General features: G+C 72.2%; 93 protein-coding genes, 2 pseudogenes and 1 riboswitch (1 of these 96 running past the window's edge). Of the genes and pseudogenes, 51 read left to right on the forward strand and 44 right to left on the reverse strand.

Annotation, left to right across the window (positions count from 1 at the left end; translation table 11 throughout):
- Positions 1 to 86 precede the first annotated feature (86 nt).
- Together BU204_RS10800 and BU204_RS10805 are read right to left on the reverse strand one after the other, a co-directional pair.
- The gene (locus tag BU204_RS10800) at positions 87 to 1,946 is read right to left on the reverse strand and encodes an ABC transporter ATP-binding protein (protein WP_075125485.1); all 1,860 of its coding nucleotides are present in this window, start codon (positions 1,944 to 1,946) and stop codon (positions 87 to 89) included.
- A 133-nt stretch (positions 1,947 to 2,079) separates the two neighbouring features.
- Positions 2,080 to 3,813 (reverse strand): ABC transporter ATP-binding protein, encoded by a 1,734-nt coding sequence (locus tag BU204_RS10805; RefSeq protein ID WP_075125486.1) that lies wholly within the window; start codon positions 3,811 to 3,813, stop codon positions 2,080 to 2,082.
- Positions 3,814 to 3,905: 92 nt separating this feature from the next.
- Here BU204_RS10805 and BU204_RS10810 point away from each other — a divergent pair, with 92 nt between their 5' ends.
- Entirely contained in the window at positions 3,906 to 4,502 is a 597-nt protein-coding gene (locus BU204_RS10810) for a TetR/AcrR family transcriptional regulator (RefSeq protein WP_075125487.1), read from the forward strand.
- A gap of 25 nt (positions 4,503 to 4,527) precedes the next feature.
- Here the strand turns inward: BU204_RS10810 and BU204_RS10815 are convergent, their stop codons facing one another.
- The 3 genes from BU204_RS10815 to BU204_RS10825 form a co-directional block, all read right to left on the reverse strand.
- Positions 4,528 to 7,125 carry an NB-ARC domain-containing protein gene (locus BU204_RS10815; protein ID WP_158073439.1) on the reverse strand — a complete coding sequence of 866 codons (2,598 nt, stop codon included), beginning with the start codon at positions 7,123 to 7,125 and terminating at the stop codon, positions 4,528 to 4,530.
- Between the two features lie 67 nt (positions 7,126 to 7,192).
- Entirely contained in the window at positions 7,193 to 8,422 is a 1,230-nt protein-coding gene (locus tag BU204_RS10820) for a hypothetical protein (protein ID WP_143229435.1), read from the reverse strand.
- 223 nt (positions 8,423 to 8,645) lie between these two features.
- Positions 8,646 to 9,767: an ROK family protein gene (locus BU204_RS10825; RefSeq protein WP_233160044.1), complete on the reverse strand. Its 1,122-nt coding sequence runs from the start codon at positions 9,765 to 9,767 to the stop codon at positions 8,646 to 8,648.
- A gap of 997 nt (positions 9,768 to 10,764) precedes the next feature.
- On the opposite strand from BU204_RS10825, the gene BU204_RS10830 reads away from it, so the two are divergent.
- Positions 10,765 to 12,234: an asparagine synthase-related protein gene (locus tag BU204_RS10830; RefSeq protein WP_233160008.1), complete on the forward strand. Its 1,470-nt coding sequence runs from the start codon at positions 10,765 to 10,767 to the stop codon at positions 12,232 to 12,234.
- Entirely contained in the window at positions 12,231 to 12,941 is a 711-nt protein-coding gene (locus BU204_RS10835; RefSeq protein WP_083661194.1) for a lasso peptide biosynthesis B2 protein, read from the forward strand. Before BU204_RS10830 ends, BU204_RS10835 begins: the two co-directional genes overlap by 4 nt.
- Before the next feature lie 6 nt (positions 12,942 to 12,947).
- On the opposite strand, the gene BU204_RS10840 is transcribed toward BU204_RS10835, so the two are convergent.
- Positions 12,948 to 13,679, reverse strand: coding sequence for a copper homeostasis protein CutC (locus tag BU204_RS10840; RefSeq protein ID WP_075125492.1), 732 nt, complete (start codon positions 13,677 to 13,679; stop codon positions 12,948 to 12,950).
- Positions 13,680 to 13,935: 256 nt separating this feature from the next.
- Positions 13,936 to 14,018: riboswitch (S-adenosyl-L-homocysteine riboswitch) on the forward strand.
- Between the two features lie 21 nt (positions 14,019 to 14,039).
- Between BU204_RS10840 and metH the strand changes: the two genes are divergently transcribed.
- On the forward strand, positions 14,040 to 17,651 hold the full coding sequence (metH, locus tag BU204_RS10845) for a methionine synthase (RefSeq protein ID WP_075125493.1): 3,612 nt from the start codon (positions 14,040 to 14,042) through the stop codon (positions 17,649 to 17,651).
- Here metH and BU204_RS10850 read toward each other — a convergent pair.
- Genes BU204_RS10850 through BU204_RS10860 form a run of 3 tightly spaced genes read right to left on the reverse strand, consistent with a single transcriptional unit; the run spans position 17,636 to position 22,585 of the window.
- Positions 17,636 to 18,442, reverse strand: coding sequence for a pentapeptide repeat-containing protein (locus BU204_RS10850; RefSeq protein WP_075125494.1), 807 nt, complete (start codon positions 18,440 to 18,442; stop codon positions 17,636 to 17,638). The two genes, metH and BU204_RS10850, sit on opposite strands and share 16 nt — an antisense overlap.
- Positions 18,443 to 18,476: 34 nt before the next feature.
- Positions 18,477 to 20,732, reverse strand: coding sequence for a M64 family metallopeptidase (locus BU204_RS10855; RefSeq protein ID WP_075125495.1), 2,256 nt, complete (start codon positions 20,730 to 20,732; stop codon positions 18,477 to 18,479).
- Positions 20,729 to 22,585, reverse strand: a complete 1,857-nt coding sequence (locus BU204_RS10860) for a metallopeptidase domain-containing protein (RefSeq protein WP_233160046.1) — start codon at positions 22,583 to 22,585, stop codon at positions 20,729 to 20,731. Before BU204_RS10860 ends, BU204_RS10855 begins: the two co-directional genes overlap by 4 nt.
- Before the next feature lie 329 nt (positions 22,586 to 22,914).
- Here BU204_RS10860 and BU204_RS10865 point away from each other — a divergent pair, with 329 nt between their 5' ends.
- A complete protein-coding gene (locus BU204_RS10865) occupies positions 22,915 to 24,249 on the forward strand; it encodes a carboxylesterase/lipase family protein (protein WP_233160010.1) in 1,335 nt (444 codons plus the stop codon).
- A gap of 10 nt (positions 24,250 to 24,259) precedes the next feature.
- On the opposite strand, the gene BU204_RS39035 is transcribed toward BU204_RS10865, so the two are convergent.
- Positions 24,260 to 25,840 (reverse strand): chitinase, encoded by a 1,581-nt coding sequence (locus BU204_RS39035; RefSeq protein ID WP_143229436.1) that lies wholly within the window; start codon positions 25,838 to 25,840, stop codon positions 24,260 to 24,262.
- Between the two features lie 163 nt (positions 25,841 to 26,003).
- On the opposite strand from BU204_RS39035, the gene BU204_RS10885 reads away from it, so the two are divergent.
- Both BU204_RS10885 and BU204_RS10890 read left to right on the forward strand, forming a co-directional pair.
- Complete coding sequence (locus BU204_RS10885; RefSeq protein ID WP_075125497.1) at positions 26,004 to 27,092, forward strand: LLM class flavin-dependent oxidoreductase; 1,089 nt, start codon at positions 26,004 to 26,006, stop codon at positions 27,090 to 27,092.
- Positions 27,089 to 27,694 carry an FMN reductase gene (locus tag BU204_RS10890; protein WP_075125498.1) on the forward strand — a complete coding sequence of 202 codons (606 nt, stop codon included), beginning with the start codon at positions 27,089 to 27,091 and terminating at the stop codon, positions 27,692 to 27,694. The genes BU204_RS10885 and BU204_RS10890 overlap by 4 nt, the downstream gene beginning before the upstream one ends.
- A 13-nt stretch (positions 27,695 to 27,707) precedes the next feature.
- On the opposite strand, the gene BU204_RS10895 is transcribed toward BU204_RS10890, so the two are convergent.
- Positions 27,708 to 28,127: a helix-turn-helix domain-containing protein gene (locus tag BU204_RS10895; RefSeq protein ID WP_075125499.1), complete on the reverse strand. Its 420-nt coding sequence runs from the start codon at positions 28,125 to 28,127 to the stop codon at positions 27,708 to 27,710.
- 107 nt (positions 28,128 to 28,234) lie between these two features.
- Between BU204_RS10895 and BU204_RS10900 the strand changes: the two genes are divergently transcribed.
- The 4 genes and pseudogenes from BU204_RS10900 to BU204_RS40695 all read left to right on the forward strand — a co-directional run bounded on the left by BU204_RS10900 (position 28,235) and on the right by BU204_RS40695 (position 31,835).
- Complete coding sequence (locus tag BU204_RS10900; protein ID WP_075125500.1) at positions 28,235 to 29,554, forward strand: MFS transporter; 1,320 nt, start codon at positions 28,235 to 28,237, stop codon at positions 29,552 to 29,554.
- Positions 29,551 to 30,309, forward strand: a complete 759-nt coding sequence (locus tag BU204_RS10905; RefSeq protein WP_075125501.1) for a LamB/YcsF family protein — start codon at positions 29,551 to 29,553, stop codon at positions 30,307 to 30,309. Before BU204_RS10900 ends, BU204_RS10905 begins: the two co-directional genes overlap by 4 nt.
- Positions 30,306 to 30,902: pseudogene (locus tag BU204_RS40690) on the forward strand (5-oxoprolinase subunit B family protein); the annotation flags it as partial. The gene BU204_RS10905 and the pseudogene BU204_RS40690, both read left to right, overlap by 4 nt.
- 60 nt (positions 30,903 to 30,962) lie before the next feature.
- Positions 30,963 to 31,835 (forward strand): 5-oxoprolinase subunit C family protein, encoded by an 873-nt coding sequence (locus BU204_RS40695; protein ID WP_198942840.1) that lies wholly within the window; start codon positions 30,963 to 30,965, stop codon positions 31,833 to 31,835.
- On the opposite strand, the gene BU204_RS10915 is transcribed toward BU204_RS40695, so the two are convergent.
- Positions 31,811 to 32,482 carry a GntR family transcriptional regulator gene (locus tag BU204_RS10915; RefSeq protein ID WP_233160017.1) on the reverse strand — a complete coding sequence of 224 codons (672 nt, stop codon included), beginning with the start codon at positions 32,480 to 32,482 and terminating at the stop codon, positions 31,811 to 31,813. The two genes, BU204_RS40695 and BU204_RS10915, sit on opposite strands and share 25 nt — an antisense overlap.
- Positions 32,483 to 32,974: 492 nt before the next feature.
- On the opposite strand from BU204_RS10915, the gene BU204_RS10920 reads away from it, so the two are divergent.
- The gene (locus tag BU204_RS10920; protein ID WP_075125503.1) at positions 32,975 to 33,469 is read left to right on the forward strand and encodes a hypothetical protein; all 495 of its coding nucleotides are present in this window, start codon (positions 32,975 to 32,977) and stop codon (positions 33,467 to 33,469) included.
- Between the two features lie 43 nt (positions 33,470 to 33,512).
- On the opposite strand, the gene BU204_RS40000 is transcribed toward BU204_RS10920, so the two are convergent.
- The gene (locus tag BU204_RS40000) at positions 33,513 to 33,677 is read right to left on the reverse strand and encodes a hypothetical protein (protein ID WP_158073440.1); all 165 of its coding nucleotides are present in this window, start codon (positions 33,675 to 33,677) and stop codon (positions 33,513 to 33,515) included.
- Positions 33,678 to 33,963: 286 nt separating this feature from the next.
- Here BU204_RS40000 and BU204_RS10925 point away from each other — a divergent pair, with 286 nt between their 5' ends.
- The 8 genes from BU204_RS10925 to BU204_RS10960 all read left to right on the forward strand — a co-directional run bounded on the left by BU204_RS10925 (position 33,964) and on the right by BU204_RS10960 (position 38,851).
- A complete protein-coding gene (locus tag BU204_RS10925; protein ID WP_083661198.1) occupies positions 33,964 to 34,851 on the forward strand; it encodes a hypothetical protein in 888 nt (295 codons plus the stop codon).
- Positions 34,852 to 34,919: 68 nt separating this feature from the next.
- Positions 34,920 to 35,429, forward strand: coding sequence for an Imm1 family immunity protein (locus BU204_RS10930; protein ID WP_075125504.1), 510 nt, complete (start codon positions 34,920 to 34,922; stop codon positions 35,427 to 35,429).
- 67 nt (positions 35,430 to 35,496) lie between these two features.
- Positions 35,497 to 36,261, forward strand: coding sequence for a GntR family transcriptional regulator (locus tag BU204_RS10935; protein ID WP_083661199.1), 765 nt, complete (start codon positions 35,497 to 35,499; stop codon positions 36,259 to 36,261).
- 58 nt (positions 36,262 to 36,319) lie between these two features.
- A complete protein-coding gene (locus tag BU204_RS10940; RefSeq protein ID WP_075125505.1) occupies positions 36,320 to 36,700 on the forward strand; it encodes a hypothetical protein in 381 nt (126 codons plus the stop codon).
- Positions 36,693 to 37,145, forward strand: coding sequence for a hypothetical protein (locus tag BU204_RS10945; RefSeq protein WP_075125506.1), 453 nt, complete (start codon positions 36,693 to 36,695; stop codon positions 37,143 to 37,145). The genes BU204_RS10940 and BU204_RS10945 overlap by 8 nt, the downstream gene beginning before the upstream one ends.
- A 40-nt stretch (positions 37,146 to 37,185) precedes the next feature.
- Positions 37,186 to 37,572, forward strand: a complete 387-nt coding sequence (locus BU204_RS10950) for a DUF4180 domain-containing protein (protein WP_075125507.1) — start codon at positions 37,186 to 37,188, stop codon at positions 37,570 to 37,572.
- A 20-nt stretch (positions 37,573 to 37,592) separates the two neighbouring features.
- Positions 37,593 to 37,904, forward strand: a complete 312-nt coding sequence (locus tag BU204_RS10955) for a GNAT family N-acetyltransferase (protein ID WP_075125508.1) — start codon at positions 37,593 to 37,595, stop codon at positions 37,902 to 37,904.
- A complete protein-coding gene (locus tag BU204_RS10960) occupies positions 37,901 to 38,851 on the forward strand; it encodes a pirin family protein (RefSeq protein ID WP_075125509.1) in 951 nt (316 codons plus the stop codon). Before BU204_RS10955 ends, BU204_RS10960 begins: the two co-directional genes overlap by 4 nt.
- Before the next feature lie 41 nt (positions 38,852 to 38,892).
- Here the strand turns inward: BU204_RS10960 and BU204_RS10965 are convergent, their stop codons facing one another.
- Positions 38,893 to 39,858 carry a D-2-hydroxyacid dehydrogenase family protein gene (locus BU204_RS10965; RefSeq protein ID WP_198942830.1) on the reverse strand — a complete coding sequence of 322 codons (966 nt, stop codon included), beginning with the start codon at positions 39,856 to 39,858 and terminating at the stop codon, positions 38,893 to 38,895.
- A 43-nt stretch (positions 39,859 to 39,901) separates the two neighbouring features.
- On the opposite strand from BU204_RS10965, the gene BU204_RS10970 reads away from it, so the two are divergent.
- The 4 genes from BU204_RS10970 (at position 39,902) to BU204_RS10985 (ending at position 44,252) form a co-directional block, all read left to right on the forward strand.
- Positions 39,902 to 40,861, forward strand: coding sequence for an NADPH:quinone oxidoreductase family protein (locus tag BU204_RS10970; protein ID WP_075125511.1), 960 nt, complete (start codon positions 39,902 to 39,904; stop codon positions 40,859 to 40,861).
- Between the two features lie 93 nt (positions 40,862 to 40,954).
- Positions 40,955 to 41,458 (forward strand): general stress protein, encoded by a 504-nt coding sequence (locus BU204_RS10975; protein WP_075125512.1) that lies wholly within the window; start codon positions 40,955 to 40,957, stop codon positions 41,456 to 41,458.
- A 225-nt stretch (positions 41,459 to 41,683) separates the two neighbouring features.
- Positions 41,684 to 42,940 carry a glycoside hydrolase family 16 protein gene (locus BU204_RS10980; RefSeq protein WP_075125513.1) on the forward strand — a complete coding sequence of 419 codons (1,257 nt, stop codon included), beginning with the start codon at positions 41,684 to 41,686 and terminating at the stop codon, positions 42,938 to 42,940.
- A 61-nt stretch (positions 42,941 to 43,001) separates the two neighbouring features.
- On the forward strand, positions 43,002 to 44,252 hold the full coding sequence (locus BU204_RS10985; protein ID WP_075125514.1) for an enolase C-terminal domain-like protein: 1,251 nt from the start codon (positions 43,002 to 43,004) through the stop codon (positions 44,250 to 44,252).
- Here the strand turns inward: BU204_RS10985 and BU204_RS10990 are convergent.
- From BU204_RS10990 to BU204_RS38235, 4 genes are all read right to left on the reverse strand, one after another.
- A complete protein-coding gene (locus BU204_RS10990; protein WP_075125515.1) occupies positions 44,249 to 47,014 on the reverse strand; it encodes a glycoside hydrolase family 2 TIM barrel-domain containing protein in 2,766 nt (921 codons plus the stop codon). The genes BU204_RS10985 and BU204_RS10990 overlap by 4 nt on opposite strands.
- Positions 47,011 to 47,877, reverse strand: coding sequence for an NAD-dependent epimerase/dehydratase family protein (locus BU204_RS10995; RefSeq protein ID WP_075125516.1), 867 nt, complete (start codon positions 47,875 to 47,877; stop codon positions 47,011 to 47,013). Before BU204_RS10995 ends, BU204_RS10990 begins: the two co-directional genes overlap by 4 nt.
- 146 nt (positions 47,878 to 48,023) lie before the next feature.
- Complete coding sequence (locus BU204_RS41185; protein WP_269844637.1) at positions 48,024 to 48,188, reverse strand: LuxR C-terminal-related transcriptional regulator; 165 nt, start codon at positions 48,186 to 48,188, stop codon at positions 48,024 to 48,026.
- A gap of 1,324 nt (positions 48,189 to 49,512) precedes the next feature.
- Complete coding sequence (locus BU204_RS38235) at positions 49,513 to 50,784, reverse strand: ATP-binding protein (RefSeq protein ID WP_083661202.1); 1,272 nt, start codon at positions 50,782 to 50,784, stop codon at positions 49,513 to 49,515.
- 72 nt (positions 50,785 to 50,856) lie between these two features.
- Here BU204_RS38235 and BU204_RS11005 point away from each other — a divergent pair, with 72 nt between their 5' ends.
- The 3 genes from BU204_RS11005 (at position 50,857) to BU204_RS11015 (ending at position 54,619) form a co-directional block, all read left to right on the forward strand.
- Positions 50,857 to 52,026, forward strand: a complete 1,170-nt coding sequence (locus tag BU204_RS11005; protein ID WP_198942832.1) for an MFS transporter — start codon at positions 50,857 to 50,859, stop codon at positions 52,024 to 52,026.
- On the forward strand, positions 52,023 to 53,369 hold the full coding sequence (locus tag BU204_RS11010) for a M20/M25/M40 family metallo-hydrolase (protein WP_075125517.1): 1,347 nt from the start codon (positions 52,023 to 52,025) through the stop codon (positions 53,367 to 53,369). The genes BU204_RS11005 and BU204_RS11010 overlap by 4 nt, the downstream gene beginning before the upstream one ends.
- A gap of 203 nt (positions 53,370 to 53,572) precedes the next feature.
- The gene (locus tag BU204_RS11015; protein WP_075125518.1) at positions 53,573 to 54,619 is read left to right on the forward strand and encodes a polyprenyl synthetase family protein; all 1,047 of its coding nucleotides are present in this window, start codon (positions 53,573 to 53,575) and stop codon (positions 54,617 to 54,619) included.
- Between the two features lie 8 nt (positions 54,620 to 54,627).
- On the opposite strand, the gene BU204_RS11020 is transcribed toward BU204_RS11015, so the two are convergent.
- Positions 54,628 to 54,810, reverse strand: coding sequence for a hypothetical protein (locus tag BU204_RS11020; RefSeq protein WP_075125519.1), 183 nt, complete (start codon positions 54,808 to 54,810; stop codon positions 54,628 to 54,630).
- A 73-nt stretch (positions 54,811 to 54,883) separates the two neighbouring features.
- On the reverse strand, positions 54,884 to 56,059 hold the full coding sequence (locus BU204_RS11025; protein WP_233160019.1) for an ROK family transcriptional regulator: 1,176 nt from the start codon (positions 56,057 to 56,059) through the stop codon (positions 54,884 to 54,886).
- A gap of 93 nt (positions 56,060 to 56,152) precedes the next feature.
- Between BU204_RS11025 and ggh the strand changes: the two genes are divergently transcribed.
- Positions 56,153 to 57,493, forward strand: coding sequence for a glucosylglycerate hydrolase (gene ggh, locus BU204_RS11030; protein ID WP_075125520.1), 1,341 nt, complete (start codon positions 56,153 to 56,155; stop codon positions 57,491 to 57,493).
- Positions 57,494 to 57,503: 10 nt separating this feature from the next.
- Here the strand turns inward: ggh and BU204_RS11035 are convergent, their stop codons facing one another.
- The 6 genes from BU204_RS11035 to BU204_RS11060 form a co-directional block, all read right to left on the reverse strand.
- The gene (locus BU204_RS11035; RefSeq protein ID WP_075125521.1) at positions 57,504 to 58,463 is read right to left on the reverse strand and encodes a sigma-70 family RNA polymerase sigma factor; all 960 of its coding nucleotides are present in this window, start codon (positions 58,461 to 58,463) and stop codon (positions 57,504 to 57,506) included.
- A 31-nt stretch (positions 58,464 to 58,494) separates the two neighbouring features.
- The gene (locus BU204_RS11040) at positions 58,495 to 59,259 is read right to left on the reverse strand and encodes an SDR family NAD(P)-dependent oxidoreductase (RefSeq protein WP_075125522.1); all 765 of its coding nucleotides are present in this window, start codon (positions 59,257 to 59,259) and stop codon (positions 58,495 to 58,497) included.
- Positions 59,260 to 60,609, reverse strand: coding sequence for a mannitol dehydrogenase family protein (locus BU204_RS11045; protein WP_075125523.1), 1,350 nt, complete (start codon positions 60,607 to 60,609; stop codon positions 59,260 to 59,262). It lies immediately after the preceding gene.
- Positions 60,606 to 61,970: an MFS transporter gene (locus BU204_RS11050; protein WP_075125524.1), complete on the reverse strand. Its 1,365-nt coding sequence runs from the start codon at positions 61,968 to 61,970 to the stop codon at positions 60,606 to 60,608. The genes BU204_RS11045 and BU204_RS11050 overlap by 4 nt, the downstream gene beginning before the upstream one ends.
- Complete coding sequence (locus BU204_RS11055; RefSeq protein WP_083661205.1) at positions 61,967 to 62,998, reverse strand: Ldh family oxidoreductase; 1,032 nt, start codon at positions 62,996 to 62,998, stop codon at positions 61,967 to 61,969. The genes BU204_RS11050 and BU204_RS11055 overlap by 4 nt, the downstream gene beginning before the upstream one ends.
- A 103-nt stretch (positions 62,999 to 63,101) precedes the next feature.
- Positions 63,102 to 63,842, reverse strand: a complete 741-nt coding sequence (locus BU204_RS11060; protein ID WP_075125526.1) for an IclR family transcriptional regulator — start codon at positions 63,840 to 63,842, stop codon at positions 63,102 to 63,104.
- 46 nt (positions 63,843 to 63,888) lie between these two features.
- Between BU204_RS11060 and BU204_RS11065 the strand changes: the two genes are divergently transcribed.
- On the forward strand, positions 63,889 to 65,094 hold the full coding sequence (locus BU204_RS11065) for a cysteine desulfurase-like protein (RefSeq protein WP_075125607.1): 1,206 nt from the start codon (positions 63,889 to 63,891) through the stop codon (positions 65,092 to 65,094).
- 154 nt (positions 65,095 to 65,248) lie between these two features.
- The gene (locus BU204_RS11070; RefSeq protein ID WP_158073441.1) at positions 65,249 to 68,473 is read left to right on the forward strand and encodes a SpoIIE family protein phosphatase; all 3,225 of its coding nucleotides are present in this window, start codon (positions 65,249 to 65,251) and stop codon (positions 68,471 to 68,473) included.
- 15 nt (positions 68,474 to 68,488) lie between these two features.
- On the opposite strand, the gene BU204_RS11075 is transcribed toward BU204_RS11070, so the two are convergent.
- The 7 genes from BU204_RS11075 to BU204_RS11105 form a co-directional block, all read right to left on the reverse strand.
- The gene (locus BU204_RS11075) at positions 68,489 to 68,854 is read right to left on the reverse strand and encodes an anti-sigma factor antagonist (protein ID WP_083661208.1); all 366 of its coding nucleotides are present in this window, start codon (positions 68,852 to 68,854) and stop codon (positions 68,489 to 68,491) included.
- Positions 68,855 to 68,977: 123 nt separating this feature from the next.
- A complete protein-coding gene (mbp1, locus tag BU204_RS11080) occupies positions 68,978 to 69,217 on the reverse strand; it encodes a microaggregate-binding protein 1 (protein ID WP_075125609.1) in 240 nt (79 codons plus the stop codon).
- 58 nt (positions 69,218 to 69,275) lie between these two features.
- Positions 69,276 to 69,770 carry a DinB family protein gene (locus tag BU204_RS11085; protein ID WP_075125528.1) on the reverse strand — a complete coding sequence of 165 codons (495 nt, stop codon included), beginning with the start codon at positions 69,768 to 69,770 and terminating at the stop codon, positions 69,276 to 69,278.
- 9 nt (positions 69,771 to 69,779) lie between these two features.
- The gene (locus tag BU204_RS11090) at positions 69,780 to 71,000 is read right to left on the reverse strand and encodes a condensation domain-containing protein (protein ID WP_075125529.1); all 1,221 of its coding nucleotides are present in this window, start codon (positions 70,998 to 71,000) and stop codon (positions 69,780 to 69,782) included.
- Positions 71,001 to 71,106: 106 nt separating this feature from the next.
- Positions 71,107 to 73,170: an MMPL family transporter gene (locus tag BU204_RS11095; RefSeq protein WP_198942833.1), complete on the reverse strand. Its 2,064-nt coding sequence runs from the start codon at positions 73,168 to 73,170 to the stop codon at positions 71,107 to 71,109.
- A 137-nt stretch (positions 73,171 to 73,307) separates the two neighbouring features.
- A complete protein-coding gene (locus BU204_RS11100; RefSeq protein WP_075125530.1) occupies positions 73,308 to 74,012 on the reverse strand; it encodes a response regulator in 705 nt (234 codons plus the stop codon).
- On the reverse strand, positions 74,009 to 75,184 hold the full coding sequence (locus BU204_RS11105; protein WP_075125531.1) for a sensor histidine kinase: 1,176 nt from the start codon (positions 75,182 to 75,184) through the stop codon (positions 74,009 to 74,011). The genes BU204_RS11100 and BU204_RS11105 overlap by 4 nt, the downstream gene beginning before the upstream one ends.
- A gap of 136 nt (positions 75,185 to 75,320) precedes the next feature.
- On the opposite strand from BU204_RS11105, the gene BU204_RS11110 reads away from it, so the two are divergent.
- The 3 genes from BU204_RS11110 (at position 75,321) to BU204_RS11120 (ending at position 79,294) form a co-directional block, all read left to right on the forward strand.
- Positions 75,321 to 76,046 (forward strand): transglycosylase SLT domain-containing protein, encoded by a 726-nt coding sequence (locus tag BU204_RS11110; RefSeq protein WP_075125532.1) that lies wholly within the window; start codon positions 75,321 to 75,323, stop codon positions 76,044 to 76,046.
- Between the two features lie 325 nt (positions 76,047 to 76,371).
- Complete coding sequence (locus BU204_RS11115) at positions 76,372 to 77,607, forward strand: MFS transporter (protein WP_083661219.1); 1,236 nt, start codon at positions 76,372 to 76,374, stop codon at positions 77,605 to 77,607.
- Between the two features lie 442 nt (positions 77,608 to 78,049).
- Positions 78,050 to 79,294, forward strand: coding sequence for a GGDEF domain-containing protein (locus BU204_RS11120; protein ID WP_075125534.1), 1,245 nt, complete (start codon positions 78,050 to 78,052; stop codon positions 79,292 to 79,294).
- Between the two features lie 24 nt (positions 79,295 to 79,318).
- Here BU204_RS11120 and BU204_RS11125 read toward each other — a convergent pair whose 3' ends face one another.
- A complete protein-coding gene (locus BU204_RS11125) occupies positions 79,319 to 82,741 on the reverse strand; it encodes a tetratricopeptide repeat protein (RefSeq protein WP_075125535.1) in 3,423 nt (1,140 codons plus the stop codon).
- Between the two features lie 290 nt (positions 82,742 to 83,031).
- On the opposite strand from BU204_RS11125, the gene BU204_RS11130 reads away from it, so the two are divergent.
- The 3 genes from BU204_RS11130 (at position 83,032) to BU204_RS11140 (ending at position 87,762) form a co-directional block, all read left to right on the forward strand.
- Positions 83,032 to 85,245 (forward strand): hypothetical protein, encoded by a 2,214-nt coding sequence (locus BU204_RS11130; protein WP_143229439.1) that lies wholly within the window; start codon positions 83,032 to 83,034, stop codon positions 85,243 to 85,245.
- 139 nt (positions 85,246 to 85,384) lie between these two features.
- Positions 85,385 to 87,097, forward strand: coding sequence for an LCP family protein (locus tag BU204_RS11135; RefSeq protein ID WP_143229440.1), 1,713 nt, complete (start codon positions 85,385 to 85,387; stop codon positions 87,095 to 87,097).
- A 170-nt stretch (positions 87,098 to 87,267) separates the two neighbouring features.
- Entirely contained in the window at positions 87,268 to 87,762 is a 495-nt protein-coding gene (locus tag BU204_RS11140; RefSeq protein WP_075125612.1) for a helix-turn-helix domain-containing protein, read from the forward strand.
- 4 nt (positions 87,763 to 87,766) lie between these two features.
- Here BU204_RS11140 and BU204_RS11145 read toward each other — a convergent pair whose 3' ends face one another.
- Positions 87,767 to 89,239 (reverse strand): flavin-containing monooxygenase, encoded by a 1,473-nt coding sequence (locus tag BU204_RS11145; protein ID WP_075125537.1) that lies wholly within the window; start codon positions 89,237 to 89,239, stop codon positions 87,767 to 87,769.
- Between the two features lie 67 nt (positions 89,240 to 89,306).
- Here BU204_RS11145 and BU204_RS11150 point away from each other — a divergent pair, with 67 nt between their 5' ends.
- A complete protein-coding gene (locus BU204_RS11150; RefSeq protein ID WP_408608002.1) occupies positions 89,307 to 89,927 on the forward strand; it encodes a TetR/AcrR family transcriptional regulator in 621 nt (206 codons plus the stop codon).
- 79 nt (positions 89,928 to 90,006) lie between these two features.
- Positions 90,007 to 90,894 carry a hypothetical protein gene (locus BU204_RS40700; RefSeq protein WP_075125539.1) on the forward strand — a complete coding sequence of 296 codons (888 nt, stop codon included), beginning with the start codon at positions 90,007 to 90,009 and terminating at the stop codon, positions 90,892 to 90,894.
- A gap of 177 nt (positions 90,895 to 91,071) precedes the next feature.
- Here the strand turns inward: BU204_RS40700 and BU204_RS11160 are convergent, their stop codons facing one another.
- The 4 genes from BU204_RS11160 to BU204_RS41895 form a co-directional block, all read right to left on the reverse strand.
- Positions 91,072 to 91,293, reverse strand: coding sequence for a DUF3618 domain-containing protein (locus tag BU204_RS11160; protein WP_075125540.1), 222 nt, complete (start codon positions 91,291 to 91,293; stop codon positions 91,072 to 91,074).
- A gap of 75 nt (positions 91,294 to 91,368) precedes the next feature.
- Entirely contained in the window at positions 91,369 to 92,808 is a 1,440-nt protein-coding gene (locus BU204_RS11165) for a P-loop NTPase family protein (protein WP_233160021.1), read from the reverse strand.
- Entirely contained in the window at positions 92,805 to 94,622 is a 1,818-nt protein-coding gene (locus tag BU204_RS11170; protein WP_075125542.1) for a dynamin family protein, read from the reverse strand. The genes BU204_RS11165 and BU204_RS11170 overlap by 4 nt, the downstream gene beginning before the upstream one ends.
- Before the next feature lie 110 nt (positions 94,623 to 94,732).
- Entirely contained in the window at positions 94,733 to 95,776 is a 1,044-nt protein-coding gene (locus BU204_RS41895) for an IniB N-terminal domain-containing protein (protein WP_075125543.1), read from the reverse strand.
- A 262-nt stretch (positions 95,777 to 96,038) separates the two neighbouring features.
- Here BU204_RS41895 and BU204_RS11180 point away from each other — a divergent pair, with 262 nt between their 5' ends.
- Genes BU204_RS11180 through BU204_RS11200 form a run of 5 tightly spaced genes read left to right on the forward strand, consistent with a single transcriptional unit; the run spans position 96,039 to position 103,738 of the window.
- Positions 96,039 to 98,591 (forward strand): Hsp70 family protein, encoded by a 2,553-nt coding sequence (locus tag BU204_RS11180; protein WP_075125544.1) that lies wholly within the window; start codon positions 96,039 to 96,041, stop codon positions 98,589 to 98,591.
- Positions 98,588 to 101,029, forward strand: coding sequence for a helix-turn-helix domain-containing protein (locus BU204_RS11185; RefSeq protein WP_083661212.1), 2,442 nt, complete (start codon positions 98,588 to 98,590; stop codon positions 101,027 to 101,029). Before BU204_RS11180 ends, BU204_RS11185 begins: the two co-directional genes overlap by 4 nt.
- A complete protein-coding gene (locus tag BU204_RS11190; RefSeq protein WP_075125545.1) occupies positions 101,016 to 101,657 on the forward strand; it encodes a class II aldolase/adducin family protein in 642 nt (213 codons plus the stop codon). The genes BU204_RS11185 and BU204_RS11190 overlap by 14 nt, the downstream gene beginning before the upstream one ends.
- A gap of 54 nt (positions 101,658 to 101,711) precedes the next feature.
- Complete coding sequence (locus tag BU204_RS11195) at positions 101,712 to 103,124, forward strand: flavin-containing monooxygenase (RefSeq protein WP_075125546.1); 1,413 nt, start codon at positions 101,712 to 101,714, stop codon at positions 103,122 to 103,124.
- Positions 103,121 to 103,738, forward strand: coding sequence for a TetR/AcrR family transcriptional regulator (locus BU204_RS11200; protein WP_075125547.1), 618 nt, complete (start codon positions 103,121 to 103,123; stop codon positions 103,736 to 103,738). The genes BU204_RS11195 and BU204_RS11200 overlap by 4 nt, the downstream gene beginning before the upstream one ends.
- Positions 103,739 to 103,748: 10 nt before the next feature.
- Here BU204_RS11200 and BU204_RS11205 read toward each other — a convergent pair whose 3' ends face one another.
- The gene (locus tag BU204_RS11205) at positions 103,749 to 104,012 is read right to left on the reverse strand and encodes a YciI family protein (protein WP_075125548.1); all 264 of its coding nucleotides are present in this window, start codon (positions 104,010 to 104,012) and stop codon (positions 103,749 to 103,751) included.
- 56 nt (positions 104,013 to 104,068) lie between these two features.
- Here BU204_RS11205 and BU204_RS11210 point away from each other — a divergent pair, with 56 nt between their 5' ends.
- Positions 104,069 to 104,725 carry a Crp/Fnr family transcriptional regulator gene (locus BU204_RS11210; protein ID WP_075125549.1) on the forward strand — a complete coding sequence of 219 codons (657 nt, stop codon included), beginning with the start codon at positions 104,069 to 104,071 and terminating at the stop codon, positions 104,723 to 104,725.
- A gap of 28 nt (positions 104,726 to 104,753) precedes the next feature.
- The gene (locus BU204_RS11215) at positions 104,754 to 105,254 is read left to right on the forward strand and encodes a GNAT family N-acetyltransferase (RefSeq protein WP_075125550.1); all 501 of its coding nucleotides are present in this window, start codon (positions 104,754 to 104,756) and stop codon (positions 105,252 to 105,254) included.
- 428 nt (positions 105,255 to 105,682) lie between these two features.
- Here the strand turns inward: BU204_RS11215 and BU204_RS11220 are convergent, their stop codons facing one another.
- Positions 105,683 to 106,006, reverse strand: coding sequence for a hypothetical protein (locus tag BU204_RS11220; protein WP_075125551.1), 324 nt, complete (start codon positions 106,004 to 106,006; stop codon positions 105,683 to 105,685).
- A gap of 287 nt (positions 106,007 to 106,293) precedes the next feature.
- A complete protein-coding gene (locus BU204_RS11225; protein ID WP_075125614.1) occupies positions 106,294 to 106,938 on the reverse strand; it encodes a class I SAM-dependent methyltransferase in 645 nt (214 codons plus the stop codon).
- A 125-nt stretch (positions 106,939 to 107,063) separates the two neighbouring features.
- Between BU204_RS11225 and BU204_RS40705 the strand changes: the two genes are divergently transcribed.
- The 3 genes and pseudogenes from BU204_RS40705 to helR all read left to right on the forward strand — a co-directional run bounded on the left by BU204_RS40705 (position 107,064) and on the right by helR (position 110,496).
- A complete protein-coding gene (locus tag BU204_RS40705) occupies positions 107,064 to 107,348 on the forward strand; it encodes a hypothetical protein (protein WP_198942834.1) in 285 nt (94 codons plus the stop codon).
- Positions 107,349 to 107,688: 340 nt separating this feature from the next.
- A pseudogene (locus tag BU204_RS11235) lies at positions 107,689 to 108,189 on the forward strand (glycosyltransferase); the annotation flags it as partial.
- 105 nt (positions 108,190 to 108,294) lie between these two features.
- Positions 108,295 to 110,496 (forward strand): RNA polymerase recycling motor ATPase HelR, encoded by a 2,202-nt coding sequence (gene helR, locus BU204_RS11240; protein ID WP_198942836.1) that lies wholly within the window; start codon positions 108,295 to 108,297, stop codon positions 110,494 to 110,496.
- Here helR and BU204_RS11245 read toward each other — a convergent pair.
- Complete coding sequence (locus tag BU204_RS11245; RefSeq protein ID WP_075125552.1) at positions 110,484 to 111,344, reverse strand: exodeoxyribonuclease III; 861 nt, start codon at positions 111,342 to 111,344, stop codon at positions 110,484 to 110,486. The two genes, helR and BU204_RS11245, sit on opposite strands and share 13 nt — an antisense overlap.
- A 77-nt stretch (positions 111,345 to 111,421) precedes the next feature.
- On the opposite strand from BU204_RS11245, the gene BU204_RS11250 reads away from it, so the two are divergent.
- Positions 111,422 to 112,495, forward strand: coding sequence for an NAD(P)H-dependent amine dehydrogenase family protein (locus BU204_RS11250; protein WP_075125553.1), 1,074 nt, complete (start codon positions 111,422 to 111,424; stop codon positions 112,493 to 112,495).
- Positions 112,492 to 112,971: a carboxymuconolactone decarboxylase family protein gene (locus BU204_RS11255; protein WP_075125554.1), complete on the forward strand. Its 480-nt coding sequence runs from the start codon at positions 112,492 to 112,494 to the stop codon at positions 112,969 to 112,971. The genes BU204_RS11250 and BU204_RS11255 overlap by 4 nt, the downstream gene beginning before the upstream one ends.
- Here the strand turns inward: BU204_RS11255 and BU204_RS11260 are convergent, their stop codons facing one another.
- Positions 112,972 to 114,444, reverse strand: coding sequence for a GMC oxidoreductase (locus BU204_RS11260; RefSeq protein WP_456297880.1), 1,473 nt, complete (start codon positions 114,442 to 114,444; stop codon positions 112,972 to 112,974).
- A 553-nt stretch (positions 114,445 to 114,997) separates the two neighbouring features.
- On the opposite strand from BU204_RS11260, the gene BU204_RS11265 reads away from it, so the two are divergent.
- Positions 114,998 to 115,343, forward strand: the 5' portion of a protein-coding gene (locus BU204_RS11265) for a D-cysteine desulfhydrase family protein (protein WP_075125555.1). 707 nt of this gene lie beyond the right edge of the window; 346 of the gene's 1,053 nt are visible here — the first part of the coding sequence; its start codon is at positions 114,998 to 115,000; the stop codon falls past the right edge of the window.

Consider the following 115,343-nt stretch of genomic DNA (forward strand, 5'->3'; position numbering starts at 1 on the left):
ACCAGCCAACGCCTCACCAAATAAGTTCAGGAACAGGCTCTGAGGGAACGGGGTGCCGCCCTCTCCCCGTTCCCTCGGTCGACCACTTAGCTCGTCGCCGCGGCGAACTGGGCGTTGTACAGCCGGCGGTAGGCGCCCTCGCGTTCCAGCAGCTGGTCGTGTGTGCCCTGTTCGACGATCCGGCCCTCCTCCATCACCAGGATCAGGTCCGCGTCCCTGATCGTCGACAGCCGGTGGGCGATGACGAAGCTCGTCCGCGAGGAGCGGAGTGCGGCCATCGCGTGCTGGACCAGCGACTCGGTCCGGGTGTCGACAGAGCTGGTGGCCTCGTCGAGGATCAGCAGGGACGGGCTCGCCAGGAACGCCCTGGCGATCGTCAGCAGCTGCTTCTGGCCGGCGCTGACGTTCGTCCCCTCCTCGTCGATCACCGTGTCGTAGCCGTCGGGCAGGGACCGCACGAACGGGTCGACGAACGTCGCCCTCGCCGCGGCGAGGATCTCCTCCTCGGTGGCCTCGGGGCGGCCGTAGGCGATGTTGTCCCGGATCGTCCCGCCGAACAGCCAGGTGTCCTGGAGCACCATCCCCACCTGGGAACGCAGGTCCTCGCGGCGCATCGAGCGGACGTCGACGCCGTCCAGCGTGATCCGGCCCCCGTCGAGCTCGTAGAACCGCAGGATCAGGTTGACCAGCGTCGTCTTGCCGGCGCCGGTCGGGCCGACGATCGCGACCGTCTGGCCGGGCTCGGCCACCAGCGACAGGTCCTCGATCAGCGGCTGGTCCTCCCGGTAGGAGAAGCTCACGTGCTCGAACTCGACCCGGCCGCGGCGCTGGGCGGCCACCGCCGCCTCCCGCGGGTCGGGCTCCTGCTCCTCGGCGTCCAGCAGCTCGAACACCCGCTCGGCCGACGCCACCCCGGACTGCATCAGGTTCGCCATCGACGCCACCTGGGTCAGCGGCTGGGTGAACTGCCGCGAGTACTGGATGAACGCCTGCACCTCACCCAGCGTCATCGTCCCCGACGTGATCCTCAGGCCGCCGACCACGGCGACCACGACGTAGCTCAGGTTCGACAGGAACATCATCGCCGGCATGATCAGGCCGGAGATGAACTGCGCGCCGTGCGCCGACTCGAACAGCTCGTCGTTGCGGCGCCGGAACTCCGCCTCCGACTCCCGCTGCCGGCCGAACACCGTGACCAGCTGGTGGCCGGTGAACGCCTCCTCGATGTGCGCGTTGAGCGCGCCGGTCTGCCGCCACTGCGCGACGAACTTCTTCTGCGCCCGCTTACCGATGACCCCCGTGACCACCACCGACAGCGGGATCACCGCCAGCGCGATCAGCGCCAGCAGCGGCGAGATCGTCAGCATCATCACGACCACGCCCACCACGGTCAGCAACGAGGTGAGCAGCTGGCTCAACGTCTGCTGCAGGGTGGTCGAGATGTTGTCGATGTCGTTGGTCACCCGGGACAGCAGCTCCCCGCGCGGCTGGCGGTCGAAGTAGCGCAGCGGCAGCCGGTGCAGCTTGGCCTCGACGTCCTCGCGCAGCCGGTACACCACGCGCTGCACCACGTCGTTGAGCAGCCGCCCCTGGACCCAACCGAACAACGACGACGCCAGGTACAGCCCCAGTACCCAGGTCAGCACGCCGGCCAGCGCCGAGAAGTCGATACCCGCGCCGGGGACGTCCCGCATCCGCGCGAGCACGCCGCCGAAGATGATGTCCGTGGCGTGCCCGAGCACCTTGGGACCCGCCACGGCAAACGCCACGCTGGCCACGCAGAGCAGGACGACCACGGCGAGCGCGACCCGCTCCGGGTGCAACCGCGCGGCAAGGCGCTTGGCCGACGGCCCGAAGTTCTTCGGCTTCTCCACCGGCATGCCCATCCCGGGCATTCCCCGCCCGCCGACGGGGGGCCGCGGACGGGCCTGGGTTGTCGTGCTCATGACAGTTCCGCCTCCCCGGATTCTTCCCTGTTGGTGGGCTTGGGTAGGAAGCGCTCGGTTTGGGCACGTACTTGCGGCTGGGTTGCGTCACGGTCCCCTGAGCTCACGGTTCTGGAGGTTGACAGAAGGTGTCTCATGCGACCTGCTCCGGGGTGAGCTGGGACTCGACGATCTCGACGTAGGTCGGACACGTGTCGAGCAGTTGGCGGTGGGTTCCGATGCCGACGACCGAGCCGTTGTCCAGCACGACGATCTGGTCGGCGTCGAGGATGGTCGTGATCCGCTGGGCGACGACGAGCACCGCGGCGTCGCGGGTGTGCGGGCGCAGCGCCGCCCTCAGCTGCGCGTCGGTCTCGACGTCGAGCGCGGAGAAGGCGTCGTCGAACAGGTAGATCTCCGGCCGGCGGACCAGCGCGCGGGCGATCGCGAGCCGCTGCCGCTGGCCGCCGGAGACATTGGTGCCGCCCTGCGCGATCGCGGCGTCCAGCCCGTCGGGCATCCGCTCGACGAAGTCCCTGGCCTGTGCGATCTCCAGCGCCTGCCACAGCTCCTCGTCGGTGGCGTCCGGGTTGCCGTAGCGCAGGTTGCTCGCGACGGTCCCGGTGAACAGGTATGCCCGCTGCGGCACCAGGCCGATCCGGGTGCGCAGCACCTCCTCGTCGAGCTCCCGGACGTCGACGCCGTCGACCAGGACGCTGCCGTCGGTGGCGTCGATGAGCCGCGGGATCAGCGAGAGCAGCGTCGACTTGCCGGCACCGGTGCTGCCGATGATCGCCGTGGTCTGGCCGGCGCCGGCCCGGAAGGAGATGTCGCGCAGGACGGGGCTCGCGGCGCCGGGATACCGGAACTCGACACCGCGCAGCTCGACCTCAGCCCGCCGGGCCAGCTCGCGCACCGGCTCCAGCGGCGGCCGGACCGAGGACTCGGTGTCCAGCACCTCGTTGATCCGCTCGGCGCAGACGGCGGCACGCGGGATCATCATCGAGATGAACGTCGCCATCATCACCGACATGAGGATCTGCAGCAGGTAGTTGAGGAACGCGGTCAGCGCCCCGACCTGCATCTCGCCCGCCTCGACGCGGTAGGCGCCGAACCAGAGAACGGCGATGCCGGAGCCGTTCAGGATGAGCATCACCGTCGGGAAGACCATCGCCTGGAGCCGGCCGACCCGCAGGGCTGTGTCGGTGAGCGCCGCGTTGGCGTCGGCGAACCGGCGGGTCTCGGCCCGCTCCCGGACGAACGCGCGGACCACGCGGATACCGGACAGCTGCTCGCGCAGCACCCGGTTCACCACGTCGATCCGGTCCTGCATGGCGCGGAACTGCGGCACCATCCGCCGGATGATCAGTCCGATGCAGACGATCAGCAGCGGCACGCAGACCAGCAGCAGCCAGGACAGCCCGACGTCCTCCTGCAACGCCATCACCACCCCGGCGACGCACATGATCGGCGCGGTGACGAACATCGTGCAGAGCATGGCCACCAACAGCTGCACCTGCTGGACGTCGTTGGTACTGCGCGTGATCAGCGACGGCGGCCCGAACCCGGCGACCTCCCGCGCCGAGAACCGCCCGACCCGGTGGAAGACCGCGGCCCGCACGTCCCGCCCGAACGCCATCGCGACGCGGGCTCCGAAGTAGACGGCGATGACCGAGCAGACGATCTGCACGAGCGTGACGACGAGCATCCACCCGCCGGTCGAGACGATGTAGTCGGTGTCCCCGGTCGCGATCCCCCGGTCGATGATGTCGGCGTTGAGGCTGGGCAGGTAGAGCGAGGCGATCGTCCCGACCAGCTGCAGCACGAGCACGGCGGCGAGCTCCCGCCGGTAGGGCCGCAGGTGGGTACGGAGCAGACGGCTCAGCAAGGATCCCCCTACAGAAGAAACGATGCGTATCTTGTGAGAGCCACGGTAGGCTAGTCACATAAGAAACGCAACGTACTTTAAAGGGGGCAGGGTTGGGTGAGTCCAAGCCCCGACGTCGCGGTGAGCAGCTGGAGCGGGCGATCCTCGAGGCGGCCTGGGAGGAGCTCAACGAGGTGGGCTACGCGGGGGTGACCATCGAGGCGGTCGCCGCGCGGGCCGGCACGAGCAAGCCGGTGATCTACCGGCGCTGGGCGAACCGGGCGGAGCTGGTGCTGGCCGCGTGGGGGCGGCAGAGCCCCATGCGCCCCGACTTCAAGGACACCGGGACGCTCCGCGGCGACCTGATGGCGTTGTTCGGCGCGATCGCCCACCGAGCGGACCGAATGATGGGCTCGATGATCGCCGGCGTGATGGGCGAGACGTTCCGCCATCCCGAGATGGCCGCCTTGCTGCAGGAACGCCTCAAGTCCCCGCCGATGGTGCAGGTCATCCAGAAGATCATCGACCGCGCGGTGGCCCGCGGCGAGCTGGCACCGGTCACCGTCTCCCCCCGGGCGGGCCGGGTCCCCCTCGACCTCATCCGCAACGAGTCCATGCTCTGCCGCACCCCGGTCCCCGACTCCACCATCGCCGAGCTCGTCGACGAGGTCTACCTCCCCCTGCTTCGCGGCCTCCAGCCGAACAACTAGCGCCTGTCACGTGATGGTGGTGCGATCAGAACCAGGCCGTCTCGTCGGAGTCGGCTTCGAGGTTCGCCAGGCGTTCGCGTACCTCCGCGCTGGCCGGGCTCCCCGACGTGGCGAGCAGCTCCACGGCCCGCCGGTAGGCGTCGCGCGCGGACTCCGCCTCCCCCGCCGTGCGGTGCAGCTCCGCGGTGACCCACCAGATGTCCGCGGCACCCAGTACCGAGCCGACGGCCCGCATCAGGGCTGACGCAGCCTGGAGGAGGGGCAGCGCGCTCCCGGTGCGACCGGTCATGGCCTCGGCCCTGGCGAGCACGGTGTAGCACCGGGCGAGGTTGTAAGGATCGGGAACGTCCAGACCCCCCAGGTAGGCGCTCGCCGTCCGGGCGTGCCGCACGGCGTCCTCGGGGCGGCCGGCCGCGATCGACGCCCGCGCGAGGCTGACCAGCACCAAGCCGACGTTGCGGGACTGGTCGAGCGTTCGGTAAAGCGCCAACGCGCGGCCGAAGCGGTCGATGGCCAGGTCGACCCGACCCTGTTCGAGGTGGACGAAGCCGGTCCGTTCGATCGAGCTCGCGACCCGGACGGGGCGACCGAGCTCCTCCCAGAACCGGGCCGCACCGGCCATGTGCTCCAGCGCCTCGCCGTAACGGCGGACCGCGTTGAGCGCGAGCCCCAGCCGGTCCTCCGACTCGGCCTCCATCTCCCGGTCCCCACACCGGCGTGCGGCATCGAGTGCGAGCTCGTCGACCGCCAGCCAGTCCTGGTGGTGCCCGCAGGTCAGGAAGAGACCCCACATGGCGTCGGCAATCCGCCAGGCCACCGCCGGGGTCCCGACGACCGCCTGTCGAGCGACGGCGTGGAGAACCCGCCGTTCCCGCACCAGCCACCGCAGGGCGGCGAGGTGATCGGCGAACACCGGCGGTTCGAGTGGAACGTGCTCGACCCGCGGCCGGGTGCGGCGCCGGTGGGGGGTGAGCACCGCGTCGGCGGCAGCCGCCGTGTACAGGTACCAGTCCGCCAACCGCCGTGTCGCGAGGTGGCGCTCCACGTGCGACTCCTCCGTCTCGGCCCGCTCTCGAGCATGCAGCAGGACCAGGTCGAGCAACCGGAAGCGCCCGGTCTGCCGCTCCTGCAGGAGGTCCGCGCCCAGCAACTCTTCGAGGCGCTCCTCCGCTTCGGCCGCCCGGGACTGGATGAGCGCGGCCGCCGCCTCGGCGTCGAAGTCCGGGCCCGGGTGGAGACCGAGAAGCCGGTACAGGCGTGCGGCCCCTGGTGAGAGCTCCCTGTAGGCCCGATCGAACACGGCTCGCACCGACGGTTCGGCGCCGAGGGCGAGCCGGTCCAACCTCCGCCTCTCGTCGAGCAGGTCGGCCACTGCCTGCTGAACGGTCCACTGCCGACGGTGGGCGAGCCTCCCGGCGGCGACGACGAGGGCGACGGGGAGGCCGCCGCACAGCTCCACCAGGCGCGCCAAGGCATCAGGCTCGGCGGCGACGCGTGACCGACCGACCAGAACGGACATCAGGTGGACGCCGGTTTCGGCGGACAGGGGTCCGAGCTCGATCAGCTGTGCGCCCTCCACGGTCAACGCGTCCAGTCTCGAGCTGCCGGTGACGACGGTCGTGGTCGTCGATGGCGAGGGCAACAACGCACGTACCTGCCCGAGTGAACCAGCGTGGTCCAGCACGACCAGAATCCTCCGTCCGGAGGTCACCGTGCGGAACAGGTCGGCCTGCTCGGCGGGATCGGCCGGAAGGGTGACGTCCGGCACGCCGAGTGCTCGCAGGAACCGGCGCAGGACCTGTCCGGGAGGAACGGGTGCGAGTGGACCACCCAGGTCCGCGTACAGGCAGCCGTCGACGAACCGGTCCTTCGCCCGGTTCGCCCACCGTACGGCCAGAGCGCTCTTGCCCACTCCTGGCGGCCCGACGACGAGGACGAGGCCAGGTGCTGCCCGGTCGAGAGCGTCCAGCTCGCGCTCGCGGCCGGCGAAGACGCCGAGCGACGGCGGAACCTGATGTGGACAGTCCTGTTCGGACTCACGCGCACCCGCCGTCGGCGCCGGAGGAGGTACCACGCCGGACGGCCGGTACATCCACGCTCGGATCCTGGCTTTCTTGGCCTCCAACGACACGGGGTGGTAGTCGACCGGGTCGAGGTTGCGGTACCGGTGCCTGACGGTCCCCTCGTAGATCGTGTCGGAGACGACGACGGCCAGGTCGACCGGCGACTCGCGGAGGGAGGCACGAAGCTCGTCGGCGTCTGCCATACGGCAGGCCGTGATCAGGTCGGTCCCGGACAGGCCGTACCGGTCGGTGGACACCTCGCCCGCGTGGACAGCCAACCGCAGGCGGAACCGCTCACCGACCCGCGCGCTCCGGTTGTGCTCGGCCAGGGCCGCCGAAAGGCACGAGAGCAGCGGGTCCAGCAGTAAGACCTTGGGTACCAATGGTGATACGAGCACGATCGCGCCGTCGCCGCGGTCCTCGTGGTGACACGACTGCCAGGGGATGCCCGCACCGGCGAGGCTCTCGTGGAGCAGGGCGTAGAAACGCTCGCGAAGGACGGTTCTGGAGCTGTCGTCGCGATGCCGGTCCGAGAAGCCCTCGATGTCGAGGACCAGCATCGACCGGTGTGTGGGGAAGACCTCTGTCCGATGGCTCGGCTCGGCGGACGACGGGCTGGTGCGCATGTCAGTCCCCATCCACGAGCCGAGGAACCGGAACCTGGGGCCAGGCAGTGGCTTCCTCCGGTTCGGGCAGCTCCAGCAACCGGTACAGGCACTGGCGGAGGACCTCGGCGGACTGGCCGCGCATCGCCGCGACTCGCCGGCGCGCGACCCGCCACTGCGCGGGCTGTGCGTGGACGGCCGCCTGGAGCTGCGTGAGGAGCGGCACGTCGGCCACGAGCCGTGGGCTCACCGCCGCCAGCTCGGCCACCACCGAGGAACTGTCCACGTCGGTCCCGCCGAACGGGCTGAACAGCACGGGCACGCGAGTCGCGGCCGCATACGCCGCGAGCGAACCGTGGTCGGCGACCAGCAGATCCGCGGCGGCGACGAGCCCACGCCAGTCCTCACCGACGTCGATGAGGTCCACGCCGACGGCACGGACCTCGCGCATCCAGTTCCGGACCTGACGGGTGCCGTGCTCGGCCCAGACCGCGGGGTGGAGCGTCGCGATCACCCGGTGGTTCGCCGGCAGCTCCGCCGTCAGCCGCAGCAGCACGTCGCGCTGGGTGGCGATCAGCGAGTGCCGTCCCCACGTCGAGGCGACGGCGACCAGTACCTGAGCGGGCCGGACACCCAGGCCGGTGCGGTAGTGCTCGCGCCGGGAGGCGGATGCCAGCAGCCGGTCGAGGCACGGATCGCCGGTGACCAGTGCGTAGGGCACGGACTCCGGGCACTGCCGGGCAAGGGTCGTGATGTGGTCGGGGTGGGGTACCACCAGGGCGTCGAAGATCGGTCCGCCGACGGCGTCGAGGAGCGACTCCCGGTCCAGGCCGTAGACCGGGCGGGCGTCGGCGTCGCCGGGCCAGGCCCAGGCGGGCCAGAGCTTGGTGAAACCAGCGCCGTGCGGGGCGGAGAACCGCTTCTTGGCGGGCACCTCGCCCATCCGGTGGAGGCTCGCGGACACCGTGAGGTCGAACGATCCCTGCACCGCCTCCTGCCAGGGCAGCGTCCGAACCTCGAGCTCGGCCAGGCACTTCCCGACGCCGTCGCCGAGCCGGTCCGGCACCTGGGTGTACAGGATCTGTAGCCGCGGGTCGCCCTCGACGAGCATGACGTGGTCTTCCAGGCGCATCAGGCTGGTGATCGTGTGGACCCCGACGAGCACGGTGCGCTGGTAGGTCCAGGTGGCCCACCGGCGGGCCGTGCTGTCACGTTGTCCGGTGGCATCAGGGCTCGGCTCTCCACTTTGCATGATCGAAGTCCTCTTTCCGGACAGGCAGCAGCAGACGAAATTTCTCAGATTTCTCCGATCCGGGTACGATAGGCCCCAAGATCTGCAATGCATCGTAATTCGCTGTTGTCACCAGGGACAACGATCTATCGCCGACAATATTCTGATGCCGCCGACAGATCGGATCAGATCTGCGCCGCCTTCAACCTGAGAAATTTCTTGGTTGTTTCTCCCGGCGCTTACTTCACTTTTTCCGCGCCGAGGCTTCAACTTCAAGCCCGAACGCGAGTGCACCCCGCGCTCCGGCCCCTGCGCCCAGTTCGGAGGCGACCACCGTGGTCGGCTCGTTCTCCACGCGAAACACTCCGGGAACGGTGTGTCGACGCATGGACTCGCGAAGGACGTCGAGCAGAAGATCAGCTGCCCCACCCAACTCGCCGCCCACCACCACGGTCTCCGGGTCCCACAGGGTGCACACGGTGGCCAGCGCGAGGCCGATCGTTCGTGCGGCGTCCTCCAGTACGCGACGGCACACCGGATCGCCGCTCTTGGCCCGCTCGACCACACGGTCCAGGGTCGTGGGCAGATCAAGTCGGTAGCCGGAGTAGGCCTGCCTGACCTGTTCGAGAATTCGCGCGCCTCCGGCAACTGTTTCCAGGCATCCCCGGTTGCCGCACCGACACACCCGACCCTCGGCCTCCATCGTCAGATGGCCGATCTCGCCCGCGATGCCGTGCCGTCCGCGGAAAATGAGCCCTCTTACGACGAGACCTGCACCGATCCCGGTCGACGCCTTGACGTACAGCATCGTCTCGTGGTTTCGACCCGCGCCGTAGACGTATTCTCCGTATGCCGCCAGGTTGGCCTCGTTGTCCACGATCACGGGCGTGTCCGGAAACTCGTCATACAAGAATAGCCGCAGGTCACCGCCGACATCCCAGCCGAGAGAGGACGAGACCTGGGTCAACCTGGCCGTCCGGGGGTCGACGGCGGCGGGGATCCCGACACCGACGGAGACGATGAGATCGTTGCTCATGCCGATCCGAGCAACCAAATCCTTGGCCAGCCGAGCGGCCTCACGAAAACGCAACGCGACAGGCTGGTCAGGACCGAAATCAGCGGTCTCGTACTCCAGTGCGACGGCGTCCAGGCGACGGACCCCGATCGTCACCCGACTGTGATCGACCTCTATTCCGACGGCCACGCCACGGACGTCGCCGAGGTGGACTCGCTTCCCCCGCTCGCCCTCCCCCGTCTCGACCCGAAACACCCCTTCCTGCTGTAGCTCGGCAACGGCGGTCGAGACGGTGGCAGGCGACAGACGGGTGTCCTTCGCGATGCCGACCTGCGTCCTCGGGCTGATCATCACCGACCGAATGATCTTTCGACGGTTGATGTCCTTGGCAGTGTCCGAAGTACCACGCAGAAGGGCTCTGGCGTCGAGCGGAGCCCCAGTTCGATCAGTCATTACTGCCACGCCCCAGTCTTCAGCATGAACAGCCGCAGTCGCCAGATTTAAGGGTAGCCGCAACGAGCCCTCACGGAGGCGTGTTCGCATGCCGCTCCGGCAACGATCAGACACACACCGCAACGGCCGCGAGCGCGACGGCGAAGAACCCGCCGGGCTCGAGCCGCCCGGCGGCCCTGGAGCGGTCGACGGCCTCGGGCAACACGTACGCTCCCCAACTTGTCGCGAATACGGCAGCACATCGCGCCGAGCATCCCGGCGATGCCATCCAGAACGATAAATCTTACGGCTCCTCCAGCAACCAGCACGAGGAACTCGGCGGCACCGGCCGGCTTCAGAGCAGCAATCGAACCAGATTCCACGACAGTGGTAGCGATGACCGTACGTCGACATGACAGCGCCCAGATTCCGTGACAAGATCCCTTGCAGTAGGTGAAAGCGGCAAGCAGTGCCAAGCGATCATTACCCTCTGTTCCGAGCACGCCCACTCTCGGTGGGTTCGATTCGCACCGATCGAGGCACGAGACACACCCGATAGGCGCTTACCTCCACCGAAAAGTGCCCTACACTGGTCGCCCGTGTCTCTACTCAATCGCCTTTGCGCGCTTGTTTCCGCCTGTGATTCCGCACTCCTCAGGAGACCTGGGAAAACCGCCTTCGGGAGCGAATACTCCCCCCCATCAGTGGAGGACGAAGGCAAGTCGGAAGACGTCGTACGAGGTAGCGCAAGTGGCTCCTCGGACGCGAACGGCCAGAGCTACCACTAGCGACCATGAAATCAGAGAAATCACCCACTGCGCAAGGATTAATCTCGGCCACCGGAAGCTGGGAGCAGTCCCGCCGACCCGGCCCTACCTCGGCGATGACCCCCACGGAAAGGACATCTTTGCTGGTCATGACAGGATCAGGTGCTGACGCGCTGAGCGCCGCAGGTGCGCCGGAGCGGCCGGCCGGGACGCGCGGCGGCGACTGCTGGACCTCGCTCGTCGGGAACGCCGTCTGTCCCGGCGCAGGTGACGCGCTCGGTACCGGAAATCGGTGCGGGGAGATTAGTCGCGCCGCAGGGAATACCGTGCCGACAGAGCGTACACACGATCTTCGGGATAGCCTCGCCTACGGAACACCCATCCCGCGCGGCGACTGGACCATTGCCGCGACACGCCTCCGACGGGCACTGCTCCACTCGACACAGCGACGCCGCTCTGAAACGTCAATCCTGAGCGCCGACTTCAGCGGCGGAATCGATTCGTCCTCACTCGCGTTCCTGGCAGCGAACGGGAGAGAGAACGTTCACTGCCTGACGTCCCGCTCGTTCGGCAATCCCGATCACGACGACGTCCGGTGTGCGTCGCGATTCGTCCGGCTCCGGCGCGAACTGACCCATCTGGTCGTTCCGGAAAGCGAGGAGCAACTCCCGTTCGCGGACCGGCAGGCGAGCGTGGACCAGCCCTGTGCCGCGCCATTCTTCGTCGGGCCGACAAAAGCCCGGCTGGCCATGGCCCGCGAACTCGGCAGCACCGGCCACCTGGTCGGAGAAGGCGGAGACGTGCTGTTCTCACCACCCCCGATCTATCTCGCGGATCTCGCCCGAAACGGACAATTCCCGATGTTGTGGCGGCACTGCCTCGCCTGGGCACGGCTACGCACCCGCTCCCCCCATCAGCTGTTCCGACGGGCGATGACGGTCGGCGTCCGTGGCTGGCGAGGCGAACTCCGCACCCTCGCCTCGCGGATCGAGACGGGCCGGCCCGCGGGCCGGGAGTCCTGGGAGGACGACTGGATCGCGTACTGGCCCCGCCCCCAGGCGGACTGGCTGACCGTGCGCGCCCGCCACGCCCTCGCCGGGCAGCTCCGCGAGGCCGCCCGGCGGGGAGACCCGGCACAGGACTCCGCCTGCGCGGACGTGGTGACCCGTGCCTGGCTCCGGCACCAGTCGCGGACAATGGACGTGGTCCGACACCTGGGCGCGGAGTTGGGTATCGAGGTCCACGCCCCGTTCCTGGACCCGGACGTGGTGCGGGCCGCCTTGTCCGTACCGGCCCACCTGCGGGCCGACCCCACAGCACCCAAACGCCTCCTCCGCTGCGCGCTCACCGGCCTGGTGCCCGACTGCGTCCTGTCCCGCCGAACCAAGGGCGACTACAGCGGTGACGCCTACCGAGGAGTCCGGGCGGCGGCGCCGTGGCTGCGGCGGCTGCTGGCCGACCCGGCCGTCGCCGACCACGGGATGATCGAACCCGCGCCGGTGCGTGCCGTGCTCGAGGCCGCGATCGAGGGCCGGCCCGTCCCCTGGGGTCCCTTCACCCAGCTGCTCGCGTTGGAGGTCTGGCTTCGGGGGACGCGAACAGCGGTGGCCCCGCCGTGACCGGCTTCGCGGTACCCGAGCGCGCCCGGATGGGGCGGGACGAGTCCGGTCGGCTCGTGGTGCTCAACCGGGCAACCGGCCGCTGGCACATCATCAACCGGACCGGGGCCGAGGTCGTCGACCGGCTCGTCGACGGCGTCGACATCGACCGGGTGGCGGCACTGCTGGCGCAACGTCACACCGGCGTCAGCGTCGAGCAGGTCCGGGAGGACGTGGTCCGGCTCGTCGACGGTCTCGTTCGCCGCGGTCTGCTCGAGCTGCGACCCGAACGCGGGACCTCCGCCGTCCTGATGAGCCTGCCCGGTTACGAGGAGGCCGCCCCCACCGCCACCCACCGCATCGCCGCGGTGGTGGCGCTCCCCGTCGCGCTGGTTCTGCTCCGGCTGCCGTTCCGGGCCCAGGTCCGCGCGGTCGCGGTCGGCAAGAGCCTGCTGGGCGCCCGCGACGCGGACGACCTCGACGTGCGGCGGTGCCTGTCGGCCGTGCGCTGGGCCGGCACCCACTACCCAGGCCGGTTCGCCTGCCTCGAACAGTCGCTCACCGCCGTACTCACGGCAGCACTGCTCCGGCGACGAGCCGACTGGTGTTTCGGGTTCTCGAGCGATCCGACCACCATGCACGCCTGGGTGGAGGCGGGAGGACACCCGGTCACCGGAGTCCTCGACGCCCCGCTCGAGAAGACGTATCGCAAGGTGTACGCCGTCTGACGCCGCTCAGGCGCTCAGCGCCACCGCGCGGAGCGCGGCGATGCCGCCGATGTCGGTGTCGAAGCGGTCGAAGCCCTCGGGCACACCCATCGCGGTAAACAGCGGATCGGCCGCACCACGCACCGGGATCCGCACGGCGGCGTGCAGGTCGCGCACCCCGGTCCTGGCCAGTACCTCTCCGGCGTTGCCAGCCCGGACGCCGCCGCAGGCCATCACCTGGACCCGGCCGGCCGCGCGGTCGTTGAGCTCCCTGATCAGGTCCGCGCCGTCGAGCGCGAACCGGGCGCGCCCGGAGGTCAACACGCGGGTGAAGCCCAGCTCGACCACCCGGTCGAGCGCTCGCACCGAGTTCGCGGACACGTCGATGGCCCGGTGGAAGGTGGTCTCGAGGTCACCGGCCGTCTCGAGGAGGTCCGCGCAGGCGTCGTCCACACCGCCGCCGGCGTTGAGCACCCCGAAGACCACCCCGGCGGCGCCGAGCTCCCGCGCCAGCGCGATGTCCCGACGCATCACGGCGACCTCGTTGGCCGTGTAGCGGAAGTCGCCGGGGCGCGGCCGCACCAGTACGTGCACCTCCGTACGGCCGGCGCTGGCCACCGCCTGCTCGATCAGGCCGGCGCTCGGTGTCAGCCCGCCGTCCCCGAGTGCGGCGCACAGCTCGATCCGCTCCACGCCACCCCTGGCCGCCACAGCCACCCCACCGACCGATTCGACACCGATCTCCACCCGCACCGTCACCCGAGCGAGTATTCCGGGCGGCGAGCAACCGCCCCCATCCGGGAGCAGCGGATCTGTACGGGATGTGGACGCGGCGGTGGTACCTCCGGACCGGCGGTTGTGACCTTGGTCACGACGGCCCGCACCGGTCGCGGCATCCAGGCCGTGAACCGCCCCCGCGCGGAACAACAACCGCCGTCACCCGTACGGTTGGTATCCGCGTCTCGAAACCTGAGCACGGTAACGTGCCCTTATCACGTTCGATATCGTTGGGGGACGGGTCGAGAGGCGCTGCAACGGACCACGGGTCCGCCACGCTCGACCCGGTATGTAGTACGGCTGTAAGGGCGCCTCCCATGATGTGACTCTGGGAGGTACCGCATGCACAGCGAGCGTCATCAGGCCCTTCGTGCCCTGCTGGACCAGCGGATCGTCGTGCTCGACGGCGCCTGGGGCACCATGCTCCAGAACGCGGGACTGACGCCGGAGGACTACCGAGGCGACCGGTTCGTCGACCACACGCACGACGTGGCCGGCGACCCCGACCTGCTCAACATCACCCGGCCGGACGTGATCCTCGACGTGCACCGCCAGTACCTGGCGGCCGGCGCGGACATCACCACGACCAACACGTTCACCGCGACCTCCATCGCCCAGGCCGACTACGGCCTGCAGGGGCTGGTGCACGAGATGAACGTGACCGCGGCGCGGCTCGCCCGCCAGGCCGCCGACGAGGCCGGCGGGAAGTTCGTGGCCGGCTCGATCGGCCCGCTCAACGTCTCGCTGTCCTTCTCCCCCCGCGTCGAGGACCCCGCCTACCGCGCGGTCTCGTTCGACCAGGTCAAGGACGCCTACGCCGAGCAGATCGCCGCGCTTGCCGAGGGCGGGGTGGACCTGCTCCTGATCGAGACGATCTTCGACACGCTCAACGCCAAGGCCGCCATCGCGGCGGCCCGCGAGGTCGCCCCCGACCTGCCGCTGTGGATCTCGGTCACGATCGTGGACCTCTCCGGCCGCACGCTCTCCGGGCAGACCGTGGAGGCGTTCTGGCGGTCGGTCGCGCACGCCGAGCCGCTGGTCGTCGGCGTGAACTGCTCGCTGGGCGCCACCGAGATGCGGCCGCACGTCGCCGACCTCGCCCGGCTCGCCAACACCTACGTCGCCAGCCACCCGAACGCCGGCCTGCCCAACGCCTTCGGCGGCTACGACGAGACCCCGGAGGAGACGAGTGCGCTGCTCGCCGACTTCGCCGGGGCGAACATGGTCAACCTCGTCGGCGGCTGCTGTGGCACGACCCCGGCGCACATCGCCAAGATCGCCGAGGCGGTCCGCGGCGTGCCGCCGCGCCAGATCCCCGCGGCGACGCCGGCCACGCGCTTCTCCGGGCTCGAGCCGTTCGAGATCGGCCGGGACACCGGGTTCGTGATGATCGGCGAGCGGACCAACGTGACCGGCTCGGCCAAGTTCCGCCGGCTGATCGAGGCCGGCGACCACCAGGCGGCGCTGGACGTCGCGCTCGAGCAGGTGCGCGGCGGGGCGAACCTGCTCGACGTCAACATGGACGCCGACCTGCTCGACAGCGAGCAGGCGATGACCACGTTCCTGAACCTGGTCGCGACCGAGCCCGAGGTCGCCCGCATCCCCATCATGATCGACAGTTCCAGGTGGACCGTCCTCGAGGCGGGTCTGAAGTGCGTGCAGGGCAAGGGCGTGGTCAACTCGATCAGCCTCAAGGAGGGTGAGGAGCAGTTCCTCGCCCAGGCGCGCAAGATCCGCGACTACGGTGCCGGCGTCGTCGTGATGGCCTTCGACGAGCAGGGCCAGGCCGACTCCGCCGACCGCAAGGTCGAGATCTGCGCGCGGGCCTACGACCTGCTGACCCGTGAGGCCGGCTTCCCGCCCGAGGACATCATCTTCGACCCGAACGTGCTCGCCGTGGCGACCGGGATCAGCGAGCACAACGGCTACGCCAAGGCGTTCATCGACGCGCTGCCGCGGATCAAGGAACGCTGTCCCGGCGTGCACATCTCCGGCGGCATCTCCAACCTGTCGTTCTCCTTCCGGGGCAACAACGTCGTCCGCGAGGCCATGCACTCGGCGTTCCTGCTCCACGCCGTGCGTGCCGGTCTGGACATGGGCATCGTCAACGCCGGCCAGCTCGCCGTGTACGAGGACATCCCCGCCGACCTGCTGGAGCTGGTCGAGGACGTGCTGTTCGACCGGCGCGAGGACGCCACCGACCGCCTCGTCTCCTTCGCCGAGAACGTCAAGGGCAGCGGTACGAAGCGGACGGTCGACCTGAGCTGGCGCGAGGGGACGGTCGAGGAGCGGCTGTCGCACGCCCTGGTGCACGGGATCGTGGACTTCATCGAGGAGGACACCGAGGAGGCGCGGCAGAAGCTGCCGCGGCCGCTCGAGGTCATCGAGGGTCCGCTGATGGACGGCATGAAGATCGTCGGCGACCTGTTCGGCTCCGGCAAGATGTTCCTGCCACAGGTGGTCAAGAGCGCGCGGGTGATGAAGCGCTCGGTGGCCTACCTGGAGCCGTACATGGAGGCGGAGAAGGAGCGGCTCAAGGCCGAGGGCAAGATCGACACCGGGCGCGGCCAGGGCAAGGTCGTGCTCGCCACGGTCAAGGGCGACGTGCACGACATCGGCAAGAACATCGTCGGCGTCGTGCTGGGCTGCAACAACTACGAGGTGATCGACCTCGGGGTGATGGTGCCCGCCGCGAAGATCCTGGACACCGCGGTCGCCGAGGGCGCCGACGCGGTCGGCCTGTCCGGCCTCATCACGCCGTCGCTGGACGAGATGGTGTCGGTGGCGACCGAGATGCAGCGGCGCGGGCTGAAGCTGCCGCTGCTGATCGGCGGTGCCACGACCTCCCGCCAGCACACCGCGGTCCGGATCGCGCCGGCCTACGACAACACGACCGTGCACGTGCTGGACGCCTCCCGGGTGGTCGGCGTGGTGTCGAACCTGCTGGACCCGGGGCGGGCCGAGGAGCTCGCCGTGACCAACCGGGCGGAGCAGGCGCAGCTGCGGGAGGCGCACGAGCACCGGCACCGCAAGGCGCTGCTGACGGTGGAGCAGGCCCGCGCCAACCGCGAGCGGGTGGACTTCGACGACCTGCCGGTCCCGGCGTTCACCGGGCTGCGCAAGATGACGCCGACGCTCGTCGAGCTGCGCGAGATGATCGACTGGCAGTTCCTGTTCCTGGCCTGGGAGCTGAAGGGCAAGTACCCGGCGATCCTCGACCAGCCGGTGGCCCGCGAGCTCTACGACGACGCGAACGCCATGCTGGACCAGATCATCGCCGAGGGCACCCTGCAGGCGCAGGGCGTGTACGGCTTCTGGCCCGCGCACTCCGAGGGCGACGACATCGTCCTCGATGACGGCACCCGGTTCGCCATGCTGCGCCAGCAGACCGAGAAGCCGGAGGGCCGCCCGAACCGGTGCCTCGCCGACTACGTCGCGCCGGCCGGTGACCACCTCGGCGGCTTCGCGGTGGCCATCCACGGCGCCGAGGAGCTGGCCGCCACGCACGAGGCGGCCAACGACGACTACCGGTCGATCATGGTCAAGGCCCTGGCCGACCGGCTCGCCGAGGCGTTCGCCGAGTACATCCACCTCGAGGCCAGGCGCGCCTGGTTCGAGCCGGACGCCCAGCCGGTGCTGGCGGACCTGCACGCGGAGCGGTTCCGCGGCATCCGCCCGGCGCTGGGCTACCCCGCGAGCCCCGACCACAGCGAGAAGGAGATCCTGTTCGACCTCCTGCGCGCCAAGGAGCTGGGCCTGGACCTGACCGAGTCCTTCGCCATGACCCCGGCGGCGAGCGTCAGCGGGCTGATCTTCGCCCACCCGGCCTCGCGGTACTTCACAGTCGGGCGGCTCGGCCGCGACCAGGTCGAGGACTACGCCCGGCGACGAGGACTGGACCTGTCCGAAGTGGAACGCTGGCTGCGGCCGAACCTCGACTACGACCCCGCCTGACCCGCGCCGGGACCCCAGTGCGGTGGCCGCCGAAGCCGCGGCGGCAGGTGGGTAGCCGTGTCACCGGTCGCGCTGTTCACCTGCATCTGGGTGAGGAACAACGCCGTCGAGAGGGTGGTTCCGGCGAGGTTGGCGCCGCGCAGGTCGGCGCCGAGGAGGTCGGCACCGCTCAGGTCGGCGCGGGTCAGGTCGGCGCCGATCAGGTAGGCGCCGCGGAGGTCGGCTCGGCGCAGGTCGGCGCCCCGCAGGTCGCGGCCGACGAGGTCGGCGCCGCGGTGGCGCGGACCTCGGCCGCGTAGGGCGGCGCTGACCCGGGAAAGCAGCTCGGCAACCTGCCCGCGGTGGGGTGCCACGTCGGCGGCGGCGAGCCGCTCGGGGGGTTGGCGTGCGATGCGCTCGGTCTCGGCTCGGGCGGTGGTGAGTTCACTGTGGAACGACTTGGGGGCGCGGCGGGCTGCTTCGGTGAGGTACCAGAGGATCTCGTGCAGGTCGCGGAGGACGTCGAACGCGGCGAACATGGCGCCAGCGACATCCGGTGTAGAGCGCCAGTCGCGGCCGGGGAACACCTCCTGCGTGATGCGCTGGCCCGCACCGAAGCAGTCGTAGGCGGTGCAGCCAGCGAAACCCTTGGCGCGCAAGGAATCGTGAATGCCACAGCGGTTGTCGCTCAGCAGGTTCAGGCACGGCTGCCCGGCCGGCTTGGAGACCGCGAAGTCCGTGGACGCGGCGAACGCCGGCGCCACACAGCACAGGCCGACGCACTTACCGCAGTCGGCTCGCAGCTCGGTCATTCGTCCACAATAGCCGCCAGGGACGACCAGCCGCTCAGAAGTTCGCGCACTGCCCAGCGGTCGGGCCGGTGACCTCGTTCGACACCTCCAGGTCGACTGGCGCCGGCGCGTTGCCGACACACGCGAGCGGGCCGCGTACGGCCAGACCGGCGAGGACCGGAGCACGCTCCCCCGTGCGATTGCCGGACAGCACCACCGGACCGTGCACAGTCCCGCCGACGAACGTCACGTCCCGCCTGGTGGCGGTGACCGTCAGCCGCCCGACAACCGTGCTGTTCAGCAGCTCCACAGCGTCCGCCCCGGTCGCCGTCAGCGGGCCGGACACCGTCGAGCGGGTGGCGACCAGGCCCGCACCACGGCGCACGGTCACCGGGCCGGTCACCGTCGCCCGGTCCAGACAGGTGACCCCGTTCACCAGGACGAGTGGGCCGGCTACCCGGCCGCTCACCGTGCGCGTGCACGTCGGCGGCGGCGGGATCAGCGTCACCGCGAACTCCTCGGCCGGGCCGATGTTGCCGCTCGGGTCGATCGCGCGGTGCTCGATGGTGTGCCGGCCGTAGTCGGGTGTCGGGTCGTCCCACGGGGACAGCCGCGGCCTGCCGAGCTTGCCGTACACGAGGTCGTCGATGTTCGTACCGCTCGGCGTGAACAGGAACGGTGCGTCCGGGTCGGTCGGCCAGCCGAAGTAGTTGTACCAGCCGTCGCCGTCGGTGCGGAACTCCCGCACCAGGTACCCGGGGGTGTCGTCGACGCCGGTGAGCGCCATGGTGAACGGTCCGTTGACGATGTGCTCCCGCCCGCGGCGGAGCAGCGGCTCGGACAGCGAGTAGGACGTGTCCGGGACCGAGGCGTCGATCCGCCAGGAGAGCGTGTGGCCGCCGGTGGCGGCGGTGAGCGTGTGCGAGCCGGTCAGCCGCAGCGGCTCCAGGTCGACCGCGCGGTCGTTGCCGGATGGCCGAAGCGGCCTGCCGTCCAGCACCCAGCGCACCCGGTGTCTGCGGTCGGTCGGGTGGGTGGTCTCCACGTACACCACGTCGGTCGCGCCAACCGGGTCCGTCGTCGGCGTCGACAGCGTGAACGCGGCCGGCGCCTGCTCCAGGGGCGTTGTCACCGCGGTGTCGACCGTCCAGGTCCGGCTCTGGGTCAGCGCCGCCGACGACCGGACGGCCGGGTCGCGCACGAACGGGGTCGGGTCGACGACGGTCGCCCTGAGCCTGTGCACCCCCGGCGGAATGTCCAGTGTGGACAAGTCGAGGGCGCGTGCGCGGGTGCGCAGCCGCCGGCCGTCGAGGGTCCAGGTGAGATCGAGCTGGTGGCTGACCGGGTACATCGTCTCGACCCACACCACCCGGTCCGCGCCGATCGGCTCGGCCGTTGGCGTGCTGTCCTGCAGGATCCGGGTCTTGGCCGAGATCCGCTCGGTCATCCGCTCACGCGAGACCTGGTCGAAGTAGTAGCCCAGCGAGCGCATCATCGAGTGGGCGCTCGGCTTCCAGACCCCGCTGCCGGAGTAGAGCCCGCCCTCGTGCCGGCCGATCACGCCACCGGACTCGGACCTCTCGCCCAGCCACCGCCACCACTTCCGGCGTTGGCTGATCATCTGCGCCCTGGTCAGCAGGGTGTGGTGGACCGAGTCGGGTTCGCCGCCGGTGTAGGGCAGGCCATGCACACCGCGCTGGTAGTAGTCGTACTCGTCGTCCAGACCACCGAGGGAGTGACCGAGCTCGTGCGGCGTGATCAACGCGGACAGGGCGTTGCCGCCCGAGGCGGTGGCGTTGGTGCCGCCGGCGCCGCCGTAGGTGTCGCTGTTGCCCAGCGCCAGCAGCTGACGGTTGGCGGGCGAGGTGCCGGGGACCAGATCGGCGTACCGGTTGGCGGCCGTCCCGTCCACGGTGAGCAGCCGCTGCACGCTCGAGGGGTCGCAGCCGCCCCAGAAACCCATGTCCAGCGGGGTGTTCCGGCTCGGCGCGTCCAGACCGGGATCGCAGTCCACCCCGGACTCGGCGGACTCGATCTCGACCGCGTACACGTTCAGGTAGCTGCGGTAGGACTTGAACGGCTCGAGCGTCCACAGCACGTTGAGGTGTTTGTCGACGTTGGCGCGGAACTCCGGCAGCTCCGCCGCCGTGTACCCGTCGCCCAGGAACACCAGGTTGAACCGCTGGGCCGGGTCGCCGGTCACCTGGACCGGCACGACCCGCGCGTCGCCGGTCGCCGCCCACGCGGTGGCGGGCAGGCCCGCCGTCGTGGCCGCCACGACAGCGGCGGCCACGACGGCAGTGCGTCTCACTGCTCGACCACGGTGCAGGTGGCCGTGGACGACCTCGACGGGTCGCTCTCGGAGGTGGCGGTGAGCGTCACCTTCGCCGACGCCGGACCCGCGCCGGTCCTCAGCGCGTGCACCGGGACCTGCACGTAGCGGCCGAACTCGGCGCTGGTGAGCGAGTTGGGCAGGTTGACCGCCCAGCCTCGACCGTCCACGGTGGCCGACAACCGGTAGACGTCGGAGTTGAGGTACCGCCGCACGTCCTCCGGATGCTCCCCGGCCGCCGGGGTGCCCGCGCCGGCGTTGGCGAGCTGGAACCGGCAGGTCGCGAGCCCGGCACCGTTGGGGACGGCGATCGTCGGCAGCACCCGTGCTCCGCGGCGCTGCGGCCCCGCACCGTCCAGCGATCGGACGGCAACGGTGTAGGTCAGCTCCCCGTCGGCGTCGCGCCGGAGGTTGAGCACGTAGAAGTGCAGCCGGTTGGCCTCGTCGACGTACTCGTACTCGCTGCCGGAGTCGTTGCCGGCGTGGAACAACGCGTCGGACAGCTGCCGGTAGTCGCCGATGGTGATCGGAACCTCGGTGCCGTCCGGCAGCACGTAGTCGGTCATCCCGATGTCCTGCGGGTTGGCGTCGATGACCCACTCGAACGGCGCCCGGTCCTCGTTCTTGGTCTTGGCCAGCAGCACGCCGGCGTCGGGTGTGAACGAGTCCGCACCCATCCGGTCCACGACCTCGAGCGTGTAGTTCTGGTAGCCGCCGCCGTCGCAGAACGGGTCGGTCGTCGGGTCGCAGGCCGGGCTCAGGTCCCCGGCGTCGAGCACGATGTTGATGCCGGAGAGCTCGGCCGGTCCGGGTTGGACGACCCGCGCGGTCACGGTCGCGACGACCAGTCCCGAGTCGGCGAGCGCGTCTCGGGACAGCCGCAGGACGTTGCGCTCGTCGACCATCCCCAGCTTGATCTTGTTGCGCAGCATGTGCTGGGCGCCCATCGAGGAGCCGGCGGTCGCCGGGATCACCCAGCGGCTGTGCGGGCCGCCGGGCCCGTTGAACGTCCCGCGGGAGAGCATCTCCCAGATCCCCGAGTACGCCCGCCGGGGCGGGGTCCCGAACGGGTTGTTGTAGTTGTCGCCGATCCCCAGGATGTGGCTCAGCTCGTGGGCGTAGGTGCTCATGCCCGAGCTCTCCGCCTGGGTCGAGGAGCCGCCGCCGGCGTTGGGCCAGATGGTCGAGCCGGACGCCCAGGACGTCCAGTCGACGTACCGGGTGTCGACCCAGTTGGGCAGGGCCGGGTCCGGCGGGCCGAACTCGTCGGTGACGTCCTCCTTGTTCGGGAACTTCATCATCCCGAACTCCTGCCAGGTGGAGGACTCGTCCTGGCCGGCCGAGAGGAAGAAGACGAAGTCGAACCCGGCCGGCACCTCCGGACCCTCCGCGGCGAGCCACGCGGCGCGGCCGTCGGTGCGGATGTTGCGGTCGCACCGGTCGCCGCTCGGGCAGCCGTTGCCGTCCTGGAACTCCATCGCGTACTCGTGGGACTTGCCCGGCAGCTGGTAGGGGCCGAACGCGGTCAGGTCGACGCCGTACCGGCCGCCGGAGTCCTCCATCCACCACTCGTGGATGGTGTGCCCGCGGTTCAGCGTGCCGGGAACGTTGAGGAAGTCGTGGTAGAAGTCGGCCACCTCGGCGCGCGGGATGTCGTGGGCCTCCGCGCTCGGGTTGCCGAACACCGTGGAGCCCTGCGGTTGGGTCACCGCGAACGGCAGGTTGGGGTAGTCCAGGAGGACGAGCGCACCTCTGAAGTCCCGTACCGACCCGTCGGTCTCCGGGTCGGCCCAGTTGGTGTTGGGCGGCTTGCGGTAGTCCGCCCACGTCATGTGGTCCGGGTTCTGCCAGTCCTGCGGGTCCAGCGGGGCGGGGAACCCGGCCTGGACCGCGCGCCTGGCCTCGGGGGGTGTGCCGCCGGGGCGGGACTCCTGCCACGGCTGGCGCTGCGGCCAGTGGTCGTACTGCCAGGGGTGCTCCGGTGGCGCCGGGGTGTCGGCGGGCGCGGCGGAAGCGGGGCTGACCGCGAGCCCGGCGACCAGCGCCGTGGCCGAGAACAGCGCCGCCACCAGCAGGGAGTGGCGAGTCACGAACATCGACGCTAGCTCCGGTGACCAGCTCGGACAAGCGGCCGATCGGTGTGCGTGTGAGACTCACCGGCGTGACACAGGTGAGGACGGCGGCCGGGGTCGTCCGCGGGAGCGTCGCCGACGGAGTGCACTCGTTCCGGGGAATTCCCTACGCGGCGGAGCCGTCCGGCCCGCTGCGGTTCGCCGCTCCGGCGCCGCCGGTGCCCTGGTCGGGGATCAGGGACGCACTCGAGTTCGGCCCGGCGCCGCCCCAGCCCGCGCCGGCGCCCGGCCTCGCACCGGCCTGGCGGCCCGAGGACGGCCTGGACTGCCTCACCGCGAATGTGTGGACGCCGGCACCGGGCGGGTCCGGTCTGCCGGTCATGGTCTGGCTCCACGGCGGACGCTGGACGATCGGCTCCGCCGCCATGCCGCAGTACGACGGCTCGCTGCTCGCGGCCGCCGGGGTCGTCGTGGTGACGCTGAACTACCGGCTCGGGTTCGAGGGCTTCGGCCACCTGCCGGGCGCACCGGACAACCGAGGGCTGCTCGACCAGCTCGCGGCGCTGTCCTGGGTCCGGGAGAACATGGCCGGGTTCGGCGGGAACCCCGACAACGTCACCGTCCTCGGCCACTCGGCGGGCGCGGCGTCGGCAGTGCTGCTGATGCGCGGCGGGCTGGCGCGGCGGGTCGTCGCGCAGAGCGTTCCGTCGGGCTGCCTGACCGTGCAGGAGGCGGCGCGGGTCACCGACGAACTCGCCGCGGCCGCGGGCGTGCCGCCATCGCTGTCCGGCTTCGCCGGGCTGGAGCCGGTGGTGGACCTTCCCGGCAGGTTCGGCCCGGTACTGGACGGCACCGTGGTCACCGGGGAGCCGTGGACGGCGGTGGCGCCGGAGGTGGACCTGGTGTGCGGGTTCACCCACGAGGAGTTCCGCGGCTTCGACGCGGCACGCACCGGCGACGTCGAGGGTGCGGCAGCGGTGTTCGGCCTCCCGCCGTCGGCGGCGGAGCTGTACCAGGCGACCGAGGACCCGTTCATGACGCTGATGTCCGACGCCCTGGTCCGGATGCCGACCACCCGCGTCGCGGCCGCGCATGCCGCGGCGGGCGGGCGGACCTGGCTCTACGACTTCACCTGGCGCGGACCGCTCGGCGCGGCGCACGGGGTGGACGTGCCGTTCACCTTCGGCGTCCTCACCGGCCGGTACGCGGAGCGGCTGCTCGGCCCGGCCGGTGCGACCGAGTCCGCGGCAGCCCTCTCGGCCGCGCTGCGCACCGCGTGGACGTCGTTCGCCGCGACCGGCGACCCAGGCTGGCCGCGCTACGAGCCCTCGGCGCACTGGACCCGGCTCTGGGACGACCCGGTGCTCGACGTGCCCTACCCGCTGGCGGACTCGGCACAACTCTGGGACGTCGAGCAGCCGTAGCATGCCCAGCTCAGGGCAGCGTGTCCAGGTGCGGGCCGACGGTGTTGGCGAAGGCGCCGCCGTTCGTGACGTCCCAGTTGATCGACCAGGTCATCGCGCCCCGGATGCCGGGGTAGGTCCGGGGTGGACGGAACGAGCCGCACCTCGTTCCCCTGGCCAGACAGTCCAGCGCGTCGTTCACCACCGACGGCGCGACGACGCCGCCGCCGGCCGCGCCGGGCCCGGCCGGGAGACCGAGGGCAACCTGGTCTGGCCGCAACCCGTTCTCCAGCTGGATGCACGCCAGCGCGGTGAGGAAGTTGACCGTGCCCTGGGTGTAGGCCTGCGCCTGGTCGCAGCCGAGCATCGAGCCGGAGTTGTAGAACTGGGTGTGCACGACGGTGAGGATGTCCCGGACAGACAGTGCGAGCGCGAAGTACGAGCCGCTGGTGGACTGCATGTCGATGGTCTGCGGGGCCATCGTGATGATCAGGCTCGGGCCGACCTGGTCGCGCAGCGCACGCAGGGCCTGGGCCATGTAGGTCGGGTTGAGACCGTTCTCCAAGTCGATGTCGACGCCGTCGAACCCGTACTCCGCCATGATCGACCGCACGCTGGCGGCGAAGTTCGCCGCGGCGGTCGCGTCGGCGACGACCACCCGGCCCGCCTCCCCGCCCACGGACAGGATCACCTTCTTGCCGCGCGACTTCAACGCGGCCACGTCGGCCTTGAACTGGGCGTCGGTGTAGCCGCCGAGGGCGGTCGACAACTCGGGGTCGACGCCGAAGTCCACCTGTCCCTGGGTGCTGGTCGCCTCCGCGAAGGCCACGGCCACCAGGTCGTACTCGCTCGGAACGGCGGAGAGCCGAAGCTCGGCGGCCGGGTTGACGAAGTTGTGCCAGTAGCCGGTGAGGAAGTGCCTCGGCAGGTCCGCCTGGGGGCAGCCGGCGGTGGTGGCGGTGACCGCGCCGCTGCGCGGTGACTCGCCGACGCTGTTGTACGCGGCGACGGTGTACGTGCGGCTGGCACACGCGGGCAGCCCGGAGATGGTGACCGAGCTGGCGGTGACCGAAGCGCGCTGGGTGTCGCCCTCGTAGACCCGGTAGCCGGTGACCGTGCCTGGCGCGGCGGTCCAGGCGAGGGTGACCGACGAGGTGGTGGCGGCGGTGACCCGCGGCGCGCCGGGGGCGCCGGGCACGCCCGGCCCCGGGTCGCCGCCGCCGGCGCAGGGCAGACCGTTGACCCGGCACCCGGTCGGCGTGCCCGGCCCGGTGCCGAGCAGCCCGAAGCTCACGCTGGCGCCAGGCGCGAGGACGCCGTTGTACTCCCGGTTGGTGAACGTGTGGTGGTTGCCGGACGAGGTGAGCAGCGCGTCCCAGTAGCTGCCGACGCCCGTCCCGGCCGGCAGGTCGAACTCCACCCGCCAGCCGTTGACCGTGCTGGTACCCCCGTTGGTGACCGTGAACCGGCCTTCCCAACCCGACCCCCAGTCGGAGGTGCGGACGAACACGGCGCTCTCCCCCGCCGCGGCGGCCACCGGGGCGGTGGTGCCGGCACAGGCGAGGACGGCCGCGACGAGGACGGCGACGAGCCGGGCGAGGTGACGCTTCATGACGGCCTCCGATGGCGCGCCGTGAGCAGGGAGGCACGGCACGTCACCTAAATGTCTAGACCAATCGGTCGTGGTTGTCCAGAAGGGGACGGGGGAATAGGCGACCGGCTAGGGTGGTTGGAGGCGGTAGTTGAACTAACAACTATTGAGGGTGATGGCAGTGATGCAGTTCGGGATCTTCACCGTCGGCGACGTGACCACGGACCCGACGACCGGGGAGACCGTGAGCGAGTACGAGCGGATCAAGGCGATGGTGACGATCGCGCTCAAGGCCGAGGAGGTCGGGCTCGACGTGTTCGCCACCGGCGAGCACCACAACCCGCCGTTCGTGCCGTCCTCGCCCACGACGATGCTCGGCTACGTCGCCGCGCGCACCGAGCGGCTGGTGCTGTCCACCGCGACGACCCTGATCACCACGAACGATCCGGTCAAGATCGCCGAGGACTACGCCATGCTCCAGCACCTGGCCGACGGCCGGGTGGACCTGATCATGGGACGGGGCAACACCGGCCCGGTCTACCCGTGGTTCGGCCAGGACATCCGCAACGGCATCCCGCTCGCGATCGAGAACTACGCCCTGCTGCACCAGCTCTGGCGCGAGGACGTCGTGGACTGGGAGGGCCGGTTCCGCACGCCGCTCCAGGGCTTCACCTCGACCCCGCGTCCCCTCGACGGCGTGCCGCCGTTCGTCTGGCACGGCTCGATCCGCAGCCCCGAGATCGCCGAGCAGGCGGCCTACTACGGCGACGGCTTCTTCGCCAACAACATCTTCTGGCCCAAGGAGCACTACATGCGGCTCATCGGGCTGTACCGGCAGCGCTACGCCCACTACGGACACGGAACGCCGGAGCAGGCCATCGTCGGCCTCGGCGGACAGGTGTTCATGCGGAAGAACTCGCAGGACGCGGTGCGGGAGTTCCGGCCCTACTTCGACAACGCCCCGGTGTACGGGCACGGGCCGTCGCTCGAGGACTTCATGGCCCAGACCCCGCTCACCGTGGGCAGCCCGCAGCAGGTGATCGACCGGACGCTCGAGTTCCGTCAGTACTTCGGCGACTACCAGCGCCAGCTGTTCCTGATGGACCACGCCGGCCTACCGCTCAAGACGGTGCTGGAGCAGCTGGACATCCTCGGCGAGGAGGTCGTCCCGGTGCTGCGCAAGGAGTTCGCGGTCGGGCGGCCGGCCGAGGTGCCGGACGCTCCGACCCACGCCTCGCTGGTCGAGGCCGCACGGAAGGTTTCCGTCCAATGAGGACCCTAGTTGTCGTGTCGGCGGGGCTGACCGTTCCGTCCTCTACCAGGCTGCTGGCCGACCGCCTCGCCACGGCGGTCGCCGGCCAGACCGAGGTGCGTGTCGACGTGGTCGAGCTGCGCGACCTGGCGACCGACATCGCCAACAACCTGGTGACCGGCTTCCCGAGCCCGAGGCTGGCCGCGGCCCTGGAGACGGTCACCCGGGCCGACGGCCTGGTCGCGGCGACGCCGATCTTCACGGCCTCCTACTCCGGGCTGTTCAAGTCGTTCTTCGACGTGCTCGACCCGGAGGCGTTGACCGGCAAGCCCGTCCTGGTCGCGGCGACCGGCGGCACCGCCCGCCACTCGCTCGCGCTCGAGCACGCGCTGCGGCCCCTGTTCACCTACCTGCGGGCGGTCGTGGTCCCGACCGCGGTCTACGCCGCGCCCGAGGACTGGGCCTCGGCGGGCACCGACGACCTGGCGCACCGCATCGCCCGTGCGGCGGGGGAGCTGGCCGAGCTCATGGCCGGCCGCCCGCCGGCCGTAGCACCGCAGGCCGAGCAGGTGGTGCCGTTCGCCCAGCAGCTGGCCGCACTGCGCGTGCGGCCCGAGGGCTGAGCGGCCGGGCGGGTCAGGGCCGGATGCGCCGCGACACCGCGTGGGCGAGGTCGGTGACCAGCCGGGTGAGACGCTCCGACGGCGCGCCGGGCGAGACGTGGCCGCGCAGGCGCAGCGTCAGCCCGGCCACCTGCCGCCCGTCGTGGCTGAGCACCGGCGCGGAGAACTCGGAGCGCCGCCGCGGCGACACGACCTCGTGCCAGGAGCCGGTGAGCCGGTAGACGCCGTCGTCCTCGTCCCGCCACACGACGTCCATGTCCTGGAGCGTGCCGAGGATGCGGTGGACCGAGGACTTCGGCAGGCCCGTCCGGTCGACCAGGCGGGCCAGGCGCATGCCGTTCGGGTTCGCGGAGAGCAGCTCCAGCAGGCGGAAGGCGTTGCGGACCGAACGGCAGGAGGATCCTGCCTGGGCTACAAGAGGTTCGGCGGTCATGGATACCTCCATTCGGGCCGTATGTAGAACGTGAGTATTGCAGGATCGTCCTACGAAATCTAGCCTCATAGGGGTGATGCCACCCGGCTGATGGGATGTGATCGCCCATGACCTCCGCTCGACCCGCCGTGGAACCCCGCGAACTGCGCCGCGCCTACACCGCGAGCCTGTCCGGAACCGCACTCGAGTACTACGACTTCGCCGCCTACTCCGTCGCCGCCGCAACGGTCTTCGGCGACATCTTCTTCCCCTCGGGGGACGACCTCGCCGGCACGATGGCCGCCTTCTCCACCTACGCCGTCGGATATCTGGCCCGGCCACTGGGCGGGTTCCTGTTCGGCCGGCTCGGTGACGTCATCGGCCGCAAGAAGATTCTCGTGTACACGCTGATGCTGGCCGGAATCGCGACCTTCCTCATCGGACTGTTGCCCACCCACGCCGCGATCGGTGGCCTGGCGGCGGTGCTGCTGGTGACGCTTCGCTTCGCCCAGGGTGTCGCCGTGGGCGGCGAGTGGGGCGGCGCCGTCCTGCTTTCCAGCGAGTACGGCGATCCGCGCCGGCGCGGGTTCTGGGCGTCGGCGGCGCAGATCGGTCCGCCCGCCGGAACCCTGCTCGCCAACGGGGTGCTGGCGCTGCTGTCCGGCGTGCTCTCGGAGGACGCGTTCACGTCCTGGGGCTGGCGGATCGCGTTCCTGCTGTCGGCCGTGCTCGTCCTGTTCGGACTGTGGATCCGGCTGCGGCTCGAGGAGACGCCGGTGTTCCGGGAGATCGCCGACCGGGGCGAGCGGCCGACCGCCCCGGTGTCCGAGGTCGTCGCCACCGAGCGGCGCGCGCTGCTCGCCGGGATCCTGGTCCGCGTCTGCCCCGACGTCCTCTACTCCCTGTTCACCGTGTTCACGCTGACCTACATCACCCAGGAGCTGGGCATGTCCCGCAGCCAGGGCTCGACCGCGGTGATGATCGGCTCGGCGTGCCAGCTGCTGCTGATGCCAGCCTTCGGCGCGCTCTCGGACCGGATGAACCGCCGGCGGCTGTACCTCTACGGCACGATCGCCGCGGCGGTCTGGCCGTTCGTGTTCTTCCCGATGATCGGCGGCGGTTCCTTCGTCCTGCTGGTGCTCGGGGTCGTCGTCGCGCTGGTGATCCACGCCGTGCTCTACGGACCGCAGGCCGCGCTGCTCACCGAGCAGTTCTCGCCCCGGCTGCGCTACACCGGCTCCTCGCTCGCCTACACGCTGGCCGGCGTCATCGGCGGCGCTCCCGCTCCGCTGATCCTGACCGCGCTGTTGGCCGCTTTCGACAGCTGGTGGATCCTGGCCGCGTACCTGCTGTTCACCGCCGCGCTCACCGGTGTCGGGCTGTGGCTCGCCCGCGACCCGGTGGTGGACCCCGAGGAGGAGACCGTGGCTGAGGCGGTGACCAGGTGACCGTGTTGGACCTCAACTGCGACGTGGCCGAGGGCTTCGGCGCCTGGCGGATCGCCGACGACGACGCCCTGCTGGAGGTGGTCTCCAGCGCCAACATCGCCTGCGGCTTCCACGCCGGTGACCCGGCGACGATGCGCCGGGCGTGTGCCACGGCGGTGGCGCAGGGGGTGGCGATCGGCGCCCACGTGGGCTACCGGGACCTCGCCGGCTTCGGCCGCCGCCACCTCGACCTCACCCCGACCGAGCTGACCGACGACGTGCTCTACCAGCTCGGCGCGCTGAGGGCGTTCGCCGAGGCCGAGGGCGGCCGGGTCGGCTACGTCAAGCCGCACGGGGCGCTGTACGGCGCGATCGGCTCGGACGAGGCGCAGGCCGGCGCCGTTGTCGAGGCGGTGCGCCAGTTCGACGACACGCTGCCGGTGCTCGGCATGCCCGGCTCGCGCTGGCTCGCGCTGGCCGCGGCCGCCGGGCTGCCGGCGGTGCACGAGGCGTTCCTCGACCGCGGGTACACCCCGCAGGGTCGGCTCGTGTCGCGACGCTCCCCGGACGCCCTGCTCAGCGACCCCGAGCTGGTCGCGCGCCGGTGCGTGCGGCTGGCCGAGGCCGGCGAGATCGTGGCGGTGGACGGGACGGTGCTGGCCGTGGACGCGCGCTCGGTGTGCGTGCACAGCGACACACCGGGATCGCTCGAGCTGGCCAGGGCGGCCCGGGCCGCACTCACCGGCGCCGGGGTGACCCTGCGGAGCTTCGTGTGAGGATCCTGCCCTGCGGGGACGCGGCACTGCTCGTCGACACCGACGACCCGCTCGGCCTCTACGCCGCGCTCGCGGACCCGCCGCCGGCCGGGGTCACCGACCTCGTGCCGGCGGCGAGCACGCTGCTGGTCCGCTTCGACCCCGCCGCCGTGTCCCCGGCCGAACTGCGCGACCTGCTGTCCTCGGCGCGTCCGGTCACCCCGACCGCGCGGGAGGACGACCTCGTCACCGTCCCCGTGCACTACGACGGCGAGGACCTCGAGGAGGTCGCGTCGCGGACCGGGCTCGGGGTGCCGGAGGTGGTGCGGGTGCACGCCAGCGCCGACTACGTGGTGGCCTTCTCCGGTTTCGCGCCCGGGTTCGGATACCTGACCGGGCTCGACCCCCGGTTGCGGCTGCCGCGCCGGGACACGCCCAGGGTCCGGGTGCCGGCCGGGGCCGTCGGCATCGCCGGCGAGTTCACCGGCGTGTATCCGCGCGCCTCACCCGGCGGCTGGCACCTGCTGGGCAGTACGAGCGTCCCGCTGTGGGACCCGGACCGGACGCCGCCCGCCCTGTTGCGGCCCGGTACCCGGGTGCGCTTCGAACCGGTCGACGTGCTCGAACCGGCACCGGCGGCCACGCCCCCGCCGGCCGCGCCCGCCGAGGGCGGGCTGGAGGTGCTCCAGTGTGGACCGTTGACCACCGTGCAGGACCTGGGCCGGTTCTCCTACGCCGCGCTGGGTGTCGGCCGGTCGGGGGCGGCGGACGCCCGCGCCGCGGCACTGGCCAACCGCCTGGTCGGCAACGACGAGGGCGCGGCCTGCCTCGAGCTGACCTTCGGCGGGGCGACCCTGCTGTTCCGCCAGCCGATGCGGCTCGCGGTGACCGGAGCGCCCTGCCCGTTGACCAGCGACGGCCGCGGCGAGGCCATGAACTCGCCGTTCACGGTGGCCGCGGGCGCCCGGCTGAGCGTGGGTGCCCCGCAGGCGGGCCTGCGCACCTACGTCGCGGTGCGCGGCGGGGTGGACGTGCCCGCCGTACTCGGGTCGCGTTCCACCGACGTGCTCGCCGGCCTCGGCCCACCCGTCCTGTCCCCGGGAACGGTGCTGCCCATCGGCACCGCGCGGGTGGGGCCACCGCCGGCGGTGGAGGTGGCCCCGGTGTCGGCTCCCGAGAGCGGGGACCTCGTCGTGCGCGTGCTCCCCGGCCCGCGCGACGACTGGTTCACCGAGGATGCCCTGCGCACGCTCACCGGGAGCCGCTACGAGGTGACCGCGGACAGCAACCGCGTCGGGCTGCGGCTGGCTGGGCCGGCCCTGGACCGGGCTCGGGAGGGGGAGCTGCCCAGCGAGGGCATGGTGGCCGGCTCGGTCCAGGTGCCGCCCTCCGGCCAGCCGGTGCTGTTCCTCGCCGACCACCCGATCACCGGGGGCTACCCGGTCATCGCGGTCCTGCGCTCCGCCGACCTGCCGGTGATCGCGCAGGCCAGGCCTGGCCAGGGCATCCGGTTCCGGCTCGATCAGCGGGTGTCGGCCGCCTGGTAGGCCTCGATCAGCTGGTGCTCGGAGTCGTCGAGGTACTTGTGCAGCAGGCGCTCCGCACCCGGACCGTCGCCGGTCTCGATGACCGAGAGGATCTCGCGGTTGCGCTCGAGGAAGGGCTCGTGCAGCCGGCGCCGGTCCGGCATCGAGTGGAAGTGCAGCCGCAGCTCGGCGAGCACACCTCGCATCAGCTCGTTCATTCGCGGGCTCCCGGCCAGGGCCGTGATGGCCTGGTGGAACACCATGTTCGCGGTGCCCAGCCCGCGCCAGTCCTCGGCCAGCACCGCCGCCTCGGCCTGGTGGATGGCCGACGCCAGGTCGCTGACGTCGGGAGGGTCGACGAGGTAGCGGACGGCCCCGCACTCGAGCAGCTTGCGCACGCGGTACAGGTCGACGAGGTCCTCGACGGTCGCCTGGCGGACGAACACCCCACGGTTGAGCTCGTGGACGAGCAGCCGCTCGTGCGTGAGCAGGCGAAACGCCTCACGGACGGTGTTGCGGGAGACCTTCAGCGCGCTGCCGATGGAGTCCTCGGCCAGGCGCTCGCCGGGGGTGAAGAAGCCCTCGGTGATCCGGGCGCGGAGGATGTCCGCCAACCGCTCGACGGTGCTGGTCCGTCCCAGCAGACCCCGGTCTGCCGACAGCCCCACGTCCGGGTCCACAGCGCTCCCAACCCTCTCTGACCTGCGATATCCAGTACTCGATTGTATCGCCTGAGCGCGACCGCCCGGCCCCAACGCACCGCTGCCCGCCGCGGGGGATCCCCCCGCGGCGGGGGCGGCGATCGAACCTCCTGCCCGCGGGACCGGGCACGTTACCACTATTTGTCCAGTATATGACCTCTCGAAACAACTGGTCATTCGCTGGCCGAAATGGACAGTTGCGGGACCGGGACCCACTACTTTCCGGTAAGGACTAGACAAAGTCCGGTCCCCCTTGGCAAGGTGCGCCCACACGAAAACGTCGCTGACTTTCGTCACACGGCTCCACTCGTCAGACGGGGTCCATTCCCGAGCAGCACAGGAGACTTCGGCGCCGGCCGACGGCCGGGCGGGGACGTCCCGCTGGCCGGCGCCGATCCCTGCGGGCGACGGAGTGTCCTAACAGGACTGGGCCGGCCGCCCGCGCAGGGAGGAAGTGAGATGCCGACGATCACCTACGACCCCATCCTCGACACCGCCGCGCCGCCCCGGTCACCCGTACGCCCCTGGCCGGGTACCGCGCTCGTGCTGGTCACGGTGACCGGTTTACCGCTCGTGGTGCTCTACGGCGAACGGGTCCGGGTCGCCGAGTACCGACACGCGCACCTGGTCGACGTGGCCGGTCACGAGCTGCGGATGGCGGCTCGGCTGCCCACCCGCGACCCGGGTCTCGCCTTTGCCGCCACGATCGGGTTCAGCTGCCAGGTGACCAACCCCGTGATGGTCGCCACCAGCGGGATCCGCGACACCGCCGCCGCGCTGCGGCCCCGGCTTGTGAAGATCCTGCGGCAGACGGCGCGGCACTACGAGAAGGCCGACGCCGCCGTCGCCGAACTGGCGCTCAACTGCGCGCTCGACCGCTACTACGGCAACTCCGCGATGCGGCTCGGCGAGTTCACCGTCACCCTCGACGGCGTGGAGCGAGCGCCGCGGTAGCACCCGGACAGGCACCCTCACCGGCCTGACCGGCGTCAGCGCCTCAGTGCTCGGCCGCCTCCGCCCGGACCTCCACCTCCGCGCCTCCCCCGGTCCCGCCGACCCCGTCCTGGGAGCGACCGAGCAGCATACCGCCGGCCAGGGCCGCGATCACGATGATCCAGAAGACGAACCGAAGCGCCGTCGAAAACGAGACCAGAACCTGCATGTTGATTCCCTTTCGGACAATTCATCCAGCATTGCCGATATCCATCGTCAGAGCCCAGGTACGGTGCGACAACGGGTTTCCTGTTTCCGCCCGAATCCGGAAACGGAGACTGACGTCACTCGGGCGGCGGCTGGACACCCGGCGGGTGGTTCACCACGATCGTCCCGGGGGCCGGGGACACTGTGGGGAGATGTTCGAAATGACCGTCGACGTTCCAGATCTGGTTGCCGAGCTGAAAGTGCTCCGGAAGGGACGCGGGATTCAGGCACCGCATATCGTGGACCGCGTGGGGCCGGCGATCAGGGCGATCTGCGGGATTGACGAGAACGACGACGCGGCCTCGGTACGGCAGAAGGTGATCGCGCGGCTGACCGCCCTGTCCGCGCACCTCTCCCCGGACCTGCAGATCTGCGTGCGGGCGGCGTTCGGCCTCGACGACGAGCTGCACACGCAGTTCTACAAGGACCGGCTCCGGTGGGCGGAGGGCGAGCTGGAACGCAACACCCGGACGGTGCGGCGACGGATCGACGACGCGATCGTGCGGCTGGCCGAGCTCGCCGTGCACCGCCTCACCCCCGGCACCCAGGTCCGGCGTCCGCCGCCGGACGGCCGCTGGCACAACGCCGAGATCCGCCAGTCGCTCGCCCTCGACCAGGCCAGCCCGGACGCCCTGGAGCTGCGCAGGATCGTCGCCGACGAGGACGGCGTGGACGAGCTGGACCTCGCCCTGACCCTCACCTCGCTCGGCCGCGAGACCCGGGCCGCGCCGAGCGACGCCGGGATCGACGTGATCTACGGCGGCCGGCTGCGGCAGCTGCGGATGGAGTCGACCGACCGCATCGGGTACCGGCTGGTCCTCCCGCACCCGCTGCGGCTCGGCGAGGAGCACGAGTTCGCCCTGCGCCTGCGGGCGCTCGCCGAGCGGGAGATGGAGCCGCACCTGGTGTGCGTGCCCAAGCACCGCTGCGACTACTGCGAGGTGCGGGTTCGCTTCCCCGAGGACCGGCTGCCGGCCCGGGTGGAGCGGCTCACCGGCGTCTTCCAGCGCGACATCGCCGACCCCCATCACACCGCCGAACAGCTGCAGCTCGACCCGATCGGCGAGGTCCGAACGCGGTTCTCCCACCTCACCCCGGGTCTCGCCTACGGGATCCGGTGGTCACCGCTGCGGTGAGCCGGAAAGCACACCGAGCCCGGCGCCCCCGCCTGCCAGACTGGACAGGGAAACCGGGGAGGCCGCCGATGACCGGACCGCAGGAGGGGCTGCACCGCACCGAGCTCGCCGCGCCGGGCGGACGCAGGCTCGAGGCGACCGGCGTGTTCCACCTGCGTGGCGCCATGTACACGGTGGCGTTCGACACCCGGGAGGCACTGGCCACCTTCCTCGACCACTATCTGGCCAACGCCGACGACGGGAAGGCCGCACGGCTGCACCTGACCCCGGGGGGAACCGGTCTGCCCGCCGCGAACCTGCGGTTCCAGCTGAACCTCGCCCATCAGGTCGCCGCGGCGGTGCTGATCGCGATGGACGCCGACGGCCGGAGCCACTCGTGGATGACCCGGGGCGACCACGCGCGGCCCGGAATCGTACTCGCCCACGACACCTGGCACCCCGAGGAAACCGCGTTCCCGCCGACCTCCTACATCACGGTCGCGCAGCTCCGAACGGTTCTCGAGCAGTGGTCGTTCGGCGAGACACTGCCGCCGCCCGCGGTCGACTGGATCTCGGTCCGAGATGTCGGTTGGTTCTGAACTATCATTTCGAAGAATTCGCAAAAGCCTCTGACGGCCCCCATTTCCGTCACTATTATCTTGGTGCATGAGCGCCCAGCCCGACGAGAGTTCGACGGTCCGGTCGCTCGACGCCGAGCCGTCGGCGGGCCGCCTGGAGATCCTGCGCGTGCTCGGCCGGCCGGCCACCTCGGACAGTGTCGTCGACCAGATCCTGGTCTCCGTGGGCACGGCGATCGTGGAGGGACGACTGCGCCCGGGCGACGACCTGAACTCGGTGGAACTCGCCAGGACGTTCCGCAGCAGCAGAACCCCGGTGCGGGAGGCGCTGCTCACGCTGGAGCGGGAAGGGCTGGTCGAGATCGCCGCGCACCGGCGCCCGCGCGTCCGCGGACTGCTGCTCGGCGAGGTCCGGGAGATCTACGAGCTGCGCGCCACCCTGTACGGGTTGGTCAGCCGGCGAATCGTGGAGAAGGCGGCGGACTCCGACATCGAGGTGCTCCGGACCTGCCAGCGGGAGATGGACCGCGCAGCGGATGCGGGAGATGTCGACAGGTACTTCTGGCTCACCGTCGGCCTGCGCAACAACGAGGCGGTCATCGCGGGGAACGCGACGGTCGGCCGGGTACTCGACGGCGTCGGCGTGCGGACGCTCCAACTGCGCCACCTCGGCCTGTCTCCACCCGGACGGCTGCGCACCTCGGCGGCTGACCACGCGCGACTGTTGCGGGCCTACGAGGAACGCGACGCCGGACTGGCCTCGGCGCTGAGCGAGACGATCGTCCGCCGCGGCCTGCTGGCCGTCGAGTCCGTTGGCTGGACCGGGGACCGCTCGCCGCGCACCTCGCCATAGGATCATCGGCGCGGGTCCCGGTAGCCTCTACTACGGCTCGTCGTAGAGGGGGTAGTGGATGAACGAGGTGGTGGCGACCACGCTCACGGTCGTCGCGCTCGTCGTGGCGGTGTGGGCGGCAGTGCTGATGCTCGCCGGCAAGCCCGTTCTGGTGAACAAGTGGCACGGTCTCGTCGCGCTCGGCGGTGTCGCGCTGCTCGAGCTCGGCCTGCTCGGCCAGGCCGTCGGCGGCATCGTCGCCATGATCGCCACCGACCGCGAGCTCGACGGGTTCTCGTTCGTCGGCTATCTGGTCGGGCCGGTGCTGATCCTCCCGTTGGCCGCGTTCTGGGCGCTGGCCGAGCGAACCCGCTGGGGCCCGGGCGTGCTCGTGGTCGGCTGTCTCGCCGTGCCGGTGATGATCGTCCGACTGCGCCAGGTCTGGGAAGCCCATGGCTGAGTCCCCACCCGAGTCCCGTCCCGACGCCGTGTCCGCACGCGGGGACGACGACCTCGCCGCGCGCACCCGCTCCGGGCCCGGCCGGCTCCTCATCGCCGTCTACGCCGTGTTCGCGCTGGCGGCGACGGCGCGCTCGGCCGTCCAGATCGGCACCCGGTTCGACGAAGCACCGCTCGCCTACCTGCTCTCCGCGTTCGCCGCCGTGGTCTACGTGCTGGCCACGGCCTGCCTCGCCAGGGGCAGCCGGACCTCCAGGACCGTCGCCGCGGTGTCGATCCTGGTCGAGCTGGTCGGGGTGCTGGCCGTCGGCACGCTCAGCCTGCTCGACCCGGCGGCCTTCCCGGACGCGACGGTCTGGTCGGAGTACGGGCGGGGCTACCTGTTCATCCCCGCGGTTCTGCCGCTGCTCGGCCTGTGGTGGCTGCGGCGCAGCGCGACGCGGTAAGTCGCTGGCGTGCCGGGGCGACGTTGGACACACTCCCGGCATGCACACGATCACCGAGTCCCACGGGCACCGGGTGCTCACCGTCGCCGACGACGTCGCGCTGGGCGGTGAGGACGAGGCCGTCGACCTGATCGGCCTCGCCTTCGGCGAGCAGGCCGACGTCGTCGCGGTCCCGGCCGAGCTCGTGGACGAGCGGTTCTACGAGCTGCGAACGCGGGTCGCCGGGGACGTGGTGCGCAAGTTCGCCGCCTACCAGATCCGGCTCGTGGTCCTCGGCGACCTCACCGGGCGGCTCGCCGCCAGTGACTCGCTGCGTGCGTTCGTGTACGAAGCCAACAGGGGTAGGGACATCTGGTTTCTCGCCGATCGCACCGAGCTGGACGAACGGCTGCGCACCGCCCGGGAAACTCTGGGACGATCGCGGTAGAGCCCACGAGAAGAGGTGCCATGCCGCAGGACGCGAGGGTCGAGCACAACCCCGAGAAGTACCGCTACGACCTGTACGTCGGTGACCGGCGCGCCGGTTTCGCCCAGTACCACGACAGCGGGAACCGCATCGTGTTCACCCACAGCGAGGTGGACGACGCGTTCTCGGGCCAGGGCCTCGGCAAGGTCCTCGCCGCAGGCGCCCTCGACGACGCCGTCGCCCGCGACAAGGTGATCGTTCCGCTGTGCCCGTTCATCGCCCGCTACGTCGGGAAGAACCTCGAGAAGTACTCCGCGCACGTGCAGGCACCAGCCGAGTCCGCACAGGAGTGAGCAACCTGGAGACCACTCCGGACCTGACGGTGTGCCGTGCCCCGGCGGACCACCAGGTAGCTGAGTTGTTCGCGCCGCGCGACGTCCCGCTGGGCGGGATCCGGGGCATCCACGTCGAGCGGATGCTGCCCCAGCGCGAGCTGCCCACGGTGGGTGCGTGGTGCTTCCTGGACTCGTTCGGGCCGCACCGGGAACCGATGCGGGTGCTCCCACACCCGCATATCGGCCTGCAGACGGTGACCTGGCCGCTGGCCGGCGAGATCCGTCACCGCGACAGCCTCGGCAGCGACGTCGTCCTGCGGCCGGGGCAGCTGAACCTGATGACCGGCGGACGGGGCGTTGCCCACTCGGAGTTCTCCCCGGACGACGGGACGGTCCTGTCCGGACTGCAGCTGTGGCTGGCGCTGCCCGCCGACCGGGCGGGCACGGCGCCGGCCTTCGAACAACACCTCGAGCTGCCGCGCTTCGGTCGGGACGGCCTCACCGCGACCGTGTTCGTCGGATCGCTCGGCGACGCGGTGTCGCCGGCGACCGTGCACACCCCCCTGGTGGGCGCGGACCTGGAGATCTCCGGCGGCGCCGTCGCGAGGATCCCGCTGCGGCCCGAGTTCGAGCACGCGCTGCTGGCCGTCGAGGGCTCCCCGGTGGTCGCTGGGGTCGAGGTGCCGCGTGGCCGGCTGCTCTACCTCGGCACGGGTCGCACCGAGCTGCCGGTCCTCGCGCGCGAGCCGGTGCGCGCGGTGCTGCTGGGCGGCGAGCCGTTCCCCGACGAGCTGGTGATGTGGTGGAACTTCGTCGGCCGCGACCACGAGGAGATCGCCGCCGCGCGGGCCGACTGGGAGGCCGGCGACTCGCGCTTCGGCCTCGTTCCCGGGCACGGCGGCGAGCGCGTTCCCGCGCCACCGCTGCCCAACGCGCGGCTCACCCCGCGCCGTCGCCAGGGCTGAGCCGGACCGGGGACGCGGGTCCGGTCCGGCCGCTCGATCGCTCAGGGCGTGATGACGCGGATGGGCTCACCGGCGAGGTAGGCCGCGATGTCCTCGACGATCCCGCGGTAGAACACGTCGAAGGTCCGCGCGCTGACATAGCCGAGGTGCGGGGTGAGCACGGTGTTCGGCAGGTCCCGCAACGGGTGGTCGGGCGGCAGCGGCTCGGTGTCGTACACGTCGAGACCCAGCCCGGCCAGCCGGCCGGAGCGGACCGCCTCGATCAGCGCGACCTCGTCGACCAGCGGACCCCGCGAGGTGTTCACCAGGTACGCGCTCGGCCGCATCATCGCGAGCTCGGCCGCCCCGATCAGGCCGTGCGTGCGCTCGCTCAGGCGCAGGTGGAGGGTCACCACGTCCGAGGCGGACAGCAGCTCCTCCTTGCCGACCAGCTCGACCCCGACCTCCGCCGCCCGCTCCGCGGTGAGGTTCTGGCTCCAGGCCACCACCCGCATGCCGAAGGCCGCACCCACCGCGGCCACCTTCGACCCGATCCGGCCGAGGCCGACCACGCCCAGCGTCGCGTCGGCGAGATCGCCACCCAGCGCCGCCGCGCCGCGGCCGGTCTGCCACCCGTCGATCCGGAACGCCTGCTCCTGCACCGGGATCCGTCGCACGACGGCCAGGATCAGCGCCCAGGTCAGCTCGACCGTCGAGGTGCCGACCGTGGGCGTGCCGCAGACGGTGACACCCCGCTCGGCGGCCGCGGCGACGTCGATCGCGGCGTTCCCCATGCCGGTCGTCACCAGTAGCCGCAGCCTCGGCAGCCGCTCGAGCACCGATCGCGGTAGTCGCGTGCGCTCCCGCATGGCCACGACAATCTCGAATGGCTCCAGGCGGGCGACCAGTGCGTCCTCGTCGCCGATGTGCTCGTGGATCGGCACCACGCTCACCTCAGCCGGCAGCTCGGACCAGTACGGGTAGGACAGGGCGACGTGCTGGTAGTCGTCGAGGATGGCTACGTTCACGCCGCGACAGTACGGCGGCGCCGGAGGGGCAGCGGAGGTGGCCATGCGGGCCTGGCGGGTGCACGAGCTCGGCGAGCCGGACGACGTGCTCACGCTCGAGGACGGCGTGCCCGAACCGGAGCCGGCACCGGACGAGGTGGCCGTCGAAGTGGACGCCGCCGCGCTGAACTTCAGCGACGTGCTGCTCTGTCGCGGGCGCTACCGGGAGAAGCCTCCGCTGCCCTTCGTGCCCGGCTTCGAGGTCGCGGGCCGGGTCGCCGGGACCGACCGGCGGGTGGCCGGGCTGTGCCGGTTCCCGGCCGGCGGTCTTGCCGAGCGGACCGTCCTGGCCGCACCACTGCCGGTGCCCGACACGATGAGCGCGACGACCGCGGCCGCGATGCTGGTCACCTACCTGACCTCGCACCTCGCGCTGCACCGTCGGGCCGGTCTGCGGGCGGGCGAGACGGTGCTCGTGCACGCCGGCGCCGGTGGGGTCGGCAGCGCGGCGATCCAGCTGGCGAAGGCCGCCGGTGCCAGGGTCGTCGCGACGGCCGGCGGCCCGGAGAAGGTGGCTCTGTGCCGCCACCTCGGGGCGGACGTGGCCATCGACTACCGCACCGAGGACTTCGTCGCACCGGTCAAGGACCTCACCGGCGGCCGGGGCGCGGACGTGGTCGTCGACCCCGTGGGCGGGGAGACGTTCGACCGCTCGCGGCGCGCGGTGGCGTTCGAGGGCCGCATCGTGGTGGCCGGGTTCGGTGGCGGCAAACCCGCGGAGCTGCCCACCAACCACGCGCTGGTGAAGAACTACACGGTGCTCGGGCTCAACCTCGGGCTCTACCGGACGCGGGCTCCCTGGGTACTCACCGAGGCCCACGCGGCGCTGGCCGAGCTGTACGCGCGGGGGGCGGTGGCACCGCTGGTCTCCGAGGTGCTGGCGATGGACGAGGTTCCCGACGGCCTGCGCCGCCTGCACGCCCGGGGCACGGTGGGCAAGCTGGTGGTGTCGGTCACGAGCTGAGAAGTGGCTGTGAACTGCGGGTCCGCGGGCACAGCGGTGGCTCCCGCCGCGTTGTACCGGGCAGGAGACAACACCTCAGGAGGTGAGTCCGACATGACGACAGCCTTCACGCCGGCGCCGTCGACGATGAACCTGCCGACCTTGCCGGAGGGCTGGCCGATTGGTTCCTACGACACCTACGAGGAGGCCCAGCGCGCCGTCGACCATCTGGCGGACAGCAAGTTCCCGGTGCAGGACGTGACGATCGTCGGTGTCGACCCGATGGTCGTCGAGCGGGTCGCGGCCCGGCTGACCTGGGGCCGCGTGCTCGGCGCCGGGGCGGCGTCGGGAGCCTGGCTCGGTCTGTTCGTCGGCCTGCTGCTGAGCCTGTTCACCCCGGGCGCCGGACTGGCGCCGATCCTCATCGGCCTCGCGTCCGGTGTGGTCTTCGGCGTCGCCTCGTCCGCGATGCGCTACGGGGCGACCCGCGGGCAGCGGGACTTCGTCTCGCACAGCCAGCTCGTCGCCCGTCGCTACGACGTGCTGACCAAGCCGCGGCACGCCGAGCAGGGCCGTGACCTGCTGGCCGCGCTGGCGATGCGCCCCGCGGTGCGCTGACCGCTCCGCTCGGGCGGGTGTGACCACTCGCCCGGAACCGGATCCTCCCCCGGCGACCTCGGCGCCGAGCCCTCTTCCGGGCTCGGCGCCGAGCCGTGTCCGGGGTGCGCCGCAACGCCGGAACCGGTTCCGAAAACTTCCACCCAACTCTTGTGCCTCTGGTCTAGACCATGACATTCTTTGTTGCCTGGGACAACAAATCTCTACCCGTCGGTGGTGACAAAGATGTCCACACGCCCCTGCTCCCGACTCCGCTCCACCGCCCTGCTGACCGCCCTGGCCGCGGCCGTCCTCGCGACACCGGTCGCCAACGGTGCCGCGTCCGCCGCTCCCGCTCCCGCCCCGGACGTCGGGGTCGCCGCGGTGACCTTCGCCGACGAGTTCAACGCGCCGGCCGGCACCCCCGTCGATGGCTCCAAGTGGGTCATGGAGACCGGCGACAACGTCAACAACCACGAGCGGCAGTACTACACGAACTCGACCAGCAACGCCGTGCACGACGGCCAGGGCAACCTGGTGATCACCGCCCGGCGGGAGAACCCGAACAACTACCAGTGCTGGTACGGCCGGTGCGAGTACACCTCCGCGCGGCTCAACACCTCCGGCCGGTTCACCCAGACCTACGGCACCTTCGAGGCCCGCATCAAGATGTCCCGCGGGCAGGGCATGTGGCCGGCGTTCTGGATGCTGGGCAACGACATCGGCAGTGTCGGCTGGCCGCAGAGCGGTGAGATCGACATCATGGAGAACGTCGGCTTCGAGCCGAACACCGTGCACGGCACCCTGCACGGGCCCGGCTACTCGGGCTCCGGCGGCATCGGCGCCGGCTACACGATCGGCAGCCCGTTCGCGAACGCGTTCCACACCTTCCGCGTCGACTGGTCACCCAACCGCATCGTCTGGTCGGTGGACGGCACAGTCTACCAGACCAGGACCCCGGCCGACCTCGGCGGTCGACAGTGGGTGTTCGACAAGCCGTTCTTCATGATCCTCAACCTCGCGGTGGGCGGCTACTGGCCGGGTGACCCCGACGCCAGTACGCCGTTCCCGAACACGTTGACCATCGACTACGTCCGCGTCACCAACGACACGGGCGGTGGTGGCGGCGGCGCCATCCGCGGCCTGGGTGGTAAATGCGTCGACGTGGCCGGTGCCAGCAGCGCCAACGGAACCCCCGTACAGCTCTACGACTGCAACGGCACCGCGGCCCAGCAGTGGAGCGTGAACGGCGACGGCTCGATCCGCGCCCTGGGCAAGTGCCTGGACGTGACCTCGGGCTCGACCGCGAACGGGGCGAAGATCCAGCTCTGGGACTGCAACGGGTCCGGGGCCCAACGCTGGGCGGTGAGCGGGGCGAGGGACATCGTCAACATCGCCGCGAACCGCTGCCTGGACGTGACCGACAACAGCTCCGCCAACGGCGCCCGGCTCCAGATCTGGGACTGCACCGGTGCCGGCAACCAGAAGTGGACGGTGGGCTGAGCGACCGGAACTGCCCGGGTCCCGCCGGCCGCGGGACCCGGGCAGTAGGTTTGTCCGCGTGATGCGGGAGACCCAGGCACCGTGGCCGGCGCGGGACACGTTGTCCATCACCGGGGTGCGGGCGATCGTCACGGCGCCGGAAGGCATCCCGCTGGTGGTGGTCCGGGTGGACACCTCCGAGCCCGGCCTGTACGGCCTGGGGTGCGCCACGTTCACCCAGCGGTTCCACGCCGTCGCGGCGGCGGTCGACAGGCACGTCGCGCCGCTGCTGGTCGGCCGGCACCCCGCGGACATCGAGGACATCAACCGGCTGGTTCACCTGTCCTCGTACTGGCGCAACGGTCCTGTGCTGAACAACGCGCTGTCCGGTGTGGACCAGGCACTGTGGGACATCGCCGGCAAGCGCGCCGGGATGCCGGTCTACGAGCTGCTCGGTGGCCGGGTGCGGGCCGCGGCGGACACCTACCTGCACGCCTCCGGCGCGACGGTCACCGAGACGATCGAGCACGCCGCGGCGCTCGTCGAGCAGGGGTACCGGCACGTGCGCCTGCAGACCGGCGGCCCGGGGCTGGGCACCTACGGCGCGCCAGGCATCGCCGGCGGCTATCCGCGTGCCCCCTACCCCGACGGCTGGGACGTCAACCGCTACCTCGCGACCACCCCGGCACTGTTCGCCGAGGCCCGCCGGGTACTCGGCGACGGTGTCGAGCTGCTCCACGATGTCCACTCGCGACTGACCCCGAAGCAGGCGGTGGTCCTGGCCCGCGCGCTCGAGCCGTATCGGCTGTACTTCCTGGAGGACGTGGTCGCCCCCGAGCACTACGACCGGCTCCCCGAGGTGACCGCCGCCTCCCCGGTGCCCATCGCGGTCGGCGAGCAGCTCTCCTCACTGACCGACGCGGCCCGGCTCGTCCAGTCGCACGCGGTGGACCTGCTCCGGGTACACGTCTCCACGGTCGGCGGCCTGTCCGCCGGCCGGAAGCTGGCCGCGGTGTGCGAGCTCAACGGCGTTCTCACCGCGTGGCACGGCCCCGGCGACGTCTCGCCGGTCGGGATGGCGGCCAACATCGCACTGGACGTGACCAGCGCCGCGTTCGGCATCCAGGAAGGCCACGTCTACAGCGACGAGACCCGCGAGGTCTTCCCCGGCACCCCGGTGGCCCGCGACGGCTACCTCCACCCCTCACCCGACCCCGGCTGGGGCGTCGACCTCGACGAGAGGCTGGCCGCCCGGTACCCACCGGTGACCGGCCTGCACGAACGCTGGGCAGCCACCGTCCGCCGCCCGGACGGCGGCCTGGAGTCGCCCTAGTCTGTCGGCTCGAGGAGCACGGTGAACACGGTCTCGCGGAGGAACAGCTCGTAGCGGGACAGGGTGCCCGGGCCGCAGGAGGCCGTTCCGACGCCCTGCTGTCCGGCGTCCAGCGTGAGCTCCACGGTCCCGCTCGGCGACAGCTCGTTGCGGTGCCGGGCGGCGGCGAGCGCGGCCGAGGACCAGGGCCGGACGGTCAGCCCGAACACGGGCGTCCCGGTCACCCGCAGGCCCGCGCCCGAGGCGTCCGTCACCTCCGCCCAGCGAACCTCGCCGCGGCGGCCGTTCTCCTGGGGGCGGATGTACGGCGTCTGCAAATCCTCTAGTGTGGACTCGAAGGTGCCCACGCGGTTGGCCATGCCGGTGTCTGGATAGGACTCGCCAGGCCCCGGGCCGAACCAGCGGACGCGGTCGAGCCTCTCCGGCAGCGTGAACGAGACACCGAGGCGGGCGATCGGCTCCGGCCACTCGCCCTCCGGCTCGATGTGCACGGCGAGCCGCACGCCCTCACCGACGGCCGTCCACGCGTAGTCGACGCGTACGCCGCGGTCGGTGCCGGCCGCGGCGACGCGGGTCCTGGTCACCAGGCTCTCGCCGGCCTCCACCGCGTCGACGCGGTGGGTGAGGCGGTGCAGGCCGATGGCCGCCCAGGTCTCGTGCAGCCGAGCGCCGCGGTCGTTGTCCGTGGGGGCGCGCCACAGGTCCAGCCGCAGCGTGCCGACGGCGATGCCGGAGAAGGAGGTCAGGCGGCCGGTGGTGTCGAACTCCGCCGGGCCGACGGCGATCCCGCGGTCGGTCCGTCGCGGACGGGCGGTCGCCGGGCGGGGGGTGGGCTCGGGGGCGGGGTGCACCCGGTGTTGGGTCCAGGCCACCTCGTGGCCGGCCGGCGCCCACGCGGTGTCGGCGCGCAGCACGGCCCGGATGGTCAGCCAGGTCTCGTGGGTGGCGGGCGGGATGGGCGGGAGTGCGGCCCTGCCACCGGTAGGGGGCAGCTCCAGCTCGCCGGACGAGCCGTCGGGAAGGGTCCATTCGAACCGGAGAGCAGAGAGGTCACCGCGTAGGGGCTCTACGGTCACCTCGTCGTCGGTGACGGTGAAGCGGACCGGCTCGTAGACCTTCTTGACGTCGAGCAGGCCCGGCGAGGGGGTGCGGTCGGGGAACACCAGGCCGTCGATCACGAAGTTGCCGTCGTGCACCGGCTCCCCGAAGTCACCGCCGTAGGCGAACTCGTACTCCGGGTGACGCAGGCCGTGGTCGATCCACTCCCACACGAACCCGCCGGCACACCGCGGGTACCGGTCGAACAGCGCGACGTACTCGGCGAGACCGCCGGGTCCGTTGCCCATCGCGTGGGCATACTCGCACTGCACGAACGGCAGGGCACCGCCAGCCCGGCCGATCTCGTCGGACTCCTGGTGCGTGGCGTACATCCGGCTGTACACGTCCACATAGGCACAGTCTGCGTCGCCCTCGTAGTGGATCGGACGTGCCGGGTCGCGCTCTCGCACCCAGGACGCCATCGCGGCGAGGTTCTCGCCGGTGTGGCTCTCGTTCCCCAGCGACCACAACACGATGCTGGGGTGGTTCTTGTCCCGCTCGACCGTGCGGCGCATGCGGTCCAGATAGGACTCCCGCCAGGCCGGGTCGGCGGAGGGGTTGGCACGCCAACCGTTCAGCTCGAACCCGTGGGTCTCCAGGTCGCACTCGTCGATCACCCAGAGGCCGTACTCGTCGCACAGGTCGAGGAACGCAGGGTGCGGCGGGTAGTGGCTGGTGCGTACCGCGTTGATGTTGTGCTGCTTCATCAGCAGCACGTCGGCGAGCATCGTCTCGTGCGGGACGGCCCGCCCGTGGTCGGGGTGGAACTCGTGCCGGTTCACTCCGCGCAGGGCCAGCGGGGCGCCGTTCACCAACAGCACACCGTCCACGATCGACACCGTCCGGAACCCGATCCGCAGCCGCACAGTCTCCCCACCCGCGCTCACCGTCGCCTCGTAGAGCGTCGGAGACTCGGCCGACCAGGGCTCGACGGGCACCTCCACCGGCTCCCCGGTGGGCACCGAGTCCAGGCCGAGGGCGGGGACGGACACCAGGGCGGGGACGGAGGCCTCCACCAGCAGCGTGCCCGAGCCCGTGGTGTGGTCGAAGTCGGCGTGCACGAACACGTCCTCGAGCCCTCCGGCCGGGCGGTGCAGCAGCGTGACCGAGCGGAAGATGCCCGGCAGCCACCACATGTCCTGGTCCTCGAGGTAGCTCGCGGCAGACCACTGGTGCACCCGCACGGCGAGCACGTTGCGGCCGGGTCGCAGCACCGGTCCGACGTCGAACTCGGCCGGCAGCCTGCTGCCGGTGAAGAAGCCGAGCTCGGTCCCGTTGAGCCAGACCTTCGCGCACGAGTCCACCCCCTCGAAGCGCAGAACGGTGGCCCCGTCCGGCCACTCCGCCGGCAGCTCGAACTCCCGGCGGTGGTCCCCGGTCGGGTTCTCCTCCGGCGGGTGCGGCGGGTCGACCGGAATCGGGTAGACGACGTTGGTGTACGCGGGCGCGCCGTGGCCGTGCAGCGGCCAGTGCGACGGGACCGGCAGGCTCCCCCAGCCCGAATCGTCGAAGTCGGGCTCGGCGAAGTCCTCCGGCACCTCGGCCCTCGGCGAGAGCCGGAACCGCCAGTCGCCGTCCAAGGCGAGGCTCGGGGCGTCGGACCGGAGCGCGGCGCGAGGCGTGCGCAGCCCGGAGGAGGGTGTGTGACCGGCGTAGTACCTCATGCGACTCCCAACGCGAACAGGTGCTCGGCGGTGAACCCGAGCAGGGTGCGCGCCGCGGTGAGGTCCACCGGGACGGCGCGTCCGGGCAACGGCGCCCGACGAGGCACGCCCGGCAGGAACCGCTCGACCAGCTCCTGCGTCGGGTACGGCGCGAGCGTGTCGGGAGCGGTGACGAACACAGGGTTGCAGCCCGACAGCGGGGCGGTGGCGGCGAGCCAGCAGGCCCGGGCCGCGTCCCGGCTGTCCAGATACGTCCACAGGTGGCTGATGCCGGCCGCCGGATCCCGGGTGTACAGGGCGGCGTGGTCGGCCAGGTTGGTCTCCCCCGGCCAGCCGAGCAGCGGGAAGCGCAGCGGGGTGACGGTCATCCCGTCCCGCCGGGCCACCATCGCCGCCGTGGCCTCGTCGGCCTGCTTGGACAGCGCGTAGGGGTCGGCGGCCTGGAGCGGGGAGGACTCGTCGATCGGCACGTGGGGCGGGCGCAGCGACGGCGGCCCGAACGGCAGCCCGGTGATCGAGAAGCTGCTGGCGATCACGGCCCGCGGCACGCCGGCCCGGGCGGCCTCGTCCAGCACGACGAACGTGGCTGCCGCGTTGCCCACGAAGACCTCCGCCGGGGGGAGGAACTCGGGTGTCGGGATGGCCGCGAGGTGGATCACGGTGTCCACCCCGGACAGGGCGGACCGCACCAGGTCCACGTCCGAGGCGTCGCCGTGGACGAAATCGGCGGTATGACCGGTTCCTGGGTCGGCCCGGTCCAGGCCGATGGCGGAGACGCCGTGGTCGGCCAGCTCGCGCAGCACGGCCCGGCCGAGCCGGCCCGCCGCCCCGGTGACCAGGACACGGCTCGGTTGGTGACTCATCGCTCGCCAGCATAGATCGGGACGGTGGCCAACAGTCGAGCCAGAACCCGATTCTCCGGCGCCCAGGCCAGCGCCGTCTCCCACGCGGGGAGGTCGTCGGACACCGACCGGTGGACCAGGGCTCGCTCCCCCGCGGAGGCGCTCGTCTAGACGAGGTTCAGCCGGTGCGCGGCGGTGGCCGCCTGAACCCGGCCCGGCACGGCGAGCTTGGTGAGGATGTTGGACACGTGCGTGCTCACCGTCTTGGCGGAGATGTAGAGCTCGCCGGCGATCTGGCGGTTGGTTCGGCCGCTCGCCAGCAACCGCAACACTTCCAGCTCCCGCTCGGTCAGGCCGTGGCCGTCACCGGGACCGAGGGAAGCCCGGAGTGCCGTCGCGAGCCGGTCGATCTCGGCTCGCAACGGCGACGCGCCCACCAGGTCGCATCCTGGGCGGCGGCACGCAACCGGCTCGCGTCGCCGGACAGACTCGCCGATGCCAACCACGCGCGAGCTCGGGCATACCGTTCCCCCAACGAGTCCCATGCCGCCGCGGCTCGGTCCCATGCGTCCGGCGCGGGCGAGCACACCGCGGCGAACGTCAGCTGGTGCGCCCGCTGCACCGGCCCCACCACGGGCAACCGCTCGGCCAGCGACCGCAGGCGTGGCACCAGCTCCGGCACCCGCGCCCCGGAGACCAGCACCGGCCACAGGTACCGGGGGCTCGCCTCGACGCCGGGAAGTGCCAGCGCCGCCACCACAGCGGCGGCGGCATCCCCGCCGGACGCCAGCGCGACCTCCACCTCGAGACCGGCCAGCGGCAACAGGTCCTGTGTGTCCGGATAGCCGAGGGCGAAGACCTCGCGCGCGTACGCGGCAGCGGCGACCGCGCCGTCGAGGTCACCTCGTGCCAACCGCAGCGTGCCGAGCAGCACCAGCAGGTAGGCGTCGAGCCCCGAGACGGGCGGGTGGCCGAGCGCGTCCTCCAGGATCCCGCCCGCCTCCTCCCAGCGGCCCACCGCGATCAGCGACTCCGCGAGGTTCGCGGCGTGGACGGGCCCGGAGATCCTGGCCAGGCCCGCGGCCAGGCACACCGCCAGGCCGCGACGGGCGGCCGACTCCGCTTCCGCGTAGCGCCCCGCGCCGTTCAGCACGTCGGCTTCCAGGCGCAGCACGTGCGGCAGTGCGACGTCGTCGCCGAGCCGTTCCGCGGCGGCACGTGCGGAAGCCAGCTTCGGCAGGCCGGCGTCGAGGTCTCCCGCCCTGGCTTGGGCGTGGGCCAGGGCGGCGGTCGCCGTCACCTCGGTACGGGCGTCGCCGTGCCGGCGAGCGGCGGCCATCGCGGCCTCCGCGACCGCTCGGCCCTCGGCCTCGTGGGGCACGGTCAGCAACCGGTGCGCCAGGCGGTCGAGCACCACGGCTGACTCGGGATGCGTCGCGGGAACCAGCGCGGCGGCTGCCCGCAGGTCCGCCAGGCCGCCGGGCCGGCCGAGGGCGTGGCGCAGTTCACCACGCCGCATGAGCAACCGGGCGGCCCCGACGGGGTCCGCCGAACTGTCCAGTTCGGCCAGCAACTGTTCGAGCAGCTCCAGGGCACGGCTCACGGCACCGGCGGCGGTCGCCGCGTCCGCCGCCGCCGCGAGCACGGCCTCCCGGCTCACGCCGACCTCCCCCGCCGCGCCGGGCACGCGGTTCCACAACCGCAGCACCGCGTCGAGCTGGTCCAGTTGCTCGGCGTGGGCCAGGGAGTCACCGGCCTCGCTGGCAGCCCGCCACGCACAGGCCAGGGCGCGTGCGGGATGCCGCTGCGCCACCGCGGCCCAGTGACCGGCGAGCTGGGCAGCGGCTCGTCCGGACCAGCCAGCGAGGGATCCTGCTCGAGCGCCTCGGCGTACCGCACGTGCAGCGCGGCCCGCTCCCCCGGCAGCAGGCCCTCGTGGACCATCTCGCGGATCAGCGCGTGCCGGAACTGGTAGCCGTGCCCGACGACGACCAGCAGGTTCGCCGCGACCGCGAGACGCAACGCCGCGGAGAGCTCCACGTCGCCGAGCCCGGTGACCGCGGCGAGGAGCTCGTGCCCGACCAGCGCCCCGGACGCCGACGCGGCACGCACCACCTCCTGGCTCACCGCGGGCAACGAGGCCATCGGTTCCAGCAGCAGATCCCGGACCGACTGGGGCACCGCGGGGCCGGGAGCGCCGAGACAGGTCAGCAACGCCTCCACGAACAGCGGGTTGCCCTCGCCGCGGCTGTACACGCGGTCGACGAGCCCGCCGTCCGGCTCGTGCCCGAGGTGTCCGCGCACCTGGGCGGCCACCTCGCGCCGGGACAGCGGCCCGAGATCGAGGACCCGTACCCACTCCACCCGCGCGAGGTCGGCGGTCAGCCGACGCCCTGGGTGGCCCTGGTCGAGGTCCGTGCGGCAGGTGAGGACCACGAGCACCTCGGGCAACGCCCGCTGGTTCCCGACGAGGAAGGTGAGCAGGTCACGGGTGGACCGGTCGGCCCACTGGAGGTCCTCGACGACCAGGACCACCGGGCCCAGCGCACCGAGCACGGTGAGCACCTGCTCGAACAACCGCGCCCGGGCCAGCGAGGCGTCCCCCGCCGCGGGCGGACCGAGCGTGGGCAGCAGGCGGCCGAGCTCGCCCGGGACGCCGCCGGGCAGCAGCGCGCACACGCCGTCGGCGCCGAGGTTGCCGACGAGCTCGCGCAGCACGGCCGTGAACGGGGCGAACGCCAGCCGGTTCTCGCCCAGGTCCAGGCAACCGCCGGTGAGCACCCGCGCGCCGGCGAGACCGGCCCCGAACTCACCTACCAGCCGGGACTTCCCCATGCCCGCGTCGCCGACGATCAACACGGTGCCGGGACGGCGGTCGTAGGCGGCACGGAGCTCGTCGAGCTCCCGAGCCCGTCCCACGAACACCACGGCAGCAGTCTAAGGAGCCGACTCGGTCATCCGACCGATACGGCGGGCGAGCCGGTGTTGCAGGCTGGCCCGGTGTCCGTCCCCCGCGCCGAGCCGGCCTCGATCCTGACCCTGCCGATGGTGGCCCTGCAGCTGGCCGCCTTCGGCGCGATGTGCGGGTTCTACCTGCTGCTGTCGGTGGTGCCGCTGTACGCGGCGGAGTCCGGCGGCGGCGGGTTGGGCGCCGGCCTCGTCACCGGCGTGATGATGCTGGCCACCGTCCTGCTGGAACTGGCCGTGCCGTTGCTGCTGGCCCGGCTGGGCTACCGCGTGGTGACGAGCCTTGGCCTGGTCCTGCTGGGGCTGCCAGCGCTCGCGCTGGTACCCCAGGGCTCCGGGGAGGCGGTGCGGGCGCTGGTGCTGGCCGTGAGCCTGGTCCGGGGCGCCGGGCTCGGGATCGTCGTGGTGGTCGGCAGCGCGCTCGCCGCCGAGCTGCTGCCACCACAGCGGCGTGCGGAGGGTCTGGCGCTCTACGGCGTGGTGGTCGGCATACCGGCGGTGGTGGCCATGCCGGCGGGGATCTGGCTGAGCGAGCACGTCGGCTACGCCCCGGTGTTCCTCGCCGCGGCCGCGGCGGCGCTGCTGCCGCTGGCCGTGGTGCCCGTGCTGCCGGCCAGGACGGGCGACATCGGTCGGGGCTCGGTGCTCCGGGCGTTCCGGATCGGTGGGCTCGCTCGGCCGACGATCGTGTTCACCGCGGTCACCTTCGCCGCCGGGGTGTTCGCGACGTTCCTTCCGCTGGCCGCGCCGGCTGGCAGCCGGGAGCTGGCGGCGATCGCGCTGCTGGTCCAGGCGGTGGCCATGTCGTTGGGACGCCTCGCTTCCGGCCGTTTCGGCGACCGGCACGGTTCCGGGCCGCTGCTCGTGCCCGGGGTGGTCGCGGCCACCAGCGGCGCCGCCCTGGTGATCTGGGTGGACGCTCCGGTCGCGACGGTCGCCGGGATGGCGTTGTTCGGCGTCGGTTTCGGGGTAGCGCAGAACGTGACCCTGGCAATCATGTTCGACCGCGTGGAGAGAGCGGACTACGGCGGCACCAGCGCGCTGTGGAACCTGGCCTACGACACGGGTTTTGGCCTCGGCGCGATCGGTTTCGGCCTGGTGGTTGGCCCGTTCGGCTTCGTGACCGGGTTCGCGCTGACCGCCGTCGTGCTGTCCACCGCCCTTGTTCCCGCGATCCTCGACAGGAGAATGGAAGAGAGATGACCACGATCAACCAAACGGCGGCGCGGGCCGCACTCGACGCCCTGCTGCGGCTTCCGTCGGTCAGCGCGGATCCGGCCGCCGACCTGCGCCCGGCGGCCGAGCTGACCGCCGACCTGTTCCGCGGCGCGGGTATGCCCGAGGTCGAGATCATCGACGACCTCCCCGGCGGGCAGCCCGTGGTGTTGGCGAAGAGCCCGGCACCGCCGGGGCAGCCCACCGTGCTGCTGTACGCCCACTACGACGTCCAGCCGGCGGGCGATCCCGGCGAGTGGACCACCCCGCCGTTCGAACCGTCCGAACGCGACGGCCGGCTCTACGGCCGAGGCACGGCGGACGACAAGTGCGGTGTCGCCGCGCACCTGGCCGCCGTGCTCGCGTACGGCGGCAGGCCGCCCGTCGGTGTCACTGTGCTGATCGAGGGCGAGGAGGAGGTGTCCTCTCCCACCCTCGGCACCCTGCTGGCGAGGTACCGTGACCGGCTGGCGGCGGACGTGATCGTGCTGGCCGACTCGGAGAACCTGGAGCTGGGTACACCCGCGTTCACCACCTCGTTGCGCGGCAACGCGTCCTGCGTCGTGTCGGTGCGGACGTTGGCCACCGGGGTCCACTCGGGAACGTTCGGTGGACCGGCACCCGACGCGCTCACTACGCTGTGCCGGCTGCTGGCGACCCTGCACGACGAGCACGGGGACGTCGCGGTGGCCGGCCTCGGCCGGGACACCGCACCGGACTACGACTACCCGGCGTCGAGGTACCGCGCGGAGGCCGGTGTGTTGGACGGAGTTTCACTGCTCGGCAAGGGAACCCTCGCCGAGCGGCTGTGGACCCGGCCCACCGCGAACGTGCTGGCCATCGACGCCCCGACCGTGGCGGAGGCGTCGAACACGCTCGTGCCGGTTGCGCGGGCGAAGGTGGGGCTTCGGGTCGCGCCGGGCGACGACGCGGCCCGCGCCGCGACGGCCCTCGTCGAGCACCTGACCCGGCACGCGCCGTGGGGCGCGGAGGTCACGGTGAGCTCGGTGGAGATGTCGCAACCGCACCGGGTCGAGCCGTCGGGCTGGCAGTACGAGGCGGCCAGGCGGGCGTACCGGAAGGCCTACGGCCGGGACGTCGTGCATGTCGGCGCCGGCGGGAGTATCCCGTTCACGGCCGAGTTCGCGAAGGCGTTCCCGGCGGCGGCGATCCTGATCACCAGCGCCGGCGCGGACAACGAGTCGCGGGCCCACGGCGTGGACGAGAGCCTGCCACTGGCCGAGTTCGAGCGGGCGTGCCTGGCCGAGGCACTGCTGCTGACCGAGCTGGCCCACCCGTCACCCACCGACACAGCGGGACCGTCCAGCTAGGACGAGCACCCCACCGGCCGAACGAGGTTCCCCGATGGGGTCAGGGGAGACCGCCGCGCTCCACGCAGACGATCACCTGCCCGGTGTTCTGCGTGCCTGTGGACCTCGGTCCGCTCACTCCTTCGAGCGACTGGGCGGAACAATATCGGCGGTGCTAGCTTCGCTGCGTCAGCACTTCTCCGCCCGTGAGATCGGACGTGACCATGAGCGCTCCCGAGGTGCCGGCGCTGGCCGCGGCGCGGGAGACGCTGGTGTGGAGCCTGGCGCTCGTCGACCCGGCCCTGCGCGCGGCGGTCGACACCCTCCCGGCCTCCACCCGGCACATCGGTGGCTACCACCTCGGCTGGTGGGACGAGCGCGGCGTCCCGGAGCCGACCCCCGCCGGCACGGCGGTGCGCCCGGCGCTGGTGCTGCTGAGCGCGGTGGTGGCCGGCGGCTCGGCGCGCGAGGCGGTGCCGGCCGCGGTGGCCGTGGAGTTGGTGCACTACTTCTCCCTGCTGCGTGAGGACACCACCGGCACCCGGGCCAGCGGGAACCGCCCGCCGGTCTGGCGCCTGTTCGGCAGCGGCCCGGTGGTCCTGGCCGGTGACGCCCTGGTCGCGTTGGCCTGCGAGGTGGTGGCCGACAGCGGGCACCCGTCGGCGCACGAGGGGGCACGGGTGCTGTCGGAGACCGTGCGGCACCTGGTGGAGGGTCGGGCTCCGGTGGACCTGCCGACGCAGGGACCGGTGGGAGCGATACCCGGGCTGGGCGCGGAGGCGCCCGAGGGGTACGAGACGACGGCGGCTCACCGCACCGCCGCGCTCATCGGCTGTGCCTGCGCCCTCGGCGCGCTCTTCGGCGGCGCTGACCGCCGGGGCGTCGAACGGATGCGCACCTTCGGCGAGTGCCTCGGCCTCGCCTTCCAGCACGTGGAGGACCTGCTCGGGATCTGGGGCGATCCCTCGGTCACCGGTCAGCCGCCCCATACCCACCTGCGTGACCGCCGACGGTCCCTGCCCGTGGTGCACGCGCTCACGTCGGGCACCCCCGCGGCGCGGGACCTGGCGGCGCTCTACGCGACGTCCGAACCGCTCGACGACGCCCAGCTGGGTCACGCGGCGGCCCTGGTCGCCAGGGCCGGGGGCCGGGCGTGGAGCCAGGCGATGGCCGACAAGCTGCTGCACCGCGCGCTGGTCCAGCTCGAGCCCGGCGGTGCCAGCACCGAGTTGGCGGGGCTCGCCAGGCTGGTCACCCGCGGCGCGCGGTAGAGCCGCCCTCAGGAGGCCCGCCGGTGACGGGCCGGGCAGTCCCGCGCCCAGCGGCGGTGGACGCGACAGGTCATCCGGTCGAGCGGCTCCAACCAACCGGTGTCCTCGGCGTGGTCCTCGGCCAGCAGGGCGTCGGCCAGCGTGCGCGGGAACAGCGGCAGCGCCGGGGTGATCTGGGGCGAACGGTTCATCGGAGGGTCCTTTCCGTCGTGCTCTCGCCCCTACGTCGAACAAGCACCGCCCGGATCGACACCTCGGGCGAACTCAGCCCACGACGAGCCGGTCGATCGCACCCGGGGCGAGCACGGCCTCCGCGGCCAGGCCCGCCATGCCGACCAGCTGCGCGCGTTCGGCCAGGACCGCGGGCCCGACGTCGAGTCCGCGCGCGGCGACCTCGTGCGCCTGGTGGCCCAGCGTCTCGGCCAGCCCGGCCAGGAACGGCGGCAGGGCTCCGATCTCGCCGCCGACCCGAACCAGGTTCGGGTTGAGGATCGTCACCACGGTGGCCAGTACGGTGCCGAGCAACCGTCCGGCCTCGGTGGCGAGCGACACCGCGTGGGCCTCGCCAGCGACCACCCGACGGACGACGTCGGGCAGCGCCCGCACGCCGTCGCCGCGCAGCCGGCGGACCAGCGCGGTGCCGCTGGCCAGCGCCGCGATGCAGCCCCGCCGGCCGCAGCCGCAGCGCTCGTCCCGGTCCTCGATCCGGATGTGCCCGATCTCCCCCGCACAGCCGGTCGCGCCCCGGTGCGGGCGGCCGGCGATGACCACGCCGGCGCCGATGCCGGAGCCGACCGCCACGCCGAGCACCGTCGAGCTCGGCCGTCCGGCGGCGAGGTACTCCCCGTAGGCGAGCGCGTTGGCGTCGTTCTCCAGCTCCACACCGACCGACAGGCCGTCGGCGAACATGTCCCGCAGCGGCTGGTCCCGCCAGGCGGCCATGGTCGGCGGCATGATCGAGACACCGGTCTCCTGGTCGATCTGGCCGGGGACGGCGATACCGGCCGCCGCGAGGTCACCCGCGCGGCCCAGGGCGTCGAGCTGGCGGCGGGCCGTGTCGAGCATCCAGGGCAGGACGTGGTCCGGGGAGTGTCCGAGCGGCACCCGGTCGCTCTGCTCGGCGAGCACCGTGCCCCGCAGGTCGGCCACGCCCACGCTGACCAGGCTCGCGCCGATGCTGCCGACCACGGCCACCCGGCTGGACTGGTCGGCGGCGAGCAGCTGGGCCGGCCGTCCGCCGCTGGAGGCGCGGTGCCCGACCGGGGCGACCAACCGGTGGCGGGCGAGCGTGTCGAGGCGTTCCACCAGGGTTGCCCGCGACAGGCCGAGGTGTTCCTGGAGTTGCTGGCGGGTCAACGGGCCACGAGCCCGTAACACCGCGACAACATTGCCCGGTGAGGCCGTACTCCCGAGGCCGATTCGCCGGTTGACGTCGTCCACACCGTCCACCTAGATTGGTAAGCCATCACTTCTGTTCAGATATTAGACATAAGTGGCGCGACCAACAGTGTGACACCCCGGAGAGGCGGACCTGTGAGAACCGCGGCGGCCCCTCGCCCTCGGCTCGGCTCGGTGCAGCTCGCCGCCTGCGCGGCGTGGACGCTGGGCGGCAACGACAACGGCTCGATGATCACCGCGGCCCCGCGGCTCTACCCGCACATGTGGAGCTGGGACACGGCCTTCATCTCGATCGGGCTGGCCCACCTCAACGTCGACCGGGCAGTGCGTGAGCTGGAGACGCTGCTCGCCGCGCAGTGGCGCAACGGGATGCTGCCGCACATCGTGTTCTCCGAGGGTGGCGGGTACTTCCCCGGACCGGAGCGTTGGGGCGCCGCCGAGCTGAACTCCGACGCCCCCGACGCGCCCCGCACCTCGGGGATCTGCCAGCCGCCGGTGCACGCCATCGCCCTGCGGCGGATCGTCGACATCGGCGCCGGGGCGGCGTCCACGGCCCGCCTGCTGGCCGAGGGCTGGCCCAAGCTGTACCGCTGGCACGAGTGGCTGGTGCGCCACCGCGACCCGCACGGGACCGGCATGCTCGGCATCGTGCACGGCTGGGAGTCCGGGATGGACAACTCGCCGCGCTGGGACGACCCGTACTCGGCGGTGGTGCCGGGCCAGGACCTGCCGCCCTACGTCCGCCTGGACCGCCGGGTCGCCTCGGCGGCCGAGCGGCCCAGCGATCTGGAGTACGACCGCTACCTCTGGCTGATCGAGGAGATGCGCAAGGTCCGCTACGACGCCGCGCAGGTCGTGCGCACCTCGAGCTTCCTGGTCGGCGACGTGTTCGTGACGGCCGTCTTCGCGCTGGCGAGCGAGGTCCTGGCCACGCTTGGTAAGGAGAGCGGCCAGCCGGCGTGGCAGGTCAGGCAGCTGCGTGGCTGGGCGCACCGGTCCCGCCGGGCGGTCGTGGCCGCCTACTCGCCGCAGACCGGCCTCGCCCGCGACTACGACCGCCGAGCCAACCGCTGGCTGACGACCAGGACCATCGCCGGTTTCGCCCCGCTGCTGTGCGGCGGCCTGGACGCCGAGGACGAGGCGGCCATGCTCGCGCGCATCCTCGGGCCGGACTGGGCGGGGCATCCCGACCTGTTCGCCGCGATCCCGCCGTCGGTGTCGCCGAACGACCCGGGCTTCCGGCCGCGGGAGTACTGGCGCGGTCCGGTGTGGCCGGTGATCGCCTGGCTGTTCGGCTGGGCGTTCGAGCAGCGCGGCTGGACCGACGAGGCGAGCCGGCTGCGGGCCGAGTGCCTGCGGCTGACCGGGGACGGCGCCTTCGGCGAGTACTACCACCCGCTGACCGGCGAGCCCCTGGGCAGCAGGCACCAGTCCTGGACGGCGACCGTCGTGCTCGACTGGCTGCACTCGAGCTGAGCGGGCAGCCTCAGGCGGTGGCGGGCAGGCCGAACCGCTCGAACAGCCGGTGGTCGAAGAACGAGACCACCCGGTCGAACACCGCGCCGCTCGTCCCGTCCACCACGCTGAACACCTGCAGGCAGAACCGCTGGCCGTGGAGGTAGAGGCCAAGCGCGGGCGCGTGGTTGGCCCGCGCTGCCACCAGGCGGAAGTCCCCCGGGCCGCCCGGGCACTGGCCGGCCAGGTGGCGGTGGACGGCGTCGCGGCCGCGGAACCAGGTCGCGAACGGCGGCATCTCCCAGACCGCGTCCTCGGCCAGCAACGCCACGATCCCGTCCACGTCCTTGCGCTCGAACGCCTCGACGTAGCGTTGCAGCAGGACGCGGGTGTCCGCCGCGCTCGGCTCGGTGACCGAGTCCGGTGTCGGGGAGACCTGCTCGAGCTGGGCGCGGGCGCGCTGCAGGGCGCTGTTCACGGCCGCGGTCGTGGTGTCGAGCAGGTCCGCGACCTCGGCCGCGCGCCAGGCCAGCACATCCCGCAGGATCAGCACGGCCCGCTGGCGAGGCGGCAGGTGCTGGAGTGCCGCGATGAACGCCAGCCGGGTGCTCTCCCGCGCCGTGACGATCGTGGCCGGGTCCTCGTCGGTCGGCAGCGGCTCGAGCCACGCTGTGCCCTGCCGCTCCTCGAGCGGCTGGCCGGCCTGTTCACTCGGCCCGCCGAGACCGCTGGGCAGCGGCCGACGCCCCCGGCTCTCCAGCGCGGTCAGGCAGGCACTTGTGGCGATCCGGTAGAGCCACGTACGCAACGAGGACCGGCCCTCGAACCGGTCGAAGGCGCGCCACGCCCGCAGATAGCTCTCCTGGACGAGGTCCTCCGCGTCATGCAGCGAGCCCAGCATGCGGTAGCAGTGCGCGAGCAGCTCACGACGGTACGGATCGACCCTCGCCACGAAGTCGCTCTCGCTCACGGCCCGGCCGGCAACGGTCACCGCGCCCTCCTCTCGGCGTCCGAAGGAGACACTAATACGTGACGTGCTTGCCGCCGTCGAGGATCACCGCCTCGCCGGTGACCTGGTCCATGGCGAGCAGGCCAAGTACGGCCTGGGCCACGTGTTCTGGTTCGGAGGTTCGTCGCAGCGGTACGGTTTCGCGCTCCGCCCGCGCCCACTCCGCGAAGCCCTCCTCGCCGCGCAGGTCGGTCTGCCAGCGGGTGGCGACGGTGCCCGGCGCCACGGAGTTCACCCGGACCTCGGGGGCGAGCGCGACCGCGAGGTTGCGGGTCAGCTGGAGCAGTGCCGCCTTGCTGACCCCGTAGGCGATCGACGACCCGCCGGCACGGTACGCCGAGATCGACGCGATGTTCACCACCGCCCCGCGCGCGTCCCGCAGGTCGGCTGCGAACGCGCGCACCACCCGGAACGGGCCGAGCACGTTCACGTCGAGCACGTGCGCGAACGCCTCGTCGGTGAGGCCGTCGAGGTCCTCATGGGCAACGCGGAAGGTTGTCGCGGCGTTGTTCACCAGCACGTCCACCCGGCCGAACCGTTCCAGGACACGCCGGGCCATGGCCCGCACCTGCTCGTCGTCCCCGACATCGGCGCGTTCGGCCACCGCCTCGCAGCCCGACGCGGTCAGCTCGCCCGCGGTCGCCTCGGCGTCCTCGGCGGAGCGGGAGTAGTTCACCACCACGCCGCGCGCGCCGGCCCGCGCCAGCGCCAGCGCCGTGGCGCGGCCGATCCCGGTGCCGCCGCCGGTCACGACGGCGACCGTGTCCCGCAGGTCCATCTAGCTCCTCTCCTCGGACACCCGCCGCAGGGTCTGCTCGACGCCGTCCCGGTCCAGGCGCCTGGCCGCGTCGGCCAGCAGCGTGGTGAAGACCGGGCTGCCGGCGAGCTCGGACGGCAGGAACTCCAGTGTGGACAGCTGGTTGTGCCGGAGGTAGCCGGCCAGGGCCAGGCAGATCAGGCGCGGCTCGCGGCCGGCGGCGAGCAGCTCGGCGGCCGGCTCGAGCAGCCGCTGGGGCAGCTTGCGCGGGCCGTCCGCCCCGATCTGCGCCAACCGGTGGCTGATCCTGGGGTTGGCCAGCCGGGTGAGCAGGGTGTCGATCTCGGACTCCCCCACCTCGACGCCGAACCGGAGCAGCGACGGACCGGTCTCCTCGCGCACGAGACGGGTCGCGAAGGCGGCGAACTCCTCGCGGGCGACCGCCTCGGCGGTGCTGGCGAGCCCGGCGAGCATGCCAAGGTAGGCGAGCGCGGAGTGGGTTCCGTTCAGCAGCCTCAGCTTCGCTGCCTGTCGGGGCGCGATGTCGGCCACGAGCTCGGCGCCGGCGCGCTCCCAGGACGGGCGCCCGGCGGCGAAGTCGTCCTCGATCACCCACTGCCGGTAGGGCTCGCCGACGACCGCGGCCAGGTCGACGAGCCCGAGCCGTTCCTCGACCCGGTCGAGATCCTCCGCGGTGGTGGCCGGCACGATCTGGTCGACGACCGTGGACGGGAAGGCCACGCTGGCCTCGACCCAGTCGACGAGCTCGTGCTCGCCGCGCAGCTGGCAGAACTCGCGCACCAGGCCGCGTACGAGCCGGCCGTTGAACGGCAGGTTGTCGCACGAGAGCACGGTCTGCCCGGCACCACCGGCGCGCCTGCGCGCGGCCAGCCCGCGGACCAGCTGGCCGACCACCGTCCGCGGCGGGCGCCCGGCGAGGTCGGCCGCCACGTCCGGGTCGTCCACGCGCAGCCGCCCGGTCGCCGGGTCGTGCCGGTAGCCCGCCTCGGTGACCGTGATCGTCACGACCTCCACCTCGGACAGTCGGCTGGTGAGCAGCTCCGGCTCGGCCGGGGCGAGCAGCACCTCGCGGATGCTGTCCACGACCTCGGTCCGCTCACCGCTCGCGTCCCGCTCAACGACCGTGAACAGCCCGTCCTGTGCGGCGAGCGCGTCGCGGACGGTCGGGTTGCGTTGCCCGACGGCACAGATCGCCCAGTCGCCTGGCACCGCCGCCATGGCACGGCGGGTCAGCACCGCCTGGTGGGCGCGGTGGAAGGCGCCGAGTCCTAGGTGGACGATGCCCACCCCCGGGCGGGCACCGCCGACACCGGCGGTGGCCGCGGAGAGCCGGGGGCGGGACGAGCTCACCGGTCCGCCGTGGAGGCCCGCACCGAGGCCTCGTGGCCCGTGACGTCGACAGCGGCGATGTCCACGTCCTTGCTCTCCTTCGACAACCAGAACGCCACGAACGATATCGCTGCCGTCACGATGATCCAGATCGACACCAGCCATCCCCGGCCGTCGGCCTGCGCGACCAGCGAAGCCGCGATGAGCGGGGAGAACCCACCGAGCGCGGCGCCGATCTCGCGGGAGGCGGCGAACCCGGTGTACCGGACCCGGGCACCGAACAGCTCGGCGTAGAACGCGGGCTGCACGGCGATCATCGGGGCGAAGCCGACCGTGGTGGCGATGATCAGCGCGATCCAGATGAGCACCGGCTCACGGGTGTCGAGCAGCAGGAAGAACGGGAAGGCCCAGGCCGCGGTGAACACCACGCTGAACAGGTTGAGCGGTCGCCGTCCTATCCGGTCCGACAACCGCCCGTAGACCGGCTGCAACGCGATCACCAGCACGCTGAACATGATCACGCCCGCGAGCCCGACCCACCGTTCCAGCTCCAGAGTCTTGGTGATGTAGGTGAGGCTGTAGGTGGCGTAGATGTAGACAACGGCGGTGTCGCAGATGTGCGCGCCGATCCCGATCAGGAAGTTGCGGGGGTAGCGCTTCAGGGCGTCCATCACGGGCAGCGAGACGGTGGTCTGCTTCTGGGACATCCGGCGGAAGACCGGCGACTCGGCCACCCGCAGGCGGACGTAGAGCGCGACCGCGATCAGCAGGAAGCTGAACCAGAACGGGATCCGCCAGGCCCAGGCGAGCACTGTCTCCTCGCCGAGCGACTCGACGAGCAGGAAGACGACGGTGCCGGTGAGGAGTCCGATCTGGACGCCGGTCTGGGCGAAGGAGGTGAAGAACCCGCGCCGCTTGGGCGGCGCGTGCTCGGCAAGCAGGGTGGAGGCACCGCCGAACTCCGCGCCGGCGCCGAGGCCCTGGCACATCCGCAGCAGGGTGAGCATGATCGGCGCGGCGATGCCGATCGACTCGTAGGTCGGCAGGAGTCCGATCAGGCCGGTCGAGATGCCCATGACCAGGGTCGTGAGGACCAGTGTCGAGCGACGGCCGATCTTGTCGCCGAGGTGTCCGAAGAGGAACCCGCCGAGCGGCCGGACGGCGAACCCGACGCCGAAGGTCGCGAACCCCACGATGGTCCCGACCGCCGGGTCGTCGGTGACGAAGAAGAGCTGGTTGAACACGAGCGTCACGGCGAAGCCGTAGATGAAGAAGTCGTACCACTCCAGTGCTGTCCCGACCACGGACGCGCTGACCACCCGTCTCAGCTCGGCTGGGGTGGTGTCCTGGACGGTTCCGGCGTCGTTGACGGCTCCGGTCATGGTCGCTCCTCCTCTGAGTTCGACAATGCCCCCGGCAGGGCGGTGAGCTCCTGCCAGGTGGTCTCGGGGATGGGGATGCCGTCGCGCTCCCGCTCGCGGCGGACGCGCTCCTCGAGCTCGCCGGGGACGAGGACCTCCTCGTGCCCCTCGGCGAGCGGGGTCTCGTTGAGCCGCCGGCAGAACTGCTCGGTCTGCTCGCGGAACCGCGCTGGGGGCAGGAACGCGGCGATGTCGAAGGCCATCAGCACGGTGCCGAAGCCGCCGCGGTACTCGGGCATGCTGCCGATCCCGGTGCCCGAGAGCAGCCCGCCCACGATCTCGATGAGGACGGACAGGCCGTAGCCCTTGTGCCCGCCGAAGGGCAGCAGCACCCCGCCCGCGTAGAAGGCACCCGGGTCCGTGGAGGACCGGCCGGCCGCGTCGAGGACGAGCCCTTCGGCCACCGGCTCCCCCCGGTCCCTGGCCACCGCGAGCTTGCCCTCCGCGACGCCCGAGGTGGCCCAGTCCATCACCACCGGCGCCCCCTGCTCCCTGGGCACCGCCCAGGCCAGCGGGTTCGTGCCGAGCCGGCGCTCGCGGCCGCCGAAGGGAGCGACCGTGGCGTCGGCGTTGCCGAACGCGACGGCGACCAGGTCGTGCTCGGCCAGTGCGCTCACGTACTCGCCGAGCCGCCCGACGTGGTTGCAGTCCCGGATCGCGGCGACCGCCGAGCCCCGGGTTCCGGCGAGCCCGGTCAGCTCGCGCACCGCGTGGCTCGCCGCGATCTGCCCGAAGGCCCGCCGTCCGTGCACGACGACGGCGCCAGGACGGGTCGCCTCGGTCCTCGGCTCGGCGCGGGGGTCGATCCGGCCCCCGCGCACGTCCTCGAGGTAGGGCCCGAGCCTTCGCACCCCGTGCGAGTCGTGGCCGAGGAGGTTGGACTCGACCAGCGACCCGGCGACGATCTCGGCGTCCGCCTCGCTCGCCCCGGCGGCCACGAGGACCCGGACGGCCAGCGACCGCAGCTCCACGGCCGACACTCTTCTCATGCGTTCCACCTGACGGAATAGCGTTCCATCTGATTGCGGGCATCTTGCCACGAAACTCCGACCCTGTGAAGCCGGTCACAGATCGCTTGGGTGCGGCGGACCCTCAGTAGGCGCCGAGGGCGAGCGAGACCTCGCTCGCCGCCGCGCGGACCAGCGCGGGCAGCTCGTCGGCTGCGGTGGTCAGGTCGACCAGGGAGGCCGCGGACACCGCGCCGAGCACCTCGCCGGTGTGGTCGAACACGGCGGCCCCCACGGCGTGCACGCCGGCCTCGTTCTCCTCGTGGTCCTCCGCGTAGCCGCGTTCCCGCACCCTGCGCAGGTCACCGAGCAAAGCCTCCTCGTCGGTGAGCGTGTGCGGGGTGCGCTGGGGCAGGCCCGTGCGGCCCACGACCGCGCGGACCTCGGCGTCCGACATCGCGGCCAGGATGGCCTTGCCGATCGAGGTGCAGTGCAGCCGCAGGCTCATGCCGACGCGCGAGGCCAGGTGGTAGGGCTTGGCGCCTTCGACCTTCGCCACGTAGACCGCCTCGTCGCCGGACAGCAGTGCCAGGTGCACGGTCCACCCCGTCCGCTCCTGGAGATCGCTCAGGATCGGGCGGACCTGGTCGGCGATGTCCAGGCGCTGCAGGAACCGACCGGCCAGACTGAGAATCCGCGGGCCGCCGACGTAGCTGCCCCGGCCGTCGGTGCGCGCGAAGCCGTGCCGCACCAGCGTCTGCAGGATCCGGTGGACAGTGGGCTTGGGGAGCCGGCAGGCGGCGGCGAGGTCGGCGATGCGGTCGTGCTCGGCGAGCGCCTCGAGGACGCTGAGCGTCTTGTCCGCGGCCGACAGCGCCTCACCCATAACCCCTAATGTAGGTGAGGAGCGATCACCGGCGGTGGAGGCGAGCATGAGCTACGACGTGGCCGAGGTCCGGGCCCGGTTCCCGGCACTGGCCGAGGGGGCCGCGCACTTCGACGGCCCGGGTGGCTCCCAGACGCCGGACGCGGTGGCCGAGGCGGTCGCCGGGGTGCTGCGCTCGGCTGTGGCCAACCGCGGCCGGGTGACCCGGGCCGAGCGCCGGGCCGACGACATCGTCCTCGCGGCCCGCCAGGCGGCGGCCGACCTGGTCGGCGGGGTGCCCGACGGGGTGGTGTTCGGGCACAGCATGACCCAGCTGACCTACGACTTCGCCCGGACCCTCGCCAAGAACTGGGGTCCCGGCGACGAGGTCGTGGTGACCCGCCTGGACCACGACGCGAACGTCCGCCCCTGGGTGCAGGCGGCCACCGCGGTCGGTGCCGCCGTGCACTGGGCCGGCTTCGACCGCGAGTCCGGGGTGCTCTCGGTGGCCGACGTGGCAGCGGCGATCTCGCCCCGTACCCGCCTGGTCGCCGTCACCGCCGCGTCGAACCTGCTCGGCAGCCGCCCGGCGGTCGCCGAGATCGCCGCGGCCGCCCGCGCGGTCGGCGGCCTGACCTACGTCGACGGGGTGCACCTGACCGCCCACGATCTGGTCTCGGTCGAGGAGCTCGGCGCCGACTTCTACGCGTGCTCGCCCTACAAGTTCCTCGGCCCGCACCTCGGGTTCCTGCACGCCGCGCCGGAGCTGCTCGAACAGCTTCACCCGGACAAGCTGCTGCCGGCCACCGACGCGGTGCCCGAGCGCTTCGAGTTCGGCACGCTGCCCTACGAGGCCCTCGCCGGCACCACGGCGGCGATCGACTTCCTGGCCGACCTCGTCCCGGCCGACGGTTCCCGCCGCGAGCGGCTGACCGCATCGCTCACCGCGCTCGCCACACACGAGGCCGAGCTGCTGTCCCGGCTGGACAAGGGGTTGGCCGCGATCCCCGGGGTGACCCGGTTCGGGGACCCGAACCGCCCGCGCACCCCGACAGTGCTGTTCACCGTCGACGGCGTGCCTCCGGCGGAGGTCCACCGCCGGCTCGCCGAGCGGAACGTCAACGCCCCCGCCGGCACCTTCTACGCGCTGGAGTGCGCCCGCTGGCTGGGCATCGCCGATACCGGCGCCGTCCGCGCCGGCATCGCCCCGTACACCGACGAATCCGATGTGGACCGGCTGCTGGCCGGCGTCACCGAGATCACCGGGTCCTGAGCGGGCGCGGCGGCGGTACGCTGAGCCGATCGGAGCGGAGACGGACCCGCCCCGGCCACCCGGAAACGGCTCGACGACGCCGAACACCGCACGAGCCGTGCCGGATGGCCAGTGTGCGCGCCGGGACAGCGACAGCCGGGGGTGGGGCGACACCGTGACCAGCGAGACCGACGCCGGCCGGCGGCGCATGCGCACGCTCGGCGACCTCGCCCAGCGGATCGCCGGGTGTACCGAGGTCGACCAGGTCGGAGCGGTCGCGGCCAGCACGCTCGCCGCCGACCCTGCGGACCTCCCGTTCGCCCAGGTCTACCTGTGCCAGGGCGCCGATCTGCGGCTGGTTGCCGTGGTACCGGACAGCGGCATCCCGGCCACCGCACCGCCGGCGCTGACCGAGGTGCTCACCGAGGAGCTGCCGACCACCCTGCCCGCCGGGCTGTTCACCGACGTCGCCGAGCCTGGGGCACGGGCACTCGCCCTGCCGCTGGCCGACGGACCGGACGTGCTGGGCGTGCTCGTGGCCGGGCTCAACCCGCACCTCGAGCTCGCCGGGGCCTACCGCGAGTTCCTCGACCTGCTCGCCGCGGCGCTGGCCGCCGGGATCCAGAACGCCGCGGCACACCAGGCGGGACGCCAGCGCATCGAGGTCCTCGAGGAGCTCGACCGGGCCAAGACCGATCTGTTCGCCAACGCCAGCCACGAGCTGCGCACACCGCTGACCCTGGTTTCCGCGCCGGCCGAGGAGGCGCTCGCGGACACCGACGACCCGCTGCCGCCCGCACAGCGCGAGCGCATCCGGCTGGTCCGCCGCAACGCGGCCCGGTTGCGGCGGCTGCTCAACAACATCCTCGACTTCACCCGCATCTCCGGCGGCGGCCTGCGGGCCGACCTGGTCGCCACCGAGCTCGCCGAGCTGACCAGCGCGGTCGCCGCCGCGTTCGCGCCCGCCGTGGAGCGGGGCGGGCTGCGGTTCAACGTCGACTGCCCGCCGCTGCCGCGGATGGTGTTCGTCGACCGCGAGATGTGGGAGCGGATCGTGCTGAACCTGCTCTCCAACGCGCTCAAGTTCACGCTCGCCGGCTCGATCACGATCCGGCTCGCCGGCGACGACGACGTGGTGCGGCTGACCGTGGAGGACACCGGCATCGGGATCCCGGAGGACCAGATCCCCCTGGTGTTCCAGCGGTTCCACCGGGTCCAGGGCAACGTCGGGCGCACCAGGGAGGGCGCCGGGATCGGCCTGGCGCTGGTGCACGAGCTGGTCGGCCTGCACGGCGGCACGGTGTCGTTGGCCAGCGAGGCCGGCAGCGGCAGCACCTTCGAGGTGCGCATCCCCTACGGCTCCGGCGCGATGACCTCCGCCGCACCGGAGCCGGCGTGGGTGCGGGAGGTGCACCTCGCCGAGGCGCTGGGCTGGATGCCCGACTCGCCCGCACCGCCGGTGGGTCCCGGTGCCGCCGCCCCGGTGCTCGTCGTCGAGGACAACGCCGAGCTGCGCGGGTACCTCGTCCGCCTGTTAAGCCCTCAATGGGCCGTCCGGTCGGCGGCAGACGGCGAGGCGGCCCTCGCCCTGGCCAAGGCGGTGAAGCCGGCGCTGGTGCTCACCGACGTCGGCATGCCGCACATGGACGGGCTGGCGCTGCTCAACGCCCTGCGCGAGGACCCGGCGACCCAGGACGTGCCGATCATCCTGCTCTCCGCCCAGGCGGGCGCGGAAGCCACCGCGAACGCCCTGCACGCCGGGGCCGACGACTACCTGGTCAAGCCGTTCTCCTCGGTGGAGCTGCTGGCCAGGGTGCGCTCCACGATCGAGCTGGCCCGGCTGCGGGCGCACCACAGCGAGCGGGAGGCGGTCCAGGCCCGGTTCGCCACGCGGCTCGCCGGCGCCACCGACGTGGGTGAGGTGCTGGCGATCGCCGGCGAGCACCTGGGCGCGTCCTGGCGCACGAGCTCGGTGGTCGTCGCCAGCTGGTCGGCGACCGGGCACCCCACCGTGGTCCAGGGACCGACCTGGGAGGCGCTGCCCGCCCATATCCGGGAGGTGCTGGGCGAGCTGCGCCGGCACGTCGGGCCGGCCGTGCTCGCCCGGCCGGCGGACCCGCTCACCGGGGAGGGCGCCGGGATCGGGGCGACGGTCGAGGTGGTCGGCGACGACACGGCGGTCTGGCTCGAGCTGCCCGCCACCCACGCGGTGACCAGCGCCGACCGCGACCTGCTCCGCGCGTTGGGGGCACAGCTCGGGCTCGCGCTCAGCCGCGCCCGCTCCTACCAGCAGCAGCGGACCGTCGCGGTCACCCTGCAGCGGTCCATCCTCGGTCCGGCCAGCCCGCCGGGGCGCGGGTTCGCGGTCCGCTACGAGCCGGCACACCGACCGCTGGAGGTGGGGGGCGACTGGTACGACATCGTTGACCTGCCCGACGGGGGCACCGGTCTGGTGGTCGGCGACTGCGTCGGACGAGGCCTGCCAGCGGCGGCCGTGATGGGACAGCTGCGCAGCGCCTGCCGCGCGCTGCTGCTCCAGGACACCAGCCCTGCCCAGGTGCTCAGCGTGCTGGACGGCTTCGCCGGGATGCTCGAGGGCGGTCTCTGTACGACGGTGCTCTGCGCCTACCTGTCCCCGACCGGGACGCTGACCTACAGCTCGGCCGGGCACCCGCCGGGCATTCTCATCGACGTCGACGGCGTCCCCACACTGCTCGACCGGGCGACCTCGGTCCCCCTCGCCGTCCGGGGCAGAAACCCCCGGCGGGAGGCCACGGTGTCGCTCACCCCGGGCTCCACGCTGATGCTCTACACCGACGGCCTGGTGGAACGCTCCGGCGTGGTGATCGACACCGGCATCGAGGCGGTGGTGTCGGTCCTCGCCGCCGGCCGGCGGATGCCCGAGGAGGCGCTGGTGGACCGGGTCCTCGGCGCCGCCAGCTCGCGGATCGGCAGCGACGACGTCGCCGTCCTGCTCTACCGGCACGCAGCGAAGGGCACCGCCCGGTTCGCCCGCTCGTTCCCGGCCGATGCGACGGAGTTGCGTCCGGCCCGGCTCGCGCTCCAGGCCTGGCTCGCCGCCAGGGAGGTCGACCAGGACGTGGTCGAGCGTGCGGTCCTGGCCGCCGCCGAGGCGTGGACCAACGCCGCCGAGCACGGCTACGGCCTGGACCGCGGATGCACCGTCTACACGACGGCCACCGTGCACGAGGGCACGTTGGAGATCGCCGTGTCCGACCTCGGCGGCTGGCGGACGCCCGGGCCACCGTCCAACCGGGGCCGCGGCATCCTGCTCATGAAGGGGCTCTGCGACACGGTCGCGATCGAGGCGACCGAGGAAGGGACGACGGTCCACCTGACGCTCTCGACCACCGCGCCGAATGACGAGGCGAAGACCTGAGCGAGGGCGGGGCGGCTACTCCGCGGCCCTGGTCGCCAGGGCTTCGTCGAGGCTCCCGTGCATCGAGAACACCTCGTCCAGGGCGGTGACCTGGATCGCCCGGGGCACGACGGTCCCGGTCGCGACCAGCGCGAGCTGGCCGCCGCGCTCCAGGCACTGGTTGTTGAGCTCGACCAGCAGGGCGAGTCCGGCCGATCCGATGAAGGTCAGCCCCGAGAGGTCGACGACCAGCGGCGACGGCGGGGGCGACGCCTCGGTCACGCCCTCCAGGCGCTCGCGCAGCACCGGCACCGTGGCCAGGTCCAACTCGCCACCAACCGACACCACGACCGCGCTTCCGCGGGAGTCGATGTCCACGGTGAGCAGATCCGAGGAACCCACTGCGCCTCCAGTCGAGTCACGAGACCGGCGGCTAGCCTACAAACCCTCATCCGGATGTCGGTGCCAGGTCCCGCGAACGGCGGCGCCGGCGGGATCACCCGCCGGCGCCGGTCGCTGTGGAGCTCATCGGTCCTGGTGGGACCGTTCTCTCGCCTCGTGCAGGTCGGCCTCGGCGCGCGCCCGGTCGGCGGCGGCCTCCTTCTCGGCGACCTCGCGCTGCGCGGCGGCCTTGTCCTGCTGGGCCTGTCCCTCGCGGACCTTGGAGTCGTCGCCGACGATCGCGCCGGCCGCTTCCTTGAACCTGCCCTTGATCTCCTCGACGGCGCCCTTGACGCCCTCGGACGGACCGCTCCTGTCAGACACCACGTCCTCCTCCGGGTCGACAGATCCTGCTGGTCGAGAGGTACCCCGGAGAGCGGGGTCACGAAACCAGCGCGTCGATCTGCTCCCGGAGGATGTCCATGTGTCCGGCATGGCGGGCCGTCTCCTCTACGAGGTGGGCGAGCAGCCAGCGCACCGACACCGCCCCCCGTGAGTAGTGCGGCACCTCCTCGTCTAGTTCGTGGCGGGCGACGGTCGCCCGCGAGCCCGCGCACACCGCCCGGTAGTCGTCCAGGAGCGACTCGACGGTGTCCTCAGGGCCCACGGTGAACTCCCAGTCCCGCTCGTGGTCGCGCCGGTTGTCCCCCGTGCGGGCCCCGAGCACCTGGTGGAACCATCCGAACTCGACCCACCGGAGGTGCTTGACGACCCCGCCGAGCGTGGTCAGCGACGGGACCAACCGACGTCGGGCGTCGACCTCGGACACGCCGCTCAGCCGATCGACGACGGCGTCCCGGTGGACGTCGAGGTAGCGCTCGAGCACAACCCGTTCCGAACCGGTGTAGAACGTGTCCTCAGCTGCTGGATGGCTCATGCCGGCACCCTACGCCGTCGGTCCAACCCGTTCGGGCTTCGTCTGGTAGGCGGCGGTGAACAGGAGATTCTCCAGGGCACGCAGGCTCTCCTCGACCGGCACGAGGGTCGTGTCGGAGTGCAGCGTGACCTCCCCCCGGCCGATCGTGAGGTGGCAACCGCCGACCGGACGGGGACCGGCCGGCGGCGGTTCGTGGTGACCCAGCGGCCGGTCGTCGACCCGGGCGAACACCCCGCCGCCGACGGCCTTCGCGAGCCGGTCCGGGTCGTAGCGGCCGAAGCGGTGCGAGCGCACGACAGCCCGCCAGGTCTGCTGGACGAGGTCGCCGAACGCGGGGACGGCGAGGTCCAGCACGACCAGCCCGTCCTGCGCGATCGCGGCCACCACGTCGCGCCGGTCGGGGTAGAACCGGTTGGTCACGACAGTGCGCACGGCGACCGTCCGCTCGCCGGTCACCGTCCCGAACACCGCCGCGGCCGCGGCCAGGAAGACCGTCGACTGGCGCACGCCGTGCCGCTCGGCGATCGCGTGCGCGGCGTTGCCGAGCGCGACCGAGCGCAGGGTGACCGCCGTCGGTTCGCCGGCCGGCGCGGTGACCGGCGCTACCCGGCGCAGTTCGCTGGTCCAGAACCGGATCGCGCGGTCGGTGAGGTCGCCGGCCGTGCGCTGCTGCTCGGCGTCGTCGGCGGGCTGGGCCGCCGACCGGACCGGCAGCGCGCCGCGCAGCAGCAGCCCCAGGTCCTTCACCACGAGCTCGATGCCGTGGTCGTCGACCGCGAGCGGGCTGCACACCAGCACCACGTGGCGCACGATGTTCTCCGCCACCACGACCGCCACCCGCAGCGGCCACTCCCCGACGTGGTTGAAGGGCGCGGCGACCAACCGGGTCCTGGCGTCCACCGCGCTCGCCTCGGCCTCCTCGACCGAGCACTCCAGCACCTCGACCGGCAGGGTCCCGCCCTCGGACACCTGCTGGCGGACCAGCTCGGCGACGCCGTCGGCCAGGTCCGCCGGCAGCTCCTCGGGCCGCTCGGGACCGATCAGCCGGGTGCGCAACGCCTCGTGCCGGCCGACCAACGCGGCGACCGCGTCGGCGGCCAGGGGGAGCAGCACCGGTGGGGTGGCGACCACCCGGGCGAGGTTGAGCGCACTTCGCTGCCGCATGACGTGCCGCTGGCCCCAGGTGAGCGGCGCGACGACGCCCCGCTCACCCGTGAACACGATCTTCATCTGACCTGACCTTCGCGGCGCGTTGCCGAAGAGGAACCCGGACGGCGCCGGAGTCTGGCACGGGCGGATCACGTGAACAAGAGACCGTCCGGGTGGTCACGCGTGATCATCGCCCGGTCACCCGATCCCCTTCCAGCGGCACATGGGGCAGCCGCCGCTCGAGCCCGCGGGGCAGCCACCAGGCCCGCGCGCCGAGGACCCGCATCACCGCCGGCACGACCAGGCACCGGATCACCAGGGCGTCCACCAGCACCGCGACGGCGAGCCCCAGCCCGAACTGGCGCAGCATCCGGTCCGGGCTCAGCAGGAACGCGCCGAACACCACGACCATGATCGCGGCCGCCGCGGTGATCACCCCACCGGTGGCGGCCAGGCCCTCGCGCACCGCACGGGACGCGTCACCGCTCCGGCGCCACTCCTCGTGCATCCGCGACACCAGGAACACCTCGTAGTCCATGGACAGCCCGAACACGATCGCGAAGATCATCACCGGAACGAAGGCCTCCACCGGCCCCGGCTGCGCCCCGAACCAGCCCTCCTGGAACACGAGCGTGACCACGCCGAGCGACGCGCCGATGCTCAGCAGGTTGAGCACGGCGGCCTTGAGCGGGACCAGGACCGACCGGAACACCACGACCAGCAACAACGCGGACAGGCCCACCACGACGAGGACGAACAGCGGCAGGCGCTCACCCACGGCCGCGGCGAAGTCGTCGGCGGCCGCGGTCGAGCCGCCCAGGAGGTAGGTCGCGCCGGTGCGCTCGGCGAGCGGCGGCAGCACCTCGGTGCGCAGCCGCGTGACGAGCTCGTTGGTCGCCGCGTCCTGCGGGGAGCTGCGCGGGTACACCAGCAGCAGCCCAAGCTCCCCGCTCTCCTGGGGCTCGCCGACCCGGGCCACCCCCTCGGTCGCCGCCACGGCCTCGGCCAGCGCGTCCAGGGCGGACCGGTCGCCCTGGGCCACTGCCACCAGCGGCCCGTTCACGCCGGGCCCGAAGCCTTCGGCGAGCAGGTCGTGGGCCTGCCGGCTGGTGCTCGCCGGGGACTCGGTGCCGGCGTCGGCGAACCCGAGGTGCATCCCGAGCGTCGGCAGCGAGAGGCCGACCAGCGCCGCGAAAGACACGACCAGGACCGGCCACGGGCGGCGCTGCACGACGCCGGCCCACCGCCGCCACCGGTCGCCGTCGCCGCGGCGCCCTCGCAGCACTGCCCGCTCGATCCGCGGGCCGAACAGCGTGAGCAGCGCCGGCAGCAGCGTGATCGACGCGACCATCGTGACCAGCACGGTCAGCGAGACGGCCAGCGCGACGCCGCGCAACGAGCCGAGGCCGAGTGCGAGCAACCCAAGCAGCGCGATCATCACCGTGCACCCGGCGAACAGCACCGAGCGCCCGGCGGTGGAAAGCGCCGTCCTCGCCGCCGCCGTCCGGTCGCCCCCGCGCCGCAGCTCGCCGCGGAACCGGCTGAAGATCAGCAACGCGTAGTCGATGCCAACGCCGAGACCGACCAGCATCATCAGCGGCGGCGCGTAGCTCGGCAGGTCCACCAGCCAGCTGGCGAGCATGATCACCCCGAGCGTGCTGCCGACCGCGAACAGCGCGGTGACCAGCGGCAGCGCCGCGGCCAGCAGGGACCCGAACATGAACACGAGGATCACCAGCGCGGCGAGCATCCCTGCGCCCTCGGCCGCGCCGCCCGCACCCTCCTCCGCGCCCCGGACCGCGTCCCCGCCGAGCTCGACCCGCAGCCCGTCGCCCTCGGCCGCCTTGGCCGTGTCGATGATCCGCCGCACGTCCTCGGCCGGTACGTCGCCAGCCTGGCCGTCCAGCGTCATGGTGAGGAAGCCGATGCGGCCGTCCTCAGCCACCGTCGGCCGCTCCTGCACCGCGTCGACGCGGGGCAGCGCGGCGACCTGGGCCACCAGCCCGGCCAGCCGCCGCTCAACCTCGGCGCCGCGCAGATCGCCCTCGAGCACGATCTGCACGCTGTCGCCGGACCGGCGCGGCGCCTGCTCGGCGAGCGCCTCGGCGACCCGCGCCGACTCGGTCCCCGGCAGCGAGTGGTCGTCGCGGTAGTCGCTGCCGACGACCTGCGACACGGCGGTGACGCCGGCCGTGACCAGCAGCCACAGCAGCAACGCCCGCCAGTGGTGTCGCTGCGACCAGCCCGCCACGCGGGCGAGCGCTCCGTCTCCTACGGTCCTGTCTTCCCTGTCTGCCACCCTGGTTCGCACGCCGCACAGGCTGTTGCACGGGCGGGGTTCCGGTCGTCGGGCCGGGGTTGGCACCCGGCGTACGACTCCGGTCGCCCTCAGGGCCTTCCCGTACCCCTGGAGTTGTCCCCCCGCGAGGCGTCCAGCCAGCGCGGGGTGACCACACCGGACTCGTAGGCCAGCACCACGAGCTGCGCCCGGTCGCGGGAGTCCAGCTTGGTCAGGATCCGACTGACGTGGGTCTTCGCCGTCGCCGGGCTGAGCACGAGGCGCTCGGCGATCTCGTCGTTGGACAGGCCGGCCGCGACCAGCGCGAGCACCTCGCGCTCCCGCTCGGTGAGCGAGTTGAGCCGCGGGTGCGGACGCGGGGGCACGGCCCGGCCGGCGAACTCCGCGATCAGCCGGCGGGTGATCGCCGGGGCGAGCAACGCGTCGCCGCGGGCCACCACCCGCACGCCGTGGATCAGCTCGGCCGGTTCGGTGTCCTTGACCAGGAACCCGCTCGCCCCCGCCCGCAGCGCGCCGTAGACGTAGTCGTCGAGGTCGAAGGTCGTCAGGATGATCACCCGCACGTCGGCCAGCCGCCGGTCGGCGAGGACGCGCCTGGTGGCGGCCAGCCCGTCCAGCTGCGGCATCCGGATGTCCATCAGCACGACGTCGGGCCGCAGCTCGCCGGCCAACCGCACGGCCTCGACGCCGTCACCCGCCTCGCCGACGACCTCGATGCCGTCCTCGCCACCGAGGATCGAGCGGAAGCCGGCCCGTACCAGGGTCTGGTCGTCGGCCAGCAGGACCCTGATCATGCCGCCTCGAACGGCAGCAACGCCCGCACCCGGAACCCGCCGCCGGCACGGGAGCCGACGGTCAGCGACCCACCCAGCGCCCGCGCGCGCTCCCGCATGCCCCGGATGCCGCTGCCGTCCCCGGCGTCCGGCTCTCCACCCTCGCCGTCACCCAGGCCGTCCCCCAGGCCGTCACCCGGGCCATCGTCGTCCACCTCCACCCGGACCTCCCGTTCGGTGTACCTGATCCGGACCACGGCACTGGCCGCTCGGGCGTGCCGGCAGACGTTGGTCAGCGCCTCCTGGACGATCCGGTAGGCGGCGAGGTCCACCCTGGGCGGGACGCCGGCGGGGTCCCCGGCCACCTCGCTGCGCACGGCCAGCCCGGTGGAGCGAGCCCCGTCGAGGAGCTCGTCCAGCGCGGCCAGGCCCGGCACCACCAGCGGTGCCCGCTCGTCGGCCTGGCGCAGCACGCCGAGGGTGGCCCGCAGCTCGCGCAGGGCCTGGTGGCTGGAGTCCTTGATCGCCGCGAGCGCGGACCGCTGCTCGTCGGCGCCGTCGCGGTCCAGCCGGTGCAGCGCGGCGCTGGCCTGCACGTTGATCAGCGAGATGTTGTGCCCGAGCACGTCGTGCAGCTCCCGGGCGATCCGCAGCCGTTCCTCGGTGGCCCGCTGGCTGGCCAACGCCTCCCGGCCCCGCTCGGCCGCCACTGCCCGTTGCTCGGCCTCCCGCAGAAACGCCTTGCGGTGGTGCACGACGAACCCCACCGCGAGCACCGCCACCAACCAGCCCGTCAGCATGAACAGCGCGATGTCGTCGAGGTGGCGGCGCGAGCCGGCGAACTCGCCGACCAGCGTGAGCGCCATCGCGACGACGGCCGCGCCGGTCGAGAACGCCATCCGCCCCTGTGCCGCGGCCGAGAACAGGGCGACCACGAAGGTCAGCAGGACAGGGCTTCCCGGTCCGGTCAGCGGGTAGTAGAGCGCACAGGCGAGCAGCGTGGTGCAGAGCACCGCCACCGGGTACCGCCGCCGCCAGGCCAGGACCCCGCAGGCGGTCGTGAGCAACGTCCAGCCCAGCAGGGTCATCGACCCACCACCGCGGGCGGCGGAGGCGAGCGTGGACCCGATGACGAACAGGGCGGTCGCGGCGACCACCAGGCCGTCCACCCACCGCCCGCGCCAGGAACCCATGCGCGCAGCATAAGGAGCGTTCGAGGGGCCGTCGTCGGCTCAGAGATGTACGAGTTCGTGCTCCGCCGTGCAACCCGGGTGCCCCGCCGTGCACCGGTCGTGGTGCCGGCGCCCTCGGCGGGGACATCCTCGGGCCATGAGCACGCTCTCGCCCGAGGAGATCGCCCGGCACGCCTACGACGCCGGGTTCCGCGGCCACGGCCTGACCACTGCCGTCGCCGTCGCCCTGGCCGAGTCCGGCGGCCGCACCCGAGCCCACAACGACACCCCGCCGGACGACTCCTACGGCCTCTGGCAGATCAACATGATCGGCGCGCTCGGTCGCGAGCGACGCGACCAGCTCGACCTCGACGCGGACCGCGACCTGTTCGACCCGGCCGCCAACGCCCGCGCGGCCTTCGCGATCTCCGAGGGGGGCGAGTCCTTCCGCCCCTGGACGACCTTCACCACCGGCCGGCACGAGCGGTACCTCGACCAGGCCCGGCGCGCGGCGCGGGCGGTGCGCCGCGAGAACCGCGGCGGCGGCGGGGAGGGCGACCGGGACGGCTTCCTCGTCGATCCGGACGCCCTCACCGACTACGCTCGGCGCGCCGGGGCCATCGCCGACGAGCTCACCGCGCTGCGCCGGAACCAACTGCGTGGGATGCGCGGGCTCGCCGAGGACAGCTTCGGCCGGATCGGTGCGGAGACCGGCTTCGCGGCAGCACTCGACCGGTTCGGTCACGCTCTGTCCCACCAACTCCGGGGAGTCGCGCGCTCGGCCGACACGGTCGCCGGCTCGGTGACGAGAACGGCGAGGCACTACCGCGAACAGGAGTCGGACATCGCCGACGAGCTGTTGGGGCTGTTGCGAGACAAGTAAGGTCTCGCCTGTCCCACCCCCTCGGGCAAGAGCGGGTGGAGCCGTGTCGACACCAGCGTTGAGCTGCATCTATGCTCGGCGAAATAGACTGAAAGGACTACAACTGGCATCTGGGAAAACCGGGCTGTCATCCACCGACACCCACGGTCCACACCGGTGCCGGTACTCTGTGCTACGTGGTGATGACCGGGCGAGCATCACCCGGCGCACGAGAGGTAGTTGACCGTACGCAACGCGTGGTGAGTGTCGACGGTCGACGGCATGCGGGGTCCCGTCCCCGCTGCCGGGCGGAATCTGCGACGAGAGGTCGACACGGGGGTTGACGTTGAGCCAACGGGCGCCTGGGTTCTCCGCCGTGCTGGCGGTCCCGGAGTTCCGTGCGCTCTGGTTCGCAGAAGCACAATCGATCTTCGGTGACCAGCTGGCGAAGGTCGCCCTCACGATCCTCGTCTACGACCGGACGGGCTCGGCCCTGTGGGCAGCCCTGGTCTACGCCCTGACGTTCCTCTCCGCGCTCGCCGGAGGCCTCGGGCTGTCCCAGCTGGCCGACCGGTTCCGTCGTCGCCAGCTCATGGTGGGCTGCACAGCGGCCCAGGCGGTGCTGGTCGCGCTGATGGCGATCCCGGGGATGCCGATCCCCGTGCTCTGCGGGCTGGTGGTGGCCGTCGGCCTCGTGCAGTCCCCGGCCGCGGCCGCCCAGAACGCGGTGACCAGGGAGATCTTCACCGACGACGCGCTCTACCTGCGCAGCCAGGACCTGCGTGGGATCACCACCAACACGCTGATGCTGCTCGGGCTGGCCGGCGGCGGCCTGCTGGTCGTGGGCATCGGCACGAGCTGGGCACTGGCCATCAACGCGGTGACGTTCCTGGTCAGCACGGTCGTCGTGCACCGCTTCGTGAAGAACCGGAGCGCGGCGGGCAGCAGCGAGGACGGCTGGTTCGGCGCGGCCCGCTACGTGTTCGGCACCAGCCGGCTACGCGTGTTGATCACGCTGTCCTGGCTGGTCGGACTGGTCGTCATCCCCGAGGGCCTGGTCGCCCCGCTGGCCGAGGAGCTCAACGCGTCCTCGGCGATGGTCGGCGTGCTGCTGGCCGCCGACCCCCTGGGCTTCGTCGTCGGCACCTACATCCTGAGCCGGTTCGTGGCCGCGCACCAGCGGGTTCGAATCATGGGCGCGCTCGCGGTGTGCTCGTCGGCGACGCTGATCGCCTTCGCGTTCGACCCGCATGTCGCGCTCGCCGTGTGCCTGCTCGCGCTCGCCGGCGCGTTCGGCGCGTACCAGATCACGGTCAGCGCCACGTTCACCTCACTCGTCCCCAACGAGATTCGAGGCGGCGCGTTCGGGGTAATCCGAACAGGTCTACGTGTGTCACAGGGCGTAGGCGTCGCCGTCGGCGGCGCCGTGGCGGAGGGCCTGGGCTCGACGACCACGACGATCGCGTTCGCCGGGGTGCTCGGGGTGGCCATCGCCATTCCCGCGAGCTTGGCGTGGTCGCGGCTCAACCGCTCCTCGGGGAAGGCACACGCGGTGCCCAACCTGAACACACAGCCCTCATGACACCCGCGCTGTCGGGAGTGGACAGGCAACGGAGCGCACAGAGAAAGTCACAGATCGCGGTCCCGCATCACGGTTCACCTCCCTGGCGGTGTCACCAGAGCCGACCTCGAACGTGTCGGCAAGACATTGTGTCAGATGGTCACAAGTCACGGTCTGCCATCAGAGTTCACCTCCCCGGGTGCGCCGGGATGGTAGCGACACCGGCCGGAGCACGGTTCCCCCCTCCTTCGAGGCACACTTGGCTGTGTCACGAATGGAGGGACACTTGTCCACGAGTTCCACCGCTCACGAGGGGCCCGGGCGAGCATCACGCGATCCGGCGGGCCCGGCGGGGGACCACGTCGGAGGAAGGAACGATCAGCACGCTGAGGGCCACGTACCAGGGTCACCCATTAGTGTGAACGATGCGCGTGAATCGCGACACTACGGAGGCAAGTTTGTAGTGGGGCTGCAGCGGTGGGCGTTCTGGCGGCAGCGACCGAGGCTGATCGCCTACGTTCTGCTGTGCGAGCTCGCGGCGATCACGAGCATCGTCCTGGCCGCGTTCACCGCGGCGATGCCCGTCCAGGACGACTGGTTCCGGTTCCTGACCCTGGCCGCGTGCGCGACGGTCCACCTACAACTGTCCAGCCGGCAGGAGGAGCGCCGCCGGTCGCGGAAGCCGACGGTGCAGATCGACCTGGTCGGCATCTGGTCGTTCGCCGGCGTGGTGGTGCTGCCGATCCATCTGGCACTCCTCGGCATCGTGTTCAGCCGGACCCAGCGCTGGTTCGTCGCCCGCCGCCCCCTGTACCGGTTCATCTTCTCGACCTCGAGCGTGCTGCTAGCCGCCGTCGCCACCCACGAGATGGTGACCGCGTTCGGCGTGCGGGCCTGGTCGCGGACGACCGTGTTGGACTCGTTCACCGAGTTCGGCATCCTGCTGCTCGGCGGGTTCGTCTACTTCTCGGCGCAGGCGGTCATCATCGGCATCGGCGCGATCCTGCTGAGCACGTCGCGTCCCACGATCCGGACCGTCCTCGGCACGAAGGACGACAACGAGCTCGAGGCGCTGACGATCGCACTGGGGACGGTCGCGGCCATCCTGCTCGTCAACATGCCGGCGGCGCTCGCGATCATCGTCGTGGTGAGCATCATCGGCAACCGCATCGCCGAGGTGCGGCAGTTGCAGGTGGACGTCCGCACCGACCCGAAGACCGGCCTGCTGAACATGCGCGGCTGGCGGGAGGGAGCGGAGCGGGCGCTGGCCCGGGTGGAACGGGCGAACAGCTCCGCCGCCGTGCTGATGGTGGACCTCGACCACTTCAAGTCCATCAACGACACGTGGGGCCACCCCGCCGGCGACGACATGCTCGAGTACGTCGCCCACGCCCTGCGCGGCGCGACCCGCCCCAGCGACATCCTCGGCCGCTTCGGCGGCGAGGAGTTCGTGGTCCTGCTCCCCGACGCCGACGCAGACGAGGCGAAGCTGGCCGGCGAACGCATCCGCCGCATGATCTCCGAGCTGCACGTCCCCACCACCGACAAACGCGGGGGACCGGTCGCCATCACCAACCGCACGACCTCCATCGGCGTCGCCATCTACCCCGACCACGCCAAAGGCCTGGGCGAGCTGCTCCAACACGCCGACGCCGCGGTCTACGAAGCCAAGGAGAACGGCCGCGACCAGGTCCGCGTCTCCTCCTGACCGCACCGCTGGCCGTGGAAGCGCCTACCCCCGACCGCCGAGCAACGCGCCCACCACCTCCCGCTCCGGCGTCCCGATCTCCTCGAACAGCCGCAACGCCGCCCGCCAGGCGACCGCGGCGGCCTCCCGGTCCCCCAGCTCGGCCCGCACCAGGCCGACCACGTGCAGCGCCCGCGCCTCGTCGAGCCGCTGCCCCCGGCCGCGCACCAGCGCCAGCGCGTGTTCCACCTGTCCGAGCGCCTCCGCCGCGTGACCGAGCGCCAGGGTCCCGCGGGCCAGCTCGATGTGGGCCCGCCCCTCCAGCAGGCGCATCCCCGACTCCTCCATCACCCGCAACGCCTGCCGGCTCGCCACCACCGCGTCGGCGGGGCTTCCGGTGCGCCTGCGCGCCGCGGCGAGCCCGATCAGCACCGAGGTCTCGCCGTACCCGAAGCTGATCGCCCGGGCCGCCGCCAACGCCTCCGCGTAGTACGCCAGGGCGGCGTCGAGCTCCCCGCACCGCAGGCTCACCGAGGCCATGATCTCCAGCCCGCCGGCCTCGTGCCGGCGCTCGCCGAGCTCGCGGCTCTGCCGGATGGTCAGCTCCGCCTGCTCCCGCGCCTGCTCGTAGGCACCCGCGTCGCAGTTGGTCTCCGCCAGGCTGACCGTGGCCGCGATCTCGCCGTGCCGCCAGCCCAGCTCGCGGCACCGGCGCAGGCAGCGGGTGTGCAACGCCCTCGCCTCCAGCAGGTCGCCGCGGGCCCAGCTCGTCGCCCCGGCCGCGTGCATCGACCTGACCTCGGCGTCCGCGTCCCCAATGCGCAGGCTCAGCGACAGGGCCTGCGCGGTCCGCGTGGCCGCCCTGTCCAGCTGGCCCAGCGACAACGCAGTCACGCCGACATAGTTCAGCGCCATCGCCTCGCCGCGCGGGCTGCCGATCCGACGGCTGATCTCCAACGCGCGCTCGTGGTAGCCCGCCGCGCGAGCCGGCCGGCCGAGCTGGGAGTACACCCGACCGAGGCTGTGCAGCGAGGTCTCCTGCCCGCCGAGGTCCCCGATCTCCTCGTTGAGCAGCAGCGCCTGCTCGTGGTGGTGCACCGCCTCGCCGTACCGGCTGAGGTTGTAGTGCACGACCCCGAGCACGTCGTGCACCGCGGCCTGCGCCTGGCGGTCCCCCGCCCGGGTCGCGGCGGCGAGCGCGGCGAGCCCGATCACCCGCCCCTCCCGACCGTGGCCCCGCCGCACGAAGTACCCCCGCAACACCGCCGCCAGCCGCCAGACGTGGTCGGACTCACCGGACGTCGCGATCTCCACCAGGTTCGCGAGCTCCGCGTCCAGCCAGCCCACGGCCGCGCGGTCGTCGGCCAGGGCCTCGCCGGACGGCGGGACCGAGGGCGTGACCTCCGGGTAGATCAGCCGGCCGGCCGTCGCCGCGGTGCCGAGGTAGTAGTCGTGGTAGCGCGCGAGCGCCGCCCGGCGCTCGGCCGGCGTCTCCTCGCCCGCCGCCCGATCACGGGCGTACTCCCGCAGCAGGTCGTGGAACTGGTAGCGGCCCGTCGTCTGCTCCTGCAGCAGACTGGCCGCGACCAGCGCCGCGAGCGGCCGTCTGGCCGGCGCGCCGAGCAGCGCGGTGGCCGCCGGCTCGGTGAAGTCGGCTCCCGGGACCAGCCCGAGCAGGCGGAACAGCCGTCGGGGCAGCTCGTCCAGCCGCGCGTAGGACAGGTCGAACGCCACCCGCACCGCGGCGCGCTCGTCGCCGTCGATCGCCAGCTCGTCGAGCCGGCCGTGAGCCCGCAGCGCACGGGTGTAGGCCGCGATGTCCAGTGCCGACGCCGTGGAGAGGTTCGCCGCCGCGATCCGCAGCGCCAGCGGGAGGTACGCGCACGCCGCCGCCAGCTCGTCCACCGCCGCCACCTCGGCCGACACCCGCTCGTGGCCGAGCAGCCCGGCGAGCAGGGCCCGGGCCTCACCCGGGGAGAGCACGTCGACGGCAAGGTGCCGCGCCCCCTCGCCGGCCACGAGGCCGGTGAGCCGGTCGCGGCTGGTCACCAGCGCGAGGCAGCCCGGGCTGCCCGGTAGCAGCCGCCGGACCTGCTCGGCCCCGGCCGCGTTGTCCAGCAGCACCAGCACCCGCCGGTCGGCCAGCAGCGTCCGGTACAGGCCCTCGGCCTCCTCGAGGTCGGCCGGCACATGCTCGGCGGCCACGCCCAGCGCGCGCAGCAGCCTGCCCAGCGCCTCCACCGGCGCCACGGGCCCGGTCGCGGCGTAGCCGCGCAGGTTCACGTACAGCTGGCCGTCGGGGAACCGGTCCCGGACGCGGTGCGCCCAGTGGACCGCCAGCGTCGTCTTTCCGACGCCGGCCGTGCCGCTGATCGCCGAGATCACCACCGGCGCCGCAGCCGCGTCGGTGAGCAGCGCGCCGAGGTGGGCGTCGAGGTGCGCCAGATGCTCGGCGCGGCCGGCGAACCCGCTCACGTCGGTCGGCAGCTGCGCGGGAACCGACCGCTCGGCCACGATCGGGCGCTCCCCGCGGACCAGTCGCAGGTGCGCGGCCCGGACCTCCGGACCCGGCTCCACGCCGAGCTCCTTGACCAGTCGGGTGCGCACCTCGGCGAACAGCCGCAGCGCCTCGGCCTGGCGCCCGGCCGCGGCGAGGGCGAGCATGAGCCGGGCATGCAGCCCCTCGTGCAGCTGCTCCTCGGCGGCCACCTCCCGCAGCACCTCGACCACCGCCTCCGGCCTGGCCCGGTGCTCCGCGGCGTCGGCGTAGGCCAGCGCGGCGACCAGGCGGCGCGCGGCCAACCCGGTGACCGCGGGGTGCTGGCGCAGGACCGGCAGGTCGCACACCGGCGCGCCGCGCCACAGCCGCAGCGCCTGCTCCAGTGCCGTCACAGCGGCGGCCGGGTCCCGCGGCATCGCCCGGTCGGCCCGCACGAGCAGGTCCTCGAAGCCCAGCAGGTCCAGCCGGTCGGAAGTGGCGGCGAGGAGGTAGCCGCCGCGTTCGGCGGTGATCGGCACGGCCGGGCCGACCACCTTGCGCAACCGGGAGACGTAGGTGTGCACCAGGCCGTGGCAGCTGTCCGGAGGGCTCGCCCCCCACAGCGCGTCGACGATCTCGCCGCGCGGGACCACCAGGTTCGCCCGCAGCGCCAGCAGCGCGAGCAGGCACCGTTGCTTGTGCGGGCCGAGGTCGACGGCCCGGCTCCCGAGGCGCAGCTCCAGCCGGCCGAGCACCCGGAGCGACAGCTCGCCGTCGCGGTGCACCGCCGCCCACGCATCCTCGACCGCGATGCCCGTGGCCTCGGCCAGCCGGCGCACCGAGGTCCAGCGGGGCCGCGTCACCCCGCGCTCGATCGAGCGGACCGCGCGCACGCTCACTCCGGCCCGGTGCGCCAACTCCTCCTGAGTCAGCCGGGCCACGGTTCGCCGGTGGCGCAACAGCGCCCCGAACGAGGAGTCATCGTCCACGGTTGAACACTCCGCGTCATCGCCCCACTACACCTCCATACTGCCGCACGAGCTGCCGCCCAGGCGCCGGTGAACGGCGTAACCGCTGCTCGGGACCGGTTTGGGAGCGGCAGACGAACTACAGCCGGGGTGCCAGGGCGGCTGTCTACCGTGGGTGGTGGGTCGCGGCGCGGGCCAGGGGGGTGCGCCGCGACCCGCACCATCGTTCGCAAACCACCTGATCCCGATGATCGATCCAGGTAGCCTTCCGCCATGGGGATCCGCGGGGCCGGCCGCCGATGATCGGGCAGATGTCGCGGCGCCCGTGGTCGGAGCGTGACCAGGTCCTCTCCGGCCTGCCGCGCCTGCGCTGGCTGGTCACCATGCTCCTGGCCGCGGCCGCGTTCGCGGTCGTCGCCTCCCGCCCCAACCCCCTCCCGACCACCGAACCGACCGGCGACGTCGCCAGGGTCCAACAGGCCATCGAGGCCCAGCTCGACCCCGCCGGCGGCCAGGACCCGATCGCCCTCCTCCCGGCCGACTTCCTCCGGGTCAGCGGCCGCCACCCGGTCCGCATGGAGGCTCCCGACGGCACCGTCCGCGCCGTCCACCCCGGCGGCGGCTGTTCCTCCCCCTGGGGCGACACCCGCTGGGACTACAGCGTCGGCTGCAAGGCCCACGACCTCGGCTACGACATGCTCCGCTACGCCGAGGCCAAGGGCCAGCCGCTCGCCCCCGAGCTACGCGAGCGCCTCGACGACCGGCTGTCGATGGACATGCACGCCCAGTGCGAGCTCAACCCGCGCGGCTCGCCAGCCTCCTGCGAGGTCGTGGCCACGCTCTACACGGTCGGCCTCGTGGTCAACTCCTGGCACCAGCGCTGGGGCCCGCCCAAGAACGAGCCGGTCGGCCCGTGGTCGGTGGCCATGGTGGTGATCATGCTGCTGGTCGCCGTCCGCGCCCCCGCCGTGGTCCGCCGCGGCCCTCGCCGCCACCGGCCCCGCCACGCCCCCCGGCACCCGGAGCTCACCGGGACCGAGCTCGCCCAGGCCGACTACCTGAGCTTCCTGCGGATCCTCGCCCTGACCGGCATCGTGCTCGCCGAGTCGCTGCTCGCGTTCACCATGCGCGGCAGCGCCGAGCCGGGCTGGGTCTGGCCGCTGACCTGGCTGCTCCAGCTCGTGCCGCTGTTCTTCCTGGCCGGCGGGCACGCGAACCTGCTCGCCTGGCGCGGCACCCGCGCCGCCGGCGCCGGGTACGGCACCTACCTCGTCGGCCGCGTCGGCTGGCTGATCCGGCCGGTGCTGGCCTTCGTCATCGCGTGGCTGGTCGTCCCGCTCTCGCTGGAGCTCCTGCAGGCGCCGGAGGCCTCGATCACCGCGTTCAGCCGGCTGGTCGTGCAGCCGCTGTGGCTGCTCGGGCTCTACGTCGTGGTGGTGGCGGTGACTCCGCTGACGCACCGGCTGCACGCGGCGCTGCCGGTCGTGACCCCCGCGGTGCTGCTGGCCGGTGTCGTTGGGCTGAGCTTCGTCGGCGGGTCGCTCGCCGCGCACGTCGGCGGGGTACTGGTGGCGCTGCTGTTCGCCCAGCTCGCCTTCCACTACGCCGAGGGCGGGTTCTGGCGCGTCCCGCGGATGGTCCTGGTGACCCTGGCGCTCGCCGCGTTCGCCGGGCTGGTCGTGCTGACGGTCTTCGGCGCCCAGCCGAAGCTGCAGCTCGCCGAGCCGACCGGGTACGCGGCCTTCGCGCCCTCGCTGGCCGGCGTGCTGCTGATCGGGATCGTGCAGCTGTGCCTGGTCGTGCTGCCCCGCGAGCCAGGCCTGCGGACCGTGGCCACCAGTGCGCCGGCCCGCGGGGTGGCGGTGGTCCGTGCCGCGCCGATGACCGTCTACCTGGTCTACCTGTGCGCGATGCTGGTGCTCGAGGGGCTGGTCGGCGTGGCTCGTGGGGCCGTCGCCTCCGGCGGCGGGATCGAATGGCTGACCCAGCCGCGGACGATGTTCGCCATCGGGCTGATGGCGATGCCGACCCTGCTCGCGTTCCTGTGGTTCGAGCGGCGGTCCGACCGGCCGGGCCCGCCGGAGGCCGACCCGCCCGAACCGCCCGACGAGGTGGTCGAGGCGCGACCGCGGCGGGTGTGGCCCGAGCCGGTGGCCGCCGGGCTCGGCGTGGTCTACGGGGCGCTCGGGGTGCTGGGGTTCGCGGTGACCGGTCTGTCCGGGTGGACCCAGTCCTCGGAGCTGCTCGGACTGCCGATCGACCCGATGGCCAACCTCATCCACCTGCTGCTCGGCTGGTACCTGGTGCACTGCGTGCACCTGCAGACCGTGGGCGGGCCGGGTCCCTGGCTGGTAACGGCGATCGCCTGCGTCCCTCCGATGATCACCACGGTGAGCGGGGTGGGCACGGCCGTGCACGGCGCGACGATGGTCGCCGCGCTCGCCCTCGCGCTGGTCTGCGTCCAACCCTCCCGCGCCGGCCGGTCCGGGGCGCGTGCGGTACCGGTCGGGGGTACCGGCGGTTGAGTCAGCGCGCCGGTGCGCTCACCGTGCGCGACATGTGCCACGCTACGAACAGAACCTCGGGCCCGTCTCGCACGTCTGTCCGGGTAGGAGCGGCACGGACCCGAACCGGGTCCGCGGAGTTCTGCTGGGAGGAGTGGACGTGAGCTATCGGCCGCCCGGGCCCGAGGGCCGCGGTGCGCGAGGGGGCCGGCCAGTCCCCCCGCGGACCGGGCGACCGGGCCACCCCCCGGCGAACGCCGGGCGCGTCGTGGGCGGCCGCACCGGCGGGCAGCGGCAGGACCTCCCGCACTACCGCCGGCCCTCGCCGCGCACCTCCGACGCCCGCTGGCAACCCCTCCCCGAGGAACCCCGTCCGGCTCCGCGCGCCTACCGGCGCCCCCGCCCGCGCCGGGCGCTCACCGGCGGCAAGGTCGTGCTCGCCCTGGTGTCGACGCTGGTGCTCACGGCAACGGGCTACTACTGGTCGCGCATCGAGTCGTTCAGCGACGGGCTCACCACGGCGGACGTCATCGACCAGCCGCCCCAGGAGCGGCCGGCCGACGGCGCGCTCGACATCCTCATGGTGGGTCTGGACAGCCGCACCGACGCGCAGGGCAACTCGCTGCCCGAGGAACAGCTGCGCTTGCTCAACGCCGGGGTCGACTCCGGCGAGCTCAACACCGACACCCTCATCATGATCCGGATCCCGAACGACGGCGAGCGCGCGGTCGGGATCTCCCTGCCGCGTGACTCCTATGTCGACATCCCGGGCGGCTACGGCCAACACAAGATCAACTCCGCGTACGCGCGGGCGAAGAACGACGCGATGGCGCGGCTGCGCGAGGAGGGGGTGACCGACGAGTCGGACCTGGAGGTCCGGTCCAACCAGGAGGGCGCGAAGACGCTCATCGCGACGGTCCAGGAGCTCACCGGCGCCACCATCGACCACTACGCGCAGGTCAACCTGCTCGGCTTCTACGACATCACCAAGGCCGTCGGCGGCATCGACGTGTGCCTGCGGGCGCCGGTGAACGACCGGGACTCCGGTGCGCGCTTCCCGGCCGGCCCGCAGAAGCTCGAGGGTGTGGCCGCGCTGGCGTTCGTGCGCCAGCGCAAGGGCCTGCCCAAGGGCGACCTGGACCGGATCGTGCGCCAGCAGGTGTTCATGAACGGCATGGCGAAGAAGGTCTTCTCGCAGGACATGCTGGCGCCCGGGTCGGACACGCTGGAGAGGCTGCAGAACGCGATCCAGAAGTCGGTCGTCCTCGACGAGGGCTGGAACGTGCTGCAGTTCGCCCAGCAGATGATGGGCTTCACCGGGGGGCGGATGAGCTTCCAGACGATCCCGGTCGGCTCACCCGACCTGCGGACCTCGGACGGTTCGGCGGTGGAGGTCGACCCGGACGAGGTGCGCTCGTACGTCCAGGGCCTGCTCGGCGGCGGGAACACCTCGTCGACATCGCCCTCGACCGGGGCGCCGGCCGACGGGGGGACCGAGACCTCGCCGGCGGAGGTCACGGTCAACGTCCGGAACGGGACCGGCCGGACGGGTCTGGCCGACGCGGTCGCGACCTCGCTCTCCGAGCAGGGCTTCACCAGGGGCGAGGTCGACAACGCGAGCCCTCGGGCGGCGACCGTGGTCCGGCACGCCCAGGGCGAGGAGGCCAACGGGTCGCGGGTCGCCGGCGCGCTCGGCGGCTCCGCCACCGTGGAGCCCGACGCGAACCTCCCGGCCGGCACGGTCACGGTGCTGCTCGGCGACGACTTCTCGGGTGTCGACACCGACGGTGCGGCGCACGCTCCGCTCCTGCGCCTGGCGCCGGGAACCCAGCGGCAGGCGGGCCAACCAGACGGGTCCGGTTGCGTCAACTGAGTTCACCCGATCGGGCATTGTTTCTCCGGCCGAAAACGGCCCTCACCCTGTTTGCGCAGGAGAATTGCAGCAGCAAACTCCGCGAACCCGCGTAATCACCCGGCGAAGTTCGCTTCCCTCTTATGTCGGCACCCGGCCGGGGACCGGATGCCAGCGTCGGGAGAGGGGCGATCGTGCTGGATACAGCGACCTACCAACGGATACTGGGTGACGAACTGCGCCGGCTGCGCAGGCAGCGCGGCTGGACGAGGCGGGACCTCAACCGCCGGCTACAGAGCGACATCTCCCTGCAGACGCTCGCGACCTACGAGCTGGGCACGCGTCAGTGCACCGTGGTGCGGCTCGTGGAGATCTGCCTGGCGCTCGACGAGGTGCCGCACGAGCTGATGGCGCGGGTGCACGAGCGGGTGTTCAACGACTCACCCGTCGGACGCATCCGCGTCGACCTGCGCAGGGTCGTCCGGGACAGCCAACCCGAGCTGCTCCCCCTGCGCCGCTGGGCGAAGGGGAAGCTGACCGAGATCAACGGGCACCAGACCGAGGTGAGCCTGGACATCGCCGCGCTCGAGCGGATGGCCGAGCTCTGCGGGGTGGAGACCGTCGACCTGATCTCCCGCCTGCGTCAGCTCACCGGCCCGCCGCCCGTGGCGCCGGACGACGACTGAGCGCTCAGGGAGCGCGCAGGCCGAAGGTGGCGGGATCGACCTTCCGGGTACGCAACCAGTACCGCCAGGTGAAACCGGGCCAGATCGTCCGGTTCACCCCCTGGCTGTCCAGGTACCAGCTGCGGCACCCGCCTCTGGTCCAGACACCCGAGACCAGCTTGCGCTGGATCTCGGACTGGAAGCGTGCCTGCGCGCCCTCCCGGGTGTCCAGCGACTCCGCGCCGGTCCGCTCGGCGAGCGCCATCGCGCGGGCGACGTAGCGAACCTGGGACTCGATCATGAACACGACCGAGTTGTGCCCGAGCGCGGTGTTCGGCCCGAGGAGGAGGAACAGGTTCGGGTATCCGGCGACGGTGATGCCGAGGTGGGTCTGGATGCCCTCCTCCCGCCACTGCTTGGCGAGGTCGCGTCCGCCGACCCCGGTGAACGTGACGTAGTCGAAGGCATCGGTGACGTGGAAGCCGGTGCCGAAGATGATCGCGTCGACCTCGTGCTCGACACCCGCGGTGTCCACCACCGACCGCTCGCGGACCTCGGCGATGCCGTCGGTCACCAGCGAGACGTTCGGCCTGGTCAGTGCCGGGTAGAAGTCGTTGGCGACCAGGACGCGCTTACAGCCGAGCAGGTAGTCGGGGGTCAGCTTCCGGCGCAGCTCGGGGTCCTCGACCGAACGGTGCAGGTGGGCCAGGGCGACGCGCTGCGCGAGCCGCATCAGGCCCGGTCTGCCGTTGAACCCGATCGCGCGGGCCTCGAGGAGCCAGTACACCAGCGCCCGGTAGAGCCGCTGCACGCCGGGAACGGTGCGGAACAGCCACCGGGTCCAGCGGGGCATCGCGCGGTCCGACTTCGGCAGGACCCAGGGCGGGGTGCGCTGGAACACGGTCAGCCGCTCCACCTCGGGGGCGATCCGCGGGATGAACTGGACCGCGCTCGCGCCGGTGCCGACGACCGCGACCCGCTTGCCCCGCAGCGGGTACCCGTGGTCCCAGCGGGCCGAGTGGAACGCCGGGCCGGTGAAGTTCTCGATGCCGGGGAGCCGGGGGATGTTCGGCAGGTGCAGCCCACCCATCCCGGAGACCAGGAACCGGGTGACGTACTCGTCCCCTCCGGCCGTGCTCACGTGCCAGCGGCGCTCGTCGGCGTCCCAGCGCGCACCGGTCACCTCCACGCCGAACCGGATGAACCGGCGCAGCCCGTGCCGGTCGGTGACCTCGCGCAGGTAGCGCCAGATCTCCGGCTGGGCGGAGTAGGTCCTGGTCCAGTCGGGGTTCTGGGCGAAGGAGAACGAGTACATGTGCGACCTGATGTCGCAGGCACAGCCGGGGTAGGTGTTCTCCCGCCAGGTCCCGCCGACCTCGTCCGCCTTCTCCAGCACGACGAAGTCCTCCCGCCCCTCGCGCCGGAGCCGGTCGGCCATGCCGAGCCCGGCGAACCCGGCGCCGATCACGACCGTGTGCACCTGCCTGGCCATGCCCATGGAGGACCTCCTGTCGTGGACTGCCGCTAACTTACTCGCAGTAGGTTACTTCCGGTAGAGTATTGCGGTGGCCCCCACACAGGAGCGCCGGCGGCGGATGCCCCGGGCGCAGCGGGAACGGCAGATGATCGCGGTCGCGGAGGAGATCTTCGCCGAGCGCGGGTACCAGGCCGCGTCGATGGACGACATCGCCGAGCGGGTGGGCGTCTCCAAGCCGATGCTCTACGAGTACTTCGGGTCCAAGGAGGGCCTCCTGGTGGCGTGCATCCGGCAGGCGCGGACGGAGCTGCTGGGCCTGACGCTGGCCTCGGTCGAGGGGGTGTCGACGGCGGAGGAGGCCCTGCGACGGGGGCTGGAGGCGTTCTTCGTCTACATCGACTCGCACCGCCGGTCCTGGAACCTGCTGCGCAACGAGGCGGCGGTGGCCGGGCAGGCCGCGATGGACGAGATCGAGGCGGTGCGCCAGCAGCAGACCGCGGTGAACACGACGTTGTTCGCCTCGTACCTGCCCCACCTGCCGGCCCGGGACCTGGAGGCATACGCGGAAATCATCGTCGGCGCGTGTGAGCGGCTGGCGATGTGGTACGTCGGGCGTGAGGATGTCGGGCCCGCCGACGCCGCCGAGCTGATCATGCGGATGGTGTGGTCGGGCCTGAGTGGAGCAATTGCCACGAACGGTGACAAGTGACCGATTACTGTTTGCGGAGCGTATCTTTCCACCGGGAGAGGTGTGCGATGGGGAGTGGGTGCACCGGGAGGGGCGGACAATGCGCGAGCCGATCGAGGTCAACTACGTACCGGACGGCGACGACTGGTCGGTGACCGTCAACGCACAGGGGCAGACGGCGAAGGCCCAGGCACACGGCCTGGTCGCGGCGAGGGACCGCGCCGACCAACTCGTCGCGGAGCTCGTCCCGGAGGAGGAGCCGCGCACGGTCGTCCACCTGCTCAACGGCGACGCGGTGGCGTTCACGTCCGCCTACCTGTCCGCGCAGCTGGAGCCGGCCGAGCCCCTGGCGGACGCGGACGCTCCCGAGCCCGCGAGCACCACCCCGCCCCAACCGGCCCTGGAGGACGACGAAACCCGGCCCGGCCCCGCGGCGCCGCCCCAGCCGGCAGCGCCACCCCTCGAGTCCCAGCCGGCCCACGCGGAGGCAGAGCCGGCCCACGCCGAGTCCCAGCCGGCCCAGCGTCCCACCTCGCAACCGAGCCACCGCGCGGACGCCGGGCCGGCCGACCAGCCGACCCCACACCCGAGTCCTCGCGCGGCCACCCAACCGGCCCCGCAACCGAGCCCTCGAGCTGAGGCCGCGCCGACCGTGCAACCGACCCCACTCGCGAGTTCCCGCGCGGACGCCGCACCGGCCGGCCACCCGGCCCCACCGCCGGATGCCACCCAGCCGAACCTCACGCCGGCCCCGCACCCAGAACCCCAGGCAGAACCCCAGCCAGACGCCGGGGCGGCCACGCAACCGGACTCCCCGTCCGGCGAGACCCCGCTCACCCCGCAGAGCCCACCCCCGGAGTCGGACTCCGTACCGGAGTCGGACCCCGTACCGGAGTCGGACCCCGTGCCGGAGTCGGACACCGTGCCGGCCATGCGGCCGGTCCCGCGGCCGCACCCCCATCCCGGCACGCCCCCGGGAACGTCCTAGGGCACGTCCTCAAAGCCCTCGATCGCGGTCTTCGCGCCCAGCCCGCCGCTGGCCGCGTTGTCGGACAGGCCAAGTACGACCCGGTACGAGGCCCGCCCTCCGCCTTGCCAGCGACGACCTGGATCACGAAGCCCATCGACCGGGACTGTGCGGACGCGCCCTAGCCGGCGGACCCGCTCAGCTGAAGATCTTCTTCAGGATCAGCAGCACGAGCAGGACACCGACGCCGATCAGCGGAATCCGCACCTTGGGCTCCGCGAGGGTGTTGCGCGCGCTGCTCTTCGCGCCGTCGACGAGGCGCTTCGGGTTCGCCTTGGTGCCCAGCTGGTCGAGCGTCGAGGCGAGCGCGTTCCGCGCCTGCTCGATCTCACGCTGGATGCTGTCCGGATCGCGGGCCACTGGTTCCTCCTCGGCATTTCTCAGGCGACAACCGTAGATCACACGTCCGGGGCACGCGCGGGCGCCCGGTCGGCCTCAGTATCCCGACACCCGCGCGTACATGTCCTCGCAGCTGCGCACGACGACCCTGGCCGCCTGCCGCTGGCCGTGGCCGAGCGCGTGGTTCTCCGCCTGCTCCTGCCAGCGGTGCAACGTCTCGCTCAGCGCGGCGTGCAGCTCCTGGCCCCCGGGGTCCCGGTCGAAGCCCAGCCGCGCCGCGAGGGCCGTCCCCCCGCCGCCGAGCAGCCGGCGGGCCTCGTCGGCCAGCGGCGCCGGCAGGCTGGTGCGGCCGGCCTGCAGGTCCGCCAGCAGGCGCAGCTCCCGGAGCTCGTGCGCGCTGGTCACCAACGCCTCGAGCGCGTCGACCAGTGCCCTGGCCGCCGGCCGGGGTTCCATCCGGAGCACGACCTCCAGCGCCAGCAACGCCGACCGCGCCTTGAGCACGTCCTGCCGGTCGGTGAAGCAGCGTGTGATCGCCTCCCGGAGCTCCGCCAGCCCACTGCGCTGGACCAGCTGCGCGGACAGCTCCGCCTGGGCGTCGAAACCCTGCCGGATCAGCGTCGTCACCAGCCGGACGCCGAACAGGCCGAACCGCTCCAGCAGGGCGGTCCTGGTCCGGGCGTCCAGCTGCCCGGCGACGTCGTCCCGGGTGAAGCGGTCCGCGGAGACCAGCGAGGCCTCGAACTCCCCGCGGGGCGCGGCGGCCAGCACGGTCAGCGACGCGAGCTCGTCCGCGGTCAGCGTGCGCCCGGCGTGGGCGAGCAGTCCGGACACGGCGACGACGTTCTGGCACAGCCCGCGCAGGCCCGGGTCGGTCCGGTAGCGGCGGGCGATCCGCTTGGCCGAGGTGAGCGCGTCGATCCTGCCGCCGCCGACCTCGTCGGCGCGGGCGAGGACCACGATCGCGTTGACCGGGTTGCGCCGGGCGATCGGGTGGTCCTGGAAGGACTGCAGGAACTCGATGTCGGTTCGGTGGGGATGCCGCATCAGGTACAGCACCGCGTCGGCCTCGAGCGAGATCCGCGAGCCGATGTCCGAACCGGACTCCAGCGCCGGCGTGTCGATCAGCGTCAGCCCGTGCAGGGCGCGGTTCGGCCAGTCGATGACGATCCGGTCGAGGTCCTCGGCCTTCCAACCCTCGAGGTCGATGTGCAGTTGGGCGTCCACCCTGGCCACCGGCGCGTCCCGCGGCGGCGCCTGGGTCGGGTACATCTGGGCCCTGGGCACCGCACCGGCGCGGTACCAGGTCACGACCTGGTTCTCCTCCTCGACGAGCAGCGGCGCGATCTCCTCGCCGACCAGGGAGTTCACCAGCGTGGACCGTCCGGTCTGGGGTGAGCCGACCACCGCGAGCCGCAGCGGCTCGGCGAGCCGGTCCACGTGGCGGCGAAGCCAGTGGGTCGCCCGCGGGCTGTCCTGGTACAGCTCGACCGCGTCGAGCAGCATCGCGCGGGCTCGTCCGGCGAGCTCGCTCACGCGGTCAGCCCACGCGGCCCCGACGGCGCGGCCAGTGCCTCGATCCTCCGGTGCAGCTGCGCGAGCCGGTCCAGCTCGAGCGCGAGCTCCTGGCTGCGCCGACGCCGGTCGGCCAGGTCGGCTTCGGCGGCACGCTTGGCCTGCGTGGCGCGCTCGGCGATGCCGGACTGCACCTTCTCCACCACGGACGTGAAGTGGTCGCGCAGCCTGCGCTGGATGAGCCGGGCGGTGTCGCGGCTCTCCTTGCTGTAGGAGAGGAAGAAGTCGTCGACGTAGCGCTGGGCCGCGGTGCGGGCGGTGGCCTGCCGGCGCTTGAGCCGGCTGCCGCGCTCGTCCCACACGCTCTTCGCGCCGAAGGCGGCACCGGCACCGAGGGAGATCGGGTTGATCAGCGGCAGGCCGGCCAGCGTCGTCGCCAGACCGAACATCAGCAGGCCGCCGTAGGAGCCGCGCAGACCGACGAACAGCTGCTGGCCCACGGTGAACTTCTCCACCCGCGGCGGCCGCAGGTCCCCGATGTGCTCGAGCAGGTCCTCCTCGGCCGAGGCGTCCGGGATCCGCTCCTCCAACGCGACCTGCCTGGCGATCTTCTCCGACACCCACTGGAACCGCTCGACCAGCCAGGAGAAGTTGGTCTCGGCCGTGTCGACGAGGCACTCGCGCAGCCATTCGGCGAACTCGTCCCAGGTCTTGGCCGGGTCGGCGGTCTCGAAGTACTCCTCGGCGAACCGCACGATCGTCCGGGTGCGCTCGCGCAGGTCGTACTCGATGTCGGAGATCAGGTCGGTCACCTCGTCGCCGAGCATGGTCTGCCAGCGGCTGGACCGCTTGCGCAGCTCGTCGAGCCGGGACTGGGCCGCCCGGTACTGGACGTGCGCGGCGCCAAGGCTGCCGCCGCGGGCCTCGGCGAGCTCCTCCCGCACGGGGGTGAGCAGCTGCTGGGTGACCATGGCGGTCATCGCGGCCGTGCAGCGGCTGGCGAGCACGTCGGCCTTGCCGAGCACGTCCTGGCGGAGGGTGCGGACGAGGTCGGCGAACCCGGACTCCTCGTTGAGCGCGCGGTCGCCCGTGCGGGCGGCCGCAAGGCGGACCGTCGCCGAGACCGGAACCAGCTTGACGTCGAGGCCCGCCGCGGCGAGCCGGGCCCGGTTGCGCTCGGCGACCCGGCGCCAGCGGGGGACGATATCGATCTTGGTGAGGACGACGGTCACCGTGGGGCAGATCGCCACGACCTTGCGCACCAGCTCGATCTCCGAGGCGCAGAGCTCGGCGGTGGCGTCGGTGATGACCAGCACGGCGTCCGCGGCGGACAGCGCGGCGAAGGTGCTTGCCGTGCGGGCGGAGCCCAACCCGCCCAGACCGGGGGTGTCGACCAGCACGAGCCCGCCGGCGAGCAGCTCGCGCGGGATGCCGACCTCGCCGTGCATGTCGGTCCGCCGGGTGGTCAGCGCCGTGCTCAGCTTGTCGAAGGGAACCGGGACGCGGGCGGGTTCGGCACCGGCGGGACCGATCGCGCGCCGGCCGCCGGTCGGCTCGTCGCGCACGATCGCCGCGACCGGCGTCTCGGCGTGCTCGACGAACGTGGGCGCGGTGGTGGTGACGTCGTCCCCGACCGGGCAGACCTGCGCGTTCACCAGGGCGTTGACCAGCTGACTCTTGCCCTGGTTGAGCTCGCCGACGACCGGGACGCGCAGCTTGGCGTCCAACAGCTGGGCGCGTCTGCGCTCCAGCTTGCCGGCCAGATCGCTGCGGTGGTGAGCGATGCAGGCCGCGATGGTGTCGTCGAGAACGGTCAGCCAGGGCGGAGTTCTCACCCGTATGAGTTTGCCTTGCTCCCCCGTATGGGTGAAAGGGGGCCGGGGCCCGCGGTCGAACTTCGCGGGCCCCGGCCACCGGGGATGGGGCAATCCCCTATATGCGGGCCTCAGAGGCCGAGGTCCAGGTCGTCGGTCAGGTCGCCGACGACAGGGAGCTTGCCGGTCGCGTCGGAGACGTGGTCGACGACGCCGCCGACCGGGCTGTGCGAGACGATGTCGGTGACGACGGAGGTGTCGACCGGCAGCTCCGAGAGCTCGGGCAGCTCGACCGGCAGGTCGGGCAGCTCCGCGGGCAGGTCGAGGTCCTCCAGGTCCAGCTCCGGCAGGTCGTGCAGGTTGCCCTCGAGGTCGGGCAGCTCCGGCAGCTCCGGCAGGTGGTCGCCGACCTCGGGCACCTCGACGGGGAGCTCGTCCAGCGAGGGGAGCTCCTCGAGGTGCTCGGTCACCGAACCCGCACCGGACACGATGGCCTCGTTGACGTGCTCGGCGCTGTCGGTGACGAGGTCGGACACGGGGGCGGCCGGGGTGCCGGCGAGGAAGCCGGCCAGGCTGTCCGCACCGTGGTCGACGGCGCCGGTGAGCTTGCCCGCGCCGGTGCCGATCAGGTGGGTCGCGGTGCCCGCGGCGTCGTCGATCTTGCCGTCGAGGCCGTCGACGTGGTCGGCGATGCCGTCGAGCACGTCACCCGGGTCCGCGGTGGTGACCAGGTAGTCGCCGTGGCTGTTGGCGCCCGCGTAGACGATCGGGGTGGACAGGCCACCGGAGACGAAGCCGTCCTCGGTCTGCACGATCCCGGCGACGCGGCCGGCGACGGTCTGGCCACCCGCCCAGAGGTCGGTGCCGTCGGCGTCGTGGTTCACCAGACCGCCGACGTAGCCCAGGTCGCCGAGCTCGGTCTTCGCGGTGACACCGGTGACGTGGCCCATGCCGTCGGTGATGTGGTCGATGTCCAGATCGAGCTCACCGAGCGGGGTTTCGGCGGGCAGCGCGTCGGTCACCAGCGGGATGACCTCCTCGACGTCCTGAGGCGTGAGGTCACCAAGGCCAGCGTCGCACAGGGCGCCCACCGGGTCGGCCAGGTAGGCGGTCCGGGCGGCCTCGTCGTCGAGCAGGTTGAGGACGAAGTCCTGCAGGGTCTGGAACGAGTACAACGAGATTCTCCTTGCGAAAGTGCGGTGTGGCGCTCTGCGGCGGGCAGCCCGACGCGGCGCTGTGTGGTGATCACCGTAGGAAGTCGGGCGGAGGGTGACATCGGGGATCACTCCCAGTTGTCGATTTCCGCCTTAGGGCCAACACTGTGTCCCTCGTTAGGGGATTAGGGGATTGGCAGTCCGTTCGCACGGGGGTGCCCCGAGGGGGGACGTCTTTGGTACGAACTACCTCGGTCGTTGGTAACGGAGAGGACACGCCCCTATGCCCTATGCCCTCGGGGTCGATCTCGGCAGTGGTCGGGTCACGGCCGCGATCAGCCGAAACGACCGCGGTCGCTGGCTGCCGGCGGAGGTGGTGGCGCTGGACGGTGACCCGGCCGGCGCGGTCTCCGCGCTGCACGTGACCGAGCAGGACACGGTCGAGGTCGGGGGACGGGCGCTGCTGGCGCTGCCCGCGCGGGCGGGCTCGGTGGCGCGGCGGGTGGTGGACCGGATCGGCGACGAGGTCCCGGTGATCCTGGACGGGCGTCCGTACCCGCCCGAGGTCCTCACGGCGGCGGTGGTGGGGTGGGTCGTCGACTACGTGGAGGCGACCGAGGGGGTGCCGGCGTCGCACCTGGCGGTCGCCCATCCGCCGGCGTGGGGCCCGTACCGGCGAGGGCTGTTGTCGGCGGCGCTGCGGGAGGTGAACCTGCCCGAGCTGACCCTGCTGCCCCGCCCGGTGGCCGCGGCGGAGTGTTACGCCGCGACCGAGCCGGTCGAGGTCGGCGAGGAGCTCGCCGTGCACTCGCTGGGCAGCGGCCGGTTCGAGGCGGCGGTGCTGCGCCGGGGATCGTTCGGCTTCGAGCTGCGGGCGCACGCGGAGAGCGCCGAGGATCTGGGCGGTGCCCTGTTCGACGACCTGCTGGCCGGTCAGGTGGTGTCCGCCCTGGCGGGCGACGCCCCGACGGGTGCCGCGCTGGCCGCCCTGCGTGTGGAGTGCACGGTGGCCAAGGAACGCCTGTCGACCGAGGGGTCGGTGACGATCGCGGGGTCGGTCACCGTGACCAGGGAGGAGTTCGAGGAGCTGGTGCGCCCGGCGGTGGAGAGCACGGTGTGGACGCTGAGCCGCACCATCGAGGCGGCGGAGGGGGCGTCGCCGCAGGTGGTGGCGCTGGTCGGGGGGTGTGCGAGGATCCCGGCGGTCGCCGTCGCGGTTGCCGGGGCGCTCCGCGTGCGGGTCGTCGCCGCGCCGGAGCCCGAGACCGCCATTGCCCGCGGCGCCGCGCTGGCGGCGGCCCGGAGCGCCAAGCCGACCGTTCAGGCCGAGGCCCTGGCGGTCACCCCCGAGGCGCTGGTCCCCCGCTCGGCGGTGACCCACACCGACCTCCTGCGCCTGGACGACCTGCCGGTCGAGGACCTGACGGATCTCGGCCCGCCGCCCCCGAGGCCGCCACTGGACATTTCTCCGCTGGAGCCGCCCAAGCGCCGCCTCCTCCCCCTGGGCGGCGGCCGCTCCAGGCCCTCCGAGACCCGGGACCCGCACATCGACGACCCCGAGCCGCCGGTGGTGGAGGTGTCCCCCCGCCGCCGCCCCCTCCCCGACCTCCTCGACGAGGAGGAGATACCCGAGGACTCCTCCCCCCGGAGGGGCCGCCCCACGTGGCCAACCGACGACGCCCCCGCCGAGCCCCGCCGAGCCGACTGGCCGCCAACTCCCCGCACCCCCGCCCCACCCCGCCGAGCCGCCGACCGCCCGGCCCCCGCCCCCTGGTCGGCCGACCAGCCCTCCACCACAGACCGCCCAGCCAGACCCAGCCACCCGCAGCCCGACCCCTCCCCCTGGCCCGAGGACGAGCCCTCCCCACTCAGGCCAAGCCACCACCGGCAGGACTCCCCCTCCACCCCCGCCGACGACCGGGACCACGCCCCGACGCCTCGCCCCACCCGACGCCAGCGTGCGGACCGCCAGGTACCCCAGTGGCCCTCCGACCCCGAGTCGGCCCACTCCGCGTCCGCCGTCGCCTCCCCCCGGCGGCCGTCCCGGTACCTCGCCCACGAGCAACCGGCCAACCCCGCCCCAGCCGGTGACCACCCGATGGCCTCCCACGACCGACAGCCCGACCACTCCTCCTGGCCGGGCGACCCCACCCCAGCCGACACGTGGCCCGCCGACGAACCCGCACCCGACGCCCATGCTGTCCGCCGACGCGACAACGGCGGGGCCGCCGACAGCCACCGAGCGGCCGGCGGTGCCCACCGGCCCGCCGAGACCGGCCCGCCGGCTCACACCCAGGGCGTCGAGCGTGACCCCGCCGCGCGCTCCCGCCGCGCAGCCGAACCCGGCCCCGCCCGGCACGAAGCGCTCTCCGCCCGCCACGACGGCCCCGCGCCGGCCAAGGGCCACCGGCACGAGACCCTCTGGCCAGCCGAGCCCGAGCCGCAGCGACACCCGGCCTCCGCCAGCGCCCACGACAACGCCTGGCCCGCCGAGCCCGAACCCCACCGGCGCGAAGCCTCCGGTCGCCGGCGTCTGCGTGAGCCCGACGAGAGCCCCGGGCGGCACGGGCTGCGGGAGGAGACCGCCTCTCCCGCCGACGACACTCCCGCTCCCCCCGAGGGCGGCAGGCGACGCCGTCGGGAACGGGGTACACACCACCTCGCCGAGGAGGCGGACGAACCGCCCCTGCGGCGTCGGCGTGCACTCGAGAACGACGGCGAGGTCGACCGGGCCTCGGGGCGTGGGCGGCGGCACCGTCTGCCGGACCCGGACGAACCCGGTGACCGCGTCGAGCCGGCCTCCCGTCGCGGCGGCCGTGACGGGAGGCGGCAGTGATTCCGATCTTCGACAGGTCGGCGGCCGAGCACGTCGCGGCCGCGGCGGCCGACCAGCGGCCGGGCGCGCACGTGGCCATCGTCGCTCCCGGCGGTTACGGCAAGACCGCACTGCTGCACCACCTCGGCAACGCGATCGGCGAGGTCACCGGAATCCCACCGGTCACCGCGCTGCCGCCGTTCGACCGGTTCGTCGACGGTGTCCTGCTCGTCGACGACGCGCACCAGCTCGACGACGCCGACCTGCGGGAGCTGCGCCGCCTCGCCACCAGTCCGGACGTGCGACTGGTGGTCGCGGCGCGGCCCTGGCCCCGGCGTGGGGCGCTCGCCGAGGTGCTCGACCTCACCCAGGACCAGTTCCTCCCCGCCCCGCTCGACCGCGACCAGGTGCGGGCGGTGCTCCCCGCACGGCTCCGTTCCGAGCGCCACGTCGAGTTCGTGCACGCGCAGACCGGCGGTGTCCCCGCCTTCGTCGACCGGCTCGGCCGCGCGCTCGACCCCGACGCCGAGCTGGAGGTGCCGACGGCGGCCGTCGCCGAGTTCCGGCGGGAGCTGGCCGGCCTCGACGAGGGGGTGCTGCGCTTCCTGCTCGCCGCGGAGGCCGGTGTCGGGCTGAACCTCGACCTGCTGGTGGACTTCCTGGAGACCCGGGAGGTCGTCGAGGTCGTCGAGGCGGCGCGCGCCACCGGGCTCGTGGGGACCGCGGGCAGCCTGCTGCCGATCGCCCAGCGGGCGATCCGGGTCCTGGTGCCGGTCGAGCGGCGCGCCTGGATCCGGCAGCGGCTTGCCGAGCTCCAGCTCGCCCGCGGCGGACAGGTGCTGCCGCTGATGCGTCCGCTCGTGAACACCGGCATCGGTGGGGACGGTGCGGCAGCGGCGTTCGAGGCGGCCGCGGCCGAGGCGCTGCCCGGCGACCCGGCCCTGGCGGCCCGGCTCTACGCGGCGGCGATCACCGCGGGGCGTCCGCCGGTCGCGGTCGCGGCACGGCGGGCCGAGGCGCTGGCTCTGGCCGGCGACCTCGACGGCGCGCTGCGGCTCGCCGACCAGGTGATCACGCTGGAGCAGGCCCCGCACCGCACGCTGGCCGCCACCGTCGCCGCCGCCGCCCTCGCCCACCGGGGCCAGCTCGGCCGCAGCGCGCAGCTGTACCGGTGGGCCGGTGCCCGCCACTTCGCCGTCCTCGGCTCGGTGGGCGTCGGCGAGCTCGCCGAACCGGCCGATGACGACGGCCCGCCCACCTCGCTGTCCAGCGCGATCTCGTTGATGGCGCAGGGCCTGCACGCCTCGGTCGCCGGTACGCCGACCACCGCGCTGTCCAAACTGGTCAGGGCCGCCGCGACGCTCGAACCGGTCGGCCGCGGCGTGCTGCTGCCGGACAGCCCGGCGGCGCTGGGCGCACTGCTGGCACTGCACTACGGCGAGCTCGGTACCGCGACCTCGTTACTCGAGCGGGCGATCGCGGCCGGTACCGGCGGCGCCCCGCTCGCCGTCCGCCACCGGCTGCTGCTGGCCTGGATCGCCATGGTCCGGGGCGAGCTGCCCAAGGCCGGGGAGATCGTCGCCGCGGCCCGACGGGCCAGGAGCGCGCTGGAGCCGCGGGACTGGCTGTTCGCCGTGGGGATCGAGCTGGGGGTGGCACGCCGAGCCGGTGACGCGGCGACGCTGGGCCGTGCCTGGCTGCAGGCCGGTGAGGCGATCCTGCGCCACCCGGTGGACCTGTTCACGTTCCTGCCGCTCGGTGAGCTGACCATGGCCGCGGCGCGGCTGCGGGACGAGAGCCGGCTGGCCGCGCACCTCGCCGAGGCCCGCGTGCTGCTGGCCGGGCTGGGCGAGCCGCCGTTGTGGGCGATGCCGCTGTGGTGGGGCGGGCTGCACGCGGCGATCACCGCCGGCCAGCAGGAGGCCGCCGAGGAGCACGCCGGGGCCATCGCAGCGGCCGCCGCACGCGACGAGCAGTTCGGCACGATCGCCGCCGCCGCTGGTTGCTGGCTCGACGTCACGGCCGGGAAGGTCGACGCGGACGCCGTGGAGAACGCCGCGCAGGGCCTGCACGGCGCCGGCCTCACCTGGGACGCCGCCCGCCTCGCCGGCCGCGCGGCGACCCGCACCACCGACCGCGCGGCGATGGTGCGGCTGCTCGACTGCGCCAGGATGATCCAGGGCAAGCCGGTCTCCAACCGCCGCGTGTCCACCGCCGAGCTCGGCGTGAAGGGCGAGGAGCAGCCGCCCGAGGTGAGCCTGAGCGACCGGGAGCTGCAGGTGGCCGAGCTGGTGGTGTCCGGGCTGACCTACAAGGACGTCGGCGACCGGCTGTTCATCTCGGCCAAGACCGTGGAGCACCACGTCGCGCGGATGCGCCAGCGGCTCGGCGCGTCCAGCCGTAGTGAGTTGCTCTCCCAGCTCCGGACGCTTGTCGGGAGCGCCGGTGCACGGGACTGAGCGGTCCGCCCTGGTCGCCGCGGGCCGCCGGCTCGCCGCCGGCGGGCTGGTCCGCGGAACCGCGGGCAACCTCTCGGTGCGGGTGGGCGACCACGTCGTCGCGACGGCGTCGGGGACCGACCTGGGCGCGCTCACCCCGGACCTGCTGAGCGTGGTCGACTACAACGGGGTGGTCGTGGCCGGGGACCCCCGGCCCACCTCGGAACTGCCCCTGCACCTGGCGCTGTACCGCGAGACCGGGGCGGGCGCCGTCGCACACGCCCACGCGATGTCGTCGATCGCGGTCGGGTGCACCCACGACGTCCTGCCGCCTGTGCACTACATGACGGTGCTGCTCGGCGGGGTGGTCCGCGTCGCGCCGTACGCGACGTTCGGCTCCGCCGAGCTCGCCGAGGGCGTCACGACGGCGCTGCGCGACCGGCAGGCGGCGCTCATGCGCAACCACGGCTCGGTCGCGGTCGGGTCGGACATCGACGAGGCCTGCGAGCGGCTGGAGCTCGTCGAGTGGCTGGCCGAGGTCTACCGGAGGGCCGCGACGCTCGGCCCGCCGAGGTTGCTCGGCGACGACGAGCTGGCCGCCGCCAAGCGCCAGTTCGTCCGACTCGACTACGGTCGAGACAACCGGTGATCGCTCCTTATACTTGCCGGTCGCTGTTCTATCGCCAACAGGACGGAGGCACCGATGCCGAGCGTGCTGGTCATCGGTGCGGGTTTCGGCGGTATCGGCGTCGCCATCGAGCTGAGACGCGCCGGGTACACCGACGTCACGGTGGTGGAGAAGGCCGATGACCTGGGCGGGGTCTGGCGGGAGAACACCTACCCCGGCGCGGGCTGCGACATCCCCTCGCCGTACTACTCCTATTCGTACGCGCCGAACCCGGGCTGGCCGATGCGGTTCTCCCTGCGCTCGGACATCCTGGCGTACCTGCGGCGCGTCGCGGACCGGTTCGGCATCCGTCCGCGCTACGGCGTCGAGGTGACCGCTGCCGAGTTCGAGCGGGGCCGGTGGCGGGTGCACACCGCCTCCGGTGAGGTGCTGACCGCAGACGTGCTGGTGCCCGCGGTCGGGCAGCTGTCCCGCCCGGCGATGCCGGACATCCCCGGTGCGTCCACGTTCACCGGCCACAGCTTCCACTCGGCACGGTGGGACCACGACTACGACCTGACCGGCCGCCGCGTCGCGGTGATCGGCACCGGCGCGAGCGCTATCCAGTTCGTTCCGTGCATCCAGCCCTCGGCCGCCCGGCTGACGGTGTTCCAGCGGACCGCCCCGTACCTCGTGCCCAAACCGGACACCCGCTACCGGCCCTGGCAACGCCGGCTGCTGCCGCTGGAGCGCGCGTTCTTCTGGGCGCTGTGCGAGGTGGGCGTGCTCGGGCTCAAGGGCAACCGCGTCGTCACCGCGGCCGTGGAGCGGATCGCGCTGCGCCACCTGCGCCGCCAGGTCCCCGAGCCCGAGCTGCGCGCGAAGCTCATCCCCGACTACCGGATCGGCTGCAAGCGGGTCCTGTTCTCCAACGACTACTTCCCCGCGTTGCGGCAACCGAACGTCCACCTGGAGACCGCGCCGATCACGGCCATCACCCCGGCCGGGGTGCGAACCGCCGACGGCGTCGAGCACGAGGTCGATGTGATCATCTACGGCACCGGCTTCCGGGCCACCGACTTCCTCGCCCCGATCGAGGTGCGCGGCCTGGGCGGCCGCTCGCTCGCCGAGGAGTGGACCGACGGCGCACGGGCATACCTGGGCATGACCGTCCCCGGCTTTCCCAACATGTTCCTCGTCTACGGGCCGAACACGAACCTGGGATCCGGCTCGATCGTGTTCATGTTGGAGCGGCAGGCGCGGTACATCCGCCAGGCCGTCGAGCGCATCGCCGCCGAGCAGTCCTGCCTGGACGTCCGGCCGGAGGTGGCCGAACGGTTCGACAGCGAGCTGCAGGGCCGTCTCGGCGGTACCACGTGGACGATGTGCCGCAGCTGGTACCGGGACGGCACCGGCCGGGTGACGACGAACTGGCCGGGTTCGGTCTCGGAATACCACCGACGGACACGGTCGCTGGACCCCATGGCGTTCGAGCGGGTGGCGCGATGAGCACCGCGGAGCCCCGGTGGCGCCGGCTGGGACCGGACGAGCGACGCGAACAGATCCTCACGTGCGCGATCGAGCTGTTCGGCGAGCGCCCGTACTCGGCCGTGTCCACGACCGAGCTCGCCAACCGCGCGGGTGTCGCCCGCGGGCTGATCAACCACTACTTCGGTACCAAGCGCGACCTGTACCTCGAGGTCGTGCGCCGAATGGTGATGATTCCCCAGGTGGCGGTGGACCGCCTGCCGAAGGGCACGCTCGAGGAGCGGGTCACCGAGTCGATCCGGTGGTTTCTGGACACCGTGTCCCGGCACAGCAAGGCGTGGCTCGCGGCGATCGGCGCCGAAGGCGTCGACCCGGAGGTGGAGCGCATCCTGGCCGAGGCCGATGAGCGCGCCGCCGACCGGGTGCTCGAGGCCACCGGGCTGGCGGCGGAGACCGCCCACCGCGAGGAGCTTCGCGCCATGATCCGCGCCTACGGCGGGCTCGTGAAGTCCGCCGCGCGGGAATGGCTCGTGCGCGGTGCCCTCACCCGACCCCAGGTGGAGGTGCTGATGAACACCACCCTCCTCGCGATCATCCGCGAAGCCAGCCCCGGCCTCGACTCCACCGCGACGTAATCACCTCCTTTCAGCTGTCGGAGCTCATCGGAACCACCGGTCGAAGCTCGCGTACGGCGTGAACGATCACCCCCGGGGTCGTGTAGTACGGGTCGTCGGTCAGTTCCTCGGCCGGGTCGTCGCGGAACACGAGCAGCGCACCCGAGCCGTCCTCCCACGGCCCGGCGAGCATCAGGCGGCCGGCGGCGTGCAGGGCGACCAGCCGCTCACGGTGCGCGGGCCTGGCCTCGAGCCGCCGCGGGTCGTCGGTGAACACGAGCTCGATGACGTACATGCCGGCACGTTACGAGCGACGTGCCGCCGCACGCTGTATCGCGTGATACTGCGTGCATGCTCGCCGACGTCCCGCTCCTCGCCACGGTCGACCGGGAACGGTTGGGGCGCCTGGCCGAGGTGGCGCCAGCCCGGACCGTCGAGGCGGACACCGTGCTCGCTGTCCACGGTGACCCGGCCACCCACCTGATCGTCGTCGAGTCCGGCGGGGTGACCGCGACCCGCGACACCGTCACGGGTCGCCGCCTCCGGCTGGGCGAGTTCCCCGCGCCGTGCGCCGTGGACAAGGCCGCCGTGCTCGACGGGGGCGGCCACACCGCGACCTGGCTGACGTCCGCCCGGTCGCGGGTGCGGCTGGTACCGGCCGCCGAGCTGTTCGCGCTCGTCGACGACGTCCCGGCTGCCCGTCGGCACGTGCTCGCCCACCTGGCCCGGCGCCTACGCGACCAGCAGGACGACCTCGTGCGCACGACCGTCGCCGACGGCGTCACCAGGACCGCGGCCTGGCTGGTCCGCGCTGCCGCGGCGGGCGGGGCACGCGTGCTCCTGCCGGGCGCCCAGCAGGGACTGGCCGAGGCGATCGGAATGACCAGGGTCTCGGTCAACCGCGCACTGCGCACGCTGGCCGACGAGGGCCTGGTCGCCGTCGAGCACGGCGCCGTGGTGGTGTTGGCACCCGAGTTGCTCATGCTGCGCGCGAATCCGGGTGTGTGAACCCGGGGCCCCGTGCGAGAGTGACGCGGTGCTGGTGAGACGCGAGCTGCCCGAGGACACGACGGTCGTCACCGAGGTGCACCGGGCCGCCTTCGACGGTGAGACGGAGGCCTCGCTCGTCACCGCGCTGCGGGCCGACGCCGGCTGGCTGCCGGCGCTGTCCATGGTGGCGGTGCTCGACGGCGCGGTCGTGGGTCATGTCGTGTGCACGCGCGCGACCGTGGGCGGCATGCCGGCCCTCGGTCTCGGCCCGCTCGGTGTGCTCCCGCACCATCAACGCCGCCGCGTCGGCACGGCACTGATGCACGCCGTGCTGGGCGCCGCTGACGCGTTGGACGAGCCGGTCGTCGTGCTGTTGGGGCACACCGACTACTACCCCCGGTTCGGTTTCCGCCCGGCAGCCGAGTTCGGCATCACCCCGCCGGTGGCGGAGTGGGCGTCACATTTCCAGGCCCGCGCGCTCACGGCTTATCGGCCGGAGGTACGCGGGCATTTCACATACGCGGCTCCTTTCCAGAAACTGGACTGATCACGGGGCGACGGGGCACGTTCCCGCCCGGTCAAGCGGCGGCGGCAGGCCGAGAACGAGCGGCGCCGGATGACCGATGTGGAGTGCTGTTCTCACTGCGCTGAGTCCCCCTTCGCTGGCTGGTTCGTGGTGTCCACTCTGCCGCTGAGGAGGGGCGGGCACCACGGGGTTAACCGCATACTTGGGCTGCGGTAAACCGCAGGTGCCGAGCACAGGGTCGCCGAGCCGACCGAGCGGCGAGGAGGGCGGCCGTGAAGGCGGAGAGAACCGCAGGCCACGAGCGTGAAGGAGAGCGAACCGCTCCCTCCATTTTCAACTTATAGCGCACAGGAGGGCTTGCGGCAAGCCCCGGGTCGTGCCGCAGAATGGCCGGCCAAGCCCAGAACCTGCGGAAACTGGAGTCGCGGAGTGCGAGTGTTGTTGGCGACCTACGGGTCGCGAGGGGACGTCGAGCCGCTGGCGGGCCTCGCGGTGCGGCTGCGGACACTCGGCGCTGCGCTGCGGGTGTGTGCTCCGCCCGACGAGGAGTTCGCACGGCTCCTGGCCCGCGTCGATGTGCCGTTGGTGCCGCTCGGCCAGCGGATGCGGTCGATGGCGAGACCCGCGTCGGCGGCGGGGTCGTCCCGGCGCTCGGCCGAGCTGATCGCCACCCAGTTCGACACGCTCGTCACCGCCGCGCGGGGATGTGCGGCGCTCGTCGCCACCGGCATGGTGCACTTCGCCGCGCGGTCGGCGAGCGACAAGCTCGGCATCCGCTACGTGTACGCGACGTTCTGCCCGGTCAACCTGCCCTCGCCGCACCACCCGCCGCTGCGGCTGCCGGGCCCGCCTTACCCCGCCGAGGACAGCGACAACCGGGCACTGTGGGACCTGGAGAGGCAGAAGCGGAACGCGTTGTGGGGCCCGGCGATCAACGCCCACCGGGAGTCGGTCGACCTGCCGCCGGTGGACGACGTGGTCGAGCACATGTTCACCGACCGCCTGGGAGCACACCGGCATGTCCTCCGGTTCCGAGTGGCGAGCCCGACGTATGCAGAAGTTAGGACTTACTGCGTGCGAAAAGAATCGCTTGCTGAGCTTTCGCATCCGGGTCGAGCAGCATCTGGGCCTCGACCACGAATCCGGCGTCGCGCAGCCAGGATGCCACCTTGTCCGGCTGACGGCGGTGGACATGGACCTTCATCGGGTGACCACCATAGCCCTCCGTCATCAACCGCGACTCGTCGCCGACGTGAAACAGGAGCTGCAGCGGTCCGCCAGGACGCAATACTCGGCGAAAGTGCGCGAAGACTGTCGGTACCTCGTCGTCGGGGATGTGGATCAACGACTGCCAGGCGAGCAGGCCGGCCACCGAAGCGACGGGGAGGTCCAGTTCCGTCATCGAGCCCACCTCGAACCGCAGGCCGGGGTGGTCGCGCCGGGCCACGTCGATCATCGCCGGGGAGAGGTCGACACCGAAGGCGTCAAGACCGAGCTCATGCAGGTGGGCGGTGACTTCACCGGGGCCGCAGCCGACGTCCGCGACCGGCCCGCCGCCAGCGACCCGGACGCTGTCGGCGAACAACGCCAGAGCCGCGCGAAGGTACTGGTGTCCCGCGAGGGCGCCGCGCACTTGGTCGGCATAGCTGACCGCGACCGTGTCATAAGAGGTGCGGGTGTCGGCCAACCAGTCATCCGTGGTCATGACCGGCACGATATTCCATGATCACGACCTCGTGGACGGCCGACGCAGAGAGACCGATCATCGGCCCGCCAACGGGCCCACAACTCCGCCGCGTTTCCGCAGACCGCAATGCAGGAGAGCACATCATGCCGCTGACCACCGAACAGCGCCGCCGCAACGAGGCCAGCATCCGTGCTGCGATGGACCGCCTACTGCTGGGGCAGCTTCCACCCCGCGGCGGGTGCGACCTCAAGACTCTCGCACGAGAAGCCGGCGTCGCCAGAACGGGCTTCTACGCACGCACCGACCCGCAGGGCAACCAGCGGCCAGGGCCCTATCAGCACCTGGCCGAGGAGTTCAGCGTCGGCTGGCCGATCTCCGCGAGGCGGGCACCGTCTCAGACCCGCGCGAACTCCAGATCACCCGGCTGAAAGACGAGAACGCCAAGCTCCGTGAACGCGTCCAGGAACGCGATGCACGGATCACCGAGCTCACCGAGTTCAAGGAGCGCGCGTTGTCACAACTCGCCGCGCAGCACGAAGAGATCCTCCGGCTTCGACAACGCGCCGACTCACCGAACAACGTCCGCACCCTCCCCACCACCAGGAAGTCGAGGATCACCGGACCATGCAGCTGAACGATGATCTGATCCAAAGGAGTACCGCGACACGACATCACCCATCCACCGACCGCAAGACCGATCGTCTAACGTGGACGCACACGGCTCCGATGGGCTTCACTGGCTGGTCGCAACGCGACACGCTCACAACGGGACACGGCCACTGCCGCGACAACCGCCACCAGGACGCCGCGCGGGTGGCGATCGAGGCGGCCCGCGCGCAGGGCCGCCGCGTGCTGGTCTCCGCGGGCTGGGCCGGACTGACGACGGTCAACGACGGGGACGACTGCCTCGCCGTCGGCGAGGCCAACCACCAGGCACTGTTCCGCCGGGTGGCGGCCGTCGTGCACCACGGCGGCGCGGGCACGACGACCACTGCCGCTCGGGCCGGCGCGCCCCAGGTGGTGGTGCCCCAGCTCGGGGACCAGTCCTGCTGGGCCGGTCGGGTGGCCGAGCTGGGCATCGGTGTGGCGCACACGGGCCCGACGCCGACTGTCGCGTCCCTGTCGGCCGCGCTCGCGACGGCTCTGGCCGCGCGGACGCGGGCGACGGCGACGGACCTGGCCGGCAGGGACCGGCCCGACGGCACGGCGGAGGCCGCGCGGCTGCTGCTCGACGAGCTCCGGGAACAAGGTCCGTTGTTGTCCGCCTGAACCGTCCATCCGCGGAAATCAAAGAAATCGACGAAATCGGAAACGGGTCCTCGTGGTCGAACGTCGCACCCGCCAAACCAACTGCTGTTCAGCTGTGAGGGGAATGTGTCAGATCAGGGGTACGAGGACGAACTGCGGTCCGAACGGAGCTATGTGGCCGGCCTTTACGCCCGGCTCGACGCCGAGCGGGAGCGGGTGAAAGGTGAGTACGGCGCGGCATTGCGGGGAACCGGCGGAACAGCCATGGAACGGGATGTCGAGGTGCGCGCCCGGGCCAGGGAGCTGAAGCGGCTGGAGCTGGTCGACAACGGGCTGTGTTTCGGACGGCTGGACACCCTTTCGGGTGAACATTCCTATATCGGTCGGATCGGCCTTTTCGATGAGGAGAAAGATTACGAGCCCGCGTTGTTGGACTGGCGGGCGCCGGCGGCGCGCGCGTTCTACGTCGCCACCGCCGCGCACCCGGAGAACATGCGTCGCCGCCGCCAGTTCCACACCCGCGGGCGGCAGGTGCTCGACTTCACCGACGAGGTGCTCGGCCGGCCGGGCGGTGCGGAGCGGGGAGACGCGGCCCTGCTGGCGGCGGTCAGCGCGCCGCGCGGCGAGGGGATGCGCGACATCGTCGCGACGATCCAGGCCGAGCAGGACGAGATCATCCGGCTCGACCACCCCGGCGTGCTCGTGATCGAGGGCGGCCCCGGCACCGGGAAGACCGTCGTCGCGCTGCACCGCGTCGCCTACCTGCTCTACACCCAGCGGGAACGGATGGAACGCCACGGCGTGCTCGTGGTCGGTCCCAACCCCTCGTTCCTGCACCACATCAGCCGCGTCCTGCCGTCACTTGGCGAGTCCGACGTGGTGTTCACGACCACCGGTGGCCTCGTGCCCGGCCTGCGCGTCACCGCCGAGGACACTCCTGAAGTGTCCCGGGCCAAGGGATCGCTGAAGATCCTCGACGTGCTCGCCGCGGCGGTCGCGGACCGCCAGCGGCTGCCGGAGCGCCCGCTGCCGATCGAGCTGGGAGACCTCACGCTGCGGATCGACGCGGAGACAGCGGAGTGGGCCAGGGAGGAGGCGCGCGCGAGCGGGCTGCCGCACAACGAGGCCCGCGCCGTGTTCACCGAGATCGTCACCTACGTGCTCACCGAGCGGGCGATAGGCCGGATGGGCCAGGGCTGGCTGTCCCGCGGCGACCGCGACGCGTGGGAGAACCTGCGGTCGGAGCTGCTCAAAGAGCTCGCGGAGGACGACACGTTCGCCGCCGCGATCGACGAGCTCTGGCCGATCCTCACGCCGGAGGCGGTGCTGGCACCGCTGTACGCGTCCGCGGAACGCCTGCGAGCCGCCGGTGCCGACCCGGTGCTGTTCCGCGCCGACGGCGAGGCCTGGACGGTGTCGGACGTGCCGCTGCTCGACGAGTTGGTCGACCTGCTGGGCCGTGACACGGCGGCCGACAGGTCCGCCGAGCGGGCCGCCGACCGGGAGCGGAGGTCCGAGGCCGAGTACGCCGCCGGCGTGATGGACCTCCTCGTCGACCGCCAGGACTCGATGGACGACGAGGACCACCTGTTCGCCACCGACCTGCTCTACGCCGAGGACCTGGCGGACCGCTTCATCGAGCGTGACACCCGGGACCTCGTCGAGCGCGCCACCTCCGACCGGGACTGGACCTACCGGCACGTCGTCGTCGACGAGGCCCAGGAACTGTCCGCTATGGACTGGCGGGTCCTGATGCGGCGCTGCCCCAACCGATCCTTCACGGTCGTCGGTGACCTCGCCCAACGCCGTTCGGCGGCCGGGGCGACGTCGTGGACGGAGGTGCTGGAGCGGTACGTGCCCGACCGCTGGGTGTACCGGTCGCTGACCGTGAACTACCGCACCCCGGCGGAGATCATGGCCGTCGCCGCCGCGCTGCTCGCCGATTTCGCACCCGGTGTCCAGCCGCCGGAGTCGGTTCGCGCGTGCGGCGTCCAGCCGTGGTCCAGGCAGGTCAGCGAGGCCGAGCTGCCCGCCGCTATCGCGGAGTTCGTGCGGGAGGAAGCCGGGCGCCCGGGCACCAGCGTCGTGATCGGGCCGCCGGGCGTGCCGGACACCGTGCCGGCCGCGGAGACGAAGGGGCTGGAGTTCGACGCCGTGCTGGTCGTGGAGCCGGAGCGGATCCTCGCCGACGGTCCCAGGGGCGCGGCCGAGCTCTACGTCGCCCTCACCCGCGCCACCCAACGCCTCGGCGTCGTGCACCATGGCCCGTTGCCGCGCGTGCTGACCGGACTCGGAGAGATCGCACCGGCGGGGTCTCAGCGCGCCTGAGGCAGGCGCGCCGACCGTCGCCTGGCCGGAGCGGACGGCGGCGGCACGACCGGCCCGATGTCGCCGTCCGGCGCCTCGTCGAGGTCCACGATCACCGGCGCGTGGTCGCTCGGCCCGGTGCCCTTGCGGGCGTGCCGGTCGACCCACGCCGCCCGCACCCGCTCCGCGACCGGCGTGCTCGCCAGCACGAGGTCGATGCGCATGCCGAGGTCCTGGTGGAACATGCCGGCGCGGTAGTCCCAGTAGGTGAACACCCGCTCGTCCGGCCACCGTTCGCGCACCACGTCGTGCAACCCGAGCTTGGCCAGCTCGGCCAGCGCGGCCCGTTCGGGCTCGGTGACGTGCGTGGACCCGACGTAGGCGGCCGGGTCGAAGACGTCGGCGTCGGCGGGCGCGATGTTCATGTCACCGCAGACGATCGCGTCCGCCGGGCCCGCCGCGACCACGTCCCGCAGCGCGGCGAGCCAGGCGAGCTTGTACCGGTAGTGGTCGGAGTCGGGCTCGCGGCCGTTGGGGACGTACAGCGAGTGGACCCGCACGCCGCCGCAGGTGGCGGCGAGCGCCCTGGCCTCCGGGTGCGGGAACCCGGGCGCGCCCTCGATCCCCCGCACGACGTCGTCGAGGCCGACCCGGGACAGGATCGCCACGCCGTTCCACCGGGACTCCCCGTACGCGGCGACCTCGTAACCGCGTTCGGCCAGCTCCTCGTCGAGCAGCGCGGCGAAGGTGTCGTCGGGGACCTTGGTCTCCTGCAGGCACAGCACGTCCGGCCGCCGCTGGTCCAGCCAGGGCAGCAACCGGGGCAGCCGCTGCTTGACGGAGTTCACGTTCCACGTCGCCAGTCGCACGTGTCCACGGTAGCCGCCAGCACCGACATCCACCCGTCGCACTAGGCACCGGTGGCCGGTTTCGTTAGCCTCAAAGGATGATCGCCACTGTTGTCTGGGGTACGGGCAACGTCGGGCGGGCGGCCATCCGCGCCGTCGAGGCCCATCCGGCGCTGAAGCTCACCGGGGTGGTCGTCCACAGCCAGGACAAGGTCGGTCGCGACGCCGGTGCACTCGGCGACGTCGGCCACGAGCTGGGGGTCGCGGCCACCGACGACGTCGACGCGGTGCTGGCCACCAGTCCCCGCGCCGTCGTCTACGCGGCGTCGGGTGAGGTTCGCCCCGACGAGGCGCTCGCCGACGTCGTCCGGGCGGTCCGTGCCGGAGCGGTGGTCGTCACCCCCTCGCTCTACGCCCTCTACGACCAGCGCAACGCGCCGCCCGAGGTCCGCGAGCCGGTCCTGGCCGCCGTCGCGGAGGGCGGCGGCTCGCTGTTCGTCTCCGGCGTCGACCCGGGCTGGGCGAACGACGTGCTGCCGTTGCTGGTCAGCGGCCTGGGAACCAGGATCGACGTGCTTCGCTGCCAGGAGATCTTCGACTACTCCACCTACGACCAGCCCGACTCGGTCCGCTACCTCGTCGGGATGGGCCAGCCGATGGACTACCAACCCCCGATGCTGGCGCCGGGGGTGCCGAGCATGGTCTGGGGTGGGCAGATCCGCCTGATGGCCAGGGCACTGGGGGTCGAGGTCGAGGAGATCCGCGAGACGCTGGACCGCCGCCCGCTCGAGGCCACGGTGGACACCAGGACGATGGGCAGCTTCGAGGCGGGCACCCAGGGTGCGGTGCGGTTCGAGGTGCAGGGCGTCGTCGACGGCGTGGTGCGCATCGTGATCGAGCACGTCACGCGCATCCACCCGGCCTGCGCACCGGACTGGCCGACGCCGCCGAGCGGCGACGGCGCGCACCGGGTGATCGTGGAGGGCCGGCCGCGGATCGAGGTCACCCTCGAGGCCACCGACGAGGGCGAGAACCGGTCGGCCGGCGGCAACGCCACCGCCGTCGGCCGGCTCGTCGGCGCCATCGACTGGCTCGCTGCCGCGGATCCCGGCCTCTACGACGCGCTCGACGTCCCGCTGCGCCCCGCCACACTTGGAAGGACCCCGCGATGAGGATCGACCTCCCGGAGGGCAAGGACCCCATCGGCTACGTCTGGGGCGAGATGGTGCCGGAGATCGGGACGGCAGCATCGAAGTTCTCCCTGGCGGTGTACGCCCACTCCACGCTGGGCCTGCGGGAGTTCGAGGCCGCTCGGCTGCGCATCGCCCAGATCAACGGGTGCGTGTTCTGCCTGGACTGGCGCACCGAGCGGGACGGGCAGAAGGTCGAGGAGGGTTTCCTCGACGCGGTGAGCCAGTGGCGCACGACCGACGCGTTCGACGACCGCACCCGGCTGGCCGCGGAGTACGCCGAGCGCTACGCGCTGGCCCACCACGAGCTCGACGACGAGTTCTGGGCGCGGATGAGCGCGCGGTACAGCCAGCGGGAGATCGTGGAGCTGAGCATGAGCATCGGCTCCTGGCTGGCGTTCGGTCGGCTCAACCACGTGCTGGGCATCGACAGCGTGTGCGTGCTGCCCCACCCGTGATCACAGGTCGTCGGCGATGATCCGGGCGATGTTCCGCTCGGCGAGTGCGGTGATCGTGACGAACGGGTTGACGCTGGTGTTGCCCGGGATCAGCGCGCCGTCGATGACGTAGAGGCCGGGATATCCGTGCAGCCGCCCGTAGTTGTCCGTGGCGCGGTTCAGCACGGCGCCGCCGAGTGGGTGGTAGGTGAGGTGGTCGCCCCAGATCTTGTACACACCGAACAGGTCGGTGCGGTAGATCGTCCCCTCCGTCGCGTTGATCCTGTCGAAGATCGTCTTGGCCGCGTCGATCGACGGCTGCTTCCACGCGGTCTGCCAGTTGAGGTCGACCGTGCCGGTGGAGGCGTTGTAGGAGAACTGCGCGCGGTTGGGGTTCCGGGTGATCGACAGGTAGAAGGAGGCGTAGGTCTCGATCCCCGTCGGCAGCGGCGCGACCTCCGCGAAGGCGCCGCCGGCCGCCCAGTTGTCGATGCCAGCGGTGGGGACCGAGGACTGGACGGAGCCGGTGGGGTCCCAGAGGTGGTTGGCCCGCCCGCACATGACGTTGCCGTTGTCCCCCCAGCCCTTCCCGATCTCGTTGTTGAGGTTGGGCAGGCGGCCGGTCGCCTTCAGCCTGGTCAGCAGCTTGCTGGTACCGACGCTGCCCGCGGCGAAGAACACCCGGTCCGCGGTGACCTGCTTGGTCGCCGTCACCTCGCCACCGGTGCCCAGCTGCTCGACGACCACGGCGAACCGTCCTCCGGAGACCGGCGCGACCGAGGTCACCCGGTGCAGCGGCGTGATCGCGACCCGGCCGGTGGCCCTCGCCCGCGCGAGGTAGGTCTTGGGCAGGGACTTCTTGCCGTGGTTGTTGCCGTAGAGCAGTTCGCCCGCCACGGCCGACTTGGGTACGGTGCCGGCCTGTTCCTGCTGCATGTAGGCCATGTCGTACACGTTGGGCACGAGGACGAACGAGAAGTTCGAGCGCTGGGCGTGTTTGCGGCCGACGCGGCCGTACTGGTAGCAGGCGGCGGTCTCCCACCAGGCCTGGTCGACGTTGTTGACGCCCAGCTCGGCGTTGGCGCGCGGGTAGAACACGTTGTACATCTCGTCGACGTTGACCGAGGGCAGGATGGCGCCGAAGTTCTCCCGCCGCGGGGTGACGGCCATGCCGCCGTTGACCAGTGAGCCCCCGCCGACGCCGCGTCCCTGGTAGACGGTGATGCCGCTGAAGTCCTCGGCGTCGAGAATGCCGGTGTAGCGCGGAACGTCCCTGTCGATGGGGAAGCCGAGGAAGTTGCTCAGGGGCTGCTTGGTCCTGGTGCGCAGCCAGTAGGACCGGTAGTCGGGCGCGGTGGTGTTGGCGAAGATCTTTCCGTCCGGACCGGGAGTGTCCCAGGCCATGCCCATCTCGACGACGTGCACGTCCACCCCGGCCTGGGCGAGCCGCAGGGCGGCGACCGAGCCGCCGTAGCCGCTCCCGACCACGAGCACCGGGACGTGGGCGCCGTCGACGATCGCCCTCGGAGCCGCGGCGGCGCGACCGGCGAGCGCAGCGGCGGCGACACTAGAACCGGTTGCAACTACAAAGGTGCGCCTCGTGATGGATCGCGAACCGTTTCCCTGGCGGCTGTCAGCGCACACGTGATCGCCTCGTCTCATCGAGAATTAGAACAAGTTATACTTGTTCTAATGGCGACCGTCACTAGGTCCGTCGGAGTAACTTTCTCGGGTCCCCGCGGGTGTCAGAGCAGCTGAACCAGCACAACGACAACGACGGTGACGGCCACCGCCACGATCAGGCCGACGAAGCCGACGAGCTGCAGCCAGCCCTTGCGGTCGATCTCCTTGGTCACCAAGTCCTCCACGAGCTGTCCCGACAGGTCACGTGGCGGATACGCACCAACCCCAGTGGAGGTTGCTCCTCGCTCCAGATCGCCTCACCCGGTGTCGCTACGCCTGCTTGACACGCGGCTTCGTTCCTCGCGGCGCACCCGAACATCCCCAGCAGGCCGACTACAGTGCTCATGCCGAGCCTGGAGGCCTCATGCCGTTCGACGTCGAAGGTTTTCCCGCTGCCGCCCTGGACGCGATCCCCCGCGTCGACCTGGGCGGCTGGCCGACCCCACTCCAGGAGGCGCCGAGGCTGGGGGAAGCTCTCGGCCTCTCGACGCTGCTGGTCAAACGCGACGACGTTCACCCACTCGGGGCCGGCGGCAACAAGCTCCGCAAGCTCGAGTACCACCTCGGCGCCGCCCTCGAGGCCGGTGCCGACACCGTGATCACCTTCGGGGCGCTGCAGACCAACCACGGCCGGCAGACCGCGGCGGCGTGCGCGAAGCTCGGACTGCGCTGCGAACTCGTCCTCACCGCGAAGGTCCCGCGGGCCGGCG

Origin of the sequence: Actinophytocola xanthii, from assembly GCF_001921205.1 — a bacterium.
Taxonomy (GTDB): domain Bacteria; phylum Actinomycetota; class Actinomycetes; order Mycobacteriales; family Pseudonocardiaceae; genus Actinophytocola; species Actinophytocola xanthii.

Bases quoted from the DNA above. Each gene is read 5' to 3' on its own strand.
- BU204_RS10800 (WP_075125485.1), bottom strand. From the start codon at position 1,946: ATGAGCACGACAACCCAGGCCCGTCCGCGGCCCCCCGTCGGCGGGCGG.
- BU204_RS10815 (WP_158073439.1), bottom strand. From the start codon at position 7,125: ATGCTGGTCCTCGACATCGAGGGCTTCTCGGACCGGCATCGCGACGAC.
- BU204_RS10820 (WP_143229435.1), bottom strand. From the start codon at position 8,422: ATGCAAAGTGGAGAGCCGAGCCCTGATGCCACCGGACAACGTGACAGC.
- BU204_RS10825 (WP_233160044.1), bottom strand. From the start codon at position 9,767: ATGATCAGCCCGAGGACGCAGGTCGGCATCGCGAAGGACACCCGTCTG.
- BU204_RS10830 (WP_233160008.1), top strand. From the start codon at position 10,765: ATGACAGGATCAGGTGCTGACGCGCTGAGCGCCGCAGGTGCGCCGGAG.
- metH (WP_075125493.1), top strand. From the start codon at position 14,040: ATGCACAGCGAGCGTCATCAGGCCCTTCGTGCCCTGCTGGACCAGCGG.
- BU204_RS10850 (WP_075125494.1), bottom strand. From the start codon at position 18,442: ATGACCGAGCTGCGAGCCGACTGCGGTAAGTGCGTCGGCCTGTGCTGT.
- BU204_RS10860 (WP_233160046.1), bottom strand. From the start codon at position 22,585: ATGACGTGGGCGGACTACCGCAAGCCGCCCAACACCAACTGGGCCGAC.
- BU204_RS39035 (WP_143229436.1), bottom strand. From the start codon at position 25,840: ATGAAGCGTCACCTCGCCCGGCTCGTCGCCGTCCTCGTCGCGGCCGTC.
- BU204_RS10885 (WP_075125497.1), top strand. From the start codon at position 26,004: ATGCAGTTCGGGATCTTCACCGTCGGCGACGTGACCACGGACCCGACG.
- BU204_RS10890 (WP_075125498.1), top strand. From the start codon at position 27,089: ATGAGGACCCTAGTTGTCGTGTCGGCGGGGCTGACCGTTCCGTCCTCT.
- BU204_RS10895 (WP_075125499.1), bottom strand. From the start codon at position 28,127: ATGACCGCCGAACCTCTTGTAGCCCAGGCAGGATCCTCCTGCCGTTCG.
- BU204_RS10900 (WP_075125500.1), top strand. From the start codon at position 28,235: ATGACCTCCGCTCGACCCGCCGTGGAACCCCGCGAACTGCGCCGCGCC.
- BU204_RS10920 (WP_075125503.1), top strand. From the start codon at position 32,975: ATGCCGACGATCACCTACGACCCCATCCTCGACACCGCCGCGCCGCCC.
- BU204_RS40000 (WP_158073440.1), bottom strand. From the start codon at position 33,677: ATGCAGGTTCTGGTCTCGTTTTCGACGGCGCTTCGGTTCGTCTTCTGG.
- BU204_RS10930 (WP_075125504.1), top strand. From the start codon at position 34,920: ATGACCGGACCGCAGGAGGGGCTGCACCGCACCGAGCTCGCCGCGCCG.
- BU204_RS10935 (WP_083661199.1), top strand. From the start codon at position 35,497: ATGAGCGCCCAGCCCGACGAGAGTTCGACGGTCCGGTCGCTCGACGCC.
- BU204_RS10940 (WP_075125505.1), top strand. From the start codon at position 36,320: ATGAACGAGGTGGTGGCGACCACGCTCACGGTCGTCGCGCTCGTCGTG.
- BU204_RS10945 (WP_075125506.1), top strand. From the start codon at position 36,693: ATGGCTGAGTCCCCACCCGAGTCCCGTCCCGACGCCGTGTCCGCACGC.
- BU204_RS10950 (WP_075125507.1), top strand. From the start codon at position 37,186: ATGCACACGATCACCGAGTCCCACGGGCACCGGGTGCTCACCGTCGCC.
- BU204_RS10955 (WP_075125508.1), top strand. From the start codon at position 37,593: ATGCCGCAGGACGCGAGGGTCGAGCACAACCCCGAGAAGTACCGCTAC.
- BU204_RS10970 (WP_075125511.1), top strand. From the start codon at position 39,902: ATGCGGGCCTGGCGGGTGCACGAGCTCGGCGAGCCGGACGACGTGCTC.
- BU204_RS10975 (WP_075125512.1), top strand. From the start codon at position 40,955: ATGACGACAGCCTTCACGCCGGCGCCGTCGACGATGAACCTGCCGACC.
- BU204_RS10980 (WP_075125513.1), top strand. From the start codon at position 41,684: ATGTCCACACGCCCCTGCTCCCGACTCCGCTCCACCGCCCTGCTGACC.
- BU204_RS10985 (WP_075125514.1), top strand. From the start codon at position 43,002: ATGCGGGAGACCCAGGCACCGTGGCCGGCGCGGGACACGTTGTCCATC.
- BU204_RS10990 (WP_075125515.1), bottom strand. From the start codon at position 47,014: ATGAGGTACTACGCCGGTCACACACCCTCCTCCGGGCTGCGCACGCCT.
- BU204_RS10995 (WP_075125516.1), bottom strand. From the start codon at position 47,877: ATGAGTCACCAACCGAGCCGTGTCCTGGTCACCGGGGCGGCGGGCCGG.
- BU204_RS11010 (WP_075125517.1), top strand. From the start codon at position 52,023: ATGACCACGATCAACCAAACGGCGGCGCGGGCCGCACTCGACGCCCTG.
- BU204_RS11015 (WP_075125518.1), top strand. From the start codon at position 53,573: ATGAGCGCTCCCGAGGTGCCGGCGCTGGCCGCGGCGCGGGAGACGCTG.
- BU204_RS11020 (WP_075125519.1), bottom strand. From the start codon at position 54,810: ATGAACCGTTCGCCCCAGATCACCCCGGCGCTGCCGCTGTTCCCGCGC.
- BU204_RS11040 (WP_075125522.1), bottom strand. From the start codon at position 59,259: ATGGACCTGCGGGACACGGTCGCCGTCGTGACCGGCGGCGGCACCGGG.
- BU204_RS11050 (WP_075125524.1), bottom strand. From the start codon at position 61,970: ATGACCGGAGCCGTCAACGACGCCGGAACCGTCCAGGACACCACCCCA.
- BU204_RS11055 (WP_083661205.1), bottom strand. From the start codon at position 62,998: ATGAGAAGAGTGTCGGCCGTGGAGCTGCGGTCGCTGGCCGTCCGGGTC.
- BU204_RS11060 (WP_075125526.1), bottom strand. From the start codon at position 63,842: ATGGGTGAGGCGCTGTCGGCCGCGGACAAGACGCTCAGCGTCCTCGAG.
- BU204_RS11065 (WP_075125607.1), top strand. From the start codon at position 63,889: ATGAGCTACGACGTGGCCGAGGTCCGGGCCCGGTTCCCGGCACTGGCC.
- BU204_RS11085 (WP_075125528.1), bottom strand. From the start codon at position 69,770: ATGAGCCATCCAGCAGCTGAGGACACGTTCTACACCGGTTCGGAACGG.
- BU204_RS11090 (WP_075125529.1), bottom strand. From the start codon at position 71,000: ATGAAGATCGTGTTCACGGGTGAGCGGGGCGTCGTCGCGCCGCTCACC.
- BU204_RS11100 (WP_075125530.1), bottom strand. From the start codon at position 74,012: ATGATCAGGGTCCTGCTGGCCGACGACCAGACCCTGGTACGGGCCGGC.
- BU204_RS11105 (WP_075125531.1), bottom strand. From the start codon at position 75,184: ATGGGTTCCTGGCGCGGGCGGTGGGTGGACGGCCTGGTGGTCGCCGCG.
- BU204_RS11110 (WP_075125532.1), top strand. From the start codon at position 75,321: ATGAGCACGCTCTCGCCCGAGGAGATCGCCCGGCACGCCTACGACGCC.
- BU204_RS11130 (WP_143229439.1), top strand. From the start codon at position 83,032: ATGTCGCGGCGCCCGTGGTCGGAGCGTGACCAGGTCCTCTCCGGCCTG.
- BU204_RS11145 (WP_075125537.1), bottom strand. From the start codon at position 89,239: ATGGGCATGGCCAGGCAGGTGCACACGGTCGTGATCGGCGCCGGGTTC.
- BU204_RS40700 (WP_075125539.1), top strand. From the start codon at position 90,007: ATGCGCGAGCCGATCGAGGTCAACTACGTACCGGACGGCGACGACTGG.
- BU204_RS11180 (WP_075125544.1), top strand. From the start codon at position 96,039: ATGCCCTATGCCCTCGGGGTCGATCTCGGCAGTGGTCGGGTCACGGCC.
- BU204_RS11195 (WP_075125546.1), top strand. From the start codon at position 101,712: ATGCCGAGCGTGCTGGTCATCGGTGCGGGTTTCGGCGGTATCGGCGTC.
- BU204_RS11200 (WP_075125547.1), top strand. From the start codon at position 103,121: ATGAGCACCGCGGAGCCCCGGTGGCGCCGGCTGGGACCGGACGAGCGA.
- BU204_RS11205 (WP_075125548.1), bottom strand. From the start codon at position 104,012: ATGTACGTCATCGAGCTCGTGTTCACCGACGACCCGCGGCGGCTCGAG.
- BU204_RS11210 (WP_075125549.1), top strand. From the start codon at position 104,069: ATGCTCGCCGACGTCCCGCTCCTCGCCACGGTCGACCGGGAACGGTTG.
- BU204_RS11220 (WP_075125551.1), bottom strand. From the start codon at position 106,006: ATGCCGAGCTTGTCGCTCGCCGACCGCGCGGCGAAGTGCACCATGCCG.
- BU204_RS11225 (WP_075125614.1), bottom strand. From the start codon at position 106,938: ATGACCACGGATGACTGGTTGGCCGACACCCGCACCTCTTATGACACG.
- BU204_RS40705 (WP_198942834.1), top strand. From the start codon at position 107,064: ATGCCGCTGACCACCGAACAGCGCCGCCGCAACGAGGCCAGCATCCGT.
- BU204_RS11250 (WP_075125553.1), top strand. From the start codon at position 111,422: ATGATCGCCACTGTTGTCTGGGGTACGGGCAACGTCGGGCGGGCGGCC.
- BU204_RS11255 (WP_075125554.1), top strand. From the start codon at position 112,492: ATGAGGATCGACCTCCCGGAGGGCAAGGACCCCATCGGCTACGTCTGG.